The organism is Kitasatospora sp. NPDC004723, from assembly GCF_040609255.1.
In the GTDB taxonomy this organism is placed as follows: domain Bacteria; phylum Actinomycetota; class Actinomycetes; order Streptomycetales; family Streptomycetaceae; genus Kitasatospora.
The window spans coordinates 536,313-636,469 of the sequence record NZ_JBEXJT010000001.1 but is presented as its reverse complement, the minus strand read 5'-3'; the positions used below and the strand labels follow the sequence as shown (position 1 = coordinate 636,469).

The window sequence follows — 100,157 nt, the reverse complement described above, 5'->3', positions numbered from 1 at the left end:
ACCGCCCGCGTCCGCATCCCCGCCGCGTCCGAACCCGCCTCCGGCTCCGACAGGCAGTACGAGAACATCCCCTCACCCCGCGCCAGCGCCCCCAGGTACCGCGCCTTCAACTCCTCCGAACCCGACAACTGCACCGGCAGCGAACCCAGCTTGTTCACCGCCGGGATCAACGACGACGAGGCGCACACCCGCGCCACCTCCTCGATCACGATCACCGTCGCCAGCGCGTCCGCCCCCGCACCCCCGAACTCCTCCGGCACATGCACCGCGTGCAGGTCATTGCCCCGCAACGCCTCCAACGCCTCCTGCGGGAACCGCCCCTGCTCGTCCACCTCCGCCGCGAACGGAGCGATCTTCGCCTCGGCCAGCGAACGCACCGCCTCACGCAGCATCCCGTGCTCCTCGGAGATCCGGAAGAGATCGAAGTCCGCCGCCCCTGCGCTGCCCGCCATGATGCCCGCCTCTTCGGAGAGTCGATTCCGGTTAACTACCGTTCAGTAGAATCCTAGGGCTCCGACCTGCGGCTGCCTAGCTCCTCCCTGGCGGGTCAGTCGACGTCCGCACCGAGGGTGTCGCCGGCGCGGTGCTCCTGGAAGTACTGCTCGGTGCGGTCGTTGCGGATCGCCTCCCAGAGCCGCTCCGCCGGGTGCTCGGCCAGCAGCACCACGCTCTGCTCGCCCCGGGTCGCGAAGCCACCGAACGGCGCGTTCAGGAAGCGCACGCCGTCCGCGCGCAACGAGCGCAGGCTCCAGGCGAGCTGGAACAGGTCGATGTTGGAGAACCGGTCGTCGACGCTGACCACCTCGCCGACCGTGCCCAGCAGACCGCCGAGCCGCGCCGGACCGGAGAGCGTGCCGGAATCCATCACCTTGAGCATCAGCGCCCGCAGGAAGTTCTGCTGGCGCTTGGTGCGGTCGAGGTCGCCGCCGGGCAGGCCGTAGCGCTCGCGGACGTAGAGCAGCGCGGTGGCGCCGTCCATGTGGTGGGTGCCGGCCTCCCAGGCGCGGGCCTCGCCGACGCCCTCGATGGTGCGCGGGATGGTGATGTCGACGCCGCCGACCGCGTCGGTGAGGGCGCGGAAGCCGTTCCAGTCGATCACCGCGAGGTGGTCGACGCGGATGCCGGTGAGGTTCTGCACCGTCTCGGTCATCAGCGCCGGGCCGCCCCAGGAGTAGGCGGCGTTCAGCTTGGCCTCGCCGTGGCCGGGCACCGGCACCCAGGTGTCGCGGGGCAGCGAGACCAGGGTGGCGGAGCCCCGGTCCTCGGAGAGGTGCAGCAGCATCATGGTGTCGCTGCGGGCCGCGCCGGCCTGCCAGGCCGGGGCCTTGGCGGCGCTGCCGGTGGTGGGGGTGTCGGAGCGGGCGTCCAGGCCGACCAGCAGGAAGTTGAGGCCGCTGCCCGGGACGGGCTTCGGCTGGGCGGACTCCGGCACGGCCGGGAAGGCGTCCGGGATGCGGTGGACGGAGGAGGCGTAGTGCTCGGCCGTCCACCAGAGGGCGCCGCAGGCGCCGAGAACGAGCGCGAGCAGGGTGGAGACGGTCCAGAGCAGCACCCGCCGGGTGCGGCGGCGCCGGGATTTCCCGGATCCGCCGTCGGATCGGCCGTCGGACTCGCCGTCAGATCCCTGGCCCGACTCCCCCGGTTCCCCCGGCTCCCCCGGATCTCCCGGATCTCCCGGCCGCTCCGCCGGCTGCTCCCTCGGTTCGAAGAGGCTCAGCCCGGACGGGTCCGGCCGCCGCACGGGCTCGCCCGACCGCTCGTCCTCCGGCTCCATGCGCGTATTGTGCCGTCGGCCCCGGCCCCCGCGCGGGGCTTTGCGGACATCGGCCGGAACCGGGGCCCGCCGGGACGGTCCGGGTCCTCCTGTAGGGCCGGATAGCATCGGTGGGCGCGGCCACCACCCGGAGCCGTGCCGCCCGACGCCCGCCCGAAGGGGAAACCGTGACCCTCCGCATCTCCGTGATCGGCACCGGCTATCTCGGCGCCACCCACGCCGCCGCCATGGCGGAGTTCGGCTTCGAGGTGCTGGGGCTGGACATCGACCCGGAGAAGATCGCCACCCTGACCGCCGGCAAGGTCCCGATGTACGAGCCGGGCCTGTCCGAACTGCTGCTCAAGCACGTGGCCGGCCACGAGGGTTCGACCGGACGACTGCGCTTCACCACCTCCGCCGAGGAGGCCGCAGAGTTCGGCGACGTGCACTTCGTCTGCGTCAACACCCCGCAGCGCAAGGGCGAGTTCGCCGCCGACATGTCGTACGTGGACACCGCGATCGACGCGCTCGCCCCGCACCTGACCCGCCCGGTGCTGGTGGTCGGCAAATCCACCGTGCCGGTCGGCTCGGCGGGCCGGCTGGCGGAGCGGCTGGCCGCGCTGGCCCCGGTCGGCGAGGGCGCCGAACTGGCCTGGAACCCGGAGTTCCTGCGCGAGGGCTTCGCCGTCCAGGACACCCTGCGCCCGGACCGGATCGTGGTCGGCGCCCGCAGCGAGCGCGCCGAGCGGCTGCTGCGCGAGGTGTACGCCGAGCCGATCGCCTCCGGGGTGCCGTTCCTGGTCACCGACTACGCGACCGCCGAACTGGTGAAGACCGCCGCCAACTCCTTCCTGGCCACCAAGATCTCCTTCATCAACGCGATGGCGGAGGTCTGCGAGGCGGCCGGCGCCGACGTCACCCAGCTGAGCGCGGCGCTCGCGCTGGACGAGCGGATCGGCGGCAAGTTCCTCAACTCCGGCCTGGGCTTCGGCGGCGGCTGCCTGCCCAAGGACATCCGGGCGTTCATGGCGCGGGCCGGCGAGCTGGGCGCCGACCAGGCGCTGACCTTCCTGCGCGAGGTCGACTCGATCAACATGCGCCGCCGCTCCCGGATGGTCGAGCTGGCCCGCGAGCAGTGCGACGGCGGCTTCCTGGGCCGTCGGGTCGCCGTCCTCGGCGCCGCGTTCAAGCCCAACTCGGACGACATCCGGGACTCGCCCGCGCTCAACGTCGCCGCCCAGATCCAGCTCCAGGGCGCGCAGGTCACCGTCTACGACCCCAAGGCGATGGACAACGCCCGCAAGATGTTCCCGGGCCTGGCCTACGCGCCCTCGGCACTGGAGGCCGCCGAGGGCGCGCACGTCGTCCTGCACCTCACCGAGTGGCAGGAGTTCCGCAGCCTCGACCCGGCCGAGCTGGGCGCGGTGGTCGCCGAGCGCCGCCTCCTCGACGGACGCAACGTGCTCGACGCCGACGCCTGGCGCGCCGCCGGCTGGACCTACCGCGCCCTCGGCCGCCCCAGCTGACCCGGGTCCCGCCGCGGTCCCCGGCAGGAACCGCACCGGGAACCGCGGCGGGAATCCCCGACCGGGGCCGGTCGTTGCCCCGGTCATGACGAACTACGGCGACGAAGCGACGGTCCGCTCCATCCTCACCGCCAAGGGCGACACCTGGGCGGTGGTCGGCCTGTCCACCAACACCGCCCGCGCCGCCTACCGGGTGGCCCAGGTGCTGCAGCGCTACGGCAAGCGGATCGTGCCCGTCCACCCGAAGGCCGAGACGGTCCTCGGCGAGCAGGGCTACCGCTCGCTCGCCGAGATCCCCTTCCCGGTCGACGTGGTGGACGTCTTCGTGAACAGCGAGCTGGCGGGCGCGGTCGCCGACCAGGCGGTGGCCGTCGGCGCCGGGGCGGTCTGGTTCCAGCTCGGCGTGGTCGACGAGGCCGCGTACGAGCGGACCACCGCCGCCGGGGTGGAGATGGTCATGGACCGGTGCCCGGCCATCGAGATCCCGGCGCTGGGCTGAACCGGCCGCTCCCGGGTCAGCCGTCGAGTCCGTCGAGGCCGGCGAGGGTGGCGAGGGAGCGGGGGCGGCCCTCGGTGCGGAGGCGGGTGGCGGTGGATTCGGCGTCGCGCAGGACGCGGACGGCGTTGTGCCAGGTGAGCTTGGAGAGGTCGGTGTCGGACCAGCCGCGGCGGAGCAGCTCGGCGATCAGGTTGGGGTAGCCGGCGACGTCGTCGAGGCCGTCCGGGAGGAAGGCGGTGCCGTCGTAGTCGCCGCCGATGCCGATGTGGTCGACGCCGGCGACCTCGCGCATGTGGTCGAGGTGGTCGGCGACGGTGGCGACGGTGGCGACCGGGCGCGGGTTGGCCTGCTCGAAGGCGCGCTGGCAGGCCATCGCGGCGGGGGTGGTGTCCAGGTGGTCGAAGCCGTGGGCGCGCATGTTCTCGTCCGCGGCGGCGGTCCACTCGATGGCGGCGGGCAGGATGAACTTGGGCACGAAGGTGCCCATCGCCACGCCGCCGTTGCCGGGGAGCTGCGCGAGCACGTCGTCAGGGATGTTGCGCGGGTGGGCGCAGACGGCGCGCGAGGAGGAGTGCGAGAAGATCACGGGCGCCTCGCTGACCCGCAGCGCGTCGCGCATGGTGTCGGCGGAGACGTGCGAGAGGTCGACGAGCATGCCGACCCGGTTCATCTCCCGGACGACCTCCTCTCCGAAGGCGGTGAGGCCGCCGGCGACGGGCTTGTCGGTGGCGGAGTCGGCCCACGGGGTGTTGTCGTTGTGGGTGAGCGTCATGTACCGGACGCCGAGCGCGTACAGGGCGCGCAGGGTGGCGAGCGAGCAGTCGACGGAGTGGCCGCCCTCGGCGCCGATGAGGGAGGCGATGCGGCCCTCGGCGCGGGCGGCCTCCAGGTCGTCGGCGGTGAGCGCGAGCCGCAGCCGGTCGGGGAAGCGGTCGACCAGGGCGTGGACGAAGTCGATCTGTTCGAGGGTGGCGCTGACCGCGTGGTCCCCGGCGAGCCGGCTGGGCACGTAGACGGACCAGAACTGCGCGCCGACCCCGCCCGCGGTGAGGCGGGCGAGGTCGGTGTGCAGACGGTCGCTCTGGTCGGCGGCCAGGTCGAGCGCGTCGAGGTCGTAGCCGACCTGCTCGCGCATCGCCCAGGGGAGGTCGTTGTGGCCGTCCACCACGGGGGTGGCACGCAGGACGGCCCGGGCGCGCTCCAGCAGGGCGGCGTCGTCGGCGGGGGTGGGATCCAGCGGCTCTGAGGTCATACGAGCTGTTGTATCCGACAGAACTACTTTTGTGACTACTTCCCGAAGCCGAAGGACGCCGAACCCGCCACCTTGGCGCGCAGCTTCTTGCCCTTGTCGGTGGCCTGGGCGTTCAGCTCGGTCTGGAAGTCGGTCATCCGCTCGGTCAGCTCCGGGTCGAAGGCGGCCAGCATCCGCACCGCCAGCAGGCCCGCGTTGCGCGCGCCCGCCACCGAGACGGTGGCCACCGGCACACCGGCCGGCATCTGCACGATCGACAGCAGGCTGTCCATGCCGTCCAGGTAGCGCAGCGGGACCGGCACGCCGATCACCGGCAGCGGGGTGACCGAGGCGAGCATGCCCGGCAGGTGGGCGGCGCCGCCGGCACCGGCGATGATCGCCTTCAGCCCGCGCTTGTGGGCGTTCTCGCCGTAGGCCACCATCTCGCGCGGCATCCGGTGCGCGGAGACGACGTCGACCTCGTAGGGGATCTCGAACTCGTCGAGGGCCTGGGCGGCGGCCTCCATCACCGGCCAGTCGGAGTCCGAGCCCATGACGATGCCGACAACCGGGGTGGTGGAAGAGGTCATTCGGTGATCGTTCCTCGCAGGTAGGCGGCCGCGTGGCGGGCGCGCTCGCGGACGTCGTCGAGGTCGTCCCCGAAGACGTTGACGTGGCCGACCTTGCGGCCGGGCTTCACGTCCTTGCCGTACATGTGGATCCGCAGGCCGGGGTCGCGGGCCATGCAGTGCAGGAAGGCGTGGTACATGTCCGGGTAGTCGCCGCCCAGGACGTTGACCATGACGGTCCACCTGGCGCGCGGCCGGGGGTCGCCGAGCGGCAGGTCGAGGACGGCCCGCAGGTGGTTCTCGAACTGCGAGGTGACGGCGCCGTCCTGGCTCCAGTGCCCGGAGTTGTGCGGCCGCATGGCCAGCTCGTTGACCAGGATCCGGCCGTCGCGGGTCTGGAACAGCTCGACGGCGAGGTGGCCGGTGATGTCCAGCTCGCCGGCGATCCGCAGGGCGAGCTGCTGGGCCTCGTCGGACAGCGCGGGGTCGAGGTCCGGCGCCGGGGCGGTGACCTCGGCGCAGACGCCGTTCTCCTGGACGCTCTCCACGACCGGGTAGGCGACGGCCTGGCCACTGGGCGAGCGCACCACGTTGGCGGCCAGCTCGCGGACGAAGTCGACCTTCTCCTCGGCGAGCACCGGGACGCCGGCCAGGAACGGGGCCGCGGCCTGCTCCTCGTCGCCGACCACCCAGACGCCCTTGCCGTCGTAGCCGCCGCGGACGGTCTTGAGGACCACCGGGTAACCCGTGCCCTCGTTCGCGAAGGCGGTCACGTCGGCCGGGTCGGCGACGATCCGGTGCCGGGGGCAGGGGACGCCGATGGAGTCCAGCCTGGCCCGCATCACGCCCTTGTCCTGGGCGTTGACCAGCGCGTCCGGGCCGGGCCGGACGGCGACGCCGTCGGCCTGCAGGGCCCGCAGGTGCTCGGTCGGCACGTGCTCGTGGTCGAAGGTGATGACGTCGCAGCCCTCGGCGAAGCGCCGGAGGGTGTCGAGGTCGCGGTAGTCGCCGAGGACGACGTCGGAGACGACCTGCGCGGCCGAGTCCTGGGGAGTGTCGGCGAGGAGCTTGAACCGGATCCCGAGCGGGATGCCCGCCTGATGTGCCATGCGGGCAAGCTGCCCGCCGCCGATCATGCCCACCACTGGAAAATTCGCGTTGCCCGGGGAAGTCACCCCGCCAGGATATCCGGGCCGGTCGGAGGCCGTGGAACCGCTCCCCGCGCAACGGCGTCCCGGTGGGTGGACCCGGGTGGACGCGTCAGGGGTGCTGAGCCGATCGGTGTAACCGGGTAGCCTGGTCGGCTAGGTCCTGGTACGCGCGATCCGATCATGTGTGTGCACGCAGGGCTCAAGGGGTTGACGGCACTCAGGCCTCGGCACCCTTCCGTCCGCAGGCACGCAGGCACACGGAGGCAGCCCGGTATGGCGACGACCACGGGGTCGAACCCCTCGCTGGCGCAGAAGCTGCGCGGCCTGTCGGGCGAGGCGGTGAAGTTCGGTCTGGTCGGCCTCAGCGGCGTGGTGGTGAACTTCGCCGTCTTCTGGGTCTGCCTGAACGGTCTCCACCTGGCCTCACTGCGCTCCAACATCGCCGCCACGCTGGTCGCGATCGCCACCAACTACCTGGGCTACCGCTACTGGCTGTACCGGGACCGCGACGCCGCCTCGCGCAAGCGGGAGATCACGCTGTTCCTGGTGTTCAGCGGCGCCGGCATGCTGATCGAGACCGGGGTGCTCGGCTTCTCGGTCTACGTGCTGGGGCTCTCCTCCCACTTCGAGCAGCTGGCCGCGAAGGTGCTCGGCCTGGCGCTCGGCACGGTGTTCCGCTTCATCTCCTACCGGACCTGGGTGTTCAAGGCCGTCCCGGAGCCGACCGAGGAGCAGCTCGCCGAGGCCCGCGCGCAGGCCGCGTCGGACGCCCCGCAGGCCCCGGACGCACCGGCCGCCGCCGTGGTCGCCCAGGCCGAGCTGATGCTGGCCGCCGAGCAGATCCGCTACGCCAAGGCCGAGTAGGCCGCCACCCGGCGCCCCCGGTGTCCCCTGCGCCCCCGCCCGACACCGCTGCCCGGCACCGCTGCCCGACACGGACGCCCGGCGCCCCGGTTGGCGCCCCGGCCGCCGCCGGAGGACAGTGGTGACGGAGGGCGAGCACGGCCGGCGAACGATCGAGGCCGCGGGGGACGCAGGAGGCTCGCCATGACCTTCGTCCAGCTCATCGACTGCCGCACCGACCACCTCGACGAACTCAACGGCCTGCTGGACCGCTGGGTCGAGCAGACCGAGGGCCGGCGGACCGTCGACCACGCCCTGGTCGGCACCGACCGCTCCGACCCGCGGCACGTGGTGGAGATCGTCGAGTTCCCCTCGTACGAGGCCGCGATGCGCAACTCGGGCCTGCCGGAGACCGACCGGATCTACCGCGAGATGGTCGCGCTCTGCGACGCGCCGCCCACCTTCACCGACCTCGACGTGGTCCGGGACGCCAAGCTCTGACCGAGCTCCGACCCCCGCCCCGGACCCGTCCGCCGGGGATCACCCCTCGCGCTGGCTGCGGCCCAGGAAGAGCGCGAACACCGCCGGCCGCAGCGAGAGCAGCTCCAGCCGCCCGCCGTCCGCCTCCGCGAGGTCGCGGGCGACGGCGAGGCCGATGCCGGTCGAGTTGCGGCCGCTGACGGCGCGCTCGAAGACCCGGTTGCCCAGCTCGGCCGGCACCCCGGGGCCCTCGTCCTGCACCTCGACGACCACCGACGTCCCGGACGGCCGCACCCGCAGGGTGATCGTGCCGGCGCCGTGCATCAGCGAGTTCTCGATCAGGGTGGCCAGCACCTGGGCGACCGTGCCGGGGGTGCCGACCGCGATGACCCCGTGCAGGCCCTCCACCTGGAGCACCCGGCCGGTGCCGCGCAGCGACGGCCCCCACTCCTCGATCTGCTGCTTGACCACGTCATCGAGGTCGAAGGCGACGGCGGTGGGGCTGCGCGGGTCGCGCTGGGTGGTGAGCAGCCGCTGGACGACGTCGGTGAGCCGCTCGACCTGCTGGAGGGCGATGGTGGCCTCCTCCTTGACGGTCTCCGGATCCTCGGCGACCGCGGTGATCTCCTCCAGCCGCATGGAGAGCGCCGTCAGCGGGGTGCGCAGCTGGTGCGAGGCGTCGGCGGCGAGCCGGCGTTCGGCGGTGAGCATCCGGGCGATCCGCTCGGCGCTGGTGTCGAGCACCTCGGCGACCCGGTCGAGCTCGGGCACCCCGTAGCGGCGGTCGCGCGGGCGCGGGTCGCCGGAGCCGAGCCGTTCGGCGGTCTCGGCGAGGTCGGTGAGCGGGCGGGCCAGCCGCTTGGCCTGCCAGACGGCGAGGGCGACGGCGGCCTGCACGGCGAGCAGCGCGACCACGCCGAGCAGCAGCAGCATGTTGGCGATCTCGTGGTCGACCGCCTCGCGGGACTGCTCGACGGTCACGGTCTCGCCGCTGGCGCCGCGCTCGACGGCCTTGAGCAGGTGGCCGTTGTCGGGCCGCTCGCCGCTGGAGACGATCCCCTGGCCGGGGATGTCGACCTCGACGTACTGGCCCTCGGAGACCTGGTTGGCGAACTTGTCCCCGGTGACCGGCTCCTGGGCGGCGAGCCGGTTCTCCACCAGGGCGAGCACCCGGACGGCGGCGGCGTCCACCCGGTCCTGGGCGCTGTTGACGATGGTGCGCTTCTCGACCAGGGCGAGCGGGACGCAGAACACCACGACCACCACCAGGACGACGCACAGCAGCGAGTTGATCATCCGGCGTTTCACGCCGCGGCTCCCCGTGGTGATGGACGCCCCCGGCCGGGATGCCCGCTGACCTCTAATTCTTCTCGAAGCGGAACCCCACTCCGCGCACGGTGGCGATGTAGCGGGGGTTGGCCGCATCGTCGCCGAGCTTCTTGCGCAGCCAGGAGATGTGCATGTCCAGGGTCTTGGTGGAGGTCCACCAGGTGGTGTCCCAGACCTGCCGCATGATCTCCTCGCGGGTGACCACCCGGCCGGCGTCCCGGACGAGCACCCGCAGCAGCTCGAACTCCTTGGCGGAGAGGGTGAGCTCCTCCTCGCCGAGCCAGGCGCGGTGCGACTCGATGTCGATCTTGACGCCGTGCGCGCCGGTGGTGAGCTGGTCGACGTTGCCGCGCCGCAGCAGGGCCCGGACGCGGGCGAGCAGCTCGGCGAGGCGGAAGGGCTTGGTGACGTAGTCGTCGGCGCCGGCGTCCAGGCCGACGACCGTGTCGACCTCGTCGGCGCGGGCGGTGAGCACCAGGACGGGGCAGCTGCGGCCGTCCGCGCGCAGCCGGCGGCAGACCTCCAGCCCGTCCATCTCGGGCAGGCCGAGGTCCAGGACGATGAGGTCGACCTCTTCGCCGAGCCCCGCGGCCAGTGCGGACGGACCGTCCTCGCGGACGAGCACCTCGTAGCCCTCGCGTCGCAGTGCCCGGGCGAGCGGTTCGGAGATCGCCGGGTCGTCCTCGGCGAGCAGCACACAGGTCATGTGGTGATGGTAGTCCGCCGGGGAATACCCGTCGGCCCCGTGAGGTAGTTCACACTGCGTGATCGTTATACGGAGCGCGAACATGCCTCAACCGACACGCCCGGACCGCCCGTTCGGTGAAGATCCTTCGCTTTGATCTTGAAACCGAAGGGATTTTGCCTGTCCTACCATGGATCAATGAGGTGAATCTGTCGCTGTCTTTACCATCGGCATACCTAATTGGCCTCTTTTGTCAGCTGATAACGCCAAATGTCGCCACGTAGAGTGGTTCTGTCCCGTCCGCCGCCACCCTTGGCGGACGCTGTCAGGCAAGGAACCACTACTCATGGCGTCTACGACCATGGAGTCCGGCGTTCAGTCGGCCTCTCCCGGCGGCAAGACCTTCCTCGGGCACCCCCGGGGCCTCGCCACGCTCTTCATGAGCGAGATGTGGGAGCGCTTCAGCTACTACGGCATGCGTGCCCTGCTGGTGCTCTACATGACCGCCTCCGTCACCGACGGCGGTCTCGGCATGAAGCTCGCCACCGCCTCCGCGGTGTACAGCGTGTACACCGCGATGGTCTACCTGCTGGCCCTCCCGGGCGGCTGGATCGCCGACCGCTTCCTCGGTGCCCGGAAGACCGTCGCCCTCGGCGGCTCGATCATCATGATCGGCCACTTCCTGTTGGCCCTGCCGGTCAGCGTCTCGTTCTTCGGCGGCCTCGTGTTCATCGCGATCGGCTCCGGCCTGCTCAAGGCGAACATCTCCACGATGGTCGGCCACCTCTACGACGGGCCCAACGACCCGCGCCGGGACGGCGGCTTCACGATCTTCTACATGGGCATCAACCTCGGTGCCTTCGCCGCCCCGCTGGTCATCGGCACCATCGGCCAGAACGTGAACTGGCACCTCGGCTTCGCGCTCGCCGGCGTCGGCATGGCCCTGGGCCTCACCCAGTTCCTGCTGGGCACCCGCCACCTGAGCCCCAAGAGCAACGTGGTCACCTCGCCGATCTCGGCCGCCGAGAAGAGCGCCATCTTCAAGAAGGCCGGCGCCTGGCTCGCCGCCGCCGTCGTCTTCTACGCGATCGTCGCGCTGACCGGCCACTTCACCATCAACTGGGCGATCTGGCCGCTGTCCATCGCGGGCCTGGCGATCCCGGTCTTCGTCTTCGCCAAGGTGAAGCGCGACAAGGAGCTCGACGCGACCGAGCAGTCCCGGATGAGCGGCTACATCTGGTTCTTCGTCGCCGCCGCCGTGTTCTGGATGATCTACGACCAGTCCGGCTCGACGCTGAACATCTTCGCGCAGGACCACACCTCGTCCACGCTGTTCGGCTTCGACTTCCCGTCCAGCTGGTTCCAGTCGCTCAACCCGCTGTACATCATGGCCCTGGCCCCGGTCTTCGCCTGGATCTGGGTGGCGCTCTCGCGCCGCTCCAAGAACCCCAGCACCACGGCGAAGTTCTCCTTCGGCCTGCTGATGATCGGCGTCTCGTTCATGGTCATGATGCTGGCCATGGCCGCCGCCTCCGGTGGTGCCAACGTCACGCCGCTCTGGCTGGCCATGGTCTACCTCATCCAGACCGTCGGCGAGCTGACCCTCTCCCCCGTCGGCCTGTCCGTCACCACCAAGCTGGCCCCGACCAAGTACGCCAGCCAGATGATGGGCGTCTGGTTCCTCGCCGTCACCGCCGGCGACTGCGTCGCGGCCATCTTCCAGCTGGTCCTCGGCGACAGCGTGGTCGGCTCGACCTGGTACTTCGCGGTCCAGGGCGGCATGGCGATCGTCGCCGGCCTGGCCCTCTACGCGTACCGCCGCAAGGTCGTGCAGCTGATGGGCGACGTCCACTGACGCCTGCCTCACCCGGTCCCGGGGCCGTCGCGGATTCCTGAGATCCGCGACGGCCCCGGTCGTCTTCTTATCCCCTCGACCACGGCCCGCGGGTATGCCTACGGTGCCCCATGCCGACCGACTCCGTGCCAGCCGACTCCCTGCCGACCGCCCCCGCGCGGACCGCTCCCGTGCCGACCGATTCGCTCCCCCGCCAGCTCGCCCGCACCCGGCGCCTCACCCTCGGCGCCCCCGCCCAGCCGGCCATCGGCGCCGACGGGCGCACCGTGCTCTTCCTGCGCAGCCGGGGCGGCGACGACCCCGTCACCTGCCTCTGGGCCCTGGACACCGACAGCGGCGAGGAACGCCTGCTCGCCGACCCCGCCGCCCTCGGCGCCGGCCGCTCCGACGCCGAGCTGCCCGAGGCCGAACGGATCCGCCGCGAACGCGCCCGCGTCCACGCCCACGGCATCACCGCGTACGCCACCGACGCCGCCGGCCGGCTCGCCGCCTTCGCCCTCGGCGGCGGCCTCTGGCTCGCCGACACCGCCACCGGCGAGGTCCGCCGCGTCCCCACCGCCACCGAGGTGTACGACCCGCGCCCCGACCCCACCGGCCGGCGGATCGCCTACGTCGGCGGCGGCGCCCTGCGGGTCGTCGACACCGACGGCGGCGCGGACCGCGCGCTCGCCGAACCCGAGCACGCCGAGGTCCGCTACGGCGTGCCCGAGCACGTCGCCGCCGAGTCCATGCACCGCCACCGGGCCCACTGGTGGTCCCCCGACGGCACCCGGCTGCTGGCCGCCCGGGTCGACGAGCGCCCGCTGCGCCGCCTCCACCTCGCCGACCCGGCCGACCCGGCCCGGGCACCGCGCGTCATCCGCTACCCCCTGGCCGGCACCGACAACGCCGAGGTCACCCTCTGGCTGCTCGGCCTCGACGGCGGGCGCACCGAGGTCCGCTGGGACCGGGCCGGGTACGAGTACCTCACCGCCGCCGGCTGGGACGCCCACGGCCCGTACGCCGCCGTGCAGAGCCGCGACCAGCGCACCCTGCTCACCCTCGCCGTCGACCCCGCCGACGGCGCCACCCGGGTCCTCGCCGAGCGGCGCGACGAGCACTGGGTCGAACTGCTCCCCGGCCTGCCCGTCCGCACCGCCGCCGGCGCGCTGGTCGACTGCGCCGACCGCGGCGACACCCGGCACCTCACCGTCGACGGCGAGCCCGTCACCCCACCCGGCCTCCAGATACGCTCCGTGGTCGGAACCGACGGCGGACAGGTGCTCTTCACCGCCTCCGACGAGCCGACCGAGACCCATTTGTGGTCGTGGGACCAGGCCTCGGGCGCCGTCCGACTGAGCCACGAGCCCGGCGTGCACACCGGCGCGCGCCGCGACGGCACGCTCGTCCACCTCGCACGCACGCCCGGCGCGCCCACCGGCCGCACCACCGTCCACCGCGACGGCCGCCCCGTCCGGACCCTGGCCTCGCACGCCGAGACGCCCGTCCTCACCGCCCGCCCCGAGCCGCTCCGCCTCGGCCCCCGCAAGCTGCGCGCCACGCTCTTCCTGCCCGCCGCCCACCGCCCCGGGGACGGCCCGCTGCCCGTCCTGCTCGACCCCTACGGCGGGCCCGCGATGCAGAAGGTCACCGCCGCCCCGCACTGGTGGGACCTCACCTCCCAGTGGTTCGCCGACCAGGGCTTCGCCGTGCTCGCCGTCGACGGCCGCGGCACCCCCGGACGCGGCCCGCGCTGGGAGAAGACCGTCCACGCGGACGTCGCCGGCCCCGCCCTCGCCGACCAGGTCGAGGCCCTGCACGCGACCGCCGCCCAGCGCCCCGGACTGCTCGACCTCGACCGGGTCGCCGTCCGCGGCTGGTCCTACGGCGGCTTCCTGGCCGCCCTCGCCGTGCTGCGCCGCCCCGACGTCTTCCACGCCGCCGTCGCCGGAGCCGCCCCCACCGACCACCGGCTCTACGACACCCACTGGAAGGAACGCTTCCTCGGCCACCCCGACGAGCACCCCGAGCGGTACGACGCCGCCTCGCTGCTGCCCGACGCACCCGGGCTGCGGCGCCCGCTGCTGCTGATCCAGGGCCTCGCCGACGACAACGTGCTGCCCGCCCACACCCTGCGGCTGTCCGCCGCGCTGCTCGCCGCCGGACGCCCGCACGAGGTCCTGCCGCTCGTCGGCACCGGCCACTCGCCGAGCGACGAGGCGGTGGCCGAGCACCTGCTCCACCACCAGCTCGACTTCCTGCGCAGGTCGCTGGAGCTCGGCCGGTGAACGAGGACGGCGGCGGGGCCCCGCCCGGGACCCCGCCGCCGTCCTCCGTTGCCCGGGACCCCGCTCAGACCTCGCGCACGCCCGCGCGCCAGACCGCCGCCGTCAGCGGCACACCCGGCCGGTACGCCAGGTGCACGTGCGAGGGCGCGTCCAGCAGCTGCAGGTCCGCCCGCGCGCCCACCGTCACCGTGCCGACGTCCGTACGCCGCAGCGCGTGCGCGCCGCCCGCCGTCGCCGACCAGAGGGCCTCGTCGGGCGTCATGCCCATCTCGCGCACCGCCACCGCGATGCAGAACGCCATCGAGCTGGTGAAGCTGGAGCCCGGGTTGCAGTCGGTGGACAGCGCCACCACCGCCCCCGCGTCCAGCAGCCGGCGCGCGTCCGGGTACACCGCCCGGGTGGAGAACTCGGCGCCGGGCAGCAGGGTCGCCACCGTCGAGGAGCCGGCCAGCGCGGCCACGTCCTCGTCGGTGAGGTGGGTGCAGTGGTCGGCCGAGGCCGCGCCCAGCTCCACGGCCAGCTGCACGCCCGGACCGTACGTCAGCTGGTTGGCGTGCACCCGGGGGGTCAGCCCGCGCTCCACCCCGGCGGTGAGGATCGCCCGCGCCTGGTCGCCGTCGAAGGCGCCCTTCTCGCAGAACACGTCCACCCAGCGGGCGTACGGCGCGCAGGCGTCCAGCATCGGGCCGGTGACCAGCTCGACGTAGCCGGCCGGGTCGTCGGCGAACTCCGGGGCCACCACGTGGGCGCCCAGGTAGGTGGTCTCCGGCGTGTACGAGGAGGCGATCCGCAGCGCCCGGGACTCGTCCTCGACGGTGAGCCCGTAGCCGGACTTGCACTCGACCAGCGTGGTGCCCTGGCGCAGCGCCTCGCGCACCAGCCGGGCCAGGTTGGCGTCCAGCTCGGCGTCGGCGGCGGCCCGGGTGGCGGCCACCGTGGTGCGGATGCCGCCCGCCGAGTAGGACTGCCCGGACATCCGGGCGTTGAACTCGGCGGTACGGTCGCCGGCGAAGACCAGGTGGGCGTGCGAGTCGACGAAGCCGGGCAGCAGGGCGCGGCCCGCCGCGTCGAACCGCTCGTCGGCGGCGGGCGCCTCGGCGGCCGGGCCGACCCAGGCGACGGCGTCGCCGTCGATCACCACCGCCGCGTCGGTGAGCAGGCCGAGCGGCCCGGTCCCGTGCGCGGGGTCGTTGGTGACCAGCGTGCCGATGCCGGTGATCAGCGTGCTCGGAATGCTCGGGGAGGTCACGTCTTGCCTTTCGGGAGAACGACAGCTCAGCAGCTCAGGGCGTCGATCGAGGATCTCAGCGCGCCCGGCACGTCCGGCACCAGCAGGTGCGCGCCGTCCCGGACCACCTGGCGACCGCCGACCACCACGTGCCGCACGTCCGCCGCCGAGGCCGCGAACACCGCGATCTCCGCGCCGAGCCGGGGCGGCGGGCCCGCGGTGCGCACCGAGTCCAGCGCGATCACGGTGAAGTCGGCCAGGGCGCCGGCCTCGATCCGCCCGGCCTCGGGCCAGCCGAGCGAGGCGTGCCCGTCCTCGGTACCGGCCCGCAGCAGCGCGTTGGCCGTCCAGTGGCCGCGGGTGCGGGTGCGCAGCCGCTCGTCCAGCTCCAGTGCCCGGGCCTCCTCGAACGGGTCGACGACGGCGTGGCTGTCGCTGCCGAGGGTGATCGGGCAGCCGCCGGAGGCCAGCTGCCGGGCCGGGCCGATGCCGTCCGCGAGGTCCCGTTCGGTCGTGGGGCACATGCAGACGGCGGTGGAGGAGTCGGTCAGCAGCTTGACGTCCTCCTCGGTGAGGTGGGTGGCGTGCACGGCCGAGGTGCGCGGGCCGAGCGCGCCGTGGTCGGCGAGCAGCCGGGTCGGGGTGACCCCGTGCGCGGCGAGGCAGGCGTCGTTCTCGGCGGTCTGCTCGGACAGGTGGACGTGCAGTGGCGCCTCGCGCATCGCCGCCCAGTGGGCGACGGTGCCGAGCTGCTCCGCGGGCACGGCGCGCACCGAGTGGACGGCGGCGCCGATCCGGGCGTGCGCGCGCGGGCGCAGGGCGTCGGCCCGCTCGGCCCAGGCGTCGGCGTCACCGTCGCTGAACCGGAGCTGCGGCCTGGTCGGCTCGGCGCCGAAGCCGGAGGACAGGTAGCAGGTGTCGAGCAGGGTGATCCGGATGCCGGCCCGGGCGGCGGCCTCGATCAGCGCCTCGCCCATCGCGTTGGGGTCGTCGTAGCGGACGCCGCCGGGCGCGTGGTGCAGGTAGTGGAACTCGCCGACGGCGGTGATCCCGGCGAGCGCCATCTCCGCGTAGACGGCGGTGGCGAGCGCCAGATAGCGGTCCGGGTCGAGCGCTCCGGCGAACCGGTACATGGTGTCGCGCCAGGTCCAGAAGGTGCCGGAGCCGACCTGGACATGGCCGCGCAGCGCCCGGTGGAAGGCGTGCGAGTGGGCGTTGGCCTGGCCCGGCAGCAGCAGCCCCGCCAGCCGGACGGCGCCGGGCGGGCAGGGCCCGCTGTCCGGCCGCACCTCGGTGATCCTGCCGTCGGCGCCGGTGCCGATCAGGACGTCCTGCTCGACCACCGGCCCGTTCACGTGCGGCAGCCACGCGTACTGCGCCCAGAAGGTTGTCATTTGCGCGCCTCCGGCACGGCCTACTGACACGCCAGGTCCTCCAGTACGTCGGCGAGGGCGGCGACGCCGGCCAGGCAGTCGGCCGTCTCGGCGTGTTCCGCCGGGGAGTGCGAGACACCGCTGGGGTTCCGCACGAACAGCATGGCGGTCGGCACGGCCGATGCCAGGATCCCGGCGTCGTGTCCCGCGCCGGTGGGCAGCACCGGGGCGCCGCCGAGGCGGGCGGCGAGGCGGTCGCGCAGCGGGCCGTCGAAGTCCACCACCGGGGTGTAGGACTCACGGGTCAGCTCGACCCGGACGCCGTCGCGCCCGCCGCGCTCGGCCGCGGCGTGTTCGATCTCCGCGACCAGCTCGGTGAGGGTGGCCTCGTCGGCCGCCCGGGAGTCCAGCCAGCCGCGGACCAGCGAGGCGATCGCGTTGGTGCCGTTGGGCTCGACGGCGACCTTGCCGAAGGTGGCCAGCGCGCCCGCGAGCCGCGCCTTCTTGCGGGCGGCGAGCACGGTGGTGGCGTAGGTCAGCATCGGGTCGCGACGGTCCTCGATCCGGGTGGTGCCGGCGTGGTTGGCCTCGCCGTGGAAGTCGAACCGCCACCGGCCGTGCGGCCAGATCGCCGAGGCGACGCCGACCGGGCGGTCCTCGGCGAGGTGGCGGCCCTGCTCGACGTGGAGCTCGACGAAGGCGCCGATCCGGGCGAGCCGCTCGCCGTCGGCGCCGATCGCGGTCGGGTCCTGGCCGGCCCGCTCCATCGCGTCCGGCAGCCGCACCCCGTCGGCGTCGCGCAGCTCGTACGCGGCCTCCCGGCCGAGCACCCCGGCACTGAGCCGGGAGCCGATGCAGGCCACGCCGAACCGGGCGCCCTCCTCGTCGCCGAAGTTGACGACCGCCAGCGGCCTGCTGAACCGCGAGTTCCTGGCACGCAGTTCGTCCAGCGCCGCGAAGGAGGACACCACGCCGAGCGGGCCGTCGAAGGCGCCGCCGTCGGGGACGGAGTCCAGGTGCGAGCCGGTGACCACGGCGCCGCCCGCCTCCGGATCGCCCAGCCAGGCCCACTGGTTGCCGTTGCGGTCCAGCTCGTAGGCCAGGCCGCGGTCACGGGCCTGCTGCGCGAACCAGGCGCGGCACTCGGCGTCGGCGGCGTTCCAGGCGAACCGGCGGTAGCCGCCGGACGCGGCGGAGCGGCCCACGGGGAGCAGCTCCGCCCACATCCGCTCGAAGCTTCCGGCGGTCAGCCCGGTCACAGCTCGCCCATCGGGACGCGGACACCGCGCTCGTCGGCGACCTCGACGGCCCGGTCGTAGCCGGCGTCGACGTGCCGGATGACGCCCATGCCCGGGTCGTTGGTGAGCACCCGGCGGATCTTCTCGCCGGCCAGCGCGGTGCCGTCGGCGACGGTGACCTGCCCGGCGTGGATCGAGCGGCCGATGCCGACGCCGCCGCCGTGGTGGATGGAGACCCAGGACGCGCCGGAGGCGACGTTGACCATGGCGTTGAGCAGCGGCCAGTCGGCGATCGCGTCGGAGCCGTCGAGCATCGACTCGGTCTCCCGGTAGGGGGAGGCGACCGAGCCGCAGTCCAGGTGGTCGCGGCCGATGACGATCGGCGCGGACAGCTCGCCGGAGGCGACCATGTCGTTGAACCGCTCGCCGGCCTTGTCGCGCTCGCCGTAGCCGAGCCAGCAGATCCGCGCGGGCAGGCCCTGGAAGTGCACCTTCTCCTGGGCCATCCGGATCCAGCGGTGCAGCGACTCGTTCTCCGGGAAGAGGTCGAGGACGGCCTTGTCGGTCTTCCGGATGTCCTGCGGGTCGCCGGACAGGGCGGCCCAGCGGAACGGGCCCTTGCCCTCGCAGAACAGCGGCCGGATGTAGGCGGGGACGAAGCCGGGGAAGGCGAAGGCGCGGTCGTAGCCGGCCAGCTGGGCCTCGCCGCGGATCGAGTTGCCGTAGTCGAAGACCTCGGCGCCGCGGTCCTGGAAGCCGACCATCGCCTCGACGTGCCGGGCCATCGACTCGCGGGCGCGCTGGGTGAACTCGGCGGGCTTCTCGGCGGCGTAGTCGGCCATGTCGTCGAAGGCGACGCCGACCGGCAGGTAGCTCAGCGGGTCGTGGGCGCTGGTCTGGTCGGTGACGATGTCGATCGGCGCGTCCATCGCGAGCAGCTGCGGGACCAGCTCGGCGGCGTTGCCGAGCACGCCGATGGAGAGCGGCTGCCGCTTGTCGCGGGCGGCGGTGGCGAGCTCCAGGGCGTGGCCGAGGTCCTTGGCCTCGACGTCCAGGTAGCGGTGCTCGATCCGGCGGGCGATCCGGGACGGGTCGCAGTCGACGCAGATCGCCACGCCGCCGTTCATGGTGACGGCGAGCGGCTGGGCGCCGCCCATGCCGCCGAGGCCGGCGGTGAGGGTGATGGTGCCCGCCAGGGTGCCGTCGAACCGCTTGTCGGCGACGGCGGCGAAGGTCTCGTAGGTGCCCTGGAGGATGCCCTGGGTGCCGATGTAGATCCACGAACCGGCGGTCATCTGCCCGTACATGGTGAGCCCGAGGCTCTCCAGCCGGCGGAACTCCTCCCAGTTGGCCCAGTCGCCGACCAGGTTGGAGTTGGCGATCAGCACCCGCGGCGCCCACTCGTGGGTCTGCATGACGCCGACCGGCCGCCCGGACTGCACCAGCATGGTCTCGTCCTGCTTCAGCCCCTGGAGCGTGCGCACCATGGCATCGAAGGAGCGCCAGTCGCGCGCCGCCTTGCCGGTGCCGCCGTAGACGACCAGCTTCGACGGGTGCTCGGCCACCTCGGGGTCGAGGTTGTTCATCAGCATCCGCAGAGCCGCCTCCTGCTGCCACCCCTGCGTCGTCAGCGCCGTTCCCCGTGCCGCCCGCACCTCGCGCGGTCCGCTCACCTGCTGCACCATGTCCCGGTCTCCTTGCGGATGAATTCATTCAGGCTCAACTTGGCTGAATATATCCAAACATTCAGCCCTCGGCCAGGGGTCGGACACCACCGGCCGGAAAACCATCGGCGCCCACCGCGACGCACCACCATGCTGCGCACGAACCAACGGGACTGCCCCGTCCGGTCGATCCTTGGGGGGATCTCTGTGACCTTGACGCCTACGGGAACGGCACCGGCAACGGCACCGCGACCGCGCTGTGGACGTGCAACGGCGGCGGCAACCAGGTCCGGCTGCCGCAGGCGGACGGCACGGTGTTCAACCCGCGGTCCGGCCGTTGCCTCGCCCCCTGGAACTCAAGCGCACCGGCAGGGCCCCGCCGCACTCCGCGGCGGGGTCCTGCCGCGTTCGCGCGGCGGCACGCACCGGTCACGCGGCGGCGTCGTCGCCCCAGCGGATGCCGATCTCCTCCAGCCAGCGGCGGTCGGCGTCGTCGGGGACGACGGCCGCCGGGGCGCCGGGGGGCACGGGGTTGCGGGGCGGGCGAGGGATCTCCTGGACGGGGCCGAGGCCGTACCGTTCGGCGGCCGCGGCGGCACGGGCATCGGGTTCGATCACCCCGACGTGGACGACGGTCTCGTCGCCCGGATCGAGGACGGTGAGTTCGGGGTCGGGCAGACGGCGCAGGGTGACACGGCGTCCGCAGGTCGGGCAGGACCACTCGTCGGATCCGGAGGCGAGCCGGCCGACGAACTTCATCTCGTGGATCACACGCATGGCGGCACCCCCTGACGGAGTGATGCCCGCCCCGGACGGGTCGCCAACCTGCGGATACGGCGCCGCGTCGGGCCGCGTCCTACTCCAGGAACAGCCCGCGGGCCGCCGCCGACTGCTCGATGGACTCCAACCGCGCCTCGGTGCCCGGGAGTTCGTCGCACATGCGCTGCAGCAGCACCCGGCCGAGCATCATCGGCGCGCAGGCCGTGTCGAAGACCAGGCCGGTGCCGACGGCGGCCGGCAGCATCAGGTCGGAGAGCTTGGCGACCGGCGCGAAGACGCTGTCGGCCACCGTGATGACGGTCAGTCCGCAGTCCCGGGCCACCGTCAGGGCGTCCATCAGCTCGCGCGGGTAGCGCGGCAGGGCGAAGCAGAGCAGCGCGCTCGCGCCCGCCGCGGAGGCCTGTTCGAGGCGGTCGGCGAGCATGCTGCCGCCCTCGTCGAGCAGCCGGATGTCCGGGTGCACCTTGGCGGCGAAGTACGCGAAGCCGCGCGCCTGCGCGGAGGCGGCCCGCAGGCCGAGGACGGGCAGCGGGCGGGAGGCCGCGAGCAGCCGGGCGGCGCGGGTGACGGGCTCGGGGTCGGCGAGCAGTTCGGCGAGGTGGCGCAGGTGCTCGATCTCGGCGAGGACGGCCTGCTGGTGCTCGTTGCGCACGGCGTCGGCCGGGCTCTCGGGGGCGGCGGGCTCGCCGGCGCCGAGTTCGCGCAGCTGCTTGCGCAGCGCCGGGTAGCCGTCGTAACCGAGGGCCACCGCGAAGCGGGTCACCGACGGCTGGCTGACGCCGGCGAGTTCGGCGACCTCGACGCTGGAGAGGAACGGCGCCTGGGTGGCGTGCCGCACCAGCGAGTGCGCGATCCGCCGCTGGGTGGGGGTGAGCCGGTGGCCTTCGAAGAGCTGGAGCAGCCGGGCGGAGGGACCGACCGGGCCGGCGTCGTCGGTGGCGGTCATGGCGGTACCTCCGGATGCGAGCTGTTCGGATGACTGTGCAGCAGCGGCGGGCCGCTGGCAAAGACGTCTCGTACGACGGAACGCCGGCTGAGACGTCCGGAATGTGACCGGGCACGGGCCGTGGACGGACCGCGGACGGACCGTGGACGGACCGGGCAGCGACCGCCCGCGGCCTCGGGGTGACCCTGAAATCCCCCTGAGTCCGCCCCGAGATAGCGGCGAACGGGTGGACCGGCCCGGCCCGGCGGGCCCAGTCTGGTGTCCATGGAAACTCGCCAGGACAGCCTGCGGCGCGATCTGGACGCCACGCTGGAGGCCCGCAAGGAACTCGGCAAGGAGTACGAGTCGGAGCTCATCGACTCCTTCCTCTCCCGGCTGGACGCCCGGCTCGACGCCCGGGTGGAGCGCCGGGTCGCCGAGCGGCTCGGTCCGGCCGACGGGTACGGCCGCCCGGCCGAGGCCGGCCGCTCCTACGGCCCGCCGGGGTACGGGCCCCGGCCGCACCGTTCCGGCCGTTCGGGCATCCGGCTGCCGGTCATCTCCCTGGCGCTGGGCATCCCGCTGTCCGGCATCGCCGCCGGCGCCGGCGGGTTCTGGGGCCTGCTGGTCTGCTGGAGCGGCATCGTCGGCGTCAATGTGTCGGCCGCGCTGGCCGAGCGCGCGGAGGAGAGGCGCCGGCCGGCGGACGCGGGGAGCGAGTGGGAGTAGCCGGGGCTCCCGAGCCGCCGCCGCCTCTCCCACCCGCTCCGTCCGGTCCATCTGCTCCACCGGGGTCCACCCGCTCCGCGCGGTCCGTCCGGCCGTCGGGCGTCGGGCGTCGTCGGACCGTCAGGCCGTCGAGCCGTCAGGCCGTCCGGCGCCGTCAGGCCAGCGGCCCGGTGACCTGCTCGACGGCCCGCACCAGCTCGCCGGAGGCGACCAGCGCGGCCGCGGCCTCCAGGTCCGGCGACAGGAAGCGGTCGCGCCCGGCGCCGCCCACCCCGGCGGCGCGGGCGGCGGCCATCGCGGCGGTGGTGGCCGGGGCCGGGGTGCCACCGGAGCCGTCGGCCTGCCCGCGGATCTCCAGGGCCCGCGCGGCGGCGGTGAGTTCGACGGCGAGGATGCGGCCGAGGTTCTCCACCGCCTGGCGCAGCTTGCGAGCGGCGGACCAGCCCATCGAGACGTGGTCCTCCTGCATGGCCGAGGAGGGGATCGAGTCGACCGAGGCCGGCACCGCGAGCCGCTTGTTCTCGCTGACCAGCGCCGCCTGGGTGTACTGGGCGATCATCAGACCGGAGTCCACGCCCGGGTCGTCGGCCAGGAAGGCCGGCAGGCCGTGCGAACGGGCCTTGTCGAGCAGCCGGTCGGTGCGGCGCTCGGAGATCGAGCCGAGGTCGGCGGCGGCGATGGCGAGGAAGTCCAGCACGTAGGCGACCGGGGCGCCGTGGAAGTTGCCGTTGGACTCGACGCGGCCGTCCGGCAGCACCACCGGGTTGTCGACCGAGGCGGCCAGCTCGCGGGAGGCGACCAGCCGGGCGTGCGCGAGGGTGTCCCGGCCGGCGCCGGCCACCTGCGGGGCGCAGCGGATCGAGTAGGCGTCCTGGACGCGCGGGGCGTCGTCCTGGTGGTGGCCGGTGAGGCCGGAGCCCTTGAGCACGGCGAGCATGTTGGCGGCGGACAGCGCCTGCCCGGGGTGCGGGCGGATCGGGGCGTGCAGCTCGGGGGCGAGCACCTTGTCGGTGCCGAGCAGCGCCTCCAGGGTCATCGCGGCGGTGATGTCGGCGGTGGTGAACAGCCGCTGCAGGTCGGCGATGGCCATGACGAGCATGCCGAGCATGCCGTCGGTGCCGTTGATGAGGGCGAGGCCCTCCTTCTCCAGCAGCTCGACGGGCTCGATGCCGGCGGCGGCGAGCAGTTCGCCGGCGGGCTTCTCGACGCCGTCGGGACCGGTCGCCACGCCCTCGCCCATCAGGACGAGCGCGCAGTGCGAGAGCGGCGCGAGGTCGCCGGAGCAGCCGAGCGAGCCGAACTCGCGGACCACCGGGGTGATGCCGGCGTTGAGGATCGCGGCCATGGTCCCGGCGACCAGGGGGCGCACCCCGGTGCGGCCGCTGGCGAGCGTCTTCATGCGCAGGAACATCAGCGCGCGGACGACCTCGCGCTCCACCGCCGGGCCCATGCCCGCGGCGTGCGAGCGCACCAGCGAGCGCTGCAGCTGGGCGCGCAGCTCGGGGCTGATGTGCCGGACGGCGAGGGCGCCGAAGCCGGTGGAGACTCCGTAGACGGGGCGCGGTTCGGCGGCCAGGGCGTCGATCCGGGCGCGCGCGGCGGCCATCTCGGCGAGCGCGTCGGGACCGATCTCGACCCGGGCGTTCCCCCGGGCGACGGCCAGCACGTCCTCGGCGCTGACATCGGCCTTGCCGACCTGGACGAGCGGCGCGTGGGGGGCCGCAGCACTGTGCATATCCATATACACCATCTCATCAGGTGAATGAAGATATGACAACCACCCTGGTGCGATGGAAAGTCGACCATGATGCGGGCAGTCATCAGGATTTTCGAATATCCCGCCCGGTGACGCACGCTGTGGGGGCGGGGAGGCGGACGGCGGGGCGCCGGTCGCGGCGGACGGAGAGGCAGGCGGGACGATGACGCGGGCGACGGCACGGCGGCGGGTGCTCCGGCTGCGCGGGGACGGCCGCACCTTCCGGCCGGACGCGCTGGCCGCCGAGGAACCGCTGGAGATCCGGCTCGGCGGCGAACCGCTCACCGTCACCATGCGCACCCCCGGCCAGGACTTCGACCTGGTGGCGGGCTTCCTGGTCGGCGAGGGGATCGTGCACACCGCCGAGGACCTCGCGGCGCTGCGCTACTGCGCCGGAACCGACGAGAACGGCGCCAACACCTACAACGTGGTGGACGCGACGCCACGCGGCGCCGCCACCGCCCTGCCGCTCTCCGCGCACCGCAACCTGCTCACCACCAGCGCCTGCGGCCTGTGCGGCCGGGACACCGTGGACGCCGTGCGCACCCACGTCCGCCACCCGGTCGGCGACGACCCGCTGACCGTCCCGCCCGCGCTGCTGTACGGACTGCCGGACCGGCTGCGCGCCGCCCAGCGGACCTTCGACTCCACCGGCGGCCTGCACGCCGCCGGACTGTTCGACGGCCGCAGCGGCGAGCTGCTCTGCGCCCGCGAGGACGTCGGGCGGCACAACGCGGTGGACAAGGTGGTCGGCTGGGCGCTGCGCGAGGGCCGGCTGCCGCTGACCGGGCACGTGCTCCTGGTCAGCGGCCGGGCCTCGTTCGAGCTGACCCAGAAGGCGGCACTGGCCGGCGTACCGCTGCTGGCCGCGGTCTCGGCGCCGTCCTCGCTCGCCGTGGACCTCGCCGAGGAGCTGGGCCTCACCCTGGTCGGCTTCCTGCGCGGCGAGGGCGCCAACGTCTACACCCGTCCCGACCGGATCGGCTGACCGGGCCTCACCCCAGCTCCGCCTCGACGAGGTCCGCCGCGCGCGCCGTGCCGCCCTCGGCGCGGGCCTCGGCACGCAGCGCGGCTAGGCGGGCGGCCACCGCCGGGTCGCCGGTCAGTTCCAGCAGTGCGGCACGCAGCGCGGCGGCCGTCGCGTCCTCGGTGTCCAGCCGCCGGGCCACACCGAGCGCCACCAGCGAGTCCGCGTTGGCGAACTGGTCGACGGCCTGCGGCACCGCGATCATCGGCACGCCGTGGTACAGGCCCTCGCTCGCGCCGCCGGTGCCGGCGTGGGTGACGAAGGCGTCCGCCTGCGCCAGCACGTCGAACTGCGGCACCCAGCGGTGCACCTCGACGTTGGCCGCCACCTCGCCGAGCGCGGCGAGGTCGACGTACTTGCCGACCTGCAGCACGACGTGCCAGCCGGGCAGGGCACCGAAGGCCGCCAGGCACTCCCGGTAGAAGGCGGGCCGGTCGGTGAAGGCCGAGCCGAGCGAGACCAGCAGCACCTTCTCCGCGCCGTCGGGCCGCTGCCAGCGGCCTTGGTGCGCGCGGTCGCCGAAGCACTGGCCGACGAAGGTGATCCGCTCGGGGTCGACCCGCTCGGCATTGGGCTGCAGGGCGCGCGGGATCAGTGCGAGTGCGCGGTCCGGGCGGTTCTTGAACCGCTCGACGTCCCGCTCGACGGCCCCGGCCCCGGCCAGCCAGTCGCCGAACCGCCGGTAGTGCTCGGGGCCGCCGGGCCCGGTGCGGAGCGCCTCGAAGAGCCCGGCCATGTCCTGCTCGAAGCCCTCCCAGCCGACCATGGTGGGCGAGAGCTGGAGCACCGGCACGGCGTGGGCCTCGGCGACCGCCCGCGCGGCGTAACCGCCGATGTCGTGGAGCACCAGGTCGGGCCGGTCCTCGGCGAACAGTTTCTGCAGGACAGGGGTCATGGCGAGGGCGTCGTCGAGGAAGACGTCCTGGACGGCGACCGGGTCCTCCGGCCACCCCGCGGGATCGGCGTCCAGCGGCAGCGCCGTCGGGTACGGGACGAGCGTGGCGCCGGTGGCGGCGACGGTCCCGGCGAAGGACGGGTCGTTGACGTAGCTGACCCGGTGGCCCCGGGCGACGAGTTCGGCGATCAGGGCGAGGCTCGGGTTGACGTGGCCGTGGGCCGGGATGGAGGCCATGACGATGTGGGCGCTGGAGCGGGTCATCTCGTGTTCCCCTCGATATGCGTGAGACGAGACGGTTCGTCTCGCTGATGCTCCATAAGCATGCGCCGTCCGAAGGAGTGCTGTCAAGACAATACGGTCCGTCTCGCCACCTCGTTAGGATGGCCACCGTGGCCAGACAGCAGAACGCCCCCGACCCCAGCCGCCGCAACGAGCAGAGCCGCACGGCGATCCTCACCGCCGCCGGCGAGCTCGTCGCCGAGATCGGCTTCGGCAAGCTCACCATCGAGAAGATCGCCGCCCGCGCCGGCGTCGGCAAGCAGACCATCTACCGCTGGTGGCCGTCCAAGGGCGCCGTCGTCTTCGACTCCTTCCTCGCCGCCAACGAGAACGCCTCCGGCAGCCTCGCCCTCCCCGACACCGGCGACCTCACCGAGGACCTGCGGACCCTCCTGCGGGGCACCGTCCTCGAACTCGCCGACCCCGCCTTCAACCGGACCGGACGCGCCCTGGCCGCCGAGGTCCTCACCGACCCCGACCTGCTGCGCGAATACCGCGAACGGCTGCTGGACCCACTGCTGGAGGTCACCCGCGACCGCCTGCGGGCCGCCCGGGAGGCCGGGCAGCTGCGGGCGGACGCGGACCTGGACCTCGCCCTCGAACTCCTCTACGGCCCGCTGTACTACCGCTGGCTGCACGGCCTCGGCCCGCTCGACGCCGACTACGCGGACCAGGTGGCGGCCGCCCTGCTGAGCGCCTTCGGCACCACCGGCGGCTGAGCCCGCGGCCCGGTTCAGGACCGGTTGCGGCGGCGCAGCACCAGCACCACGGCGATGATCACGACGATCACCACCAGCACCACGACGGCGCCGATGATCAGGCCGATGAACTTGCCGAGGCCCTTCTTCTTCTTTTTCTTGTCCTTGTCCTTGGCCAGCTGAGTGGTGGTGCCGTGCCGGTCCGCCGTCACGCCGGTCCGGACCTCCTGGACGGCCCTGCCGCCCGCCACCGTGCTTGCCGTGCTTGCCGTGCTCGACGTACTCACCACCGGCGCCGCCGAGGCCGCCGGAGCGGCGGCCAATCCGGCGCCGCCGAAGGCGAGCACCGCGGACAGAACCAGACCCGTCAACCGAGCGCGCACAGGAACCAACCCCCGACATCCGACCCGGCGGCGCCCCGACGGCCCACCGACCGCCGAAACCTTCCCACGCACGCCCCGCCGCGCCCACCCCCGCGACCGGACCGCGACCCGCTCGGGACACACCGGTCACCGAAGCGCCACACTCCCCCCGCCCCGCGGCCCCCGCCCGTCCGAAGCAGCGACGCCATCGGCGACGGCCGCCGGCCCCGCCTCAGCCTTCCGGTGGGGAGGCGGGGCCGGCCAGGGCGACGGCGGCCAGGGCGCGCAGTGCGGCGGCGACCTGCCCGAGCGGGAGGGTGGCGTCGTCGGCGAAGAGCTCCAGGAGCCAGCCGCCCGCCGCGTTCTGGCCGCCGGCGGCCACCATGCCGCGGTAGCCGGAGACCACCAGCATCGCTTCCTCCGCCGGGTCGTTGCCCGCCGCGCCCGCCCGCAGGGCGAAGGCGCCGCCGCGCACGGCCCGGCGGGTCATCGGGTAGTGGCGGAGGTCGAAGACCGCGTCCGGGGCCTCGATCTGGGCCCGCTGGGTCTCCGCCCGGGTGCTGCTCGGCCCGCTGGTCATCCGGTAGACGGCGTGCCGGGCGGTGCGCATCAGCTGTGAGCCGGGCGGCACGTAGGAGATCCACCAGCCGACCGCGTCCAGCAGCCGGGCCGAGGTCTCGGCCACGACGGCGAGCTTGCCGATGGTGTCGGCCGGGTGCACGGCCCGCACCGCGCCCTGCTGGTCGAGCGCGGCGAGCACCGCCGTGAGCAGCTGCCCCGGGTCGGCGCTGTGCGCGGCGCCGCGGAACCGCCGCCGGTCCCCGGCCCCGGCCCGGCCGCCGGGGCGGAACCGGCCGTCGCCGCGGTGCTGCGGCTCGGCGGCGTCGGCGAGCAGCACCGTCGGGTCGGGCGCGAAGCCGGGGCCGTGGCTGCGCCCGGCCACCACCGGGTGGGCGGCCCGGGCGGCCTTGGCCCGGTACTGGGCGGCGTCGGCGAGCCGGAACAGCCGGTCGGGAGTGGTGACGGGACCGATCGAGTCGCCGGTGGAGGCGACCCCGCAGGCCACCCCCTCGCCCTCGGACAGGGCCAGTGCCCGCGCGCACAGCTCCTCGGCGACGGCCACCACCTCGTCCGCCTTCTGCCCCTCGACGAGCAGGCAGAACTCGTCGCCGCCGAGCCGGGCGGCGAGGCTGCCGGGGAGCTTGGCGGCGGCCAGCGACAGCTGGTGGGCGAACCGTTCGAGCAGCCGGTCGCCGACCTCGTGGCCGAGCTGGTCGTTGACCCGCTTCAGGCCGTTGACGTCGCAGACCACCAGCGAGACCACCGTGTTGTCCCGGTTGTGCGCGGCCAGCGCGCTCTCCAGCCGGGCGTCCACCGCACGCCGGTTGGCGAGTCCGGTGAGCGGGTCGGAGAAGGCGAGCCGGCGCAGGTCGGCGAGGCGTTCGGTCTGGGCCAGGCCGGCCGAGATCTGGGCGGCCAGCAGGGTCGCGTAGTCGGCGTCGGCCTCGGTGAAGGCGGGCGTCCCCGCGGTGCGGGCGAGGTAGAGCTCGCCCCAGGCCTGCCCGTGCAGCACGATCGGCGCGACCACGCAGCAGGCCCGGCCGCGCCGGCGCAGCGCGGCGGCGCGCTCCTGGCAGTACGCGCCGGCGGTCGGGTGCGCGTGCCCGGCGTGCGGCTGGCTGCTGTCGGCGGTCTGCACCCAGGCGCGCGGCAGCCGGCCGGTGGTCCAGCGCTCTTCCAGGTACGTGACGATCTCGGGGAAGTCGGCCACCGGGTAGGACTCGTCCTCCGGCAGCTCCTCCTCCCCCGGGGCGAGTTCGCCGTGGTTGACCAGGACCCGCAGCCGGCCGGACTCGCGGTCCCAGACCGAGACGGCGGCCATCGTCGCGCCGAGCGCCCCGGTGGCGCGGGCGGCGGCGGCCCGGACGGCCTCCAGTGGGGTGAGCGCTCCGGCCATGTCCTGGGCGAGCTCGACGACGGCCTTCAGCCGCGCGTCGGTGGCCGGACCGCCCCCCGGAGCCTGTCCCGCCCCGGGCTCGGGGACGACGGGCGGCTGCTGGGCCCGGTCGCGGTCCGTCATGATCGCCTCGCTGCTCACCGGCTCGCCTCGCTCCCTGTGCTCGGTCCTGCTGGTGCTCGGTCCTGCTGGTGGTCCGTCCGGACGCCCGCCCCCGCGGGCGGCGTGCGTGGCCACACCCCGACCCGCTCCTACCCGTCCGACGGCGCCGCCACCGCGGCCGATCGCACCGGGGCGCCTGCACCAAGACTATGGCGGATTCGTTCGGTTATGCCCCGTTTTCGACTTCGCACCCGCACGACCGCGCGGCAGTCCGCCGTTGGGCGTGTCGTGGTGTGTCGCCGCGCAGTCGCGGTCTGCCGCGGTGCCGTGGCGGGGTTGCCGCGGTGCTGTCGCGGGGTTGCCGCGGTGCCGTCGCGGCGCGGCCGGGCGGCGCGCGGCTACGCGGGGCGCGCCCGCCGGGAGAGCAGCCACGGCTCGACCAGCCCGAGCCCGCGCACCGGCCGGCGCCACATCGGCTGCAGGTTGAACCGGTGGGCGGCCTCCGGCCCCGGGGCCGACGGTCCCGCCGGGGGCAGTCCGGCCGCCGCCGACAGCGCCTCGGCGAGCCCCGGCCCGTCCGCGTCGGGCGGCGCGACGCTGCCGTTCTGCTCCAGCGCGGCCGCGAACTCGCCGTCGATCAGCACCGCGTCCTTGGGCGCGATCGAGGTGAGCCGGCTGGCCAGGTTGACCGTCGTACCGAACACGTCGCCCATCCGCGAGGTGACCGTGCCGAAGGCCATGCCGACCCGCAGCGCGGGGATGGTGTCGTCCTCGGCCAGCGCCTCGATCAGGCCCAGCGCGATCCCGGCGGCGGTCACCGGGTCCTCGGAGACGAAGAGGATCTCGTCGCCGAGCGTCTTGATCACCCGGCCGCCCTGGCCGGCGATGAGGTCGGAGCAGGTGTTCTCGAAGGTCTCGACCAGCTCGCCGAGCTCCTCCTCCTCCAGCCGCCGCGACAGCCGGGTGAAGCCGACCAGGTCGGCGAAGCAGACGGCGAGCCTGCCGCTGGTGATCTCGTTGTCCTCGGCGGCCTGCACCACCCGGCCGGTGACGGCGGCCAGCTGGCGCCGCCAGACGTACACCAGGAACTGCTCCAGCTCCGGCAGCAGCAGCTCGACCAGCGGGTACGCGACGTCGGCGCGGGTCAGGCCGGGTTCGACGGACTGGGTGAGGTTCTCCAGGAAGGTGTCCATCTGCCAGCCGGCCAGCCGGGCCGTGGTCTGGCCGGTGGAGCGGGCCACCTGGATCGCCATCGACTCGCTCAGCAGGCCCGACTCGACCAGGCCGGCCAGCCGGCGCAGCGCGATCACGTCACCGTCGGTCAGCGCCCTGGACTGTCCGATGTCCGGGAAGCCCATCGCCCGCCAGAAACGGGTGGCCAGTTCCATCGGGACGTCGGCCGCGCGGGCGGCCTGGTACGGGGTGTAGCGGCGCGGCGCGTCCAGGATCAGGCGTTCGAGGTCGAGGGCGACGGTCTGGTCGTCGGAGCCCGCCGGGCCGCCGTTGCCGCCGGCGCCGTTGCCGCCGCCGTTGCTGCCGTCCTCTGCCACCGGTCCGTCCCCGTGCGGTCGCCGCACTCGCCTCGTCTCCTGCGTGTCCGGCGCGCCCGCCACCCGGCGGGCAGTGGCGCGCCTCACACTGCTGCCAGGTGGAATGTTCGCACGGAATCGCGCGATCCGGGGCATCCGCCCGGGTCAAGGGGAGGTAAGGGGACGCACGGGGCGCCCGCCCGGCGCACGGCACCGGCCCCGCGCGGCGCGGGCCCCGCGCGGTACAGGCCCCCCGCCCCGCACGCCCCCGCCCGGTGCGCGGCTACTCGGTGCGCGGCTACTCGGCGGCGCGCGGCTCCGGACGCACGTGGACGACGTCCCCCGCGCCGACCGCCCGCCGGCCGCCGTCCGGGGTACGGATCACCAGCCGGCCGTCCCCGTCCACCGCGACCGCCTCGCCGCGCAGTTCGCGGTCGCCGGGCAGCAGCACCTTCACCGGCCGCCCCAGCGTGGTGCACCGGGCCGCGTAGGCGCGCAGCAGGCCGCTGCTGTGCGGGTCGCCGGCGGCGGCCGTCCACTCGCCGTACAGCTCGGCGAACTCGCGCAGCAGGGCGCGCAGCAGGGTGGACCGGTCGGTGACGGCGGCGCCGGCCAGGGCGAGCGAGGCGGCGGTGGGGACGGGCAGTTCGGCGGCGCGCAGCGAGACGTTGAGGCCGAGGCCGGCGACCACCGCACCGCCGCCCAGCTCGGTGAGGATGCCGCCGAGCTTGCGCTCCGCGCCGTCGATCTCCACCTGCAGGTCGTTGGGCCACTTCAGGCCGACCTCGACCTCGGCGACCCGGCTCAGGGTGCTCGCGGCGGCGACGCCGACCAGGATCGGCAGCCAGCCGTACCGTTCGACGGGTACTCCGTCCGGGCGAAGCAGGACGGAGAGGAAGAGACCGGAGCGGGCGGGGGCGCTCCACTGCCGTTCGAGCCGGCCGCGGCCGGAGTTCTGGGCCTCGGCGACCAGCACCGCGCCCTGCGGGGCGCCCTCGCGGGCCCGGGCGGCGAGGTCGGTGTTGGTGGAGCCGGTCTCCTCGACGACGTCGATCGAGGTCCAGAGCCCGCCGGGGCGCAGCAGGTCCCGGCGCAGCGCGGCGGCGTCCAGCGGCGGGCGGTCCAGATCGGTCCACGGGGACGGCCCGGCGTGGCCGAGACCGCGCAGTCCACTGCGGCGGGGCGTGTCGGAGGTCATGCGGTTCACCCTAGGACGTGTCGCGGATCGCGGCTCCCCGGCCGTAGGCCGCCCCATCGTCTCCCAGAACCGGCGTCAACCACAGTGTGTCGCTGGCCATAACGGCCGGGCGTTACGTCCGGCCCTCCGCGCTGGCTACGCTACCCAACGGTAGTTCGTTGTGCCGCCCTGCACCCCTCGTCCGCGCCGGCCCCACCCGGCCCGCGCGCCCCCGAAAACAGGTCGCGGCCCAGGATCAGGGAGAGCCACCGGAATGACCGAGGCGCCGTACGACCCGCACACCACCGCCGGCAAGCTCGCCGACCTCCGGCGCAGGATCGACGAGGCGGTGCACTCCGGCTCCGCCAAGGCGGTGGAGAAGCAGCACGCCAAGGGCAAGCTGACGGCCCGCGAGCGGGTCGCGGAGCTGCTGGACGAGGACTCCTTCGTCGAGTTCGACGAGTTCGCCCGGCACCGCTCGACCAACTTCGGCCAGGAGAGGAACCGGCCCTACGGCGACGGCGTGGTCACCGGCTACGGGACCGTCGACGGCCGTCAGGTCGCCGTGTTCGCGCAGGACTTCACCGTCTTCGGCGGCTCGCTCGGCGAGGTGTTCGGCGAGAAGATCGTCAAGGTCATGGACTTCGCGCTGAAGACCGGCTGCCCGGTCATCGGCATCAACGACTCCGGCGGTGCCCGGATCCAGGAGGGCGTGGTCTCGCTCGGCCTGTACGGCGAGATCTTCCGCCGCAATGTGCACGCCTCCGGGGTGGTCCCGCAGATCTCGCTGATCATGGGCCCCTGCGCGGGCGGCGCGGTCTACTCCCCCGCGATCACCGACTTCGTGGTGATGGCCGACCGGACCTCGCACATGTTCATCACCGGGCCCGACGTGATCAAGACCGTCACCGGCGAGGACGTCGGCATGGAGGAGCTGGGCGGCGCGCGCACCCACAACACCAAGTCCGGCAACGCGCACTACCTGGCCGCGGACGAGAAGGAGGCCGTCGAGTACGTCAAGAGCCTGCTCTCGTACCTGCCCTCCAACAACCTCTCCGACCCGCCGTCCTTCCCGGAGGAGGCGGACCTCGCGGTCACCGACGAGGACCTCGAACTCGACACCCTGGTGCCGGACTCGGCGAACCAGCCGTACGACATCCGCCAGGTGATCGAGCACGTGCTCGACGACGGCGAGTTCCTGGAGACCCAGCCGCTGTACGCGGGCAACATCGTCACCGGCTTCGGCCGGGTCGAGGGCCATTCGGTCGGCATCGTCGGCAACCAGCCGATGAACCTGGCGGGCTGCCTGGACATCGCCGCCAGCGAGAAGGCCGCGCGGTTCATCCGCACCTGCGACTCGTTCAACATCCCGGTGATCACCTTCGTCGACGTGCCCGGCTTCCTGCCCGGCACCGAGCAGGAGTGGGACGGCATCATCCGGCGCGGCGCCAAGCTGATCTACGCCTACGCCGAGGCGACCGTGCCGCTGATCACCGTGATCACCCGCAAGGCCTTCGGCGGCGCGTACGACGTCATGGGCTCCAAGCACCTGGGCGCCGACCTCAACCTGGCCTGGCCGACCGCGCAGATCGCCGTGATGGGCGCGCAGGGCGCGGTCAACATCCTGCACCGGCGGGAGATCGCCGAGGCCGAGGCGGCCGGGACCGCCGAGGAGAAGCGGGCCGAGCTGATCGCCTCCTACGAGGACACCCTGCTCAACCCGTACCTGGCCGCCGAGCGCGGCTACGTGGACGCGGTCATCGCGCCGAGCGACACCCGCCGGCACATCGTCCGCGGGCTGCGGGCGCTGCGCGGCAAGCGCGAGGTGCTGCCGCCGAAGAAGCACGGCAACATCCCTCTGTAGTCGCCGGGAGCAGGAGTACCGCGAGAGGATTGACCATGGCCCCGATCCACGTGCTGCACGGGCAGCCGACCCCCGAGGAGCTGGCCACCGTCCTGGCGGTGGTCCAGGCCCGGGCCGCCGCCGCGCAGGCCGCCGCCGAGGCCGCCCGCCGCGCGGGCGCCGGCCCGGACTCCGCCTGGAACGACCGCGCGCGCCGGATGCGCGCCACCCCGCGACCGGGCGTCAACGCCTGGCGCACCTCGGGCTGGGCCGGCTAGCCCGGCCGGCCGCGGACGGCATGCAGGGCACGTACGGCACGCAGGGCACGGGGGCGCGTGCACTTTGCAAAGTGCGGCTTTGCAAAGTGCACGCCCTCCGAGCCCTTCCACCGGAGCCGCTCCGCACACGGGCGGAGCGGCTCCGTGCAGCGTTCTCGGTGACTTTGCAAAGTCACCGCTCTGCAAAGTGCGCACGGCGGCACGGGCCGGACCGGGCCAGACCGGGCCGGTCGCGGCCGGTCACAGCTGACCCGGCAAAAGCCCGGATTGCCCCGAAACCCCCGAAAGCTGAGTACGGATACTCAGGCGCCCCGCCCGCCCGCCGGAGCACCCTGGAACGATGCTCTGGTCAGACCCCCGCGACGAGCCCTCCCCGGAAGCCCGCCGGATGCAGAAGAGGCTGCACCGGGCCGGCCATGTGCTCGCCGTCCTCGCCCTGCTGATCGTCGTTCTCCTGATGATCTGACGATCACTGGCCGGATGCTCCGGGCCTCCCTCTACCCTGGTGGGCATGACCGACCGCCGCACCCTCGTCCTCGCCTCCGCCTCCCCCGCCCGCCTCGGGCTGCTGCGCCAGGCGGGCCTCGACCCGCGGGTGGTGGTCAGCGGCGTCGACGAGGACGCGCTCACCGCCCCCACCCCCGCCGAACTCGCGCTGGTCCTCGCCGAGGCCAAGGCCGCGGCCGTCGCCGCCGGCCTCACCGACGGCGAGCTGGTCGTCGGCTGCGACTCGGTGCTGGAGCTGGACGGCCTGGCCCTCGGCAAGCCCGCCGACGAGGCCGAGGCGCTGGCCCGCTGGCAGTCGATGCGCGGCCGGGCCGGCGTGCTGCGCACCGGCCACTGCGTGATCGACACCGCGACCGGCCGGACGTCCTCCGCCACCGCCTCCACCACCGTGCGCTTCGGCACCCCGGACGACGCCGAGGTCGCCGCCTACATCGCCACCGGCGAACCGCTGCACGTGGCGGGCGCGTTCACCCTGGACGGCCGCTCGGCGCCGTTCATCGAGGGCGTCGACGGCGACCCGGGCAACGTCATCGGCCTCTCGCTGCCGCTGCTGCGCACCCTGCTCGCCGAGCTGGACGTCCGGATCACCGACCTCTGGAGCTGACCGGCCGACCGTCGCCGGTGCGCCAAACACCGGCGCAATTGTCGCCAACCACCCCTCCGACGAGCCCGTTTGATGCACGCTAGGAGGGCCACCGGTGCGGCATCGGCCGCACCGGAGCAACGGGGGAGGTAACGAGCCGGATGACCGACGGTCTGCTCAACGTGCTGCTGGGCCTGGTGGCCAGCGCGATCAGTGCCGCACTCGGCTGGCTCGGCCAGAGTCTGCGCCGAAGACGCCGGCTGGAACGGGCCAGGGCCTTCCTCGGCCTGCCCGCCGGCAGCGAGTGCCTGATCGTGGTCAACCGCAGCATCGGCACCGGCGCCCACCCCCGGACGGTCACCCGGCGCGACGCCTACGCGCTGATGGAGCTAGCCGCCCTGGTGAAGGAGTGCGGCGCGCACGCCGACCTGGTCGCGCACGACGCCGCGCCGCGCGGCCTGGGCACCAGGACCGAGCTCTGCTTCGGCGGCCCGGTCTCCAACGAGCGGATGGCCGCCCACCTGGCCTGGGGCCTGCCCGGGGTGGCGATCTCCAGCAGCCACGCCGCCCTGGACAACACCATCAGCGTCGGCGGCCGCACCTACACCGCCGATCCGCAGGCCGGCGAGTACATCGTGCTGGCCCGGCTGGCCACCCCCGGGAGCGGTCGGCCGGTCTTCCTGATCTCCGGACAGACCGGCATCGCCAACCACGCCGGGGTCCGTCACCTGGCGACCCACCACCGCCGGCTGGCCCGCCGGTACGGCACCGACGGCACCTTCGCGCTGCTGCTCAAGGTGGTCAACCCGGCCGCCTATGGCCCCGACGTCGTCGAGCAGGTCGCCGACATCACCGCCCGGGCCCTGGAGCGCGCGCCGGCCCCGCCGGGCGCGCCCGCCGCGCGTGCTTGAGCCCGGCTCGCGCCGCGCTCGGGTGTGGCCAAGCCCACCACCGCGCCACGCCGCCCCCGTCACCGAGCGCGAGCGCCGGGCCGCCCGCACCGCACCCGTGACCACCTGCGAGGACTCCCGTCGGGCCGCCCACCGCCCGCCCGGGCGCATCACCCTCCGTGTGGGATAGTTCACAACCTGGGGCTACTCGCCGGTACTGCCCAGGAATCCATAAACTCAACGAGGTTCAAGAAGGGAGCCACAGTGCGCAAGGTGCTCATCGCCAACCGCGGGGAAATCGCCGTCCGCGTCGCCCGGGCCTGCTCGGACGCCGGTATCGCCAGCGTCGCCGTCTACGCCGAGCCGGACCGGGATGCGCTGCACGTCCGCGCGGCCGACGAGGCTTACGCGCTGGGCGGCGACACCCCCGGCACCAGCTACCTGGACATCGCCAAGGTCCTCCAGGCCGCCGCAGACTCGGGCGCGGACGCCGTCCACCCCGGCTACGGCTTCCTGTCGGAGAACGCCGAATTCGCCCAGGCCGTCATCGACGCGGGCCTCACCTGGATCGGCCCGCCGCCGCAGGCCATCCGCGACCTCGGCGACAAGGTGACCGCCCGGCACGTGGCGCAGCGCGCCGGTGCCCCGCTGGTCGCCGGCACGCCGGACCCGGTCTCGGGTGCCGACGAGGTCGTCACGTTCGCCCGGGAGCACGGCCTGCCGGTCGCCATCAAGGCGGCGTTCGGCGGCGGCGGTCGCGGCCTGAAGGTCGCCCGCACGCTGGAGGAGATCCCGGAGCTGTACGAGTCCGCGGTGCGCGAGGCGGTCGCCGCCTTCGGGCGCGGCGAGTGCTTCGTCGAGCGCTACCTGGACAACCCGCGGCACGTCGAGACCCAGTGCCTGGCCGACAAGCACGGCAACGTGGTGGTCGTCTCGACCCGTGACTGCTCGCTGCAGCGCCGGCACCAGAAGCTGGTCGAGGAGGCGCCCGCGCCGTTCCTGACCCCGGAGCAGAACGCCGAGCTGTACCGGGCGTCGAAGGCCATCCTCAAGGAGGCCGGCTACGAGGGCGCCGGGACCTGCGAGTTCCTGGTGGCGCTGGACGGCACGATCTCCTTCCTGGAGGTCAACACCCGTCTGCAGGTGGAGCACCCGGTCACCGAGGAGGTCACCGGGATCGACCTGGTCCGCGAGATGTTCCGGATCGCGGACGGCGAGGAGCTCGGGTACGACGACCCGGAGGTGCGCGGCCACTCGTTCGAGTTCCGCATCAACGGCGAGGACCCGGGCCGCAACTTCCTGCCCGCGCCGGGCACGGTGACGCTGTTCGCGCCGCCGTCCGGCCCGGGTGTCCGGCTGGACTCGGGCGTGGAGACCGGTTCGGTGATCGGCCCGGCCTGGGACTCGCTGCTGGCCAAGCTGATCGTCTCCGGCCGCGACCGCAAGCAGGCGCTGGAGCGGGCGAGGCGCGCGCTGGCCGAGTTCAGGGTCGAGGGCATGGCGACGGCCATCCCGTTCCACCAGGCGGTCGTCACCGACCCGGCGTTCGCGCCGGAGGTGCACGGTGGTGACGGGCCGTTCAAGGTCTTCACCCGGTGGATCGAGACCGAGTTCAACAACACCATCCCCGCGTTCGCCGGTGCGGCCGGCGACGGCGAGGAGGCCGAGGGCCGGGAGACCGTGGTCGTCGAGGTCGGCGGCAAGCGGATCGAGGTCTCGCTGCCGTCCTCGCTGGGTGTCTCGACCGCTCCGGCGGCCGGTGCGGGGGCCGCGAAGGCCAAGCGCCGGGTGGGTGCGAAGAAGGCCGGTTCGGCGGTCAGCGGTGACACGCTGGCGTCGCCGATGCAGGGCACCATCGTCAAGGTCGCCGTCGAGGAGGGCCAGGTCGTCGCGGAGGGCGAGCTGATCGTCGTCCTGGAGGCGATGAAGATGGAGCAGCCGCTGAACGCCCACAAGGCGGGCACGATCGTCGGCCTCAAGGCCGAGGTGGGGGCGAGCGTCTCCAGCGGCGCGGCGCTCTGCGAGATCAAGGACTGACGCTTTCCGCGTGTTCCGCCGCCGGTCCGTACACCTTCGGGTGTGCGGACCGGTCGTGTTTCCGGCGGTGGTGCGGGTACTGCGGCTGGTTCGGGTACTGAGGTACTGAGGTACTGGCGTTGGTGCGGCGGTGTAGCGGTGCGGCGGGAGTGGCGGGAGTGGCGGGGTCAGCGTCCGCGCTGGAGGCCGAGTTCGGCGAGTCTGGCCGGCAGCGGCCCGCCCGGGCCCGCCGGTCCGCCGGGGCCGTGCACGCCGGGGCGGCGCTGGCCGGGCAACGGGGCGCCGCCGCCGGGGGGCGGCGGGACGGCGCGGCGGGCCATCGGGCCCGGCTGGGTCTGGTGGACGGGGCCGCTGCCGGTCCCGTGCACCGGGGCGTCCCCGGACGGCGGGGCGCCGAGCGGGGCGAGGTCGATCTGCACGCCGCAGTCGGCGAGCGCGTCGAGTTCGCGGGCGGTGGTGTCGTCGGCGGTGGCGTGCTCGTCGGTGACCAGGCGGGTGATGGTCTCGGTGGCGACGGTCTGGAACATGCCGGCCGCGCCGAGCTTGGTGTGGTCGGCGAGGACGATCACCTCGGCGGCCGCCAGCACCATGGCCCGGTCCACGCTCGCGGACAGCATGTTCGCGGTGGACAGCCCGCGTTCGGCCGTCAGCCCGCTGCCGGAGATGAAGGCCTTGCCGACCCTCAGCCCCTGCAGCGACTGTTCGGCGCCGCTGCCCACCAGCGCGTAGTTGGAGCCGCGCAGGGTGCCACCGGTCATCACCACCTCGACCCGGTTGGCGTGCGCGAGCGCCTGGGCGACCAGCAGCGAGTTGGTCACCACGGTCAGCCCGGGCACCCGGGCGAGGCGGCGGGCGAGTTCCTGGGTGGTGGTGCCCGCACCGACCACCACCGCGTCTCCCTCCTCCACCAGGCCGGCGGCGAGATCGGCGATGGCGCTCTTCTCGGCGGCGGACAGGTGGGTCTTCTGCGGGTAGCCGGGTTCGCGGCTGAAGCCGCCGGGGAGCACCGCGCCGCCGTGCCGGCGGTCGAGGAGCCCTTCTGCCTCCAGGGCCCGTACGTCGCGGCGCACGGTGACTTCGGAGGTCTGGACGACGCGGGCCAACTCCCGGAGCGAGACCGCTCCGTTGGCGCGCACCATTTCGAGGATCAACTGGCGACGTTCTGCTGCAAACACAGAACCGACGGTAACCTGCGTGACCGTCTGCTTTCAGGCGTTTGCTGCTAGTAGCGGGAATTGCTCACGCCCGAGCGGCGCGTGACCGTACAATGCGCGCCGTCGGCCATCCGGGACTGCGCCCGCCGTCCGAGTGACGTCCGGGGACGCGCGAAGGGCGGCCGCCGAACGGCGACCGCCCTCAACTGAGCGCCCTGAGCTCAGGATTCGCCCGATTCGCGCTTGCGGATGTGGAGCTGGCGGGCGGCCTCGGCGGTGGAGCCGGAGACCGACGGGTAGACGGTGAACGCGCTGGCCACCTGTTCGACCGTCAGATTGGCGTCCACCGCCAGCGAGATCGAGTGGATGAGCTCGCTGGCGCGCGGGGCGACCACCACACCGCCGACCACGATGCCGGTGCCGGGGCGGCAGAACAGCTTCACGAAGCCGTCGCGGATGCCCTGCATCTTGGCCCGCGGGTTGCCGCGCAGCGGGAGCTTGACCTCGACCGCGTCCATCTTGCCGCACTCCACGTCGGCGGCGGTGTAGCCGACGGTGGCGATCTCGGGGTCGGTGAAGACGTTGGAGGCCACGGTCTTGAGGTTCAGCGGCTGCACCGCGTCGCCGAGCGCGTGGTACATGGCGATCCGGCCCTGCATGGCCGCCACCGAGGCGAGCATGAAGACGCCGGTGCAGTCGCCGGCCGCGTACACGCCGGGGGCGCTGGTGCGGGAGACCCGGTCGACCTGGATCTGGCCCCAGTCGTTGAGCTTGACCCCGGCCTCCTCCAGGCCCATGTCGGCGGTGTTCGGGATGGAACCGACCGCCATCAGGCAGTGGGTGCCCTCGATCACCGTGCCGTCGGAGAGGGTGACCTCGACCGCGTCTCCGATCCTCTTGGCGCTCTCGGCGCGCGAGCGGCCCATCACGTTCATGCCGCGGCGGCGGAAGACCTCCTCCAGCACCTCGGCGGCGTCCGGGTCCTCGCCCGGCAGCACCCGGTCGCGCGAGGAGACCAGGGTCACCTTGGAGCCCAGCGCCTGGTAGGCGCCCGCGAACTCGGCGCCGGTGACGCCGGAGCCGACCACGATCAGCTCGCGCGGCAGCTCCTCCAGGTCGTAGACCTGGGTCCAGGTGAGGATCCGCTCGCCGTCGGGCTGGGCGTCGGGCAGTTCGCGCGGGTGGGCGCCGGTGGCGATCAGCACCGCGTCGGCGCGCAGCGACTGGACACTGCCGTCGGGCGCGTCCACCAGCACCTCGCGGGAGCCGTCCACGGCCTGCCCGCCCGGGCCCAGCCGGCCACGGCCGCGCAGCACGGTGACGCCGGCCCGGGTGACGGACTGGGTGATGTCGTGGGACTGGGCGATGGCCAGGCGCTTCACACGCCGGTTCACCTTGCCCAGGTCGACGCCGACCACGCGGGCCGGGCTGTCGATGTGGGGGGTGTCGTCGGCGACGATGATGCCGAGTTCCTCGTACGAGCTGTCGAAGGTCGTCATCACCTCCGCCGTCGCGATCAGCGTCTTCGACGGCACGCAGTCCGTCAGCACCGCCGATCCACCCAGGCCGTCGCGGTCGACGACGGTCACCTCCGCGCCGAGCTGGGCGGCGACGAGCGCCGCCTCGTAGCCGCCGGGTCCGCCACCGATGATCACGATCCGAGTCACGTCAACCATTGTCCCGCACGCCGGGAGCACTGCCACGCCGGGGTCGGGGCTTCTGTCGGATCGGTCGGTGAACGTAGGCTTCCCCCCATGCCCCTTTACGCCGCGTATGCCACCAACCTCGATGCCCGGCAGATGACCCGCCGCGCCCCGCACTCGCCGCTGCGCGGCACCGGGTGGCTGTCCGGCTGGCGGCTGACCTTCGGCGGCGAACACCTCGGCTGGGAGGGCTCGCTGGCCACGGTGGTGGAGGACGAGAAGGACCAGGTCTTCGTCTCGCTGTACGACGTGGCGCCGATGGACGAGGAGGGGCTGGACCGCTGGGAGGGCGTCCAGCTCGGCATCTACCGCAAGATCAAGCTGCGGGCGCAGACCCTGGACGGCGATGTGCCGGTCTGGACGTACGTGCTGAACGACTACGAGGGCGGCCTGCCCGCGGCCCGCTACCTGGGCCTGATCGCGGACGCGGCGGAGAGCGCCGGCGCCCCCGACGACTACGTGCTCGACCTGCGCCGCCGCCCCTGCTGAGAAGGGCGGTCTACCAGGCCCTGGCCGTGGCGGCCAGGGCCTCGACGACCTCCGCGCGGCGGGCCGGGTCGGTGCGCAGCGCGTTGGCGAGTTCGACGTGGAGCCAGGTGACGCCGAGACCGGCGGCGAAGCGGCCCCCGACGTTGGTGGTGCCCGCGAGCTGTCCGCACTTCTGCTGCCAGGGCCGGCAGACCACCAGACCGGCCGCCTCCAGTGCCGCCGCGGTGCGCTCGGCGGCCTCGCCGGCCGTCCCGGCGCCGCTGGAGACCACGGCGTCCGTGCCGGGCAGGCTGCCCTCGTCGAAGCCGTGCAGCTGGAGGCCGGGCAGGCCGCGCGTGGCGAGCGCCTCGACGACCGCGGCGAAGACGGTGTCGCCGCGGTGGGCGACGTCCGCCGATCCGTCGGCGCCGGCCCGCCGGTGGGCGCCGGCGAGGACGAGCACGCCGCCGGGTGCCTGCCGGAAGAGTTCGGCGCCGAGGATCTCGGTGCGGCTGTCGGAGACCGGGTGCGGCACCTGGGCGGACCAGCCGGCCGGGGTGGAGAGGTCCAGGTAGATCCGGCCCCAGCCGCGCGGGTCGGCGCCGGAGGCGTCGGCGATCTCGGCGGTGCGGCGGCCACTGACCGCCTCGGTGAACTCGGTGAGCCGGTAGCCGACGCCGGCCAGCAGCCGGCCGGCCTCGTCGGGCCTGCCGTCGAGGGTCCGGACGACCCCGTCGGCGACCGCCCGGCGCTGATCGGCGTCCGGGGCGGTGTAGGCGCCGACGGCGAAGGCGCCGGTGTAGGCGTCGATCCGCTCGACGAGGTCCACCGGACGCGGTCCGGCCGCGGGGGCGGGGCCGTGGGCCGCCGGGTCCCCCGCCCAGCCGCGGGCGGCGAGGGTCAGCCCGCCGGCGAGGGCCGCCAGGAGGACCAGCACCGTGACCGGCCATCGCACCGCGCGTCGCGCATCCCGTCGTTCCAGGTTCTCCACGGAGGAGAAACTACCCCGTGCAACAGGCGCTCCATGATCCAAAAGATCGTGATCGAAGCTTCTTTCATCCGAAATCATTACGAGACACGATAAGCGGAACCGCTTCGTACGCTTTTGAGGTTTCGGCCGGGCGACCCCGGTTCGCGGTGGGGCTCCAGGGGTGGGTGGCGCACTGCCGCCCGACGCACCGGACCCGACCGCACTCCCCCGACGAGGCCCCACCCGTGAGCACGGCCCCCACCCCGCCGCGACAGCACCGCTACCGCCGCCGGGCCGACATGCCGCTGCTCGGGGGCGTCCGCCCGCCGATCGCCCTGCTGCTCGTCCTGCTCCTCGCCGTCGCCGCGATCACCGCGCTGGCCGTCGGCGGCCTGCGGGTGGACGACACCCCGCAGGCAGTCCGCGAGTCCCACCAGTACGCCGCCGAGGACACCGCCCTGTCCCTGCGGGCGGGCCTGCGGGAGAACACCACCGACCTGCTGCGCTCCGCCGCCCGCTACGACCGGGCGCCCGCCGAGCCCGCCGAGGTGCTCACCGCGCTCGGCCGGGCGTACCGCAAGTGGCGCGGCACCGTGATCGTCCGCCCGGACACCGGCCGGCTGCTCGCCGCCCACGGCGAGACCGTGCCGCTGGCCGGCCTCGACCTCGGCCTGGTCACCGACACCGCGCCCGCGCCGCTGCTCGTCCCCTCCGCCGCCGGCACCCGGCTGCTGACCTTCGCGCTGGTCAGCACCGTCCACGACGGCCGGGCGCTGCTGGTCGCCTCCGACAACCTGCGGCTGCCGAACCTCGCCACCCGCGACGGCCAGACCATCCAGGTCCTCGACACCGCCGGCACCGTGCTCGACACCACCGGCGCCGGACTCTCCGACGAGACCGCCCGGCAGCTGGTCGCCACCGCCCGGAGCCGCGCCACCGAACGCGTCGCCGAGCGCGCCCCCGCCCCGGGCGGAACCGTCTCCGGCAGCCTGGCCGGCGCCGCCGATCCCCGGGGCGCGCGCCGGGTGGCCGGCTACGCCGCCGTCGCCGGAGCCGACCCGCAGGACCCGGCCACCGCGCTCGGGCTCACCGTCGTCTCCACCGGCGGCGTCGACGGCAAGGCCGCCGGTCTGCGCCACCCGGCGCTCGGCCTGGCCGCCGCCGGCGCCCTGCTGACACTCGCCCTGCTCCTGGCCCTGTTCCTGCACCGCACCCTGCAGCGTCCGGTGCTGCGGCTCTTCCTGGACGCCCGCCGGCTCACCCGCGGCGAGCTGGACCGCCCGGTCCGCGGCCCGCGGCGCGGCGAGGCCGGGCGGATCGGCCGCGCCCTGGAGGAGCTGCGGCTCCAGCTCCGCGACCCCGCCCGCCCGCCGGCCGCACCCGCGCCCCGGCGCCGCTGGCCGGGGGTCGTGCTGCCGCTCGGCCTGGCCGCGGCCGTCGTGCTCGGCTGGTCCGGCCCGCTGCTGCTGCTCGGCGGCAACGACGGCGAGGTCCGGGTGCCCACCCAGGTGGTGGCCGGCCAGCGGGACCGCACCGACAACGCCGCCGACCGACTGCGCCAGGCCCTCAACGAGGGCTACGCCGATCTGCGCGCGCTCGCCCCCGAACTCACCACCGCCTCGGTCGGCACCGCCCAGGCGCTGCTGCGCACCGCCCTCGCCCAGCACGAGCGCTACCGGGCGCTGTACGTGCTCGGCGCCGGCGGCGAGGTGCTCGCCCGGGCCGGCGAGGAGCCGCACCGCACCGGCCCCGGGGCGCTCGGCCCGGGCGGCGTGCTGCTGCTCAACAGCTCCGGGAAGGAGCCCCGGATCGCGGCCCGGACGCCGCTCGCCACCCCCGCCACGCCTGTCGACGCCGTCGACGCCGCCGAGGCCGTGGACGAGGCGGCGCCCGTCGGCCCGGTCCTGGTGGGCGAGTTCCGCACCGACTTCCTCGGCGGCCTGCTCGACCGGCCCGGCCTCGGCCGGGTCTGGCTGCTCGACGACCGCCGCCGGGTGCTCGCCGCCAACGAGGCCTACGCCTCCTTCGGCGAGCTCCCCGAGGGCCGCGCCCGGGCCGTCCTGGACACCGTCGCCGGCCCGAGCGGCACGGCAGGCCCGGGCGGCGCGACGGGCCCGGGCGGCGCGACGGGCCCAACAGCCAAGCACGCCGCCGCCGACGTGCTGCGTTCCGGCGGCGACCCGGTGCTGCTCGCCGCCGCCCCGCTCGGCGGCCGCGGCGCCGTCGCCCGGCTCGGCTGGTCCGTCGTCACCGCCCACCCGGTGTCCTGGCTGCACCTCGACCAGAACCGGGCCGACCGGCGCGCCGTACTGGCCGGCATGCTCGGCCTGGCCACCGCCGCCCTCTGCCTCGGCTGGCTGTTCGTCGCCGTCGGCCTGCCGCTGCGCCGCCTCGCCGCGAGCGCCGAGGCGCTGGCCGCCGGGGACCGCCGCACCGTGCTCCACCCCGTCCACCACGACGAGGTCGGCGCCGTCGCCCGCAGCCTGGAGCTGATCCGCCAGGACCTGGAGCGCGCCGACCGCGACCGGGCCGACCGCGACCGCGCCGGGCACCCCGCCACCGCCGCCACCGACTTCTGAGAGGGACCCGTGCTCTTCCTCTACCTCGTGCTGCTGGTGTGCTGCGCCGTCCTGCTGGTGGCCGGCATCGTCGAACAGCGCCGGCACTTCGCCGCCCTGGACCAGATCCCCACCCGGGTCCTGGTCAACGGCATCCGCGGCAAGAGCTCGATCACCCGGCTGTGCGCGGGCGCGCTGCGCGGCGGCGGCCTGGTCACCGTCGCCAAGACCACCGGCACCGCGGCCCGGTTCATCCACCCGGACGCCACCGAGGAACCGGTCCACCGCAAGTTCGGCATCGCCAACGTGGTCGAGCAGATCGGCATCGTCCGCCGCGCCGCCACCTACCGGCCGCACGCGCTGGTGATCGAGTGCATGGCCGTCATGCCGGCGCTCCAGGAGGTCAACCAGACCAAGCTGATCCGCTCCACCATCGGCGTGCTGTGCAACGTCCGCGAGGACCACCTCGCCGAGATGGGCCCCACCCTGGACGACGTCGCCCGCTCGCTGTCGCGCTCGATGCCGGTCGGGGGCGTCTGCGTCACCGCCGAGCGGGAGCGCGCGCACATCCTGCGCGAGGAGGCCGCCAAGCGGGACTGCGAGCTGATCGTGGTCGACCCGGAGTCGGTCAGCGACGAGGAACTGCGCGGCTTCAGCTGGTTCACCTTCAAGGAGAACGTGGCCATCGCGCTCGCCGTCGCCGAACTCCTCGGCGTGGACCGGCGGACGGCGCTGCGCGGCATGTGGGCGGCGCCGCCGGACCCGGGCGTGCTCTCGGTGGAGCGGTACCGGACGGCGGACGGCAGGCGCCTGCGGTTCGCCAACGTCTTCGCCGCCAACGACCCCGAGTCCACGCTGATGAACGTCCGCCAGCTGGAGAGCCTGGGCGCGATCCACCGCCCGCTCCACGTGGTGGTCAACTGCCGCCCCGACCGGGTCGAACGCAACGGCCAGATGGGCCAGATCGTGCCGGACCTCGATCCGGACACGGTCTTCCTGATCGGCCACCCCACCAGGAGCGCCCGGGACGCGATCCCGGCCGACTGGTCCGGGCGGGTGGTCGACCTCGGCGGCGACCGGCGCGACCCGGCGCGGCTGACCGCCGAGCTGCTGGACGCGCTCGGCCCCGACTCCTCGCTGGTGGCGATCGGCAACATCCACGGCCAGGGCGAGCTGTTCCTGGAGGAGCTGGCCCGGCTCGCCCCGGACGACCAGCCGGAGGCCGGGGGCCGGGAAACCGCCTACCAGCCCGCTTACGCGCCCGTGGACGAGCCGACGGCGTACGAGCCCCCGTACGAACCCCTGTACGAGCCCGCATACGAGCCGGTGTACGAGCCGGTGTACGTCCCCGAGCCGCTGCCCGACTCCTGGTACGGGCCGGCCGAGCCTCCCGGCCGCTACGACCCCCACCCCCCGTACGACCACCCCCCTCACCCCCGCTACGGAGACCGGCCGTGATCCCCACCGAGCTCACCCCCGAGATCGCCGCCCTCGGCATCGCGCTCGGGCTGGTCTTCTCGCTGGTCTGCTACCTGACCACCAACCTCTCCCCCGGCGGCATGATCACCCCGGGCTGGCTGGCCCTGACCCTGGTCGAGGACCTTCAGCGGGTCGCCGTCGTGGCCGGCGTCACCGTGCTCACCTACCTGGCCACCCGGGTGGTCCAGAAGCTGGTGATCCTCTACGGCAAGCGGCTGTTCGCCGCCGTGGTGCTGACCGGCGTCCTGCTCCAGGCCACCGTGATGCTGGTCCTCCAGCACGAGCTGCCCACCCTGTACGCCAACCAGACGCTGGGCTTCATCGTCCCCGGCCTGATCGCCTACCAGCTGGTCCGCCAGCCCCGGGCGGCCACCCTGACGGCGACCACGACCGTCACCCTCGCCACCTACGTGGTGCTCACCGCCGGCGTGCTGCTCGGCGCCCTGCCCGGCACCTGATCCCCGACGCCCGAACCCCCGACGCCCGAACCCCCGGAACGCGAACCCGCCGGCCCCCGACCTCGGAGCCCGAACCGCCATGTCCGTCACCCCGAAGTCCCTGCTCAGCGGCGGCCTCGCCGTCACCCTGCTGGCCGCCGGCGGCTACCTCACCGTCCAGCTGCGCGAGCGCGACCGCGGGCCCGCCCCGGTCGGCGGCACCGCACCGCTGCTCACCGCGCCCGCCTCGCCCGCCCCGGGCACCGCCGCCGCGGCCACCGGCCCGCGCTACGAGCGGCTCACCGGCCCCGACCGGACGGTGGTGCGCGACGCGCGCGGCGGCGTCCTCGCCACCCTGACGGACGGCGCCCGCACCGCCGTACTGACCGGCCCGAGCCGCACCTTCGCCGAACCGGGGACCACCACCGCCGTGCTGACCGGCGACAGCTGGGTGCGGCTGATGCCGCAGCCGTGGCGGGCCGGGGCCCAGGACGAGGCCTGGTTCCGCGGCTGGTTCGGCCAGTACCTCGGCTCCACCGAGGACGACGTGCTCGCCGTCGCCACCCAGTACCTGGCGGGCGCACCGGAGGGCAAGGACGGCAAGGGCGTCCGCTTCCGGGGCGACGCCTCGTTCGGCCCGCTCAACCCCGACGGCTCGGCCGGCAACGACCTGCGCCTGGAGCAGACCGACTTCCTCGACTACCTCGGCGTCCCGTACACCTTCGCCGACAAGGTCACCAAGCGCCCGGACCGGACCCGCTACGGCGCCTTCGACTGCTCCGGCTTCGTCCGCATGGTGTACGGCTACCGGTCCGGCTACCCGCTGCTGTCCAGGGACGCGTCCGGCCCCGGCCTGCCCCGCACCGCCAACGGCCTGGCCCGGCTGGGCCCGGGGGTACCGGTGCTGCCGCTGACCACCGTGCCCGGCTCGGACACCACCGTGCGGCCGGCCTCGACCGATCCGCTGCTCCCGGGCGACCTGGTGTTCTTCGAGATCGACGCCCGCACCGGCGCCCGGCTCGACCACACCGGCATCTACCTGGGCCTGGACACCGACGGCCACCCCCGCTACATCTCCAGCCGCGAGGAGGCGGACGGCCCGACCTTCGGCGACAAGGGCGGCACCGCCCGGCTGGACGACAACGGCATGTACGCCAAGGGCCTGCGCAGCGCGAAGCGGCTGTGACCGGGCGCCGCGCCGCCACGCCCCGCACCGGCGCGCCGCGCCCGGCCGGTGCCCCGAGCTGTGCGTTCGGGCCATCCGGGTAACGATCCGGCACGTCGTACCAGGAACTTCTACGCGCGTAGCCGTTTCCCGTCTATCCTCGGACACGTGAACGCATCTCCTCAGTCGGTCGTCTCCGCCGACCCCTACGCCGCCGCCCAGGCCGCCGCCGCGCGCCTGCGCGAGCTGACCGGTGCCGAGCGCCACGACGTCGCCCTGGTGATGGGCTCCGGCTGGGTGCCGGCCGCCGACGCCCTCGGCGAGACCGTGGCGGAGTTCCCGGTCACCGACCTCCCGGGCTTCCCCGCCCCCGCCGTGGCCGGCCACGCCGGCACGATCCGCTCGGTGAAGATCGGCGAGAAGCGCGCCCTGATCTTCCTCGGCCGCAACCACTACTACGAGGGCCACGGCGTCGCCACCGTCGTCCACGGCGTGCGCACCGCCGCCGCGGCCGGCTGCGGGATCATCGTGCTGACCAACGGCTGCGGCGGCCTGCGCCCCACCTGGGTGCCCGGCCAGCCGGTCCTGATCAGCGACCACATCAACCTGACCGCCGACTCCCCGATCGTCGGCGCCAACTTCGTCGACCTCACCGACCTCTACTCCAAGCGGCTGCGCGAGCTGTGCCGCGAGGTCGACCCGAGCCTCGACGAGGCGGTCTACGTCCAGTTCCGCGGCCCGCACTACGAGACCCCGGCCGAGGTCAACATGGCCCGGGTGATCGGCGGCGAGCTGGTCGGCATGTCCACCACCCTGGAGGCCATCGCCGCCCGCGAGGCCGGCGCCGAGGTGCTGGGCATCTCCCTGGTCACCAACCTGGCCGCCGGCATGACCGGCGAGCCGCTCAACCACGCCGAGGTGCTGGAGGCCGGCAAGGCCTCCGCCGAGCGGATGGGCGCGCTGCTGGCCAAGGTCCTGGAGCGGATCTGACGCCGGAACGGGTGCGGACGGCATGAGCGACGGGGCCCGGGGCGGGTGTGATCGGGTGATCACACCCGCCCGCGGGCCCCGTCCGCGTCCGCCGGCCCGACACGCCCCGTCCGGGCGGAGGTCCGCCCGGGCCGCCACCGCGCCGTACGTTTCGTCCCGTCCCGGCCGGGCACCGCGCCCGGCCACCGCCGCCCGTCTCCGCACGTCCGTCTCCCCCCGGCCCGTCCCACCGGCCCCGGGCCGGGGCACCCTCACCGGCCGACCACCGACGCACTTCCCGATGGAGCTGCAGCCATGACGCAGGCAACCACCACCGACCTCCTCGCCCGGGCCCGCACCTGGCTGGCCGAGGACCCGGACCCGCAGACCCGCGAGGAACTCGCCGCGCTGCTCGCCGACGCCGAGGGCCCCGAGGCCGATTCGACGGCCAAGCTGGCCTGGGCCGAGCTGGCCGGGCGCTTCGCCGGCCGCCTCCAGTTCGGCACCGCCGGCCTGCGCGGCGAACTCGGCGCCGGACCGATGCGGATGAACCGCGCCGTGGTGATCCGGGCCGCCGCCGGGCTGGTCTCCTACGTCAAGCAGCAGGGCCTCGGCGACCTCGTGGTGATCGGCTACGACGCCCGCCACAAGTCCTACGACTTCGCCCGCGACACCGCCGCCGTGGTCGTCGGCGCCGGCCTGCGCGCCGCGCTGTTCCCGCGCCCGCTGCCCACCCCGGTGCTCGCCTTCGCCGTCCGCCACCTCGGCGCGGCCGCCGGCGTGACCGTCACCGCCAGCCACAACCCGCCGCAGGACAACGGCTACAAGGTCTACCTGGGTGACGGCTCGCAGATCGTGCCGCCGGCCGACGCGGGCATCGCCGCCGGGATCGACGCGATCGGCTCGCTCACCGAGGTCCCGCTCGCCGGGAGCGGCTGGGAGACCGTGGACGAGTCGGTGGTCGAGGCCTACCTGGACCGCGCCGCGTCCATCGTCGACCCGCACAGCGCCCGCGACCTCGCCGTCGTCTACACCCCGATGCACGGCGTCGGCCGCGACACCTTCCTCGCCGCCATGGACCGGGCCGGCTTCCCGGCGCCCACCGTGGTCGCCGAGCAGGCCGAGCCGGACCCGGACTTCCCGACCGTCGCCTTCCCCAACCCGGAGGAGCCGGGGGCGATGGACCTCGCCTTCCGCACCGCCGCCGCGGCCGGTCCGGACATCGTCATCGCCAACGACCCGGACGCCGACCGCTGCGCGGTGGCCGTCCCCGCCAACGGCGACGCCGCCGGCGGCGGGCAGGGTGCGAACGGCTGGCGGATGCTGCGCGGCGACGAGGTCGGCGCGCTGCTCGGCGCCGCGCTGGTCGCCAAGAAGGCCGCCGGCACCTTCGCCACCACCATCGTCTCCTCCACCCTGCTCGGCCGGATCGCCGAGGCCGCCGGGCTCGGCTACGCGGAGACCCTCACCGGCTTCAAGTGGATCTCCCGCGCCGAGGGCCTGCGCTACGGCTACGAGGAGGCGCTCGGCTACTGCGTCGACCCGCAGGGCGTGCGCGACAAGGACGGCATCACCGCCGCCCTGCTGGTCGCCGAGCTCGCCGCCACCCTCAAGCAGTCCGGCCGCACCCTGGCCGACCTGCTCGACGACCTGGCGCTGGAGCACGGCCTGCACGCCACCGACCAGCTGTCGGTCCGGGTCGAGGACCTCTCCCTGATCGCCGACGCCATGCGCACCCTGCGCGAGCAGCCGCCCACCGCGCTGGCCGGCCTCACCGTGACCCGCACCGACGACCTCGCCGCCGGCTCCGCCGAGCTGCCGCCCACCGACGGCCTGCGCTACCACCTGGCCGGCGAGGCCGTCCGCTCGGCCCGCATCGTGGTCCGCCCCTCCGGCACCGAGCCCAAGCTCAAGTGCTACCTGGAGGTCGTCCTCCCGGTCGCCTCCGCCGCCGACCTCGCGGGCGCCCGCACCCGCGCCGCCGAACTGCTCGCGACGATCAAGCACGACCTGGCCGCGGCCGCCGGCATCACCGCCTGACGGCGCCGGTCCGCCCGTAGCACCCGTACGACACACTCCGATTCGCCGCTCCCCCTCTCGGAGTGCTGGAGCAGCGAATCGGCAGGACCAGGAAGACGATCGGTGGTCGGCCTGATCGACAAGCAGTCGATCAGGCCGACCAGAACATCGACACGGCAAGGAGACTCGCCCCCACTCGGTCCTGCTACGCCTCGGCCCCGCCGACCGACCGGTCGGCGGGGCCGAGCACTGCAAGGGGCTGGTGCGATGCAACCTCGTGGCATCCGGGCGAGAAGGACATCGTTCCTGCAGGACAGGAACCTCAGACCTCGAAGATCTTCGCCAACTCCACGAAGGCGGCCCACGACGCGGTCGGCACGGTGAGCGTGGGGCCGCCAGGGTCCTTGGAATCGCGGACCTCCACCGCCTCGCCTGCAGGCAGGCCCGGTGGAGTGCGCCACTGGACGCACTGGCCGCTGTTGCCGGTGTAGGAGCTGCTGGTCCAGTCGACCGGAGCGGAGCGTGGCACGGTTGTCCTTACCTTCCTAGGTGGTGCGTTCGGGACCTACGCCGTGTGGGCGGCGCGTTCAAGGAATGCCTTGGACTGCTTCTCGTCCAGCGCAAGATCACGGATCTGGTCGAAGGCCGCGTTGTAGGTCCGCAGCGAGTCCTCGTCCTCCAGGTAGAAGCTGTTGAGGAGGGCTTCGAGACCGACGAGCTGTCCGCCGTCCGGGAACGTGAAGATCGTGAAAGCGCCGTCGAGTCCGAGGTGGGGTCCGCAACTGAGCGGCAGGATGCGGAGGTTGATGTCGTCACGGTCGCTCTGCTCGCGAAGGTGAACGATCTGGCGCTTCATCGCTCCCGCGTCACCGATGCGGCCGAGCACCGCCGCCTCGCTGAGGACGATCTCGTGTGGGCGGTTGAGCTTGCGCTGGCGTTCCATCCGGACGGCGACGCGGGACTCCAGGTGCTCGCGCGTCGAGTGCACGATGCCCTGACCGGCGGCGAGCAGGAGCCTCGTGTACTCCTCGGTCTGCAGCCGGCCGGGCACGAGGGTTTCCCATGAACGCATCAGCTCCGCGTCGCCCTCAAGACCGAGAAAGTCCTGGAACGTGAGGGTCAGGAAACTGGCATAGCTGTGCCACCACCCACGCTCGGAGATGTTGCGGGTCATCTCCTCCAAGGTCTGACGCAGGCCTTGGTCCGTGACGCCGTATTCGTCGAGGAGGACCCGCAGCAACGGGACGTCGATCTTGGTACGGCCGAGCTCGGCGCGGCTGATGCGGTCGATATTGACGCCCACCGCATCGGCGACGGCCTGCTGCGTCAGCCTCTTGGCCTCGCGGAGGCGGCGCAGGGCCGTTCCAAGGCGGCGCCGCCGGAAGGTCGGCGGACTCGTGGGTGCCACGCTGCGCTCTCCCCGGGGTGATGGTGGCTCACAGTCTGCCCGCTTCACCGGGATTCGCCAATCGAAGATCTGCGAATTCGCAGAAGAAGGACTTGACGCTCTGCGAACTCGAGAGGACAGTGAAGCCATGCTTGCGGAAAGTCGCCATGCGCTCACCTTCTGCGATCATCACACCAGTGCGCCCACGTGCAGACGAGTCCTCCGTTACGCCCGTCACCAGGGCCTTCCGATAGCCGACGCACACCTCGGGCACAGACCAGCCAGCACGAACGGAGTGTCTGCTGTGAAGAGCACCGTCACCCGCAGAACACCGGCATCGCCCGTTACTCCGATGAACGACCCCGCTCCCCAGGGCTCCCCGCCCAACCGCGGGGTCTGGGCCTTCAAGTACGAGGCCGTCACCCCAGAAACCGTCAGGGCAATCCGTCGGGCCGTCACCACATGGTGTCTCGCGGAGATCGCCCACCTCCGGCCATCAAGAGGGGTGCAAGGCGGTCGACGCGCTCGCGCTGGGCCTGGACGAACTCGTTGCCAACGTCGCACGGCACGCCCCTGACCCTGCCAGCGTGGTCGTCCTTCCCGAGACCGACCACTGGGCCTTTCCCGTCTTCGACTCCAGCCTGTCCACCCACCGTGGACGCGGCCGAGCCGGGCGGCAAGCCGTCCGGACTCGGGCTTCACCTCGTCGACACGCTCACCGAGCAGCGATGGGGATGGTTTCGCACCCACGCCGGGAAAGGCATCTGGGCCCACTGCTCCAAGCCCTCAGCCGCCTGACCGGCCTTCAGTCGCGTACCGGCGGCGTCCGACGTTCGATTGCGCCGATGCGGCCGTACAGGGACCCGCGCCGCCGACCTCCGTACACCCGTCCCGTTGCCTGCTCTCTCATCTCGCCCGCTGTTCAAGGGAGTGTCCATGCACGACTTGATCGCTTCTCCGTTCCTGGAGGGCCATGTGGCCGTTCGACCCGGCCGGCACGAGGGCCTGCGGCTCGGCGTCGGCCGGTACCGGGAACTCCTGGACGCGCCGCCGCAGGCCACGGTGCCCGGATGGCTGGTGAAGGCGGCCCGCAGCGCCTGGGGCGTGGCCCTGGACGGGCGGCAGCTCGACGGGACGGTCCTGGTCCGGCAGCCCACCGCGCTCGGCTACGGCCGTGCGTCATGGGAGATCAACAAGGGCTGCGACTACGACTGCGAGCACTGCTACCTGGGCCTGAAGAACTTCGAGGGGCTGGCCTGGGACGACAAGGTCAAGATGTTGAACGCCGTCCGGGACTCCGGCGCCCTGTGGTTCCAGATCACCGGCGGCGAGCCACTGATCGACCGCGACTTCCCGGCCTCCTACCAATACGCGAACGAGCTGGGGCTGATGGTCTCGATCGCCAGCAACGGCAGCCAGTTGTCCAAGCCGCGTATCCAGGAAATCTTCGCCCGCCACCGCCCCTACCTGATCGCGGTCAGCGTCTACGGCGCCACCGCCGCCTCCTACGACGGTATGACCCGCAACCGGGGCGCGTTCGACCGGTTCATCAAAGGTCTGGAAGTCTCCCGAGACGCGGGCCTGCCCCTGAAGCTGAACATCGTGGTCTCGGAACGCAACGCGGGAGAGATCGCCCAGATGCGGGCGCTGGCCGACCGGTACGGCTTCCCTCACCACGTGTTCACCACGATGAGCCCGACCATCGAGGGCGGTGGCGAGCGGATGGGCTCCCAGGCCGCCGACTACGTCATGCCGCGCAAGCCGTTCCAGGGCTGCAATGCCGGACACACCTTCTTCCACGCCGACCCCTGGGGGAAGGCGTCGATCTGCAAGGTCGGCCGCGACCCCCAGTTCGACCTGATCACCGACGGCGTCGACGGCCTGCGCCAACTGGGCGCCGTCGCCGACTCCCTCCAGCTTCGCACCGGTGGATGCTCCGGCTGCGCGCTGTCCGGCACCTGCTTCACCTGCCGGCCGCTGGCCAAGCTCTACCAGGAGGCGAAGGCCCCGCTCAACACCTACTGCCAGCACGGAGGGAGGTGAACCCATGCCGGTACCTGTAGCGCTTACGCTCACCGAGCGGCCCCTTGAGGACGAGGAGGTCGTGTTCGTCGGCGACCTGGACGATGTCCTGGAGGTCGTCATGTGCTCCTGCTCGTCGAGTGAATCCCAGCCGTACTAGCACGTCCGGTGGTGCCCCGGCCTTGGCCGAGGCACCACCCGCAGCCTTTCTGGAGTTCATCAGTGTCGATGACCCGCCTCGCCTGGCACCATCTTCCGCCCGCTGCCCGTGCGGCCGTGCAGGAGCACACCGGTCCCCTCCTGGCCGCCGCCGATGCGTCCACCGGGGCGAACTCCGGTGTCGCCGTGAAAGCCCTGACCACCTCGGGTGAGGTGTTCATCAAAGGCATCCCGGTCGACCACCGGCAGGTCAAGACGCAACTGCGCGAAGCCGCCGTCAACCCGCACCTGCCGAAGTCGTCCCCCCGGCTGCTCTGGCACCTGCAGGCCGGGGGCTGGGACCTGCTCGGCTTCGAAGCGATCGAGGGGCACCTCGCCGACTACGCTCCCGGCAGCCCCGACCTGCCCCTGGTCGTCGACGCGTTGACGGAACTCGCCCGCACCCCCTGCCCGGACATCCCGCTGCTGAGCTTCACCCAGCGGTTCGCGGGATACAGCGACACCCCGGAGCTGTTCGCCGGGGACGCGCTTCTGCACACCGACATGGCCCCGCACAACGTCCTGGTCGACCGCACCGCCCACCTCATCGACTGGGCCTGGCCGACCCGCGGCCCGGCCTGGGCCGACCCGGCCGTCTGGGCCGTGCGTCTGATCGACGCCGGGCACACCCCTGAACAGGCCGAGCGGTGGGCGTCCCGGTTGCCGGCGTTCGAAGCCGCGGACCCCCGGGTCCTCCTCGCCTTCGCCGAGGCCAACGCCCACTACTGGCAGGAGGTCCACACCCAGGCGCCAGCCGCGTCGTGGACACGGTCCATGGCTCTCTCCGCGCTTGCCTGGCGCGATCACCGACACGACCGCTCGCCGGCCGGGAGATGACCGTCCCACCCATGGACGCGGACCTGATCAGCGGCCTCCTGTGCGAGATCGCCGACACCGGCCGCGGGACGCCGGCCCGGCTTCCCCTACGAGTCTGGTCCATGTCAGGGGTCGAACGGCTGGTCTTCCCCGACGGCACCACCGCCGTCCTGAAGTACGCGTGCGAGCCGTTCACCGGCGAGGGCCGGACCCTGCAGGCAGCCGCACGGGCCGGCGTCCCGGTGCCCCGCGTGCTCGGCTCGGCCCAGCGCGGCGGCCTGCTGGCGATGGTGCTCGAAGACCTCGGCGACCCGTGGCGCGAGGCCACCGACGACGAGGCCTCGACAGCCGCCGCGTTCCTGCACGCGGCCGCCCCGCAGCCGTCACTACCGGTGCTGGAGGAGAGCGCCCTGGTGGCCCTGCCCGGCAAATCCCTGGGCCACCTGCGACGCTTGCAGGCCGCCGACCGCTGGACGGAAGGGACCGAAGACCTCGCCGGCATCCTGTACGCCCTCGCGCACGCCGCGGAGAGGAAGGCTGCCGGGGCGATGACCGCTCCCTTCGGCTGGGTGCACTCCGAGTTCCACCCGTCCAGCCTGCACATCGGCCCCCGGGGCCGGCATCTGCTGGACTTCGCCCGCTCCTTCACCGGGCCGGGCCTGCTGGACCTCGCGTCCTGGCAGGGCCTCAGTATCAGGCGGTCCCCCGACCCGGCCCGCCTGCGCGGACTCATCGACGGCTACATCGCCGCGGGAGGGCCCCGCGCCGCGCTCACCCACCGCGGTGGGTTGCCCCCGGAGGCGTGGGCGCTGGGCTGGCACCGGGTCTGGGCGGTCGAGTGGTTCCTCGAGCAGGCACACCGATGGATCAACGACCCGGCCAACGACCCCGGATCCATCAAAGTCGTCCGCCATCACCTGACAGCGGCAGCAGATCTCCTCGAGGTGTGATGCCGACCCACCACCTGCGCGGGCTCCTCGGTCCAGGGACCAGTCCCAGGCAGTGCAGCCACCCGGCCGTTGTTCCGGCGGGTCAGCCTCGGCGATCGAGTGCCTCCCGGCCCGCCCGGGAGGCACTCGATCGATCCCGCTGCGGAAGGTCCCCCGCTGTGATGGGATTCGGCCAGTGAAGGGGGAACCAGGATGAGCGGAGCCCGGCCCAAGGGCCGCCGGCCGGCCGGCGGCCTGCTGGTGCTGTGCGCGGTGCTCGCCGCGGCGGCGGGGTGGACGGTGGAGCAGGGGGCGCGGATGACCGACCTGCGTGAGAGCGACACCGACCGCGCCCAGCGGCTGGCAGGCCTCCACCACCGCCAGCACCCCGGCAAGGGCCGGTATTACGTGCCCGAGGCCGCCGTGCTGGCCGGTCCGCCCGGCGGGCCCCGGGTGGCGTACCTGCACTACCGGCTCGGCGGCGGGCCGGACAGCAACCTCGACGACTTCGTCCGCGTCTACGACCTGCCGGCGCCCGGTGCCCCGGCGCCGCTGCCGCCGGACCTCGCGGCAGCCCTGCCCGGCGAGGAGCCGGCGCAGGGCGCCTTGCTGCCCGAGCCCCCGGGCGGGCCGGAGCGGCGAATCTTCGCCCTGGACCTGGACACCGGGTTCGCTGGCGCCGACGACGTCTACGTCCGGGCCGTCGGCTGACTCCGGACGCCGCCCCGGCACACGGAAGGGCCCGCCGTTCCCGGCGGGCCCTTCCGTGCGTTCCGTCGTGTTCGGCCGGCTCAGACCGCGATCACCGTGATCAGCGCCGCCAGCCCGGCCAGGGTCGGGGCGATGATCCACCAGCACCAGCGGACCTCGACCGGCCCGGTGGCGTCGGGGTGGGAGGCGTTGCGCTCGGCCATCTCCTGGAGGATGTTGACCACCTGGTCGGACCAGGCCCGGGTGGGGTCCGACGAGCCCTGCACGCCGGGGCCGGACGGGGCGCCGCCCTGGCCGAACATCAGGCCGAGCCGGGAGGTGTGCTGCGGCCGGCCGGCGCGGTCCTGGGCGCGGGCCGCGCGCTTGCGCTGGCGCAGCGACACCGGCACCGCCCACACCTGGAACTTCCTGCCGTCGGCGAGCAGCTCCACCGAGTACCCGGCGCGCAGCGCGTCGACCGAGGCCCAGGGGGCGGTGATGGTGCGCAGCGGATTGCGCACCACCAGCCGGCGCGCGTTGGCGCGGACGGCGGGGCGCAGTGTGTACGCGATGACGGGGAGGGCGAAGACCGGGACGGCGGCCAGCGACACCCACGGCGTCTTGCCGGTGCCGTTGAGGGCGGCGTCCCCGATCAGCCAGGCCGCCACGGCCAGCAGCAGCACACCGGAGATCACGCCGGGAACGGAGCGGTACACGCGGTCGGCGTACACGGGCTCACCATCGGAGCCGGCCGGGCCCTGGTGGGGCCTGCCGTCGGAATCGGTCATGTCGACGATTCTGCCGCATGCCCCCGGGTATCCACAGGGGCGGCGATCACACCCGCAGGTCTCGGTCCGGCATCGATGCGTTCCGGGCCTAGCGACGGACTACGCGCGTAGATATGCTGGTGTGGTGACTATGTCCACTCTTGCAGCCAACGCCCAAGGCGTCGCGGGCAGCGGTCTCGCGGACGTCGCTGCGTCCGAGGCCTCGCTCCGCCGCTTCCTGCACGGCCTGCCCGGTGTCGACCAGGTCGGCCTGGAGGCGCGTGCCGCCACTCTCGGTACCCGCTCGATCAAGACCACGGCCAAGGCGTACGCCATCGACCTGGCCATCTCGATGATCGACCTGACCACGCTGGAGGGCGCGGACACGGTCGGCAAGGTGCGCGCGCTGTGCGCCAAGGGCAGGAACCCCGACCCGACCGACCCGGGCACCCCCCGCGTCGCCGCGATCTGTGTCTACCCGGACATGGTCGCCACCGCGAAGGAGGCGCTGCGGGGCACCGACATCCAGGTCGCCTCGGTCGCCACCGCCTTCCCGGCCGGGCGCGTCGCGCTGCCGGTCAAGCTCGCCGACACCGCCGACGCGGTCGCCGCGGGCGCCGACGAGATCGACATGGTCATCGACCGGGGGGCCTTCCTCTCCGGCCGCTACCTGGACGTCTTCAACGAGATCGTCGCGGTCAAGGAGGCCTGCCGCCGTCCCGACGGCAGCGCCGCGCACCTCAAGGTGATCTTCGAGACCGGCGAGCTGCAGACCTACGACAACGTCCGCCGGGTCTCCTGGCTGGCGATGCTGGCCGGCGCCGACTTCATCAAGACCTCCACCGGCAAGGTCGCCGTCAACGCGACCCCGCCGGTCACCCTGCTGATGCTGGAGGCGGTCCGCGACTTCCGCGCGGCCACCGGCGTGCAGGTCGGCGTGAAGCCCGCCGGCGGGATCCGCACCACCAAGGACGCCATGAAGTACCTGGTGATGGTCAACGAGACCCTCGGCGACGACTGGCTGACCCCGCACTGGTTCCGCTTCGGCGCCTCCAGCCTGCTCAACGACCTGCTGATGCAGCGCCAGAAGCTGACCACCGGACGGTACTCCGGCCCCGACTACGTGACGGTGGACTGATCACCATGGCCAAGAAGAAGAACACCGAGGAACCCGCGGCCCAGAAGCCGGCGGGCGGCCTCTTCACGTACGCCCCGGCGCCCGAGTCGCCCGCCGCGGCCGGCGACATCGCCGCCTCCTACGGCCACTTCATCGGCGGCGAGTTCGTCGACTCCTCGGGCAGCGAGGCTCTGAAGACGGTCAACCCGGCCACCGAGCAGGTGCTCGCCGAGTTCGCCCGGGGCACCGAGGAGGACGTCGACCGCGCGGTCGCCGCCGCCCGCAAGGCCTTCGCCGACTGGTCGGCGCTGCCCGGCAGCGAGCGCGCCAAGTACCTGTTCCGGATCGCCCGGATCATCCAGGAGCGCAGCCGCGAGCTGGCGGTGCTGGAGTCGATCGACAACGGCAAGCCGATCCGCGAGACCCGCGACGTCGACCTGCCACTGGTCGCCGCGCACTTCTTCTACTACGCGGGCTGGGCCGACAAGCTGGACCACGCCGGCTTCGGCCCGAACCCGAAGCCGCTGGGCGTGGCCGGCCAGGTCATCCCGTGGAACTTCCCGCTGCTGATGCTGGCCTGGAAGATCGCCCCGGCGCTGGCCACCGGCAACACGGTCGTACTGAAGCCGGCCGAGACCACCCCGCTGACCGCGCTGCGCTTCGCCGAGATCTGCCGTCAGGCCGGTCTGCCGAAGGGCGTCGTCAACATCGTCACCGGCGACGGCCGCACCGGCGCCGCGCTCACCGCGCACCCGGACGTCAACAAGGTCGCCTTCACCGGCTCCACCCCGGTCGGCCGGGCCATCGCCAAGCAGGTGGCCGGCACCCGCAAGAAGCTGTCGCTGGAGCTGGGCGGCAAGGCCGCGAACATCGTCTTCGACGACGCGCCGATCGACCAGGCCGTCGAGGGCATCGTCAACGGCATCTTCTTCAACCAGGGCCACGTCTGCTGCGCGGGTTCGCGCCTGCTGGTCCAGGAGTCGGTCCAGGACGAGCTGCTGGCCGCGCTGAAGCACCGGATGGGCACCCTGCGGGTCGGCGACCCGCTGGACAAGAACACCGACATCGGCGCGATCAACTCCGCCGAGCAGCTGGCCCGGATCACCGCGCTGGCCGAGGCCGGCGAGGCCGAGGGCGCCGAGCGCTGGTCGCCCGCCTGCGAGCTGCCGGGCGCCGGCTTCTGGTTCCGCCCGACCGTGTTCACCGGTGTCAGCCAGGCCCACCGGATCGCCCAGGAGGAGATCTTCGGCCCGGTGCTGTCGGTGCTGACCTTCCGCACCCCCGCCGAGGCGGTCGAGAAGGCCAACAACACCCCCTACGGGCTCTCCGCCGGCATCTGGACGGAGAAGGGCTCGCGCATCCTCTGGATGGCGAACAGGCTCAGGGCCGGCGTGGTCTGGGCCAACACCTTCAACAAGTTCGACCCGACGTCGCCGTTCGGCGGCTACAAGGAGTCGGGTTACGGCCGCGAGGGTGGCCGGCACGGTCTGGAGGCCTACCTCGATGTCTGATGTCGTGAGCCGTCTTGATGTCCTCAAGACCTACAAGCTGTACGTCGGCGGGAAGTTCCCGCGCTCCGAGAGCGGGCGGGTGTACGAGGTGACGGACGCGAAGGGCGAGTGGCTGGCCAACGCCCCGCTCGGGACCCGCAAGGACGCCCGCGACGCGGTCGTGGCCGCCCGCGCGGCGGTCAAGGGCTGGGCCGGCACCACCGCGTACAACCGCGGCCAGGTGCTGTACCGGGTCGCCGAGATGCTGCAGGGCCGCCGCGAGCAGTTCGCCGCCGAGGTGGCGCTCTCCGAGGGCATCGGCCCGAAGAAGGCCGCCGCCCTGGTGGACGCGGCGATCGACCGCTGGGTCTGGTACGCGGGCTGGACCGACAAGGTGGCCCAGATCGCGGGCGGCGCCAACCCTGTCGCCGGCCCCTACTTCAACCTCTCCACCCCGGAGCCGACCGGCGTGGTCGGGATCGTCGCCCCGCAGGCCGGCTACGGGCACTCGCTGCTCGGCCTGGTGTCGGTGATCGCCCCGGCCATCGCCACCGGCAACACCGTGGTGGTGGCGGCCGCGGCCGACGCCCCGCTGCCCGCGCTGTCGCTGGGCGAGGTGCTGGCCACCTCGGACGTCCCGGGCGGCGTGGTCAACCTGCTGTCCGGCCGGACCGCCGACATCGCGCCGACCCTGGCCTCGCACCAGGACGTCAACGCCCTGGACCTCACCGGCGCGATCGCCGCCGACGGTCCCGGCGCGGCGGGCGCGCTGGAAGCGCTTGCCGCAGATACCCTGAAGAGGGTGATCCGCCCGGAGCTGGACCCGTTCGCCCAGGACTGGACCAATGCTCCCGGAACGGACCGGCTACTCTCCTTCCTGGAGACCAAGACGGTCTGGCACCCGATGGGGATCTGACCACCGGATCCCCGCAGCGGCTGCACTCCGTGGCCGCGAGTTGGTGACACAACTCCACAGACTGGCCGTCCCCCGTGCCCTCTCCCCCCCAGGGCCCGGACGGTCACAGGACGGACCCGCGCCTCTCCCCCCCTGGCGCGGGTCCGTCGACTTCCTCCCGCTTCTTCCCGGGGTGCTTCCTCCCAGGGATCCGGGGGATCCGGGGGATCCGGGGGATCCGGGGGATCCGGGGGATCCGGGGGATCCGGGGGATCCGGGGGATCCGGGGGATCCGGGGGATCCGACCGGTTTCGGCATCGGGCCCCGATGCGTCAGACTGGTGTCCCGTGAGTGACTCCCCGTTGAACCCTGTGCCGATAGCCCGCGCCCGGGTGGTCCTGCTCGCCGGGCCCTCCGGATCGGGGAAGTCCTCGCTCGCCGAGCGCAGCGGCCTGCCGGTGCTCCAGCTCGACGACTTCTACAAGGACGGCAACGACCCGAGCCTGCCGCGGCTGCCCGACGGCGCGGTGGACTGGGACTCCCCGCTGGCCTGGCACCGCGAGCAGGCCGTCGAGGCCATCCGCGAGCTGTGCACCACCGGCCGGGCCGAGGTGCCGGTGTACTCGATCCCGGACAACGGCCGCGTCTCCACCCGGGTGCTGGAGCTCGACGGGGCCGGCGCGTTTGTCGCCGAGGGCATCTTCGCCGCCGAGATCACCGCCGACTGCGCCGCCGGAGAGTTGCTCGGCGACGCCCTGTGCCTGCGCAACGGCGCGCTGACGACCGCCTGGTGGCGGCTGCGCCGGGACGTCCGCGAGGGCCGCAAGTCGCTGCCGGTGCTGCTGCGGCGCGGCTGGCGGCTGATGCGGGCCGAGCGGGAGATCGTCGGGCGGCAGGTCGCGCTGGGCGCCCACCCGTGCGCCGGGCCGGAGGCCGGACGGCGGATCCGCGCGGCGGCCGCCGCCGGGGAGCTGTCCGCGGTCTGACGCGGCGACCGGGAACGCGGAACGGCGGGCCGGTGCGTCTCCCCCGCACCGGACCCGCCGCCTTCCCCGGACGTCCGTGGTTCCCCTCCCGGTGCCGCCGCTCCCCCGAGCCGGCGCCACCCGTACCGCGTCCGTCCTGCTACCCGTCCCCCGACGGGAGTCCCGTCCGGCCCCACCCCCACGGCGGGCCGGAACGCCTCGGTTCCCGCTACGCGACCAGCTCGCCGAACGCCCGCAGGGTGTCACCCGAGGTGTTCAGCTGCTCGTCGTCGCGCAGCCGGCGCAGCGCGCGCCAGATGCTGCTCTTGACCGTGCCGACGCTGATGCCGAGCACGTCGGCGATCTCCGGGTCGGTCTTGCCCTCGTAGTAGCGCAGCACCAGCATGGTGCGCTGGTTCTCCGGCAGCTTGGCCAGCGCCTGCCAGAGCACGGCGCGCAGCTCGGTGCCGCCCATCGCGTCGGTGTCGCCGACCGTCTCCGGCAGCTCCTCGGTCGGGTACTCGTTGACCTTGCGGCGCCGCCAGGCGGAGATGTGCAGATTGGTCATGGTGCGGCGCAGGTAGCCCCCGACCGCGGCCTTGTCGGTGATCCGGCCCCAGGCGCGGTAGGTGCTGAAGAGCGCGCTCTGCAGCAGGTCCTCGGCCTCGTAGCGGTCGCCGGTCAGGTGGTAGGCGGTGGCGTACAGGGAGGCGCGGCGCTCGCGCACGTACGCGGTGAACTCGGTGACGTGGTCCTCGGCGACGGCGGGGCGCTCCCCCTGCGCCTCGTCCCGCCGGGCCTCGGTCCGCTGCACCTCGGTCCGCTGCGCCCCGGTGGCGGGCGCCGCCACCGGGCTCAGCCGCAGCAGCGTCGCACCGGCGGCCTCGCGGCCGGCCGACTCCCCCGAGTCGGCCTTCCGCAGGCCGGTCCCCCCGATGCCCCGGTTCCCCCCCAGGGCGTCCTTGTCCTCGACGCGGATGGGGAGGACCCCCCGCAGCGTCAAGGTGGAGGCGGAGTCGGCCGCGTTCCCCCGCTGGCCGATCCCGTACAGCTCCCCCGTCCTGCCGCCGCCGCTCACCCGGCGGGCGACAGTGCTTCCACCGGTGCTGTGCGCGCACCCCCGTGCGATCACGGCACCGGAGCTCTCCTCGGTCCCGGCCGCCGGCCGGGTCAGGAAGGCGGTGGCCGATGAACGCGCGGTGCGGACAGCCGGGTTGGTCCGGGTCTGAAGCGTGGCGTTCATCGTGCGCCCCCTTGGTCGGTTCGAGTTCCGTCGCCGCCGCCTCGGCCGGCCGATTGGCCCGCTGTCCTGCGGCGACATCGAAAATCCTGCCCGCCGGTTGTGATGGCGCTGTCCGTCGACTGTCACAGGGCTGTCACAGGGCCGGGCCTTTCGTCCCGAACACGCTCCCGTTGTTGACGGACGCCGGTCACGGGCGTTCCGGTTCCCGGGCGCTCCCGCGCGGGCGGTGCCCCGGCCCGGGACGGTGGATGGGGGGTGATTACCCGCTCCGGGTGAGCCAGAATGAGGCCGTGCCTTTCCTCCTTCTGATCGAGGACGACGACGCCATCCGCACCGGCCTCGAACTCGCCCTCACCCGCCAGGGCCACCGCGTGGCCACCGCCGCCTCCGGCGAGGACGGTCTGCGGCTCTTCAAGGAGCAGCGGCCGGACCTCATCGTGCTCGACGTCATGCTGCCCGGCATCGACGGCTTCGAGGTGTGCCGCCGGATCCGCCGCACCGACCAGCTGCCGATCATCCTGCTGACCGCCCGCTCCGACGACATCGACGTCGTGGTGGGCCTGGAGTCGGGTGCGGACGACTACGTGGTCAAGCCGGTGCAGCCGCGCGTGCTGGACGCCCGGATCCGGGCCGTGCTGCGGCGCGGCGAGCGGGAGAGCTCGGACTCCTCGGTCTACGGCAGCGTGGTGATCGACCGGGCGGCGATGACCGTCACCAAGGACGGCGCGGACCTCCAGCTCACCCCGACCGAGCTGCGGCTGCTGCTGGAGCTCAGCCGGCGGCCCGGGCAGGCGCTGTCGCGCCAGCAGCTGCTGCGGCTGGTCTGGGAGCACGACTACCTGGGCGACTCCCGGCTGGTGGACGCCTGCGTCCAGCGGCTGCGGGCCAAGGTCGAGGACGTGCCCTCGGCCCCGACGCTGATCCGCACGGTGCGCGGCGTCGGCTACCGGCTGGACCCTCCGGCGTGACCGCCGCTCCCCGTCCGGCGCGGGCGATATCCCGCCTCGCGCACTGACCTTCCGCAACGACAGGCTCCCGTGACCAACCATCAGACGACGGCCCGGTTCTCCTCCGGCCCGTGGCGACGGCTGCGCTCGCTGCGCGTGCGGCTGATCGCGGTGTTCGCGGCGGTCGCGCTGCTCACCGCCGTCTCGGCCTCCGGCATCGCGTACTGGCTCAACCGCGACGCGGTGCTCAAGCGCGCGCAGGACACCGCGCTCAACGACTTCCGGGTCTCGCTCAGCCGCAATGTGTCGAACCTGCCGCTGAACGCCACCTGCGAGGACCTGAACGCGCTGGCGAGCATCGTCGCGAGCTCCGGGCTCAGCTACGACGTGGTGGTGGCGGACCCGGCCCTGCCGGACTGCATCGCCTCCTCCAGCCCCTCGCAGTACACGCTGGCCAATGTGCCGACGGCGCTGCAGACCGCGGTCGGCAAGCCGCGCGAGATCACCGACTCCAACCCGTACACGTACCACCTGTACTGGCAGCGGCAGAACCTCGACGGCCGGCCGTTCGTGATCGGCGGCACCAAGGTGGTGCCGACCGGCCCGACCGCGTACATGTTCAAGTCGCTGGAGAACGAGCGGGCCGACCTCAACACGCTCGGCTGGTCGCTGGCCATCGCCACGCTGCTGGCGCTGATCGGCTCGGCGCTGCTCGCGCAGGCGGCCTCGGCGACGGTGCTGCGGCCGGTGCGCCGGCTCGGCGACGCGGCCCGGCGCCTCGGCGAGGGCCATCTGGACACCCGGCTGGAGGTCGACGGCTCGGACGAACTCGCCGATCTGGCCCGGACCTTCAACCGGACCGCGGAGTCGCTGCACGAGCAGGTGGAGGAGCTGAGCGCGCGCGAGGCGCAGAGCCGCCGGTTCGTCGCCGACATGTCGCACGAGCTGCGCACCCCGCTGACCGCGATGACCGCCGTGACGGACATCCTGGAGGACGAGGCGGAGTCGCTGGACCCGATGATCGAGCCGGCGGTGCGGCTGGTGGTCAGCGAGACCCGCCGGCTGTCCGACCTGGTGGAGAACCTGATGGAGGTGACCCGCTTCGACGCCGGCACGGCCAAGCTGGTCGCCGACGAGGTGGACATCGCGGACCTGATCATGTCCTGCATCGACGGCCGGGCCTGGTACGACGCGGTCGAGCTGGACGCGCCGCGCGGGGTGCGGGCGGTGGTCGACCCGCGCCGGCTGGACGTGGTCTTCGCCAACCTCATCGGCAACGCGCTCAAGCACGGCGGCTCGCCGGTGCGGGTGCGGGTGCGGGAGGACGGGGACAGCGTGGTCGTCGAGGTGTCGGACAGCGGTCCGGGCATCCCGGAGGACGTGCTGCCGCACGTCTTCGACCGGTTCTACAAGGCCGACAAGGGGCGGGCGCGTTCGGAGGGCAGCGGCCTCGGCCTGTCCATCGCGATGGCCAACGCGCAGATCCACGGGGGGACCATCACCGCCGCGAACGGCGAGGTCGGCGCGGTGTTCACGCTGACCCTGCCGCGGACCCCACCGCCTCCGCCGCCGGCCGACACCGCCCCCGAGGAGGGTGCCCAGTGAGACGACGCCCGTTCGCCGCCGCCGCGCTGCTGGGGCTGGCCGCGCTGGCCACCGCCTGCGGCATCCGCCCGACCGCCGTCCCGGTGGACGCGGGCGCGCCCGCCAGCCGGACCGCCTGCCCGACCGTGGCGCGGATACCCACGGCACCGAGCGCGCCGACGCCGACCGCGGGGGTGGGGGCCGCCGCCCAGGCACCGGCCCACGCCGCCACGGTGCGGGCCGGTGCGCCGACCGGTGCGCCGACCGGGCCGCCCGGCGTGCAGCCGACCGCCTCGCCGTCGCCCGTCGTGGTGTCGCCGACGCCGCCGGCGGACAACGTGTTCGGCGCGCTGCCGTCGCCCACCGCCTCCACCACGGCGCCCTGCCGCTGATCGCGCGGGCCGCGGGGGCCGTCCGGTTCACCGGGCGGCTCCCCCGCGGCCTCCGCCGGATTCCCGGCGCGCGATGCGAAGTTCACACCGGGCATGGAACCGTCACGCCGCCGGTGCACGTCCTTCCCCCCGTGCAGCGAGATGGCACCAGGCCACGTGAGGAGCGTGCCGGCGTGCGGACCGAGACCGGACGGGCGACGGCCGTCCATCGTTCCCAGCGTCCACTACGGGTGGTGGGTCTGCTCGGCCTCACCCTCCACCTGGCGCTGGTGGGCTGGATGGTGCTGAGACCGCTGCCGGTGGCCTGGGTCGACGATGCCAACCTGACGCCACTGGGCTCGCTCCGCTCCTCCAGCGGGGGTCAGGTGCTCGGCGAACTGCTGCTGCTCTGCCCGCTCGGCTTCTTCCTCCCGCTCGCCGGAGGCCGGCTGACCACCCGCTGGCTGCCGTCCTTCCTGCGCACCACCGGCGCCTCGGCCCTGCTGGCCACCGCGCTGGAGTTCCTCTCCTCCTGGGCCCCGGGCCATGTGCTCAACGTGGACCACATCCTGTTCGCCGTCGTCGGCGTCGCGGCCGTCCACCTCGCCCTGGTCCCCGCCGGCCGCTCCTTCCTGCTGCGGCACGCCACGGCACCCCGGGTTCCGGCTCCGTCCTCCGCGCCGCTCCCGGCTCCGGTTCCGGCTCCGGCGGTCCCCGCCGTCTACCCCGAGCCGGTCTCCAGCCACGGGCACTGAGGCCCGGAAGCGCTCGCCGGACACCACGGCCACCCCGCGGCGTCGCACGGCCCGGGGTCGATCGACTCCCCCGGCCCGGGGGCGGGACGGCCGCACTCCAGGCAGGACAGCGCGACCTCGGCCCCGGCCCCGCGCAGCCGCTCCGCCGTCCGGCGGACATCGGACAGGTAGTGCTCCTCGACGCGGACCGGAGCCCGGTCCAGCAGGCACTTGATCTCCCAGAGGTTCAGCTCGCCCCGTGCGCGGAGCACCTGGTAGACGGCCATCCTGCGCTCGCCCACCCGGGTGACGACGGCGTCGAACTGCGGCTCCTCCACGCCCCCTGCTCAGCCCGCGCGGCGGACCCGGCCGCCGACCTCGACCAGGCCGTCGGGCGTGATGCCCGTGACGAGCTGCGAACCGCGCCCCTGGGTGATCGTCAGACCGCGGCCCAGTTCGGCGGTCAGCAGGATCGCGGCCGCCCCGGTGGCCTCGTCCTCGTCGATGCCGTCGTCCCGGCCCGGGAAGGCGCGGGCGCGGACGGTGGCCGCCGCCTCGTCCTGCCAGGCCCAGGCGTAGATCCACTCGCCCGGCGGCGGCACCGCCAGGGCGTCCACCTCGGCCGGCGTCGCGTGCCGGCGCAGCGTGCGCGGCGGGGCCCAGGCGGCGGGGGCGGCGATCCGGGTGAACGCTCCGTCGTGCCGGACGCCGACCACGCCGGCCCGGGTGACCAGCCGGTCCACGCCCAGCAGCCAGGCGGCGCCGACGCACGGGTGGCCGGCGAAGGGCAGGCGCAGGCCCGGGGTGTAGATGTCGATGACGCCGCGCCGCGGATCGTCGACGAACACCGTCTCGCTGAAGCCGAGTTCCCGGGCGATCGCCTGGCGGTCGCGCTCGCCGGGGACGGCGGCGCCGTCGCGCACGACGCCCAGCGCGTTGCCGTGGTCGCCGTCCGGGCCGCAGAACACGTGCAGCACCTCGTGGTCGGTCATCGCTCGCTCACCCCTGTCCGGCCGCCCCGCCGGGGCCCGCCGCCGGGCCGCGCACCGGGCGCGGGGCGGGGTTCGGGCGCGGGGCGGCGTTCGTTCCCGGACTCACCCCCGGGTTCGTCCCCGGGTTCGTCCCCGGACCCGTCCCCGGGCCGCCGGCCGGGCGGGGCGCACGGGCGGCGAGGGCCGGGCGGGCCTTCTGCCGGCGGTGGGCCACCAGCAGCGTACCGATGCCCATCGCGATCGAGGTGGCACCGGTGATCGCCATCGGGGTGTTGGTGGACGAGCCGCCGGTGGAGGCGAGGTCCACGGACGGCGCGGGGGCCGCCACGGTCACGGTGACGGCCGGCGCCGGGGCGGTGGGCGCGTCCTCCGACGGCTGGGGGGTCCGCGTCGCCGGGACGGCCGCCGTCGAGCCGCTCGCCTCCGGGGTCGGGGTGACCGCCGCGAGGGCGACCGCCGGGCCGCCGCCACCGGACGTGCTCGGCGCGGTGGCCGACGGCTCGGCGGGGACGGTCGGGGCGGCGCCGTCGGTGGCGGAGGGGCTCGGTGCGGCGGTCGGCGTGACCGGCGCGGGTGCGGCCACGGTGACGTCGACCGACGAGCTGGCGGCCGGCACCCCGGCGCCGCCCCCGGCGAGGGGCAGGCTGGTCCCGGCGAACTGCACCGACACGACGCCCGACGGGACGTCCTGACCGAACGCCAGCCGCACGTTGAGCGTCCGGGACTCGCCGTCGCGCAGGCGCACCGGGGAGGCGTCCCGGTCCGGCAGGCGCAGCACGAGCGTGGCCGTCCCGGCCGCCGTCCGGCCGCTGTCGACGGTGGCCGCCGTCCACTGCCCGTCAGGGGTCTGGAAGTCCACTGCGACCGCCCCGGCCGCGGGCAGGGCCGCGCCCCGGAGGGTGAGTTCGGGCTGGAAGGCGACGTCCTTGCCGCTGCGGTTGGTGAGCGTCAGCCGGAACGGCCTGGCCTCGCCGCCGGAGGTGAAGGCGGCGGGCACCGCGTCCAGGCCGAGGTACGGCACGCCGGGCGCGGGGGCGGACGTCGGCGTGCCGGTGGGGGCGGCGACGGTGGTGAACTCCTGGGGCGCGGTGTTCGCCTCGGATATCCGGCTCTCCGGCGGCAGGGTCGGGTCGGAGACCATCGCCCGGAAGCCGCCGGTGGCCCGGCCGGCGGGCGCGTCGGCGGTGACGGCGATCCGCAGCCGGTAGCTCACCGAGGAACCGGCGGGCAGGCTCAGCCGGGTGGCGAAGGTGTCGAGGTCCCAGGTGGCGCCGACGGCGGCGCCCGGGCTGAGCGCGGCGGGCTTCCAGGCGCCGCCGCCGGGGGCCTGGTAGTCCAGCTTGAGCTGGGTCTCGCGGACGCCGGAGTCGATGGCGCCGACGGTGAAGCCGGTGGTGACGTTGACCGCGTGGTCGGCGGAGTTGCGCAGGGTGGCGACGAACTCGGCGGCCGGGCCGCCGGCCGTGAGGGTGGTGGGGAAGGCGGTGAGGGTGGTGGTCACCGGGCCGCGCTGCTCCTGGGGGCCGAGGGCCGGCCCGGGGGTGGCCTGGCCCTGGGCCGCCTGCCGCACCGTCGTCCCGGTGGCTCCGCCGGAAAGCGGCAGCGCGGCAGCGCCCGGGGCGGCCGCGGTCAGGGCCACGCCCGAGACCAGGGTGGCGGCGGCGAGGGCGAGGGATCTGCGGGGCTGAGTACGCAAGGGAGACCTCACGGAAGAAAGGCGGGCGAACCCGACGAACCCGGCAGCAGGCGGTTCGCCGAGGTGGGGGGCCGCTCCGGGACTCTCACCCGGGTCGCTGCTTCGCCCCCCAACCACCAGCGACGGGCGCATCATATCCGAACGCGCGGACGCTTCCTGAGCGGTTTTCAAGGGGTGGGAAGGAGGTTCGCCGGGCGGATTCGGCGATGACACCGTGACGAAATCGTGAGGACGGATGTCGGCGGGCTCCAGTACTGTGCGCACTCGTCCCCGGCGGTCCGCCCCGAGCGTTCCGCCCGTCCCCCGGAACCACAGGAATCACCTTCGTGAATCTCGACTTCGACGCCGAGCCGCTCTTCTCCTGGTACGTCGTGCTGCTCGCCGTCAGCGGCATCGCGCTGCTGGTCATCGGCGCCGTCAACCTCGGTGGCCTCAAGATCGGCTGGCGCCTCCTCAACCTGCTCGCCGGCCTCGGCTTCACCGGCTACGCGTACTACCTCGCGTTCGTCTTCGAGGGCGGCACGTACACGCTGTTCTTCAAGGCGTTCATCCTGCCGGTGGCGCTGATAGCCAACGCGGTGAAGGCCCTGGTCGCACGCTCCCAGACACCGGCCGCGCCGGCCGCGCCGCCGGTCCCGGCGGCCTCGCCGTACCAGCCCAACGCCCAGTACCCGCAGGGCGGTCAGTACCCGCCGGCTTCTCCGTACCAGCCGCAGGCGGCCCAGTACCCGCCGGCTCCCCAGGCTCCGCAGGCGCCGCAGCAGGGCTGAGCCCCCACCTGCCGTCCGCCGTCCGCCGCCGGGTGGCGCCCCTCGGACCGGGGTGCCACCCGGCGGCGTCCGGGCGCCTCAGCTCACGGCGTCAGCCGGTGCACGTCGCGCGGGAAGAGGGCCGTGCGGCGGACGTTCTCCTCCCCCGTCAGCCGCGCCGTCCAGCGTTCCAGCCCGAGCGCGAACCCGCCGTGCGGCGGCATGCCGTGGGCGAAGGCCCGCAGGTACCCCTCGTACGGCCCGGCCGGCTCGCCGCGGGCGGCGAGGGCCGCCAGGTAGTCCTCGTACCGGTGCAGCCGCTGGCCGCCGGTCACCAGCTCCAGTCCGCGGAAGAGCAGGTCGAAGCTGTTGGAGTACTCCGGCCGGCCCGGCTCGGGGTGGGTGTAGAACGGCCGCTTGCGCATCGGGTACCCGGTCACGAACAGGAACGGGCTGCCGTGCTCGCGCTGCGCCCACGCGCCGAGCCACCGCTCGTGCGCCGGCGCGAGGTCCGGTTCGTCGGCGCCCAGCATCCGCATCGCCTCGGCGAAGTGCAGCTGCGGGATCTCCTCCGGCACGACGGGCGGCTCCACGCCCAGGACCGCGAGCGCGTCCCCGGCCCGTTCGGCGACCGCCCCGACCATTCCGGCGAGGGCGGCGCGCACCACCGCCATGACGTCCCGGTGGTCGGCGACGAAGCCCAGCTCGGCGTCCAGGCTGGTGTACTGGGCCAGATGACGGGCGGTGTCGTGGGGTTCGGCCCGGAACACCGGCCCGGTCTCGTAGACCCGCTCGAAGACACCGACCATCGCCTGCTTGAAGAACTGCGGCGACTGCGCCAGGTACGCCTCGCGCCCGAACCAGTCCAGCGCGAAGACGTTCGCGCCGGACTCGGTCGCCGAGGAGACCACCTTCGGTGTGTGGATCTCGGTGAAGCCGAGGCCGTCGAGCGCCGCCCGGAAGCCGTGTACGGAGGCCGCCGAGACGCGGTGCAGCGCCGCCAGCCGGGGGTGGCGCAGGGTGACGGGCGCGCCGTCCAGGACGACCGGCAGCGCGGCCGGGACGGCCGGGCGGAAGAGGTCGAACGGCGGGGCCGCGACGGGGCGGGCGAGCACCTCCACGGCCGGGCCGGTCAGCTCGACGCCGTTCGGCGCCTGGGCGTTGGCCGTGACGGTGCCGCGCACGCGCAGCACCGTCTCCTCGGGCAGGTCGGCCGTCCCGGCGGGGGCCACCACCTGGGCGAGGCCCGAGCGGTCGCGCAGGACGAGGAAGGTCACGGACTTCAGCGCGCGGCGGCGGTGCAGCCAGCCGGCGAGTTCGACGGTGTCGCCGATCCGGCCGGGCAGTTCGGCGGCCAGGACGCGGGCGGGGTCGGCGGTACTGGGGATGTCGGCGGTGCTGGGGATGTCGGTGGTGCTGGGGTGGATCATCGCGGCCCTCCGGGGGCGTCGTGGTGATCCCTTGGGAGTGCGGGCGAGAAGGGGACTCGCGGTGCCACCGCACTTTCGCCACCGTCGCCGGGGCGGGCGGCGGCCTCGTTCGGCCCGGTGACGGGGGCCGGCCGGCGGGGCATTTCCTCCCCGCACTCCGGAGTGTCTTCCCTCCCGGACGCGAGGCCGCCTTCACAGCAGCCGGCGGCTCTCTCGGCTCACGGGGCCCGGAGGTACTCGTCTCCGTCGACGTGTTGCGGCGAGGTTAGGACGCCACCGGCCGTCCCGGCAACGGCATTTCCGACCGGCGGCCGCTACGCTGCCCGGATGACCCAGCCGTCCAGCACCCCGTACGACCTGGTGATCGTCGGCGGCGGCCCGGCCGGCTGCGCGGCGGCGGTGATGGCCGCGAGCGTCGGACTGCGCTCGGCGCTCGTCGAAGGGCGCGGCCTGGGCGCCACCCTGCGGCGCGTCCCGGCGGTGGCCAACGTCCTCGGCTTCACCACCGGCACCGCCTACGCCGACGCCCTCGCGGCGGACGTCCGGCGGGTCGCCGACTCCTGCGACCTGCTGCTCGGCACCCCGGCGGCGGAACTGCGCGCCGACGACGAGGGCGTCACCGTCCGGCTCGCCTCGGGCGCCGCCGTCCGAGGCCGCTACGCCGTCGCCGCCACCGGCGTGCGGGCGGCCCGTCCCGAGGAGGCCGGCTGGCTCGGCTCCGCCCCGGGCCTGGCGCCGCCACCGCTCTGGGAGGCGGACGTCACCCGCCTGTCCGGCCGCCGCGCCCTCGTCCTCGGCGCCGACCGCCCCCTCGGCACCCTGCTGCGCGCCCACCCCGACGCCCCGCTCGACCTGATCGTCCCGCACCCGCCGGCCGACGCCTACAAGGCCGACGAGGTCCGCGCCGACCCGCGCGCCACCCTCCTCCAGCTCGACGCTCTCACCCTCCGCCCCACCCCCGAAGGCCGCATCACGGCGGGCGGGTTGGGCACCTTCGAGGCCGACGCCGTGTTCGTGAACCTCGGCGTCCGCCCGGCCGCCCTCCCCGGCGACCTCACCCCCACCCCCGACGGCTACTGCCCGCCCGACCGCCAGCACCCCCGCATCCTCACCGCCGGCGACCTCCGCTCCCCCCGCGCCCAACGCATCATGACCGCCACCGGCTCCGGCGCCGAAGCCGCCCTGCACGCCTACTACGCCCTCCGCCTCGGCGGTTGACGGGCCCGGCCGATCAAGGGAGACCACCGATGGACGACGAGCAGAGCCTGCACCGCTTCGGCCTCCGCCCCGCCCTCGCGCACCTCGACGAGATCCGCGAACTGCTCGGCGAGCACACGGCACGTGAGCGGCGCGCCCAGGGCGAGGGCGACACCGAACTGATGAAGCTCTGCTGTGTCCAGCTGTTCAACAGTGGTGACCTCGACGACGCCCTGCTCATCTGGAGCGCGCGGAAGGCGAGCTTCGACGCCGCGTGCTCGATCGACGTCGAGCTCCTTCTCGGCCACGGGATCGAGATGACGAAATCCCACCTCGAGGCCCACCCCTCACCTTCCGCCCCGGCGGTGCTGAACCGACTCCGCTACCTCGAATCGGGGGGGCGCGTTCGAGGGCTTCTCGGTGGAAGAGTTCGCGGCCGGCTACGACAGGTACTACGAGGACGACTGAGCACGACGGTCCGGCTGGTGCTTCTCAATAGCCCGAAGAGCCCCAGAAGACCACCTCGTCCGGCCGGTCGGCGACGTGGAGCACCGTGCAGCGGCCCATCCAACGCCCAGGGGCCAAACCGTTGTGCGCGTCGTCCTCTTCGATCCGCGACCAGTCGGCGAGGGTGGGCCGCGGTGTGCCGAAGAGGGCCAGCACCTCGTGGTCCGCCACGGGGTAGAGCCGGTGGAAGTAGGTCCCGCCGCGCAGGTCGGCGTCCAGCGCGGCCGGATCCCCGAACTCGTAGATGTCGAGGATGGAATGAGTGCCGCCCTCCATCCCCTCCCCGTCCGCCAGGAGGTCCATCAACTCCGCGACCGTCGCGGGCGGCATCTCGCCCTCCATGGGCCGGTACTGGTAGTCACCGCCGGCGAGCACCTCCAGCTTCAGCGCCTCAAGCGAGTCGGCGAAGCTGCCGAGCCAACGCGTTCGATAGGTCCACCCGGTTCCGCCCACAGTCGGTCGCTCCTACGTCCAGCCCGAATCCGGCCCACAGCACCTCCACGCTAACGACCGCTTCTGACACACCGTCTGCCGGAGTTCTGTCCGATCCACTGGCGGAGCGGTTCACTGATCGGGGGAGTCGCCGTAGCCGCCGGGAACGACGATGCTGCCGGGTGGCGGGCGGCGATCACGAGCGCCCGCTGCCCCCCGCTCGCGATTCGCACGGCGCTCCCTGACGGCGCCCGCCACAAAGAGGGTCGGGAGCACCAGTACGAACGCGCAGCCCGTGGCGAACTGGATACCGGCGGAGACCGGCAGGCCGACCCGAAGGAAGCCCACGCCGAGCGCGGCGGGAAGAACAATGGGCACGGCGATGAGCGCAAGCCCCGACGGCGGCTTCGAGGAAACCCCGTCACCCTTCGACCTGCGCCATTGTCCGAAGGCGGCGCCGACCACATACCGGAGGGCTTGAGTAGCGGCACTCAGACGGGACGGCCGCCCCTGTCGAGATCAACCGGCGGAGTGGGAAGTCGGCGGGTCCGACTTCCTACTCCGCTTCCGTCGGGCCCGAAGGCGCGGAACGTGGGCGTGGCGGGCCGATGCCCCGGTGAGGTGGCCGGACTCGTCCGCCTTCGTGGCGAGTCCGGGGCGTCACCGGGGGCTCATGGTGCCGATGACGTCCGGCGGAGGCTGCGGACGGCGAGGAAGAAGGCGGCGGCGGTGAGGGTGGTGGAGAGGAGGAAGAGGAGGGCGACGCCGAGGTGGAGGAGGGCGTGCGGCTCGTGGAGGATGCGGGCGAGGACGAGGTAGCCGGCGGCGGCGGTGAGGAGGGCGCCGAGGACGGGCGCGGACCAACGGTGGAAGGCGAGCTTCTTGGGGAGAGCGGAGAGGAGGGAGCCGGTGGGTATGGAGACGAAGGTCCCGAAGAGGAGGCCGACCATGGCCCCGAGCGGTATCGAGGTGTAGCGGAAGGCGACGAGGGCGACCAGGGCACCCCAGAGGGCCCCGCCGATGACGCCGACCTGGGTGGTGCGAACGATGAGCCGGATACGCCAGGCTTTGGCGTTCATCGGTGGGGGTCCTCCGGGGCTGGGCTGCTGATCAGGTGAGGTGGTCGAACTCGCCGGCCTTCGTGGCGAGGAGGAGCGCGCGGAGCTTGGGAACATCGACTGTCATCACGAGGGCAGGTTCATCGGATTCGCGCAGGAAACGGAATCCGCCGGGCCCCGAGGCAAGTTCGATGCAGGCGTTCTCAGCGTCCCCTGCACTGAACGACGACTTCTGCCAGATGATCTCGGACATCGCAGGCCTTTCAGGCTTGGAGCAGATAGAGCAGGTGCTGGAGGATCCCCCAGGAGTCACGCGTCGCCGCGCCCTGCCGAGGCCCAGACCCGTCGACGGGCGGAAGAGCCAAGTCCGTCAGCTGCTCGAACCTTTGGCGGTATGTCGCGATACTCTCGCGATCACCATAGTGCTCGGTCCGCCCGGGGCCATCCAGGACGATCGTGGAGAGTTCCGGACAGCCCGGTTCGCAGAACAGGAATGATCCTGGGCTCGGCGGCTGCTTCGCCACGGTGAACGGCAGCACCTGAATCGTGACGTTGGGGCGCTCAGCCATGACCAGCAAGTGCTGCAGTTGGTCCCTCATCACTGCATCACCGGGGAAACGCATGCGCAGTGCGGCTTCCTGAATGACAAAGTGGAAGTCCTTGCGTTCATCCAGGATCCGCTGTCGAGCCAACCGGAAGCGGGTCAGATCCCCAATGTCCCACTTGTGGTTGTCGCCGCCCTCGAAGACGGCCTCCGTATAGGCCGGCACCTGGAGCACCCCGGGGATGTACAGCACCTCGTAGTTCGTCAGTCGGGCGGACCGATCCTCGACCTCCGCCAGGTCGAGCGCCAGATCTGGGACCTTGCCCTCGAACTCGCTCCACCAGCCCTTGCCCGTCCTGCGCGCCATGTCCGCGAGTCCGCTGCGGAACGCCGGATCGGTGCAGCCGTAGGCGTCCAGCCAGACCTCAAGGCGTTCGGCGTTCAACGTGATCCGACCGGCCTCGGTGTGACTCACAGCCGGACCTCGCATCCCGACCAGCGCTCCGGCCTCCGCGGCCGACAGTCCGGCTGCCGTCCGCAGACGCTGCAACTCGTCGCCGAATCGGCGCTCCCGCTGGCTGATCGGCCCCTTGTATCCCACCGCTGTCCTTCCTTGCCTGCGCAGTGTGGCGCAGAACTCGTGTGTGGCGCCACCAACGAGCGGCGTCAGTCCGGGGAGACTTCCCGATCGGCTTGCAATTTTGCCAGACCCGCCCCTACTCTCAGTGTTGCACCGATCACACGACGGAGTGTCAGTAACTCCTGTTTTCACGGCAGTAGACGCCTCACCCCCTCAGCCGGTGATCCAATCCTCCCCGTCTCCCGGAGGTCCCCCATGCGTGCCCCCAATCCGCCCGACTGGTCCGTCGCCCGCCACGAGCTGCGCACCCTCCTCGGCTCGGCCGGCTGGCGGCCGGACACCGTCCAGGATGCCGAACTCGCCCTTCACGAGCTGTTCGTGAATGCCTGGAAGCACGCGGGCACCCAGGCGCCCCACGTCATCGCCGCCCTCTGCCCCCGCACCCTGCGGGTCTCGGTCTGCGACAACAGCCCCGACTTGCCCGAACTGCGCGCCCCCGCCGACCCGTTCGCGCTCTCCGGTCGCGGGCTCCACCTCGTCCGCGCCCTCACCGACCGGTTCGGCGTCGCCCCTCTCAAGACCGGCAAGGTCACCTGGTTCGAGCTGGACACCGCCACGTGAACGCCCCCTTCGAACCCCACGACACCTATCCGCGCACCTACACCGAGCCCGAGGTCACCGCGCTGATCAGCGAACTCCACGAGTGCGGAAAGCCGTTCGGAATCCAGTGGGGCTCCGCCGCCGTCAACGGCGCCACCATCGACGGCCGTCTCCTCGTCGACTTCGGCGACACCTCCGTCGCCACCCTCCTCAACCTCCTCGAACTCCTCCGCGAAGGGGTCAGGGCCCGGTGAACTTCCTGATCGGCGCGGCCTTCGCCGTTCTCCTCGCCCTCGCGATCGCCACCGTTGTCGTCGGCGTCATCACCGCCCTGAAGGTTCACGGCAACGACGAAGAGCACTCCAACCCCTGACCCACCCCGCAGCATTGCATTGTTGCTATTACTCGGAGCTCCCCACTCGGGGCACCGCCGGGCCGCGGGGCGCGAGCGGGCGGCTCAGCACCAGATTGGTCGTCGTGCTCCCCAGCTGGGCCAGCTCGTCGACGATCTCCTCCAGGTGCCCCATCGACGTCGTGGCGATCTTCAGCGCGTAGCAGTCGTCCCCGGTCGTCCGCAGGCACTCCAGGATCTCCGACCGCTCCTCCAGCAACCGCCGCAGCGGCTCGTGCCGCACCGCCGGCCCCGGGTACTTCAACCGGACGACCGCCGTCACCGGGTACCCCGTGCGTTCCAGGTCCACCTCGGCCCGGTAGCCGGTGATCACCCCCGCCGTCTCCAGCCGCCGCACCCGTTCCGTCGTCGCCGACGCGCTCAGGTTCACCCGCCGCGCCAGCTCGGTGAACGCGATCCGCCCGTCCTCCTGGAGCTCGGCCAGGATCGCCCAGTCCGTCGCATCGAGAATCTCGGTCATGAGCCCAGATTGCCGCTGATTCCACGGCGGAACAACCCCTCAACCGGGAGATGTCCCTTCAGTCAACCCACCTTCCCTCCCTAGGCTTTCGGGACGTGAAGATCGGAGTGAACGTCCCCAACTTCGGCCCCGGCACCGACCCCGCCGCCCTCCTCGCCTGGGCCCGCACCGTCGAGTCCCTGGGCTTCGACCTGCTGATGCTCTCGGACCACGTCGCCATCACCCCCGACGTCGCCCGGCGCTACCCCGCCCCCTTCTACGAACCCTTCACCACCCTCGCCTGGCTCGCCGCCCACACCACCCGCGTCCACCTCGGCACCACCGTCCTCGTCGCCCCCTACCGCCACCCCCTCCTCACCGCCCGGACGGCCGCCAACCTGGACGCGCTGAGCGGTCACCGCCTCGTGCTGGGCGTCGGAGTCGGCTGGGCGCAGCAGGAGTTCGCCGCCCTCGGCGTCCCCTTCGAGCACCGTGGCCGCCTCACCGACGACCACCTGCGCCGCCTGCGCGCCGCCTGGGAGGACACCGCCGACTACGGAACAGCCCGCCGCATCCCGCTCTGGGTCGGCGGCAACAGCGACGCGGGCCTGCGCCGCGCCGTCCACCTCGGCGACGCCTGGCACCCGCTGCGCCCCACCCTGCCCTGGCTGCGCGAAGCCGCCACCCGCCTACGGGCGTACACGGACGAAAACGCGCTCCCCGCCCCCGCCTTCGCGCCCCGGATCGCCCTCAAGCTCACCCCGGCCCCGGTCGCCGGCCCGCACCGTCTGGCCGGCGAGGGCACGATCGAGCAGATCACCGCCGACCTCGCCCAACTCCGCCTGCTGGGCGCCGCACACGTGATCCTCGACCCGTACCACGGCGACCCGGAGGAGACCCGCCGACCACAGGACGCCCGGCAGGCCCTCGCCGCCGTCGCCGAACACCTCGCCCCGCGCCGAACGGAACAGCCCCGATGACCGTCACCCCCGCCGACCACCCCCTCCTCCGCCGCGCCATCGCCCTCGCCGCCGAGGCCGCCGCCCTCGGCAACCCGCCGTTCGGCTCCCTGCTCGCCGCCCCGGACGGCACCGTCCTGGCCGAGGAGCGCAACACCACGCTCACCGACCGGGACATCACCGCCCACCCCGAACTGAAGCTCGCCCGCCGGGCGGCCCGCGAGCTGACCCCGGACGCCGCCGCCCGGACCACCCTCTACACCAGCTGCGAGCCGTGCCCGATGTGCGCGGCCGCCCTGCGGCAGGCCGGACTCGGCCGCGCCGTCTTCGCCCTCTCCGGCGAGCAGCTGCTGACCGTCCGCCCCGCGAGCGGCCGCCCGCCCGTACCGCAGGACGGCCCGGCGCTGCTCGACGAGGTCCGGGCCGCGATGGAGCCGTACTACCGCTGACCCCTCCCGCACCGTCGCTTGCCTCTGCCCCAGGGGCAAGGGGCACAGTGGGCTCCGTGCACGAGGACTTGATCACCATCGGGGAGCTCGCCACCCTGACCAGGCTCAGCCCCAAAGCGCTGCGCCTCTACGGGGACCGCGGGCTGCTGCCGCCCTCCCACGTCGACCCGCACACCGGGTTCCGCCGCTACGGCCGCGCCCAGGTCGAACGGGCCCGCCGGATCGCGCTGCTGCGCGCCGTCGGCATGCCGCTGGCCCGGATCGCCGCCGTGCTCGACGCGGACGGCGGCGACGAGTCCGCCCGCCTGCTCGGCGCCTACTGGCGCGAGCAGGAGGCCACGCACAGGGCCCGCCGCTACGCGGTGGGCTACGCCCGCTCAGTACTCACCGGAAGGACTTCGACCATGTACCGGATCGCCGAACGCGACGTTCCCGAACAGAAAGTGCTCTGCGTCCAGCGGCACGTCACGGGCGCCACGCTCGTCCCCTTTCTGAACGAGGCCGGCGAGCAGCTCGTCGCCCACCTGCAGTCGACCGGCGCGTGCCTCTCGGGGCCGATCTTCAGCATCTTCCACGGCTATGTCGGCGAGGACTCGGACGGCCTGGTCGAGGTGTGCGCCCCGACGCTGAACGCCGTCGAGCCGACCGGCCGCATCGCCGTGCGGATCGACCCGGCCCATCGCGAGGCGTACACCGAGATCACCAAGGAGCACAAGGACTTCGCGACGATGGCCGCCATCCACGACGCCGTCGGCGCCTGGGTCAAGGAGCAGGGCCACGACCGCGACGGCGGCAGCCGGGAGGTGTACTACCCGAACTTCGAGACCGCCGAGCCCCACGAGCACACCTCGGACGTCACCGTCCCCTTCCGCCCGCGACCGGGCGCGTAGCCGCACGCGGAGCGGGAAGTCGGACCGGCCGACTTCCCGCTCCGGGGGGCCGGCAATCTCCGGGCCGACCCTGAGCGGAACCCTGAGAGGGGGTCCTGCCAGGCGATGAAGCAGGTCAGGGGCGGGATCGGCTTGCGGGGGGAGGCTTTCGGCGGAGCGGCGGCGGAGCATGGAAGTACGCCGGCCGGAGGGACCGGACCACGGCGTCACCACAGCAACGGAGTCCGCCATGAGCCGCCTCGCCCGCCCCCGTCACAACCGTGTCATCGCCGGCGTCTGCGCCGGGATCGCCGAGCGCTTCGGGCTCTCGGCATGGACCGTGCGCGTGATCTTCCTGGCTTCCTGTCTGCTGCCCGGCCCGCAGTTCCTGATCTACCTGGCGCTCTGGCTGCTGCTGCCCCAGGAGCCGTGAGACGCCGAAGGGGCCGCGCGCTCCTCGACGGGAGCGGGCGGCCCCTTCAACCGTGCTGTGCCGTGCCGTGCCGTGCCGGGTCGCGTCACGTCGCACCGAGCCGCGACGTGCCGTGCCCTGGCGTGCCGTGCCCTGGCGTGCGGCGGACGGATCAGCCGCCGAGGCCCGGCAGCGGGAGGGCCTGGGTGAGCCCGCCGAGCGGGGTCTTGTCGAGGCCCGGCACGGCCGGCAGGCCGGCCCGGTCGGCGGCGGCGGCGCCGGTGACCGGGGCGGCGGCCTGCCCCGCGCTGGGGGCCAGGGTGCCGAGGGTGCTGCTGACCTTGTCGGCGACCGGCAGCTTGCCGGCGGCGTCGGTGAGGGCGCTGGTGGCGGCCGGGTTGGTCAGCAGACCGGTCGGGAGCCCGAGACCACCGGCGGCGGTGGCGGGGGCGGCGGACGCGCTGCCGGCGCCGACCGCGGCGATGGCGATGCCGAGCGCGGCGGTGCCGGCGGCCTTGAGAGTGGCCTGCTTCATGTGGTTCGTCCCCTTGGGTCCTCGTCGGTGGCCGACTCGCACGGCCGACGCGACGGGGCCCGCCGCCACGACCGGTCGGCAATGACGGGCACACCGTAGTGAGCGGACCGCACGGGGATCAACGGCGGTTCACCCGCCCGAGCGAGAAGTCGGATGAACGCCAACTCCCTTGGCGGACAGTAGCGTTCATCCGATCACATTCGGCGCGTTCAGCCGCCGACGCTGAACAGCCACTCGGCCTTGAGCTCGGCGTAGCCCGGCTTGATCACGTCGTTGATCATCGCGAGCCGCTCGTCGAACGGCAGGAAGGCCGACTTCATCGCGTTCACGGTGAACCACTCCAGGTCCCCCAGCGTGTAGCCGAAGGCCTCGACCAGGTGCGCGAACTCGCGGCTCATGCTGGTGCCGCTCATCAGCCGGTTGTCGGTGTTCACGGTGACCCGGAACTTCAGCCGGCTGAGCAGCCCGATCGGGTGCTCGGCGTACGAGGTGGCGGCCCCGGTCTGGAGGTTGGAGGTCGGGCACATCTCCAGCGGGACCCGCTTGTCGCGCACGTACGCGGCGAGGCGGCCCAGCTGGACGGTGCCGTCCTCCTCGACGGTGATGTCGTCGACGATCCGCACGCCGTGGCCGAGCCGGTCGGCGCCGCAGCACTGCAGGGCCTCCCAGATCGACGGCAGGCCGAAGGCCTCGCCCGCGTGGATGGTGAAGTGGTTGTTCTCGCCCTTGAGGTAGTCGAAGGCGGCCTGGTGGCGGGTGGGAGGGTAGCCCGCCTCGGCGCCGGCGATGTCGAAGCCGACGACGCCGCCGTCGCGGTGCCGGTTGGCCAGTTCGGCGATCTCCGACGAGCGCGCGGCGTGCCGCATCGCGGTGATCAGGGTGCCGATCCGGATGCGGTGGCCGGCGGCGCGGGCGTTGGCCTCGCCGAGCCGGAAGCCCTCCTGGACGGCCTCGACGACCTCGTCCAGGCTCAGGCCGCGCTCCAGGTGCTGCTCGGGGGCGTAGCGGACCTCGGCGTAGACGACGCCGTCGGCGGCGAGGTCCTCGGCACAGTCGGCGGCGACCTTGATCAGGGCCTCACGGGTCTGCATGACGGCGCAGGTGTGGGCGAAGGTCTCCAGGTAGCGGACCAGCGAACCGGAGTCGGCGGCCTCGCGGAACCACTCGCCGAGCGCCTCGGGGTCGGTGGTCGGGAGGCCCTCGTAGCCGACGGCCGCCGCCAGTTCGACCACGGTCTCGGGGCGCAGGCCGCCGTCGAGGTGGTCGTGCAGGAGCACCTTCGGCGCGCGGGCGATCTGCTCGGGGGTGGGGATCCGGGGGCCGGTGCCCGCGGTGGTGACGGGGATCTGCTTCTCCATTGCGGGAGTGTAGCCCCTACGCGCGTAGACAAGCCACTGTCCAGGGGCCCGAATCATCCGATGTCCACCGGGAATTCCACCAAAGGGACGAGCCGGTCCACCTCCACGCAAGCCGGTCCCCCGGGCGCCGCGCCCCCCGACGCGCTCAGTCGTGCGCCAGCAGTCGCCCCCGCCGCGACAGCACGAAGTCCCGGAACGCCGCCGCCGGCGGGGTCAGCGGCCGCCCCGCCACCCACGCCAGGCCGATCGCCCGCCGGGTCCGCGGCGCCGTCACCTCCAGCTCGACCACCCCCGGCCGCGGCACCAGCGCCGGCGGCAGCAGCGCCACCCCGAGCCCGGCCGCGACCAGCCCGCGCAGCGTCTCCGCCTCCTCGCCCTCGAACGCGATCCGCGGCGCGAACCCGGCCTGCGCGCAGAAGCCGTCGGTGATCGCCCGCAGCCCGTAGCCGGGCTCCAGCCCGACGAACGGGTCCTCGGCGACCTCCGCCAGCCGGATCCGGCGGCGCCCGGCCAGCCGGTGGTCCGCCGGGACCACCAGGTGCAGCCGCTGCTCGTCCAGCCGGCGGGCGACCAGCGCCGGATCGTCGTCCGGGACCGGCGCGACCAGGCACAGGTCCAGCTCCCCCGCGCGCAACCGGTCCAGCATCGCGCCCACGTAGGCCTGCACCAGCTGGAAGCGGACCAGCGGGTACGCCGCCCGGAAGTCCCGCAGCAGGGCCGGCACCGCGTCCGTCCCCATGGTGTGCAGGAAGCCGAACGCCACCCGGCCGGTCGCCGGATCGGCCTCCGCCCGCGCCGCCTCGACGCCGCGCTCGACCTCGGCCAGCGCCCGCTCCACCGAGGCCAGCAGCAGCCGGCCCGCCCTGGTCAGCCGGACCGTCCGGCCCTGACGGGCCAGCAGGTCGACACCCAGCTCGCCCTCCAGCCGGGCCACCGCCCGGGACAGCGTCGGCTGCGGCATCGCCAGCAGCGCCGCCGCCTGCGTCACGTGCTCCAGCCGGGCGACCGCCGCGAACTGGGCGAGCAGCGGGGCGAGTTGCACCGCCGGAAGGTCAGGTCCCAGCTCCGCCGGCCGGACCGGCTCGGCACCCGTGGCCATCATGCGCTCCCGTCGTCCGCCGCACGCTCCGCTCATGCGTTCCGGTATGGATTATGGGTGGTTCATGCATTGGACGCATCAGCCCGCCGGTTCTACGGTCGAGGACATGCAGCCCTCCAGTACCAGGGCGTCCGCGACCGCGCCGGACGCCGCCCCGCTCACCGCCGCCACCCCGGCCCCCGTCCCCGCCCCGGACGACCGCCACCGCCCCGGCCAGCGCTCCTTCCGCCGCGCCAACCTCGCCCTGTTCGCCGCCGGTGTCGCGACCTTCGTCCTCCTCTACTCCACCCAGGGCCTGCTGCCGGTCCTCTCGGACGACCTCGGCCTCACCCCCGGCCAGGCCAGCTGGACGGCCTCGGCCGCCACCCTCGGCCTGGCGCTCGCCCTGCTCCCCGCGAGCGCGCTCTCCGACCGGTACGGGCGCACCGCCGTGATGACGGCCTCCACCCTCGCCGCCTCCGCCCTCGCGCTCGCCCTGCCCTTCGCGCCGGACCTCACCACCCTGGTCGTGCTCCGCGTCCTCCAGGGCGCCGCGCTCGCCGGACTGCCCGCCACCGCGATGGCCTACCTCGCCGAGGAGGTGCACCCCTCGGCGCTGGCCTCCGCGATGGGCCTGTACGTCGCGGGCAACAGCATCGGCGGCATGGGCGGGCGGCTGCTCTCCGGCTGGGTCGCGGCCGGCCTCGGCTGGCGTTGGGGGCTCGCCGCCTCCGCCGTCCTCGCCCTGCTCGCCACCCTCGCGTTCCGGCTGCTGATCCCCGCCGCCCGGCACTTCACCCCGGCCCCGGTGGACGCCCGCGCCCTCGCCCGCACCGTCGGCCGCCACCTGCGCAACCCGCTGCTGCTGCGGCTGTACGCGCTGGGGCTGCTGTTCATGGCCGTGTTCGGCGCGGTCTACAACACCGTCGGCTACCGGCTGATCGCCGCGCCCTTCCACCTGCCGGAGTCGGTCGCCGCCTCGATCTTCGTGGTCTACCTGGTCGGCACCGGCACCTCCGCCGCCGCGGGCCGCCTCTCCGCCCGGCTCGGCCGCCGCGGGGCGCTGTACGTCGCGATCGGCACCACCGCCCTGGGGCTGCTGCTCTCGCTCGCCGACTCGCTGGTCCTCGCCCTGCTCGGCCTGGTGCTGATCACCGCCGGCTTCTTCGCCGGCCACGCCACCGCCTCCTCCGCCGTCGGCCGCACCGCCACCGAGGGCCGCGCCCAGGCCTCCGCGCTCTACCTGATCGCCTACTACCTGGGCAACAGCCTCGGCGGCACCACCGGCGCCGACGCCTACCACGCCACCGGCTGGCCCGGCGCCGCCACCATCGGCCTCACCGCCATGACCCTCGCCGCCGCCGTCACCCTCTACGCCACCCGCCAGGCCCACACCGCCCGCCGCACGGAGGCCCTGCCGGGCGGACTCTCCGCGCGATAGTCACCGGCGGATACCTGACGCTCGTTGTCAGGTATCCGCCGTAGTTTCGTTCGCGTCCCACCGGTACCGCACGAACAGAGGAACCCGCCATGGCCACCTTCGTCCTCATCCCCGGCGCCCTGCACGGCGGTTGGTGGTACCGGCCGATCACCGAAGGGCTGCGGGCCGCCGGGCACGAGGCGTACCCGGTGACACTGACCGGGGTGAGCGAGCGGGGGCACGTCGGCGCGGTGGGCGGGGTGAACCTGGAGACCCATGTGCGGGACGTACTCGGGCTGCTGGAGGCGGAGCGGATCACCGGCGCCGTGCTGGTCGCGCACAGCTACGGGGGCATGGTGGCCTCCGCGGTGGCCGACCGGGCCCCGGAGCGGATCGCCGGACTGGTGTACGCGGACGCCTTCGTACCGCGCGACGGCGAGTCGGCGTACACGATCGTCAACGACGTCTGGAAGCAGCGCTACCTCGCGGGCGCCGCGGCGGGCGGCGGCCACACCCTGCTCGGCCTGAGCCCGTTCCTCGACCCGCGCGCCACCGTGCACCCGCTGGCCAGCCTGCTCCAGCCGGCCGCCCTCACCGGCGCCGCCGACACCCTGGACGTGCCCCGGATCTACCTGCACGCCGAGAACTTCGCGGACTCCCCGTTCCTCGACACCGTCGCCCGGCTGCGCACCGACCCCGCCTGGACCGTCCACACCCTCCCCGCCGGCCACGACCTCGTCCGCGAGGCCCCCGAGGAGTTCCTGAAGCTCGCCCTCACCGCGGCGGAGTGACGAGCGCCCGGCTGTCGGCTGCCATCGCCGTACTGCGTATCGCCCGGCAACTCAACGCCCGGCTGCCGACCACACACCCCGACTACATCGCCTACCACGGTGCCGATCCGGAGGACACCGGGCTCGGTCGACTGCGGAACCCGGACCTGATGGTGTTCCCCGAGGCCACCCTGACAGGTGAGCAGTCGGCGGTGCTCCCACACGAGGTGCTGCTCGTCGTGGAGGTCGTCTCCAAGTCCAACCCCGAGAACGACTACCGCGACAAGGTCCACGACTACGCGGCGACGGGTATTCCGTTCCACCTGATCATCGATCCCCGTACGGGTACCGGCGTCGTCCACGACGAGCCCGGCTGCACCGACCGCGCGAGGTTCGTCTTCGGCGACAAGGTCGCTGTCGGCCCGTGCACGATCGACACCAGCGGTCTGCTCACGTACGCCTGACCCGGCGCACGTGAGCAGACCCCCGGACCGTCAGGCGATGCGGTCCAGGACGATCGGGGTCGGGGTGAACGGGGTGCCCGCCGGGGCGACCTCGACGGCGCCCGTGAGGGCCTCGATCGCGTAGTCGAAGCGCTCCGGGGTGTCGGTGTGCAGGGTCAGCAGGGGCTGGCCGGCCACCACGGTGTCGCCGGGCTTGGCGTGCATCTCGACGCCGGCGCCGGCCTGCACCGGGTCCTCCTTGCGGGCGCGGCCGGCGCCGAGGCGCCAGGCGCTCACGCCCACCGCGTAGGCGTCCAGCCGGCTCAGCACGCCGGAGGCCGGGGCGGGGATGACGTGCTGCTCGCGCGCGACCGGCAGCGGGGCGTCGACGTCGCCGCCCTGGGCGGCGATCATGCGGCGCCAGTGGTCCATCGCGGAGCCGTCGCGCAGCGCGTCGGCCGGGTCCTTGCCGCGCACGCCCGCGGCGGCCAGCATCTCGCGGGCCAGCGCGAGGGTGAGCTCGACGACGTCGGCGGGGCCGCCGCCGGCCAGCACCTCGATCGACTCGCGGACCTCCAGCGCGTTGCCGGCGGTGAGGCCGAGCGGGGTGGACATGTCGGTGAGCAGGGCGACGGTGTTGACGCCGGCCGAGGTGCCGAGGCCGACCATGGTGCGGGCCAGCTCGCGGGCGTCGTCGATGTTCTTCATGAAGGCGCCGGAGCCGACCTTCACGTCGAGGACGAGCGCGCCGGTGCCCTCGGCGATCTTCTTGGACATGATCGAGGACGCGATCAGCGGGATGGCCTCGACGGTGCCGGTGACGTCGCGCAGCGCGTACAGCTTCTTGTCGGCCGGGGCGAGGCCGTCACCGGCCGCGCAGATGACCGCGCCGGTGGAGCGCAGCACGTCCAGCATCTCCTCGTTGGAGAGCAGGGCGCGCCAGCCGGGGATGGACTCCAGCTTGTCGAGGGTGCCGCCGGTGTGGCCGAGGCCGCGGCCGGACAGCTGCGGAACGGCGGCGCCGCAGGCGGCGACCAGCGGGGCGAGCGGCAGGGTGATCTTGTCGCCGACGCCGCCGGTGGAGTGCTTGTCGCTGGTGGGCAGCGCCAGCGAGGAGAAGTCCATCCGCACGCCGGAGCGGATCATCGCGTCCGTCCAGCGGCTGATCTCGCGCGGGTTCATGCCGTTCAGCAGGACGGCCATGGCCAGGGCGGACATCTGCTCGTCGGCGACCTCGCCGCGGGTGTAGGCGTCGATGACCCAGTCGATCTGAGCGTCGCTCAGCTCTCCGCGGTCGCGCTTGGTCCTGATGACGGAGATGGCGTCCATGGTTGCTCCATTGCTCCCGGAAGGGGTTCAGAAAAGCGAAGAGTGTCGCGAGCGGACCGGGTCAGGGCCCGCTCGCGACACTCTACGCGCGTAACAAACGGCAGGGCCAGAGCTGATCCGCTACAGCCGCTCGGGCCCGAACGCGTCGGGCAGGACGTCGCTCATCGGCCGCACGCCGGACGGCAGCTCGACCAGCAGGTCGGGCCCGCCGTGCTCGTACAGCAGCTGGCGGCAGCGGCCGCACGGCATCAGCAGCGCCCCGTTGCCGTCCACGCAGGTGAACGCGGTCAGCCGGCCGCCGCCGCTCGCGTGCAGCGCGGAGACCAGTCCGCACTCGGCGCACAGCGCGAGCCCGTACGAGGCGTTCTCCACGTTGCACCCGGTGACCACCCGGCCGTCGTCCACCAGCGCGGCGGCGCCCACCGGGAACCTGCTGTACGGCGCGTACGCGTGGCTCATCGCCTCGCGCGCCGCCGCCCGCAGCGCGGCCCAGTCGACCGCGTCGGCGCCCGGCGTCACTTGCCCTGCCCCTTGCGGTAGATCTGGCCGTCGGCCTTCGGCGGCCGCAGCCGCTGCGAGGCCAGCGAGAGCACCACCAGGGTGATCACGTACGGCGTGGCGACGATCAGCGGACGCTGCACCTCGTCGGTGGTGAAGTACCAGACGAACAGCGCGCCGGAGACCACCACCGAGATCAGCGCCGGAGTGAGCTTGCGGCGGTACAGCTGCCACGCCGCCAGCAGCACCATCGCGATGGCGACCACCAGGATCAGCACGTGCACCGACTCCGGGTCGCGCAGCTGGAGGCTGTCGGTGAAGCCGAACAGACCGGCGCCGACGGCGAGGCCGCCCGGCATCCAGTTGCCGAAGATCATCGCGGCGAGGCCGATGAAGCCGCGGCCCAGGGTCTGGCCGTCCTTGTAGAAGTGCGCGGCGACCAGCGAGAGGTACGCACCGCCGAGGCCCGCGAAGGCGCCCGAGGCGATGACCGCCAGGTACTTGTACTTGTAGACGTTGACGCCCAGCGACTCGGCGGCGGTCGGGTTCTCACCGCAGGAGCGCAGCCGCAGGCCGAAGACGGTCCGCCAGAGCGCGAAGTAGCTGGCGACGATCAGCACGCCGGCCAGGATGACGACCACCGACAGGTTGGTGACCAGGCCGCCGACCACACCGGCGACGTCGGAGACCAGGAACCAGTGGTGGGCCTCGATCTCCTTCAGCCAGGAGGACAGGCCGGGGACGGTGAGGTACGGCAGCGGATCGGCCGGCGGGGACTGGTTCGCACCGGCGCCCACCGAAATGTAGTCCTTGTAGTAGATCCGGTTGACGTACGCGCAGATGCCGGGGATCAGCAGGTTGATGCCGACGCCGGAGACGATGTGGTCGACGCCGAAGGTCACCGTGATGACCGCGTGCAGCAGACCGCCGAGCGCGCCGCCGAGCATGCCGGCCACCAGGCCGAACCAGGGGTTGACCAGGTAGCCGCCCCAGGCACCGGCGAAGGTGCCGGCGACCATCATGCCTTCGAGACCGATGTTGACGACGCCGGCCCGCTCGGACCAGAGGCCGCCCAGACCGGCCATGCCGATCGGGACCGCCGCGCCGAGCGCCGCGGTGATCTGGCCGGAGGAGGTCAGCGCGTGGTTGCCGGTGATCATGCCGACGGCCGAGAACAGCACCAGGGCGCCCGCGATCAGCAGCAGCACCACCGGCCAGGACAACTTGCGCTTCTTGGCGGACGCGCCGCCTGGCGTCTTCGCGCGAACCGCGGTAACCGTACTCACGCCGACACCTCCTTCTTCTGGGCGGCCGCGGCGGCAGCCTGGGCGGCGAGTTCGGCGCCGACCCGCTGCTGCTGGCGCTTCAGGCCGTAGCGGCGGACCAGCTCGTAGGCGACGACGACGCAGATGACGATGGTGCCCTTCATGACGTCGACGATCTCGAACGGGAACTCACCGTTCTGCGGCAGCGGGAGCTGCGAGCCGGTGGCGTCGAGGAAGGCGAAGAGCAGGGCGGCGAAGACCATGCCGATCGGGCTGTTGCGGCCGAGCAGGGCGACCGAGATGCCCAGGAAGCCGAGGCCCGCCTGGAAGCTCTGGCCGAAGTAGTAGGAGTTCTGCATCAGCTCCGGCAGGCCGATGAGGCCGGCCAGCGCACCGGAGACCACCATCGAGGTGACGACCATGCGCTTGACGTTGACGCCGGACGCGGTGGCCGCGCTCTCCGAGCGGCCGGTGGCGCGCAGGTCGAAGCCGAAGCGGGTGCGGTTCAGGGTGAACTGGAAGGCGACGCCGACCACGATCGCGATGACCACGAAGCCCCAGAGCGGGCCGCCGTCGGTGTTCAGCGAGAAGAAGCGGCTGGACTCCGAGATCGGGTTGGTCTGGATCGAGTTGCTGGTGGTGCCCTTCTCCGGCGCGAAGATGCCGGGGACGAGCAGCAGACCGACCACCGCGGTGGCGATCGAGTTCAGCATGATGGTCGAGATGACCTCGCTGACGCCGCGGTAGACCTTGAGCAGACCGGCGACGGCCGCCCACATGCCGCCGACCAGCATCGCGGTCAGCAGCAGCAGCGGGATCTGGATGATCGCCGGGAGGTCGACCTGGCTGCCGACGAAGGCGGCGAACAGCGCGGCGAGCTTGTACTGGCCCTCGACGCCGATGTTGAAGAGGTTCATGCGGAAGCCGAAGGCGGCGGCCGCGGCGGCGAGGTAGTACGTGGTGGACCGGTTGATGATGGCCACCTGGCCGTCCGACTTGGTGCCGTACGTGATCATCACGTTCCAGGCGTCGAACGGGTTCTTGCCGGAGGTCGCCAGCAGCAGCGAGCAGATGGCGACGGACAGCACGACGGCGAGCACCGGGGCGGCGAGCGCGAGCACGATCTTCTCGCCGCTGAACCGCTGGGCCAGGCCGCTCTTGGGAGCGGCCTCGGCGGGCGCGGCGGGCGCGGGCTTGGGACTGGTCATGTGGCTACTCCCCCGCCTGCTGGTCGGCGGCGGTGTCGGTGGGGGTGGCGGAGGGCACGGCGTCCGCAGGCACGGCGTCGGCCGGGGTGTCCGACTCGATGCGGCCGACGGCGGCACCGGTCATCGCGGTGCCGAGGTCCTCGGCGGTCACGGTCTCCGGGTCGGCGTCGGCGACCAGCCGGCCGCGGTAGATCACCTTGATGGTGTCGGAGAGGCCGATCAGCTCGTCCAGGTCGGCGGAGATCAGCAGCACGGCGAGGCCGGCCCGCTGGGCGACCCGGATGTGCTCCCAGATCTGTGCCTGGGCGCCGACGTCCACGCCGCGGGTGGGGTGCGCGGCGATCAGCAGCTTGGGCTCGTGGCTCATCTCGCGGCCGATGATCAGCTTCTGCTGGTTGCCGCCGGAGAGCGAGGCCGCGGTGACCTCGATGCCGGGGGTGCGGACGTCGTACTCCTCGACGATCCGCTGGGTGTCCTTGCGGGCGGCGGCCGGGTCGAGCAGCACGCCCTTGGAGTTGGGGCTCTCGGTGACGTGGCCGAGGATCCGGTTCTCCCAGAGCGGGGCCTCCAGCAGCAGGCCGTGCCGGTGGCGGTCCTCGGGGATGTAGCCGATGCCGGCCTCGCGGCGGGCCCGGGTGAGGCTGCCGGAGAGGTCCTGGCCGTCCAGGGTGACGCTGCCGGCGTCCAGCGGGAGCATGCCCATCACGGCCTCGACCAGTTCGGCCTGGCCGTTGCCCTCGACACCGGCGATGCCGAGGATCTCGCCCTTGTGGATCCGCAGCGAGATGTCGTCCAGGACGACGCGCTCGATGCCCTCCGCGTCGGTCTTGGCGATCCGCAGGGCCTCGACGCGCAGCATCTCGGTGGTGGTGACGGTCGACTCGCGGCTCTCCGGGGAGGGCAGCTCGGCGCCGACCATCAGCTCGGCGAGCTGGCGGGCGGTGACGCTCTTCGGGTCGGCGTCGCCGACGGTGGTGCCGCGGCGGATGACGCTGATCGCGTCGGCCACCGAGAGCACCTCGTGCAGCTTGTGCGAGATGAAGATGACGGTGACGCCCTCGGACTTCAGCTCGCGCAGGTTGTCGAACAGGGCGTCGACCTCCTGCGGGACGAGCACCGCCGTGGGCTCGTCGAGGATGAGGATCTTGGCGCCGCGGTAGAGCACCTTGAGGATCTCGACGCGCTGGCGGTCGGCCACGCCGAGGTCCTCGACCAGGGCGTCCGGGCGCACGCCCAGGCCGTACTGGTCGGAGATCTCCCTGATCTTCTGCTTGGCCTTGGCCCCGATGCCGTACAGGTGCTCGCCGCCGAGGACGACGTTCTCCAGGACGGTGAGGTTGTCAGCGAGCATGAAGTGCTGGTGCACCATGCCGATGCCGCGCGCGATGGCGTCGCCCGGGGTGCCGAACTCGCACAGCTCGCCGTTGATCGCGATGGTGCCCTCGTCCGGCTTCTGCATGCCGTAGAGGATCTTCATCAGCGTCGACTTGCCGGCGCCGTTCTCGCCCATGAGGGCGTGCACGGTGCCGGTGCGGACGGTGAGGTTGATGTCGCGGTTGGCCACGACGCCGGGGAAGCGCTTCGTGATGCCGCGCAGTTCGACGGCCGGTGCCGCCGTCCCCGCGCTGGGGTTACCGCCCGTGTTCGGGGCGGGGTCGGATGCGGTGATGGCGGTCTCCTGGTGGTCTGGAGGCGCGTCGTTGCGCTGGAGGGCCAAAGAGCGGGAAAGGGTGGGGGGACGGGACGGGGCCCGGGGGTGCGCACGACGCGCACCCTTCCGGGCCCCTCCCTGGTGTTGCGTTCATCAGGCGCTGCCGGGCGGGCGGCAGCTCCGGCGACGTCCGGTCAGGCCCTGGAGCCTTACAGCTTGGACGGGTCGCTCGGGACGGTGGTGCTGCCGCCCTTGATCGCGTTGGCGGCCTCGTCGAGCTTGGCCTTGATGTCGTCGATCTTGCCGCCGGTGGTGGCGAGCGAGACGCCGTCGGCCTTGAGGTCGAAGTTCTTCACACCGGTGAAGGGCTCGTTCTTCTTGGCGGACTCGATGTAGGCGAAGACGGCCTTGTCGACGTTCTTGACCATCGAGGTCATGATGTTGTTCTTGTACTTCGCCAGGGCGGGCTGGGCGGCCTGGTCGGAGTCGACGCCGATGGCCATGGCACCGGCGTTGGCGACGGCCTCGATGGCACCGTTGCCGGAGGAGCCGGCGGCGGTGTAGATGACGTCGGCCTTCTTGTCGAGCTGGCCCTGCGCGGCTTCCTTGCCCTTGTCGGGGGCGGCGAAGCCGGAGAAGTCCGGCGGGGTGCTCAGGTAGGTGACCTCGACCGGCATCTGCGGGTCGACGGACTTGACGCCCGCGCGGTAGCCCGCCTCGAACTTCTTGATCAGCTCGGACTGCACGCCGCCGATGAAGCCGACGTGCTTGGTCTTGGTCTTGAGCGCGGCGGCCACGCCGGCCAGGTACGAGCCCTCCTGCTCCGAGAAGGTCAGCGAGGTGACGTTGCTCGGCTGGGTGTCGGAGGCCGAGTCGATGATCGCGAACTTGGTGTTCGGGTTCTCCTTGGCGATCTTCTCGACGGCGGCCTGGTAGACGAAGCCGACCGCGATGATCGGGTTGTAGCCCGCGGTGACCAGGTTCTTGAGGCGGGTCTCCTTGTCGGCCTCCGCCTCACCGGTCTTGGCGTCGGCCTCGGTGACCGCGACACCCAGCTGGCTCTTGGCCTGGTCCAGGCCGCGGGCCGCGGAGTCGTTGAAGGACTGGTCGCCACGGCCGCCGATGTCGTAGGCCATGCCGACCTTCAGACCGCCCTCGGACGAACCGGAGGAGGCGTTGGTGTCGTTGCTCTTTGCGCCGCAAGCGGCGAGCGAGGCGATGCCCAGGGAACCCGAGAGCACAACCGCGGCGAGCTTAGTAGTACGGCGCAAGGGAGTATCTCCTTCTCACACGCCACCGATTAGCGTGGTCGGACGCCACCGTAACGCGCGTAGAACACGGTTGTATTACAGGCCGCCGGAGCGTTCGGGTTGTTACCAAACCGTGGTCTCGTGGTCGCCCCGGCGCCCCTTTCCGCTCCATAAGCGGTGGTTCGAGCCCGCCCGATCCCGCATACGAACCCGGAGGAATTCCTTTATCAGCGACAAACCGGACACCCTTGGCGGGTGTCCGGTTTCGATCGGTCCGGGCCGTCACGGCATCAGAGCGTGCCGGGCTCCAGTGCCAGCGCGGTGAACAGCTCCACCCCGATCGCGATCGCGCGCTCGTCGACGTCGAAGCGGCCCTGGTGCAGGTCGCGGACGGCGGTGTCATCCGGGGCCCGCACGCCGAGCCGGGCCAGCGCGCCGGGGGCGTGCTCCAGGTACCAGGAGAAGTCCTCCCCGCCGAGCGACTGCTCGGTGTCCTCGACCACCTCGGCGCCGTCCCGGCCGAAGCGCGCGGTCATGCCGGCCTCCAGCAGCCCGACCGAGACCGCCTCGTTGACCACCGGCGGCACGCCCCGGTGGTAGTCGAGCGTCCACTTCGCGCGGTAGGTCTCGGCGAGCCGGGCGATCAGCTCGTGCAGCAGGTCGGGCGCCTCCCGCCAGCCGGCCAGCTCCAGGCAGCGGACGGTGCCCTCCAGCTCGGCGTGCTGCGGGATGACGTTCGGCGCGGAGCCGGCGGCGATCCGGCCCCAGACCAGCGAGACGCCCCAGCGCGGGTCCATCCGGCGGGCCAGTGCGCCCGGCAGCTCGGCGGCGGTGCGGGCGACCGCGGTGACCAGGTCGGTGGTCAGGTGCGGGCGCGCGGTGTGGCCGCCGGGACCGTCCAGGTGGAGCACCAGCCGGTCGCAGGCCGAGGTGATGGCCCCGACCCGCAGGCCGATCCGGCCCACCTCCACCTTGGGGTCGCAGTGCACGGCGAAGATCCGGCCGACGCCCTCCATCCCGCCGGCCGCGATCACGTCCAGCGCGCCGCCGGGCATGACCTCCTCGGCGGGCTGGAAGACCATCCGGACCGGGCGTCGCAGCTCGCCGGAGCGGGCCGACCCGGCCAGCACCAGCGCGGTGCCCAGCGCCACCGAGGTGTGCACGTCGTGGCCGCAGGCGTGGGCCCGGCCGGGGACGCTCGAACGGTAGGGGACGTCGGTCTTGGCGTCGTCGATCGGCAGGGCGTCGATGTCGGCGCGGAAGGCGAGGAACTCCGCGCCGCGCGGGGCGGACTCGGGAACGATGTCGACGAGCATTCCGGTGCCGCCCGGGAGGATCCGGGGGGCGAGGCCGGCGGCGACCAGGCGGTCCCGCAGCAGGCCGGTGGTTCGGAACTCCTGGCGGCCCAGCTCCGGGTGCCGGTGCAGGTCCCGCCGGAAGGCGATCAGCTCGGGCTCCAGCTCCCGTACCCGGTCGCGGAGACCGGCGGCGGGGCGGGCAGCGGTGAGGGTGACGGCCGACAGGGCGGACTCACGACGGTTCATCTCAACAAGACTAGGCCTGTTGGGGGGATTTGGCCTGACTTCCCCAGAAGAAGTCCCCGGATGGGCGCATACCGGCCGCGCTGGTGGGTATGACATCTTGTTTCAGCCGCCTTCCCCATGGTGCCTGCTCTGTGCAACGACCATCGGCGATCAAGGTCACGGCCCGCTCGACCGGGCGGTTGACGGCCGTCCGGACGGCTCGGCCCGGGTTCCGGGCGCCCGGAACATTGGCTCAAAAGCGCTCGACCGGCACATGCCGGCCCCACACCTCGCGCAGCGCGTCGCAGACCTCGCCGACGGTGGCCCGCGCGGCCAGCGCCTCGCGCATCGGGTACAGCACGTTGTCCCGGCCCGCGGCGGCCCGGCGCAGCGCGCCCAGCGCCCGGCCCACCGCGGCACCGTCCCGGGCCGCCCGCAGCCGGGCCAGCCGTCCGGCCTGCCGGGCCTCGATCGCCGGGTCGACCCGCAGCGGCCGGTAGGGCTCCTCGGCCGCCAACTCCCCGGCGTCCAGCCGGAACCGGTTGACCCCGACCACCGTGCGCGCGCCCGTCTCGGTCTCCCGCTGGATCCGGTAGGCGCTGCGCTCGATCTCCGCCTTCTGGTAGCCGGCCTCGATCGCGGCCACCGCTCCGCCCAACTCCTCGACCTTTGCCATGAGTTCGAGCGTGGCGGCCTCCATCTCGTCGGTCAGCGCCTCCACCGCGTAGGAGCCGGCGAACGGGTCGACGGTGGCGGTCGCGTCGGTCTCGTGGGCGAGCACCTGCTGGGTGCGCAGCGCGAGCCGGGCGGCCTTCTCGGTGGGCAGCGCCAGCGCCTCGTCGAAGGAGTTGGTGTGCAGCGACTGGGTGCCGCCGAGCACCGCCGCGAGCGCCTGCACCGCGACCCGGACCAGGTTCACCTCCGGCTGCTGGGCGGTGAGTTGGACGCCGGCGGTCTGGGTGTGGAAGCGCAGCCGCTGCGAGCGCGGGTCCCGGGCGCCGAACTCCTCGCGCATCACCCGGGCCCAGATCCGGCGGGCGGCGCGGAACTTGGCGACCTCCTCCAGCAGGGTGCTGCGGGCCACGAAGAAGAAGGAGAGCCGGGGCGCGAAGTCGTCCACCGCGAGCCCGGCGGCCAGCGCGGCGCGCACGTAGGCGATCCCGTCGGCCAGTGTGAAGGCGATCTCCTGCGCGGGCGTGGCCCCGGCCTCGGCCATGTGGTAGCCGGAGATCGAGATGGTGTTCCAGCGCGGGATCTCGGCCCGGCAGTACCGGAAGAGGTCGGCGACCAGCCGCAGCGAGGGCTGCGGCGGGAAGATGTACGTGCCGCGGGCGATGTACTCCTTCAGCACGTCGTTCTGCACGGTGCCGGTGAGCCGGGCCGGCGGGACGCCCTGCGCCTCGCCGACCAGCTGGTAGAGCAGCAGCAGCACGGCGGCCGGGGCGTTGATGGTCATCGAGGTGGAGACCTCGCCGAGCGGGATGCCCGCGAACAGCTCGGCCATGTCCTCGACGCCGTCGATCGCCACCCCGACCCGGCCGACCTCGCCGGCGGCGAGCGGGGCGTCCGAGTCGTAGCCCATCTGGGTGGGCAGGTCGAAGGCGACCGAGAGGCCGGTGGAGCCGCCGGCGATCAGCTGCCGGTAGCGGGCGTTGGACTCGGCGGCGGTGCCGAAGCCGGCGTACTGGCGCATCGTCCACGGCCGGCCGGTGTACATGCTCGGGTGGATCCCCCGGGTGAACGGGTACTCCCCCGGACGGCCCAACCGCTCGGCCGGGTCCCACCCGGCCAGGGCCTCGGGGCCGTACACCGGGGCGAACGGGAAGCCGGACTCGGTGCGGCGCGGCTCGGTGGGCGGCCCGGTGGGCCGCTCGGCGGGCGGTTCCGTGGTCATGGGGTCCTCCGCGGGGGTCGGCGGGCAGGTCCACTCCTCTCGCAATGTAGCGCCGAAGGCCTTGAGATGATCGGCTGAACCGACCGGGATATCTCAGGAGTGGCAATGAGCGAGCAGAAGGTGGCCGTCGTCACCGGTGCCAGCAGCGGAATCGGCGCGGCGACCGCCCGCCGGCTGGCGGCCGAGGGCTTCGAGGTGGTGCTCACCGCCCGCCGCACCGAGCGGATCGAGGCGCTGGCCGCGGAGACCGGCGGGCGGGCGTACACGCTGGACGTCACCGACCGGGCCGCCGTCGACGCCTTCGCCGCCGAGGTCGGCCGGGTGGACGTGCTGGTGAACAACGCCGGCGGGGCGATCGGCGCGGAGAGCGTCGAGAGCGGCGACCCGGCCGACTGGCTGGCCATGTACCAGGTCAACGTGCTCGGCGTGCTGCACATGACCCAGGCGCTGCTGCCGGCCCTGCGGGCGAGCGGCGACGGCACCGTCCTGGTGCTCTCCTCGACGGCCGCGCTGGCCGCCTACGAGGGCGGCGGCGGCTACGTGGCGGCCAAGCACGCGGCGCACACCATCGCGGCGACGCTGCGGCTGGAGCTGTGCGGGGAGCCGATCCGGGTGATCGAGATCGCCCCGGGCATGGTGAAGTCCGAGGGCTTCGCGGTGACCCGCTTCCGCGGCGACGAGGAGAAGGCCGCCGCGGTGTACGCGGGCGTCGCCGAGCCGCTGACCTCCGAGGACGTCGCCGACACCGTCGCCTGGACGGTCACCCGGCCGCCGCACGTCAACATCGACCTGCTGGTGGTCCGCCCGCGCGCCCAGGCCGCCAACCACAAGGTGCACCGCGCGCTCTGACGGGCCGGCAGGTGCGGGCGGTGTCCCGGCCGGGGGTCAGTACTCGAACTGTCACCCGTGAGTGGTACATACGTGCGATGAAGATTCACCGGGCCACCCGCCCGCACCTCCTGCTGGCCGCCGTCGCGGCCGGCAGCCTGCTCCTCACCACCGCCTGTGGAGGAGACAAGAAGCCGGCTCAGGACCAGGCCGCTTCCGCACCGTCGAGCACCGCCGCCACCGACGCCGCGACCCCGACCGCGACGCCGACGCCCACCCCGACGGTGAAGCCCACCGGCGCCGACGACCCGGCGCTCAAGCCGTTCTACGGCCAGCAGATCACCTGGGCCGCGTGCCCGGCCGACCCGGCCGCCGAGAAGGCCCAGGTCGATCTGTCCGCCATGCTCTGCGGCAAGCTGCACGTCCCGCTCGACTACACCGACCCCGCCGCCGACGCCCTCGACCTCGCGCTGATCAAGCTGCCGGCCGCCAAGCCGGACCAGCGGATCGGCTCGCTGATGGTCAACCCCGGCGGCCCCGGCGGCTCCGGCATAGACATGGTCAAGTGGGGCGCCAAGGACTACGACGGCACCCTGCACAACCGCTTCGACGTGATCGGCTTCGACCCCCGCGGCACCGGCGAGAGCTCGCCCGTCGTCTGCTACGACGACAAGAAGAGGGACGCCGACAACGAGAGCGACCAGCCGCTCGACCCGGTGGCCCGCAAGGCCGAGCACGTCAAGAACGCCACCGAGCACGCCGCCGTCTGCCAGGCCAAGTCCGGCAAGCTGCTGCCCTTCGTCGGCACCCGCAACACCGCCCGCGACCTGGACGTGCTGCGCGCGGTCGTCGGCGACCGGAAGCTCAACTACCTCGGCGTCTCCTACGGCACCTACCTCGGCGCGCTCTACGCCGAGGAGTTCCCGAAGAACGTCGGCCGGCTGGTCCTGGACGGCGCCGTCGATCCGGCCCAGGACCGGCTGGACCACGGCATCGACCAGACCATCGCCTTCGAGAAGGCCTACCAGCGCTTCGCCGCCGACTGCGCGCAGAACTTCGCCGCCGAGTGCCCGCTCGGCAAGGACCCGGCCAAGGCCGCCAAGAAGGGCGCCGACTTCCTGGACGGCCTGCGCGACCACCCGATGACCACCAAGGACGGCCGCAAGCTCGGCAGCGACCTCGCCTGGACCGGCGTCATGTCGAGGCTCTACGGCGACGAGAAGACCTCCTGGACCTCCCTGCGCAACGGTCTCGCCTGGGCGATGCTCGGCAAGAAGGGCGACTACCTGCTGGCCTTCGCCGACAGCTACAACGGCCGCGACGAGAACGGCCACTACAACCCGATGGAGGAGGCGATGAGCGCGATCAGCTGCGCCGACGCCTCCCGTCCGGCCCCGACCCCCGAGCGCGCCCAGCAGGCGGTGGCCAAGCTCCGGGCCGAGGCCCCGCTGCTCTCCAAGGGCGTCGCGGTCGAGGACTACAGCGAGGCCTCCTGCGCCTACTGGCCGTTCCAGACCACCGAGAAGCCGCACACCGTCCGGGCCGAGGGCGCCGCCCCGATCCTGGTCGTCGGCACCACCGGTGACCCGGCCACCCCGTACGCCTCGGCCGAGGCGCTGGCCGCAGGCTTCGCCAACGCCACCCTGCTGACCCGGGTCGGCGAGGGCCACGGCGCCTTCGGCAAGGGCAACAGCTGCATCGACGCCGCGCTGGCGGCCTACCTCACCGAGGGCACGCTGCCGGCCGCCGGGACGAAGTGCGAGTGACGCGCCGTAGCCGGTGAAGACGGGGAGGGCGCTGACACCGAGGTGTCAACGTCACAACTTGATAGCTCGTTCGGATGAAATCCGCCCGCGCCCTCCCCAACTGATGAGCGCTCAACTACCTTGGAGCCACAGCCGGACGGGCATTGGACGCCGTTCCGCAGCCTCATACTTCACCAGGCTTCACCGGCGCGTCACCCACCACTCCAACCGCCCCCTTCACCGGCACCTTCCCGCCCTCACGAGGAGGACCCGCTGGCCAGCGACATCCCGTCACCGAGGCTCGATCCCCGGGACGAGCCGACCCTCCTCGGGTTGCACCGATTCAACGAAGCCGACGCCGGAGCCGCGGAGGAGGCCCTGCTGGCCTGCTGCGGCAGTCACCGGTGGGCCCTGCGGCTCACCGTGCACCGGCCCTACCCCGACATAGAGTCCCTGCTCGCCGCCGCCAGCGAGGCCTCGTACGACCTGCGTCCGGCCGACCTGGCCGAGGCGCTGGCGGACGAGAGCTGGATGCCGCAGCCGCTCCTCGGCATGCGCGCACCCGGCAGCCAGGCGGCGCACACCGCGCTGCGGGCCGCCCACGCCGCGTACGAGGCCCGGTTCGGCCACGTCTTCGTGGTCTGCCTGGAGGGCATCGACCCCGAGGAGATGCTCGACGCCGTCCTCGGCTCGATCCGCACCCGTCTCGCCAACGATCCCGACGAGGAGCGCCTGGTCGCCGCCGACGAGTTGCGCCGGATCGCCCTCAACCGCCTGGAGCACCTGGTCGCCACCCACTCGGGGGCCGCGGCCCGCTGACGGCGGGGCGCTCAGCCCCGCTGGGCCGCCCGCAGCCTGGCCACCTGACGCCGGACGACCCGCTCGTCCGGCGCGGGGGCCGGCTCGGCGCCG

The 100,157-nt window shown here is 73.3% G+C and carries 97 protein-coding genes and 2 pseudogenes (1 of these 99 only partly in view); 50 read left to right on the top strand and 49 right to left on the bottom strand.

The window, feature by feature from the left end; all coding sequences use genetic code 11:
* Both ABZW10_RS03045 and ABZW10_RS03040 read right to left on the bottom strand, forming a co-directional pair.
* On the bottom strand, positions 1-452 hold a 452-nt coding region (locus ABZW10_RS03045), incomplete at its 3' end, for an acyl-CoA dehydrogenase family protein (RefSeq protein ID WP_355358839.1).
* 95 nt (positions 453-547) lie between these two features.
* Entirely contained in the window at positions 548-1,774 is a 1,227-nt protein-coding gene (locus ABZW10_RS03040) for an LCP family protein (protein ID WP_355358836.1), read from the bottom strand.
* Between the two features lie 167 nt (positions 1,775-1,941).
* Between ABZW10_RS03040 and ABZW10_RS03035 the strand changes: the two genes are divergently transcribed.
* Both ABZW10_RS03035 and ABZW10_RS03030 read left to right on the top strand, forming a co-directional pair.
* On the top strand, positions 1,942-3,279 hold the full coding sequence (locus ABZW10_RS03035) for a UDP-glucose/GDP-mannose dehydrogenase family protein (RefSeq protein ID WP_355358833.1): 1,338 nt from the start codon (positions 1,942-1,944) through the stop codon (positions 3,277-3,279).
* Positions 3,280-3,364: 85 nt separating this feature from the next.
* Positions 3,365-3,778: a CoA-binding protein gene (locus ABZW10_RS03030; RefSeq protein ID WP_355358830.1), complete on the top strand. Its 414-nt coding sequence runs from the start codon at positions 3,365-3,367 to the stop codon at positions 3,776-3,778.
* A gap of 16 nt (positions 3,779-3,794) precedes the next feature.
* Here the strand turns inward: ABZW10_RS03030 and ABZW10_RS03025 are convergent, their stop codons facing one another.
* From ABZW10_RS03025 to ABZW10_RS03015, 3 genes are read right to left on the bottom strand one after another with little or no spacing between them, the layout of a single operon-like run.
* Positions 3,795-5,030 (bottom strand): dipeptidase, encoded by a 1,236-nt coding sequence (locus tag ABZW10_RS03025; RefSeq protein ID WP_355358827.1) that lies wholly within the window; start codon positions 5,028-5,030, stop codon positions 3,795-3,797.
* 35 nt (positions 5,031-5,065) lie between these two features.
* Complete coding sequence (gene purE / locus ABZW10_RS03020; RefSeq protein ID WP_355358824.1) at positions 5,066-5,599, bottom strand: 5-(carboxyamino)imidazole ribonucleotide mutase; 534 nt, start codon at positions 5,597-5,599, stop codon at positions 5,066-5,068.
* On the bottom strand, positions 5,596-6,753 hold the full coding sequence (locus tag ABZW10_RS03015) for a 5-(carboxyamino)imidazole ribonucleotide synthase (RefSeq protein WP_355358821.1): 1,158 nt from the start codon (positions 6,751-6,753) through the stop codon (positions 5,596-5,598). Before ABZW10_RS03015 ends, purE begins: the two co-directional genes overlap by 4 nt.
* A 249-nt stretch (positions 6,754-7,002) precedes the next feature.
* Between ABZW10_RS03015 and ABZW10_RS03010 the strand changes: the two genes are divergently transcribed.
* Both ABZW10_RS03010 and ABZW10_RS03005 read left to right on the top strand, forming a co-directional pair.
* A complete protein-coding gene (locus ABZW10_RS03010) occupies positions 7,003-7,593 on the top strand; it encodes a GtrA family protein (RefSeq protein ID WP_355358818.1) in 591 nt (196 codons plus the stop codon).
* A 183-nt stretch (positions 7,594-7,776) separates the two neighbouring features.
* Positions 7,777-8,070, top strand: a pseudogene (locus tag ABZW10_RS03005) (ester cyclase); the annotation flags it as partial.
* A gap of 42 nt (positions 8,071-8,112) precedes the next feature.
* On the opposite strand, the gene ABZW10_RS03000 reads toward ABZW10_RS03005, so the two are convergent.
* Complete coding sequence (locus ABZW10_RS03000; RefSeq protein ID WP_355358815.1) at positions 8,113-9,360, bottom strand: ATP-binding protein; 1,248 nt, start codon at positions 9,358-9,360, stop codon at positions 8,113-8,115.
* A gap of 52 nt (positions 9,361-9,412) precedes the next feature.
* Positions 9,413-10,087: a response regulator transcription factor gene (locus ABZW10_RS02995; protein ID WP_344329242.1), complete on the bottom strand. Its 675-nt coding sequence runs from the start codon at positions 10,085-10,087 to the stop codon at positions 9,413-9,415.
* Between the two features lie 325 nt (positions 10,088-10,412).
* Between ABZW10_RS02995 and ABZW10_RS02990 the strand changes: the two genes are divergently transcribed.
* On the top strand, positions 10,413-11,921 hold the full coding sequence (locus tag ABZW10_RS02990) for an oligopeptide:H+ symporter (RefSeq protein ID WP_355358811.1): 1,509 nt from the start codon (positions 10,413-10,415) through the stop codon (positions 11,919-11,921).
* A 170-nt stretch (positions 11,922-12,091) separates the two neighbouring features.
* Complete coding sequence (locus ABZW10_RS02985; RefSeq protein WP_355358808.1) at positions 12,092-14,188, top strand: prolyl oligopeptidase family serine peptidase; 2,097 nt, start codon at positions 12,092-12,094, stop codon at positions 14,186-14,188.
* A gap of 64 nt (positions 14,189-14,252) precedes the next feature.
* Here the strand turns inward: ABZW10_RS02985 and hutI are convergent, their stop codons facing one another.
* The 6 genes from hutI to ABZW10_RS02955 form a co-directional block, all read right to left on the bottom strand.
* Complete coding sequence (hutI, locus tag ABZW10_RS02980) at positions 14,253-15,422, bottom strand: imidazolonepropionase (protein WP_355358960.1); 1,170 nt, start codon at positions 15,420-15,422, stop codon at positions 14,253-14,255.
* Between the two features lie 41 nt (positions 15,423-15,463).
* Positions 15,464-16,810 (bottom strand): formimidoylglutamate deiminase, encoded by a 1,347-nt coding sequence (locus ABZW10_RS02975; protein WP_355358805.1) that lies wholly within the window; start codon positions 16,808-16,810, stop codon positions 15,464-15,466.
* 20 nt (positions 16,811-16,830) lie between these two features.
* A complete protein-coding gene (locus ABZW10_RS02970) occupies positions 16,831-18,015 on the bottom strand; it encodes an allantoate amidohydrolase (RefSeq protein ID WP_355358957.1) in 1,185 nt (394 codons plus the stop codon).
* 29 nt (positions 18,016-18,044) lie between these two features.
* Positions 18,045-19,700: a urocanate hydratase gene (hutU, locus tag ABZW10_RS02965; protein WP_355358954.1), complete on the bottom strand. Its 1,656-nt coding sequence runs from the start codon at positions 19,698-19,700 to the stop codon at positions 18,045-18,047.
* Between the two features lie 420 nt (positions 19,701-20,120).
* Entirely contained in the window at positions 20,121-20,468 is a 348-nt protein-coding gene (locus ABZW10_RS02960) for a hypothetical protein (RefSeq protein ID WP_355358802.1), read from the bottom strand.
* A 79-nt stretch (positions 20,469-20,547) separates the two neighbouring features.
* Entirely contained in the window at positions 20,548-21,417 is an 870-nt protein-coding gene (locus tag ABZW10_RS02955) for a MurR/RpiR family transcriptional regulator (RefSeq protein ID WP_355358799.1), read from the bottom strand.
* 264 nt (positions 21,418-21,681) lie between these two features.
* On the opposite strand from ABZW10_RS02955, the gene ABZW10_RS02950 reads away from it, so the two are divergent.
* Positions 21,682-22,125 carry a hypothetical protein gene (locus ABZW10_RS02950; RefSeq protein ID WP_355358796.1) on the top strand — a complete coding sequence of 148 codons (444 nt, stop codon included), beginning with the start codon at positions 21,682-21,684 and terminating at the stop codon, positions 22,123-22,125.
* A 154-nt stretch (positions 22,126-22,279) separates the two neighbouring features.
* Here the strand turns inward: ABZW10_RS02950 and hutH are convergent, their stop codons facing one another.
* Entirely contained in the window at positions 22,280-23,860 is a 1,581-nt protein-coding gene (hutH, locus tag ABZW10_RS02945) for a histidine ammonia-lyase (RefSeq protein WP_355358951.1), read from the bottom strand.
* Positions 23,861-24,044: 184 nt separating this feature from the next.
* Between hutH and fdhD the strand changes: the two genes are divergently transcribed.
* Positions 24,045-24,869: a formate dehydrogenase accessory sulfurtransferase FdhD gene (fdhD, locus tag ABZW10_RS02940; protein WP_355358793.1), complete on the top strand. Its 825-nt coding sequence runs from the start codon at positions 24,045-24,047 to the stop codon at positions 24,867-24,869.
* A 7-nt stretch (positions 24,870-24,876) separates the two neighbouring features.
* On the opposite strand, the gene ABZW10_RS02935 is transcribed toward fdhD, so the two are convergent.
* Positions 24,877-26,067, bottom strand: coding sequence for a macrolide family glycosyltransferase (locus ABZW10_RS02935; RefSeq protein ID WP_355358790.1), 1,191 nt, complete (start codon positions 26,065-26,067; stop codon positions 24,877-24,879).
* 128 nt (positions 26,068-26,195) lie between these two features.
* Here ABZW10_RS02935 and ABZW10_RS02930 point away from each other — a divergent pair, with 128 nt between their 5' ends.
* Positions 26,196-26,804: a TetR/AcrR family transcriptional regulator gene (locus ABZW10_RS02930; protein ID WP_355358787.1), complete on the top strand. Its 609-nt coding sequence runs from the start codon at positions 26,196-26,198 to the stop codon at positions 26,802-26,804.
* A gap of 14 nt (positions 26,805-26,818) precedes the next feature.
* On the opposite strand, the gene ABZW10_RS02925 is transcribed toward ABZW10_RS02930, so the two are convergent.
* From ABZW10_RS02925 to ABZW10_RS02910, 4 genes and pseudogenes are all read right to left on the bottom strand, one after another.
* The gene (locus tag ABZW10_RS02925; protein WP_355358784.1) at positions 26,819-27,154 is read right to left on the bottom strand and encodes a hypothetical protein; all 336 of its coding nucleotides are present in this window, start codon (positions 27,152-27,154) and stop codon (positions 26,819-26,821) included.
* A gap of 922 nt (positions 27,155-28,076) precedes the next feature.
* A pseudogene (locus ABZW10_RS02920) lies at positions 28,077-29,102 on the bottom strand (diguanylate cyclase); the annotation flags it as partial.
* Positions 29,103-29,602: 500 nt separating this feature from the next.
* Positions 29,603-30,754 (bottom strand): adenylate/guanylate cyclase domain-containing protein, encoded by a 1,152-nt coding sequence (locus ABZW10_RS02915; RefSeq protein ID WP_355358781.1) that lies wholly within the window; start codon positions 30,752-30,754, stop codon positions 29,603-29,605.
* 277 nt (positions 30,755-31,031) lie between these two features.
* Positions 31,032-31,931 carry a biotin--[acetyl-CoA-carboxylase] ligase gene (locus ABZW10_RS02910; RefSeq protein WP_355358778.1) on the bottom strand — a complete coding sequence of 300 codons (900 nt, stop codon included), beginning with the start codon at positions 31,929-31,931 and terminating at the stop codon, positions 31,032-31,034.
* Between the two features lie 253 nt (positions 31,932-32,184).
* Between ABZW10_RS02910 and ABZW10_RS02905 the strand changes: the two genes are divergently transcribed.
* The 6 genes from ABZW10_RS02905 (at position 32,185) to ABZW10_RS02880 (ending at position 38,048) form a co-directional block, all read left to right on the top strand.
* Positions 32,185-33,774, top strand: coding sequence for an acyl-CoA carboxylase subunit beta (locus tag ABZW10_RS02905; RefSeq protein WP_355358775.1), 1,590 nt, complete (start codon positions 32,185-32,187; stop codon positions 33,772-33,774).
* A gap of 35 nt (positions 33,775-33,809) precedes the next feature.
* Positions 33,810-34,031 (top strand): acyl-CoA carboxylase subunit epsilon, encoded by a 222-nt coding sequence (locus ABZW10_RS02900; RefSeq protein WP_355358772.1) that lies wholly within the window; start codon positions 33,810-33,812, stop codon positions 34,029-34,031.
* 340 nt (positions 34,032-34,371) lie between these two features.
* Positions 34,372-34,497, top strand: coding sequence for a hypothetical protein (locus ABZW10_RS02895; protein WP_355358769.1), 126 nt, complete (start codon positions 34,372-34,374; stop codon positions 34,495-34,497).
* 45 nt (positions 34,498-34,542) lie between these two features.
* Positions 34,543-35,142 (top strand): nucleoside triphosphate pyrophosphatase, encoded by a 600-nt coding sequence (locus ABZW10_RS02890; RefSeq protein WP_355358766.1) that lies wholly within the window; start codon positions 34,543-34,545, stop codon positions 35,140-35,142.
* 140 nt (positions 35,143-35,282) lie between these two features.
* Entirely contained in the window at positions 35,283-36,032 is a 750-nt protein-coding gene (locus ABZW10_RS02885) for a hypothetical protein (RefSeq protein WP_355358763.1), read from the top strand.
* A gap of 243 nt (positions 36,033-36,275) precedes the next feature.
* The gene (locus ABZW10_RS02880; protein WP_355358760.1) at positions 36,276-38,048 is read left to right on the top strand and encodes a biotin carboxylase N-terminal domain-containing protein; all 1,773 of its coding nucleotides are present in this window, start codon (positions 36,276-36,278) and stop codon (positions 38,046-38,048) included.
* 167 nt (positions 38,049-38,215) lie between these two features.
* On the opposite strand, the gene ABZW10_RS02875 is transcribed toward ABZW10_RS02880, so the two are convergent.
* Positions 38,216-39,223: a DeoR/GlpR family DNA-binding transcription regulator gene (locus ABZW10_RS02875; RefSeq protein WP_355358757.1), complete on the bottom strand. Its 1,008-nt coding sequence runs from the start codon at positions 39,221-39,223 to the stop codon at positions 38,216-38,218.
* Between the two features lie 200 nt (positions 39,224-39,423).
* The gene (locus ABZW10_RS02870; RefSeq protein WP_355358754.1) at positions 39,424-40,878 is read right to left on the bottom strand and encodes an NAD(P)H-quinone dehydrogenase; all 1,455 of its coding nucleotides are present in this window, start codon (positions 40,876-40,878) and stop codon (positions 39,424-39,426) included.
* 78 nt (positions 40,879-40,956) lie between these two features.
* On the opposite strand from ABZW10_RS02870, the gene ABZW10_RS02865 reads away from it, so the two are divergent.
* Entirely contained in the window at positions 40,957-41,394 is a 438-nt protein-coding gene (locus tag ABZW10_RS02865) for a gamma-glutamylcyclotransferase (protein WP_344331090.1), read from the top strand.
* Between the two features lie 10 nt (positions 41,395-41,404).
* On the opposite strand, the gene ABZW10_RS02860 is transcribed toward ABZW10_RS02865, so the two are convergent.
* Positions 41,405-42,364 carry a hypothetical protein gene (locus ABZW10_RS02860; RefSeq protein WP_355358751.1) on the bottom strand — a complete coding sequence of 320 codons (960 nt, stop codon included), beginning with the start codon at positions 42,362-42,364 and terminating at the stop codon, positions 41,405-41,407.
* Between the two features lie 224 nt (positions 42,365-42,588).
* Between ABZW10_RS02860 and ABZW10_RS02855 the strand changes: the two genes are divergently transcribed.
* The 6 genes from ABZW10_RS02855 to ABZW10_RS02830 all read left to right on the top strand — a co-directional run bounded on the left by ABZW10_RS02855 (position 42,589) and on the right by ABZW10_RS02830 (position 50,991).
* On the top strand, positions 42,589-44,922 hold the full coding sequence (locus ABZW10_RS02855) for a HAMP domain-containing protein (protein ID WP_355358748.1): 2,334 nt from the start codon (positions 42,589-42,591) through the stop codon (positions 44,920-44,922).
* A gap of 9 nt (positions 44,923-44,931) precedes the next feature.
* Complete coding sequence (gene pgsB / locus ABZW10_RS02850) at positions 44,932-46,359, top strand: poly-gamma-glutamate synthase PgsB (RefSeq protein ID WP_355358745.1); 1,428 nt, start codon at positions 44,932-44,934, stop codon at positions 46,357-46,359.
* On the top strand, positions 46,356-46,838 hold the full coding sequence (locus tag ABZW10_RS02845) for a poly-gamma-glutamate biosynthesis protein PgsC/CapC (protein WP_355358742.1): 483 nt from the start codon (positions 46,356-46,358) through the stop codon (positions 46,836-46,838). Before pgsB ends, ABZW10_RS02845 begins: the two co-directional genes overlap by 4 nt.
* A gap of 79 nt (positions 46,839-46,917) precedes the next feature.
* Positions 46,918-48,003: an NlpC/P60 family protein gene (locus ABZW10_RS02840; RefSeq protein WP_355358739.1), complete on the top strand. Its 1,086-nt coding sequence runs from the start codon at positions 46,918-46,920 to the stop codon at positions 48,001-48,003.
* A 147-nt stretch (positions 48,004-48,150) separates the two neighbouring features.
* Complete coding sequence (locus tag ABZW10_RS02835; RefSeq protein ID WP_355358736.1) at positions 48,151-48,972, top strand: purine-nucleoside phosphorylase; 822 nt, start codon at positions 48,151-48,153, stop codon at positions 48,970-48,972.
* A gap of 294 nt (positions 48,973-49,266) precedes the next feature.
* Positions 49,267-50,991, top strand: coding sequence for a phospho-sugar mutase (locus tag ABZW10_RS02830; protein WP_355358733.1), 1,725 nt, complete (start codon positions 49,267-49,269; stop codon positions 50,989-50,991).
* A gap of 301 nt (positions 50,992-51,292) precedes the next feature.
* Here ABZW10_RS02830 and ABZW10_RS02825 read toward each other — a convergent pair whose 3' ends face one another.
* On the bottom strand, positions 51,293-51,499 hold the full coding sequence (locus tag ABZW10_RS02825; RefSeq protein WP_355358730.1) for a DUF397 domain-containing protein: 207 nt from the start codon (positions 51,497-51,499) through the stop codon (positions 51,293-51,295).
* Positions 51,500-51,535: 36 nt separating this feature from the next.
* Positions 51,536-52,378: a helix-turn-helix transcriptional regulator gene (locus ABZW10_RS02820; RefSeq protein WP_355358727.1), complete on the bottom strand. Its 843-nt coding sequence runs from the start codon at positions 52,376-52,378 to the stop codon at positions 51,536-51,538.
* Positions 52,379-53,293: 915 nt separating this feature from the next.
* On the opposite strand from ABZW10_RS02820, the gene ABZW10_RS02815 reads away from it, so the two are divergent.
* From ABZW10_RS02815 to ABZW10_RS02795, 5 genes are all read left to right on the top strand, one after another.
* Entirely contained in the window at positions 53,294-54,400 is a 1,107-nt protein-coding gene (locus ABZW10_RS02815) for a radical SAM protein (RefSeq protein ID WP_355358724.1), read from the top strand.
* A 4-nt stretch (positions 54,401-54,404) separates the two neighbouring features.
* Entirely contained in the window at positions 54,405-54,539 is a 135-nt protein-coding gene (locus tag ABZW10_RS02810) for a hypothetical protein (protein WP_255360172.1), read from the top strand.
* Between the two features lie 68 nt (positions 54,540-54,607).
* Positions 54,608-55,414: an aminoglycoside phosphotransferase gene (locus tag ABZW10_RS02805; protein ID WP_355358948.1), complete on the top strand. Its 807-nt coding sequence runs from the start codon at positions 54,608-54,610 to the stop codon at positions 55,412-55,414.
* A complete protein-coding gene (locus tag ABZW10_RS02800; protein ID WP_355358721.1) occupies positions 55,411-56,343 on the top strand; it encodes an aminoglycoside phosphotransferase family protein in 933 nt (310 codons plus the stop codon). Before ABZW10_RS02805 ends, ABZW10_RS02800 begins: the two co-directional genes overlap by 4 nt.
* Before the next feature lie 192 nt (positions 56,344-56,535).
* A complete protein-coding gene (locus ABZW10_RS02795; protein ID WP_355358718.1) occupies positions 56,536-57,033 on the top strand; it encodes a hypothetical protein in 498 nt (165 codons plus the stop codon).
* Positions 57,034-57,113: 80 nt separating this feature from the next.
* On the opposite strand, the gene ABZW10_RS02790 is transcribed toward ABZW10_RS02795, so the two are convergent.
* The gene (locus ABZW10_RS02790) at positions 57,114-57,800 is read right to left on the bottom strand and encodes a PH domain-containing protein (RefSeq protein ID WP_355358715.1); all 687 of its coding nucleotides are present in this window, start codon (positions 57,798-57,800) and stop codon (positions 57,114-57,116) included.
* Positions 57,801-57,930: 130 nt separating this feature from the next.
* Between ABZW10_RS02790 and deoC the strand changes: the two genes are divergently transcribed.
* The 4 genes from deoC (at position 57,931) to ABZW10_RS02770 (ending at position 62,267) form a co-directional block, all read left to right on the top strand.
* Positions 57,931-58,917: a deoxyribose-phosphate aldolase gene (gene deoC / locus ABZW10_RS02785; protein ID WP_355358712.1), complete on the top strand. Its 987-nt coding sequence runs from the start codon at positions 57,931-57,933 to the stop codon at positions 58,915-58,917.
* Positions 58,918-58,922: 5 nt separating this feature from the next.
* Complete coding sequence (locus ABZW10_RS02780; protein ID WP_355358709.1) at positions 58,923-60,407, top strand: aldehyde dehydrogenase family protein; 1,485 nt, start codon at positions 58,923-58,925, stop codon at positions 60,405-60,407.
* Positions 60,400-61,302, top strand: a complete 903-nt coding sequence (locus ABZW10_RS02775; protein ID WP_355358706.1) for an aldehyde dehydrogenase family protein — start codon at positions 60,400-60,402, stop codon at positions 61,300-61,302. The genes ABZW10_RS02780 and ABZW10_RS02775 overlap by 8 nt, the downstream gene beginning before the upstream one ends.
* Before the next feature lie 326 nt (positions 61,303-61,628).
* Positions 61,629-62,267 carry an ATP-binding protein gene (locus ABZW10_RS02770; protein WP_355358703.1) on the top strand — a complete coding sequence of 213 codons (639 nt, stop codon included), beginning with the start codon at positions 61,629-61,631 and terminating at the stop codon, positions 62,265-62,267.
* Positions 62,268-62,475: 208 nt separating this feature from the next.
* Here the strand turns inward: ABZW10_RS02770 and ABZW10_RS02765 are convergent, their stop codons facing one another.
* The gene (locus ABZW10_RS02765) at positions 62,476-63,489 is read right to left on the bottom strand and encodes a SigE family RNA polymerase sigma factor (RefSeq protein ID WP_355358700.1); all 1,014 of its coding nucleotides are present in this window, start codon (positions 63,487-63,489) and stop codon (positions 62,476-62,478) included.
* A gap of 290 nt (positions 63,490-63,779) precedes the next feature.
* Between ABZW10_RS02765 and ABZW10_RS02760 the strand changes: the two genes are divergently transcribed.
* The 4 genes from ABZW10_RS02760 to ABZW10_RS02745 all read left to right on the top strand — a co-directional run bounded on the left by ABZW10_RS02760 (position 63,780) and on the right by ABZW10_RS02745 (position 67,146).
* The gene (locus ABZW10_RS02760) at positions 63,780-64,457 is read left to right on the top strand and encodes a response regulator transcription factor (RefSeq protein ID WP_350553901.1); all 678 of its coding nucleotides are present in this window, start codon (positions 63,780-63,782) and stop codon (positions 64,455-64,457) included.
* A 69-nt stretch (positions 64,458-64,526) separates the two neighbouring features.
* Positions 64,527-66,041, top strand: a complete 1,515-nt coding sequence (locus ABZW10_RS02755; protein ID WP_355358697.1) for a HAMP domain-containing sensor histidine kinase — start codon at positions 64,527-64,529, stop codon at positions 66,039-66,041.
* The gene (locus ABZW10_RS02750) at positions 66,038-66,412 is read left to right on the top strand and encodes a hypothetical protein (protein WP_355358694.1); all 375 of its coding nucleotides are present in this window, start codon (positions 66,038-66,040) and stop codon (positions 66,410-66,412) included. Before ABZW10_RS02755 ends, ABZW10_RS02750 begins: the two co-directional genes overlap by 4 nt.
* A 173-nt stretch (positions 66,413-66,585) precedes the next feature.
* Complete coding sequence (locus ABZW10_RS02745) at positions 66,586-67,146, top strand: VanZ family protein (protein ID WP_355358691.1); 561 nt, start codon at positions 66,586-66,588, stop codon at positions 67,144-67,146.
* Here the strand turns inward: ABZW10_RS02745 and ABZW10_RS02740 are convergent.
* Genes ABZW10_RS02740 through ABZW10_RS02730 form a run of 3 tightly spaced genes read right to left on the bottom strand, consistent with a single transcriptional unit; the run spans position 67,113 to position 69,813 of the window.
* The gene (locus ABZW10_RS02740; protein WP_355358688.1) at positions 67,113-67,463 is read right to left on the bottom strand and encodes a ribosomal protein L7/L12; all 351 of its coding nucleotides are present in this window, start codon (positions 67,461-67,463) and stop codon (positions 67,113-67,115) included. The two genes, ABZW10_RS02745 and ABZW10_RS02740, sit on opposite strands and share 34 nt — an antisense overlap.
* A gap of 9 nt (positions 67,464-67,472) precedes the next feature.
* Complete coding sequence (locus ABZW10_RS02735; RefSeq protein WP_355358685.1) at positions 67,473-68,117, bottom strand: PhzF family phenazine biosynthesis protein; 645 nt, start codon at positions 68,115-68,117, stop codon at positions 67,473-67,475.
* A gap of 7 nt (positions 68,118-68,124) precedes the next feature.
* A complete protein-coding gene (locus tag ABZW10_RS02730; protein ID WP_355358682.1) occupies positions 68,125-69,813 on the bottom strand; it encodes a hypothetical protein in 1,689 nt (562 codons plus the stop codon).
* Between the two features lie 326 nt (positions 69,814-70,139).
* Here ABZW10_RS02730 and ABZW10_RS02725 point away from each other — a divergent pair, with 326 nt between their 5' ends.
* Positions 70,140-70,583 carry a hypothetical protein gene (locus ABZW10_RS02725; protein ID WP_355358679.1) on the top strand — a complete coding sequence of 148 codons (444 nt, stop codon included), beginning with the start codon at positions 70,140-70,142 and terminating at the stop codon, positions 70,581-70,583.
* An 83-nt stretch (positions 70,584-70,666) separates the two neighbouring features.
* Here ABZW10_RS02725 and aspS read toward each other — a convergent pair whose 3' ends face one another.
* Complete coding sequence (gene aspS / locus ABZW10_RS02720) at positions 70,667-71,992, bottom strand: aspartate--tRNA(Asn) ligase (protein ID WP_355358676.1); 1,326 nt, start codon at positions 71,990-71,992, stop codon at positions 70,667-70,669.
* Between the two features lie 327 nt (positions 71,993-72,319).
* Here aspS and ABZW10_RS02715 point away from each other — a divergent pair, with 327 nt between their 5' ends.
* Positions 72,320-73,210 (top strand): FAD-dependent oxidoreductase, encoded by an 891-nt coding sequence (locus tag ABZW10_RS02715; RefSeq protein WP_355358673.1) that lies wholly within the window; start codon positions 72,320-72,322, stop codon positions 73,208-73,210.
* Here ABZW10_RS02715 and ABZW10_RS02710 read toward each other — a convergent pair.
* From ABZW10_RS02710 to ABZW10_RS02685, 6 genes are all read right to left on the bottom strand, one after another.
* Positions 73,186-73,533 (bottom strand): hypothetical protein, encoded by a 348-nt coding sequence (locus tag ABZW10_RS02710; RefSeq protein WP_355358670.1) that lies wholly within the window; start codon positions 73,531-73,533, stop codon positions 73,186-73,188. The genes ABZW10_RS02715 and ABZW10_RS02710 overlap by 25 nt on opposite strands.
* Before the next feature lie 148 nt (positions 73,534-73,681).
* Positions 73,682-74,149: a hypothetical protein gene (locus ABZW10_RS02705; protein ID WP_355358667.1), complete on the bottom strand. Its 468-nt coding sequence runs from the start codon at positions 74,147-74,149 to the stop codon at positions 73,682-73,684.
* A gap of 111 nt (positions 74,150-74,260) precedes the next feature.
* Positions 74,261-74,593, bottom strand: coding sequence for a hypothetical protein (locus tag ABZW10_RS02700; protein WP_355358664.1), 333 nt, complete (start codon positions 74,591-74,593; stop codon positions 74,261-74,263).
* Between the two features lie 206 nt (positions 74,594-74,799).
* Positions 74,800-75,207, bottom strand: a complete 408-nt coding sequence (locus tag ABZW10_RS02695) for a hypothetical protein (protein WP_355358661.1) — start codon at positions 75,205-75,207, stop codon at positions 74,800-74,802.
* 31 nt (positions 75,208-75,238) lie between these two features.
* On the bottom strand, positions 75,239-75,439 hold the full coding sequence (locus ABZW10_RS02690; protein WP_355358658.1) for a DUF397 domain-containing protein: 201 nt from the start codon (positions 75,437-75,439) through the stop codon (positions 75,239-75,241).
* A gap of 10 nt (positions 75,440-75,449) precedes the next feature.
* Entirely contained in the window at positions 75,450-76,331 is an 882-nt protein-coding gene (locus ABZW10_RS02685; RefSeq protein ID WP_355358655.1) for a helix-turn-helix transcriptional regulator, read from the bottom strand.
* Between the two features lie 234 nt (positions 76,332-76,565).
* Between ABZW10_RS02685 and ABZW10_RS02680 the strand changes: the two genes are divergently transcribed.
* Genes ABZW10_RS02680 through ABZW10_RS02670 form a run of 3 tightly spaced genes read left to right on the top strand, consistent with a single transcriptional unit; the run spans position 76,566 to position 77,283 of the window.
* Positions 76,566-76,931 (top strand): ATP-binding protein, encoded by a 366-nt coding sequence (locus ABZW10_RS02680; protein ID WP_355358652.1) that lies wholly within the window; start codon positions 76,566-76,568, stop codon positions 76,929-76,931.
* The gene (locus ABZW10_RS02675) at positions 76,928-77,164 is read left to right on the top strand and encodes a hypothetical protein (RefSeq protein WP_355358649.1); all 237 of its coding nucleotides are present in this window, start codon (positions 76,928-76,930) and stop codon (positions 77,162-77,164) included. The genes ABZW10_RS02680 and ABZW10_RS02675 overlap by 4 nt, the downstream gene beginning before the upstream one ends.
* Entirely contained in the window at positions 77,161-77,283 is a 123-nt protein-coding gene (locus tag ABZW10_RS02670) for a hypothetical protein (protein WP_355358646.1), read from the top strand. The genes ABZW10_RS02675 and ABZW10_RS02670 overlap by 4 nt, the downstream gene beginning before the upstream one ends.
* 28 nt (positions 77,284-77,311) lie before the next feature.
* Here the strand turns inward: ABZW10_RS02670 and ABZW10_RS02665 are convergent, their stop codons facing one another.
* Positions 77,312-77,782: an Lrp/AsnC family transcriptional regulator gene (locus tag ABZW10_RS02665; RefSeq protein WP_355358643.1), complete on the bottom strand. Its 471-nt coding sequence runs from the start codon at positions 77,780-77,782 to the stop codon at positions 77,312-77,314.
* A 95-nt stretch (positions 77,783-77,877) separates the two neighbouring features.
* On the opposite strand from ABZW10_RS02665, the gene ABZW10_RS02660 reads away from it, so the two are divergent.
* From ABZW10_RS02660 to ABZW10_RS02645, 4 genes are all read left to right on the top strand, one after another.
* Positions 77,878-78,741: an LLM class flavin-dependent oxidoreductase gene (locus tag ABZW10_RS02660; RefSeq protein WP_355358640.1), complete on the top strand. Its 864-nt coding sequence runs from the start codon at positions 77,878-77,880 to the stop codon at positions 78,739-78,741.
* Positions 78,738-79,169 carry a nucleoside deaminase gene (locus ABZW10_RS02655; protein WP_355358638.1) on the top strand — a complete coding sequence of 144 codons (432 nt, stop codon included), beginning with the start codon at positions 78,738-78,740 and terminating at the stop codon, positions 79,167-79,169. Before ABZW10_RS02660 ends, ABZW10_RS02655 begins: the two co-directional genes overlap by 4 nt.
* Positions 79,170-79,225: 56 nt before the next feature.
* On the top strand, positions 79,226-80,059 hold the full coding sequence (locus tag ABZW10_RS02650) for a MerR family transcriptional regulator (RefSeq protein ID WP_355358635.1): 834 nt from the start codon (positions 79,226-79,228) through the stop codon (positions 80,057-80,059).
* A 229-nt stretch (positions 80,060-80,288) separates the two neighbouring features.
* Positions 80,289-80,471 (top strand): PspC domain-containing protein, encoded by a 183-nt coding sequence (locus ABZW10_RS02645; RefSeq protein ID WP_355358632.1) that lies wholly within the window; start codon positions 80,289-80,291, stop codon positions 80,469-80,471.
* A gap of 151 nt (positions 80,472-80,622) precedes the next feature.
* Here the strand turns inward: ABZW10_RS02645 and ABZW10_RS02640 are convergent, their stop codons facing one another.
* The 3 genes from ABZW10_RS02640 to ABZW10_RS02630 form a co-directional block, all read right to left on the bottom strand.
* Complete coding sequence (locus tag ABZW10_RS02640) at positions 80,623-80,985, bottom strand: ATP-binding protein (RefSeq protein ID WP_355358629.1); 363 nt, start codon at positions 80,983-80,985, stop codon at positions 80,623-80,625.
* 209 nt (positions 80,986-81,194) lie between these two features.
* Positions 81,195-82,343 carry an adenosine deaminase gene (locus ABZW10_RS02635; RefSeq protein ID WP_355358626.1) on the bottom strand — a complete coding sequence of 383 codons (1,149 nt, stop codon included), beginning with the start codon at positions 82,341-82,343 and terminating at the stop codon, positions 81,195-81,197.
* A 145-nt stretch (positions 82,344-82,488) separates the two neighbouring features.
* Positions 82,489-83,442: a LysR substrate-binding domain-containing protein gene (locus tag ABZW10_RS02630; RefSeq protein WP_355358945.1), complete on the bottom strand. Its 954-nt coding sequence runs from the start codon at positions 83,440-83,442 to the stop codon at positions 82,489-82,491.
* A gap of 106 nt (positions 83,443-83,548) precedes the next feature.
* Between ABZW10_RS02630 and ABZW10_RS02625 the strand changes: the two genes are divergently transcribed.
* The 3 genes from ABZW10_RS02625 (at position 83,549) to ABZW10_RS02615 (ending at position 86,075) form a co-directional block, all read left to right on the top strand.
* A complete protein-coding gene (locus ABZW10_RS02625) occupies positions 83,549-84,862 on the top strand; it encodes an MFS transporter (RefSeq protein WP_355358623.1) in 1,314 nt (437 codons plus the stop codon).
* 89 nt (positions 84,863-84,951) lie between these two features.
* The gene (locus ABZW10_RS02620; protein ID WP_355358620.1) at positions 84,952-85,632 is read left to right on the top strand and encodes an alpha/beta hydrolase; all 681 of its coding nucleotides are present in this window, start codon (positions 84,952-84,954) and stop codon (positions 85,630-85,632) included.
* Entirely contained in the window at positions 85,629-86,075 is a 447-nt protein-coding gene (locus ABZW10_RS02615; protein WP_355358617.1) for a Uma2 family endonuclease, read from the top strand. The genes ABZW10_RS02620 and ABZW10_RS02615 overlap by 4 nt, the downstream gene beginning before the upstream one ends.
* Positions 86,076-86,105: 30 nt before the next feature.
* Here the strand turns inward: ABZW10_RS02615 and ABZW10_RS02610 are convergent, their stop codons facing one another.
* The 8 genes from ABZW10_RS02610 to ABZW10_RS02575 all read right to left on the bottom strand — a co-directional run bounded on the left by ABZW10_RS02610 (position 86,106) and on the right by ABZW10_RS02575 (position 96,672).
* The gene (locus ABZW10_RS02610; protein ID WP_355358614.1) at positions 86,106-87,383 is read right to left on the bottom strand and encodes a thymidine phosphorylase; all 1,278 of its coding nucleotides are present in this window, start codon (positions 87,381-87,383) and stop codon (positions 86,106-86,108) included.
* A gap of 120 nt (positions 87,384-87,503) precedes the next feature.
* A complete protein-coding gene (locus ABZW10_RS02605) occupies positions 87,504-87,902 on the bottom strand; it encodes a cytidine deaminase (RefSeq protein ID WP_355358611.1) in 399 nt (132 codons plus the stop codon).
* Complete coding sequence (locus ABZW10_RS02600) at positions 87,899-89,167, bottom strand: ABC transporter permease (RefSeq protein ID WP_355358608.1); 1,269 nt, start codon at positions 89,165-89,167, stop codon at positions 87,899-87,901. The genes ABZW10_RS02605 and ABZW10_RS02600 overlap by 4 nt, the downstream gene beginning before the upstream one ends.
* Positions 89,164-90,354: an ABC transporter permease gene (locus tag ABZW10_RS02595; protein ID WP_355358605.1), complete on the bottom strand. Its 1,191-nt coding sequence runs from the start codon at positions 90,352-90,354 to the stop codon at positions 89,164-89,166. The genes ABZW10_RS02600 and ABZW10_RS02595 overlap by 4 nt, the downstream gene beginning before the upstream one ends.
* Before the next feature lie 4 nt (positions 90,355-90,358).
* A complete protein-coding gene (locus ABZW10_RS02590) occupies positions 90,359-91,864 on the bottom strand; it encodes an ABC transporter ATP-binding protein (RefSeq protein WP_355358942.1) in 1,506 nt (501 codons plus the stop codon).
* 350 nt (positions 91,865-92,214) lie between these two features.
* Positions 92,215-93,276: a BMP family ABC transporter substrate-binding protein gene (locus ABZW10_RS02585; RefSeq protein ID WP_355358602.1), complete on the bottom strand. Its 1,062-nt coding sequence runs from the start codon at positions 93,274-93,276 to the stop codon at positions 92,215-92,217.
* Positions 93,277-93,545: 269 nt separating this feature from the next.
* Entirely contained in the window at positions 93,546-94,799 is a 1,254-nt protein-coding gene (locus ABZW10_RS02580; RefSeq protein ID WP_355358599.1) for an amidohydrolase, read from the bottom strand.
* A 232-nt stretch (positions 94,800-95,031) separates the two neighbouring features.
* Positions 95,032-96,672, bottom strand: a complete 1,641-nt coding sequence (locus tag ABZW10_RS02575) for a methylmalonyl-CoA mutase family protein (protein ID WP_355358596.1) — start codon at positions 96,670-96,672, stop codon at positions 95,032-95,034.
* 105 nt (positions 96,673-96,777) lie between these two features.
* Between ABZW10_RS02575 and ABZW10_RS02570 the strand changes: the two genes are divergently transcribed.
* The 3 genes from ABZW10_RS02570 to ABZW10_RS02560 all read left to right on the top strand — a co-directional run bounded on the left by ABZW10_RS02570 (position 96,778) and on the right by ABZW10_RS02560 (position 100,064).
* Positions 96,778-97,521, top strand: coding sequence for an SDR family oxidoreductase (locus ABZW10_RS02570; protein WP_355358593.1), 744 nt, complete (start codon positions 96,778-96,780; stop codon positions 97,519-97,521).
* Between the two features lie 77 nt (positions 97,522-97,598).
* Positions 97,599-99,266, top strand: coding sequence for an alpha/beta hydrolase (locus ABZW10_RS02565; RefSeq protein ID WP_355358590.1), 1,668 nt, complete (start codon positions 97,599-97,601; stop codon positions 99,264-99,266).
* A 312-nt stretch (positions 99,267-99,578) separates the two neighbouring features.
* Positions 99,579-100,064, top strand: coding sequence for a 2-oxo-4-hydroxy-4-carboxy-5-ureidoimidazoline decarboxylase (locus ABZW10_RS02560; RefSeq protein WP_355358587.1), 486 nt, complete (start codon positions 99,579-99,581; stop codon positions 100,062-100,064).
* Between the two features lie 11 nt (positions 100,065-100,075).
* On the opposite strand, the gene ABZW10_RS02555 is transcribed toward ABZW10_RS02560, so the two are convergent.
* Positions 100,076-100,157, bottom strand: partial view of a hypothetical protein gene (locus ABZW10_RS02555; RefSeq protein WP_355358584.1) — the end only. It continues 749 nt past the right edge of the window; the window shows 82 of its 831 coding nt (coding positions 750-831); its start codon lies off the right edge, out of view; it ends in the stop codon at positions 100,076-100,078.

Excerpts from the sequence above, each read along its gene's own strand:
- ABZW10_RS03040 (WP_355358836.1), bottom strand. The coding sequence starts at position 1,774 with ATGGAGCCGGAGGACGAGCGGTCGGGCGAGCCCGTGCGGCGGCCGGAC.
- ABZW10_RS03030 (WP_355358830.1), top strand. The coding sequence starts at position 3,365 with ATGACGAACTACGGCGACGAAGCGACGGTCCGCTCCATCCTCACCGCC.
- ABZW10_RS03025 (WP_355358827.1), bottom strand. The coding sequence starts at position 5,030 with ATGACCTCAGAGCCGCTGGATCCCACCCCCGCCGACGACGCCGCCCTG.
- purE (WP_355358824.1), bottom strand. The coding sequence starts at position 5,599 with ATGACCTCTTCCACCACCCCGGTTGTCGGCATCGTCATGGGCTCGGAC.
- ABZW10_RS03010 (WP_355358818.1), top strand. The coding sequence starts at position 7,003 with ATGGCGACGACCACGGGGTCGAACCCCTCGCTGGCGCAGAAGCTGCGC.
- ABZW10_RS02995 (WP_344329242.1), bottom strand. The coding sequence starts at position 10,087 with ATGACCTGTGTGCTGCTCGCCGAGGACGACCCGGCGATCTCCGAACCG.
- ABZW10_RS02990 (WP_355358811.1), top strand. The coding sequence starts at position 10,413 with ATGGCGTCTACGACCATGGAGTCCGGCGTTCAGTCGGCCTCTCCCGGC.
- ABZW10_RS02975 (WP_355358805.1), bottom strand. The coding sequence starts at position 16,810 with ATGACAACCTTCTGGGCGCAGTACGCGTGGCTGCCGCACGTGAACGGG.
- ABZW10_RS02970 (WP_355358957.1), bottom strand. The coding sequence starts at position 18,015 with ATGTGGGCGGAGCTGCTCCCCGTGGGCCGCTCCGCCGCGTCCGGCGGC.
- ABZW10_RS02960 (WP_355358802.1), bottom strand. The coding sequence starts at position 20,468 with ATGCGTGTGATCCACGAGATGAAGTTCGTCGGCCGGCTCGCCTCCGGA.
- ABZW10_RS02955 (WP_355358799.1), bottom strand. The coding sequence starts at position 21,417 with ATGACCGCCACCGACGACGCCGGCCCGGTCGGTCCCTCCGCCCGGCTG.
- ABZW10_RS02950 (WP_355358796.1), top strand. The coding sequence starts at position 21,682 with ATGGAAACTCGCCAGGACAGCCTGCGGCGCGATCTGGACGCCACGCTG.
- hutH (WP_355358951.1), bottom strand. The coding sequence starts at position 23,860 with ATGCACAGTGCTGCGGCCCCCCACGCGCCGCTCGTCCAGGTCGGCAAG.
- fdhD (WP_355358793.1), top strand. The coding sequence starts at position 24,045 with ATGACGCGGGCGACGGCACGGCGGCGGGTGCTCCGGCTGCGCGGGGAC.
- ABZW10_RS02935 (WP_355358790.1), bottom strand. The coding sequence starts at position 26,067 with ATGACCCGCTCCAGCGCCCACATCGTCATGGCCTCCATCCCGGCCCAC.
- ABZW10_RS02910 (WP_355358778.1), bottom strand. The coding sequence starts at position 31,931 with ATGACCTCCGACACGCCCCGCCGCAGTGGACTGCGCGGTCTCGGCCAC.
- ABZW10_RS02905 (WP_355358775.1), top strand. The coding sequence starts at position 32,185 with ATGACCGAGGCGCCGTACGACCCGCACACCACCGCCGGCAAGCTCGCC.
- ABZW10_RS02900 (WP_355358772.1), top strand. The coding sequence starts at position 33,810 with ATGGCCCCGATCCACGTGCTGCACGGGCAGCCGACCCCCGAGGAGCTG.
- ABZW10_RS02895 (WP_355358769.1), top strand. The coding sequence starts at position 34,372 with ATGCTCTGGTCAGACCCCCGCGACGAGCCCTCCCCGGAAGCCCGCCGG.
- ABZW10_RS02890 (WP_355358766.1), top strand. The coding sequence starts at position 34,543 with ATGACCGACCGCCGCACCCTCGTCCTCGCCTCCGCCTCCCCCGCCCGC.
- ABZW10_RS02885 (WP_355358763.1), top strand. The coding sequence starts at position 35,283 with ATGACCGACGGTCTGCTCAACGTGCTGCTGGGCCTGGTGGCCAGCGCG.
- ABZW10_RS02870 (WP_355358754.1), bottom strand. The coding sequence starts at position 40,878 with ATGGTTGACGTGACTCGGATCGTGATCATCGGTGGCGGACCCGGCGGC.
- ABZW10_RS02865 (WP_344331090.1), top strand. The coding sequence starts at position 40,957 with ATGCCCCTTTACGCCGCGTATGCCACCAACCTCGATGCCCGGCAGATG.
- ABZW10_RS02840 (WP_355358739.1), top strand. The coding sequence starts at position 46,918 with ATGTCCGTCACCCCGAAGTCCCTGCTCAGCGGCGGCCTCGCCGTCACC.
- ABZW10_RS02830 (WP_355358733.1), top strand. The coding sequence starts at position 49,267 with ATGACGCAGGCAACCACCACCGACCTCCTCGCCCGGGCCCGCACCTGG.
- ABZW10_RS02815 (WP_355358724.1), top strand. The coding sequence starts at position 53,294 with ATGCACGACTTGATCGCTTCTCCGTTCCTGGAGGGCCATGTGGCCGTT.
- ABZW10_RS02810 (WP_255360172.1), top strand. The coding sequence starts at position 54,405 with ATGCCGGTACCTGTAGCGCTTACGCTCACCGAGCGGCCCCTTGAGGAC.
- ABZW10_RS02805 (WP_355358948.1), top strand. The coding sequence starts at position 54,608 with ATGACCCGCCTCGCCTGGCACCATCTTCCGCCCGCTGCCCGTGCGGCC.
- ABZW10_RS02800 (WP_355358721.1), top strand. The coding sequence starts at position 55,411 with ATGACCGTCCCACCCATGGACGCGGACCTGATCAGCGGCCTCCTGTGC.
- ABZW10_RS02795 (WP_355358718.1), top strand. The coding sequence starts at position 56,536 with ATGAGCGGAGCCCGGCCCAAGGGCCGCCGGCCGGCCGGCGGCCTGCTG.
- ABZW10_RS02790 (WP_355358715.1), bottom strand. The coding sequence starts at position 57,800 with ATGACCGATTCCGACGGCAGGCCCCACCAGGGCCCGGCCGGCTCCGAT.
- deoC (WP_355358712.1), top strand. The coding sequence starts at position 57,931 with ATGTCCACTCTTGCAGCCAACGCCCAAGGCGTCGCGGGCAGCGGTCTC.
- ABZW10_RS02780 (WP_355358709.1), top strand. The coding sequence starts at position 58,923 with ATGGCCAAGAAGAAGAACACCGAGGAACCCGCGGCCCAGAAGCCGGCG.
- ABZW10_RS02775 (WP_355358706.1), top strand. The coding sequence starts at position 60,400 with ATGTCTGATGTCGTGAGCCGTCTTGATGTCCTCAAGACCTACAAGCTG.
- ABZW10_RS02765 (WP_355358700.1), bottom strand. The coding sequence starts at position 63,489 with ATGAACGCCACGCTTCAGACCCGGACCAACCCGGCTGTCCGCACCGCG.
- ABZW10_RS02735 (WP_355358685.1), bottom strand. The coding sequence starts at position 68,117 with ATGACCGACCACGAGGTGCTGCACGTGTTCTGCGGCCCGGACGGCGAC.
- aspS (WP_355358676.1), bottom strand. The coding sequence starts at position 71,992 with ATGATCCACCCCAGCACCACCGACATCCCCAGCACCGCCGACATCCCC.
- ABZW10_RS02715 (WP_355358673.1), top strand. The coding sequence starts at position 72,320 with ATGACCCAGCCGTCCAGCACCCCGTACGACCTGGTGATCGTCGGCGGC.
- ABZW10_RS02695 (WP_355358661.1), bottom strand. The coding sequence starts at position 75,207 with ATGAACGCCAAAGCCTGGCGTATCCGGCTCATCGTTCGCACCACCCAG.
- ABZW10_RS02690 (WP_355358658.1), bottom strand. The coding sequence starts at position 75,439 with ATGTCCGAGATCATCTGGCAGAAGTCGTCGTTCAGTGCAGGGGACGCT.
- ABZW10_RS02680 (WP_355358652.1), top strand. The coding sequence starts at position 76,566 with ATGCGTGCCCCCAATCCGCCCGACTGGTCCGTCGCCCGCCACGAGCTG.
- ABZW10_RS02665 (WP_355358643.1), bottom strand. The coding sequence starts at position 77,782 with ATGACCGAGATTCTCGATGCGACGGACTGGGCGATCCTGGCCGAGCTC.
- ABZW10_RS02655 (WP_355358638.1), top strand. The coding sequence starts at position 78,738 with ATGACCGTCACCCCCGCCGACCACCCCCTCCTCCGCCGCGCCATCGCC.
- ABZW10_RS02645 (WP_355358632.1), top strand. The coding sequence starts at position 80,289 with ATGAGCCGCCTCGCCCGCCCCCGTCACAACCGTGTCATCGCCGGCGTC.
- ABZW10_RS02640 (WP_355358629.1), bottom strand. The coding sequence starts at position 80,985 with ATGAAGCAGGCCACTCTCAAGGCCGCCGGCACCGCCGCGCTCGGCATC.
- ABZW10_RS02635 (WP_355358626.1), bottom strand. The coding sequence starts at position 82,343 with ATGGAGAAGCAGATCCCCGTCACCACCGCGGGCACCGGCCCCCGGATC.
- ABZW10_RS02630 (WP_355358945.1), bottom strand. The coding sequence starts at position 83,442 with ATGGCCACGGGTGCCGAGCCGGTCCGGCCGGCGGAGCTGGGACCTGAC.
- ABZW10_RS02625 (WP_355358623.1), top strand. The coding sequence starts at position 83,549 with ATGCAGCCCTCCAGTACCAGGGCGTCCGCGACCGCGCCGGACGCCGCC.
- ABZW10_RS02620 (WP_355358620.1), top strand. The coding sequence starts at position 84,952 with ATGGCCACCTTCGTCCTCATCCCCGGCGCCCTGCACGGCGGTTGGTGG.
- ABZW10_RS02610 (WP_355358614.1), bottom strand. The coding sequence starts at position 87,383 with ATGGACGCCATCTCCGTCATCAGGACCAAGCGCGACCGCGGAGAGCTG.
- ABZW10_RS02595 (WP_355358605.1), bottom strand. The coding sequence starts at position 90,354 with ATGACCAGTCCCAAGCCCGCGCCCGCCGCGCCCGCCGAGGCCGCTCCC.
- ABZW10_RS02590 (WP_355358942.1), bottom strand. The coding sequence starts at position 91,864 with ATGGGCGAGAACGGCGCCGGCAAGTCGACGCTGATGAAGATCCTCTAC.
- ABZW10_RS02580 (WP_355358599.1), bottom strand. The coding sequence starts at position 94,799 with ATGAACCGTCGTGAGTCCGCCCTGTCGGCCGTCACCCTCACCGCTGCC.
- ABZW10_RS02575 (WP_355358596.1), bottom strand. The coding sequence starts at position 96,672 with ATGACCACGGAACCGCCCGCCGAGCGGCCCACCGGGCCGCCCACCGAG.
- ABZW10_RS02570 (WP_355358593.1), top strand. The coding sequence starts at position 96,778 with ATGAGCGAGCAGAAGGTGGCCGTCGTCACCGGTGCCAGCAGCGGAATC.
- ABZW10_RS02565 (WP_355358590.1), top strand. The coding sequence starts at position 97,599 with ATGAAGATTCACCGGGCCACCCGCCCGCACCTCCTGCTGGCCGCCGTC.